Below are 115,343 nucleotides of genomic sequence, written 5' to 3'. Positions count from 1 at the left end.
GCTTTGGTGGAGCCTATGTAATGGCCACAAAGGTAATGGCCAATGCCTGGGGGCCCTCTGGTCTTGTGGCGGTTCCCTTAATGCAGCCTGAAACGATGATTCATTACGTAATAGGGATTTTCATCTCCTATTTGGCAGGGTTCATTATTACCAGATTATTTATAAAGGATGCGGATGTGGCCAATGCTTAATTATTTAGGTGTTTCGGTATATTTATCCACCTTTGAAAAGCAAAAACCGATGCTTAATACCTTAAAAAATTCAGGGGCCTTTGTCTTTACCTCCTTTCACATACAGGAGGAAATGGAGGGAGATTATTGTTTACGGGCCAGGGAGATGTGCCGTTGGTTAAAGCAGTACGATTTTAAAATTATTGGTGATGTTTCGCCAAGAACCTTACAGTTCTTTGGCGAGGAAAGCCTGTTGGCCTTTGGGGAATCCTTGAAATTAGATGTATTAAGGCTGGATTACGGTTTTACTGATACAGAGACTGCTGAAATATCTAATCATATGCCCATTGCCTACAATGCTTCCACCATAGATGAGAAGCTAATTAATCAAATGCTGTTAAGTAAAAGGCCTATCTATGCCATGCATAACTTTTACCCCAGACCAGAAACGGGTTTAGATGAGGAATTCTTTAGGAGGGTGAATCAAAGGCTTACCGCCAATAGCATTGGGGTATGGGCCTTTATTCCAGGGGATGAGCTTACAAGGGGGCCCATTTATGAGGGCCTCCCTACCCTGGAGAGTCATCGAAGGCTCCCCCCCTATGTAGCCTTCCTTGACCATTTGATCAATTATGGCGTTCAGGGGGTCTTTGTGGGGGATGTAAGCCTGTCTCAGCAACAATTAAAGCTGATTACAGCCTATTTAAAAAGTAAAATCATCGAAATCCCTGCGGTCCTTCTGGGCCAACATGAAGGTCTGTATGGCCAGGTCTTTACCATCCGGGCCGACTCTCCCAGAAGGCTGATGCGGCTTCAAGAATCCAGAGAGTATGCAACCATGGGCCCGGGCCAGGAGCCCGACAATTGTATTCACAGATTAAGGGGGCATATTACAATGGATAACATTGGCTATCAACGGTATTCCGGAGAAATTCAAATACTGAGGGAAAATTTGCCTCAGGATGATCGGGTGAATGTAATCGGTTCGGTAGTGCCAGATTATTTACCCATTCTGGATTGTATCAACAATACGCAGCAAATTAGATTGATTTATCCATTATAAGGAAGTCAGCATATATTTTTCTAATTTGATATAGATTATTAAAGCAAAGGAAAAAATCAGAGCTGGTACCCCGTCACAGTTAAAACTAAAGTGGTTCCCTGGTGACATTTTCGGATTTATGTATTCCGATGAAAGGATAACGTAGCTATATGGAAATGTAACCAGGGAAAACCTGAAATTTAATTGTCATGGGGTACGATAGCTATGAGGGAAGCGATAATCTATTGTAGAGGAGGAAGAATATGCTTAAGGTGTTATTAGTTTGCTCGGGAGGGATGTCAAGCGCCATTGTAGTAAAAGCAATCGAAGGGGAATGTGAAAAACAAGGGATAAAGGCCCAGGTTCGGGCTGTGGGTACAGGTGAATTTGAAGAATTAATTCAGGAAGGCCCATGGGATATAGCCCTTGTCGCCCCCCAGGTAAGACATCGTATGGCAGTTTTTGAAGCAGCAGCAAAGGAGGCAAAGGTACCGATTACTCTAATTATTCCCCAGGCATATACTCCATTAGGTGGGCCCATGCTGTTACGTCAAATTCAAGATTTGATCAGGTAAGGGGGAAAAAAATTGAATCGATTTTTTGAAGTGGTAGAGAAATATCTAATGCCTCCAATGACAAAGCTTTCTGAGCAAAGACACCTAAGGGCCATTCGGGATGGAATCATTTCCACCATGGCTTTGATTATTATTGGCAGCTTCTTTATGGTAATTGCCTTTCCACCTATTCCAGCCCTGGCTGTAAAGGTAAGCCCCCATGTAGGAAAAATACTAATTCCCTTCAGACTGACTGTAGGCCTGATGGCTTTGTATGCCTCCTATGGTATTGGCTATAGCCTGGCTAAATCCTATAAGCTAGACGGAGTATCAGGGGGAGTATTGTCTCTTGCGGCCTTCATATTAACCATGGTTCCTGAAAATATAGAGGGCCATGGGTTTATGCTTCCCATGGCCAATACAGGGGGAGCCGGCATGTTTGTAGCAATTATTATGGCGATTTTTGCAGTTGAGGTTTTGAGGTTTTTGCAGAAACGGAAAATTATGTTTAAGATGCCCCAAGGGGTACCCGATTCAGTGGCCAGATCCTTTGAGGCCTTGATTCCTGCCACAGTGATTATTACAATTATTTGGGTTGTAAGGCATATGCTGGGCTTTGATATTCAAAGCTTTATTATGACCCTTTTTGCCCCCCTGGTCAGGGCAGGGAATTCACCATTGGGCATATTAATACCGATCATTCTGATTACCCTTTTATGGTCTGCCGGTATCCATGGAGTTTCTGTGGTGGGGGCTGTGGCCAGACCCATTTGGTTAACTCTTTTTGATCAAAACCTACAGGCTGTGGCCAATGGAGCGGCCATTCCCAATATTGCACCTGAGCCATTTTTTCAGTGGTTTATATGGATTGGAGGTTCGGGAGCAACCCTATCACTGGTGTTTTTAATGCTGTTTTCACGGTCTGCCTATCTAAAAAAGATCGGCAGGGCATCCTTAATACCAGGTATTTGTAATATTAATGAGCCAGTTATTTTTGGCGCTCCGATTATGCTTAATCCCATTTTGGCCATTCCCTTTATTATAGGCCCCATCTTAACAGGGCTACTAACCTATGGAGCTATGGCCCTGAATCTGGTGACTCGACCCTATATACAGCCTCCTTGGACCCTGCCGGCCCCCATTGGAGCCTATTTGGCCACAGGAGGAGATTGGAAGGCGCCGGTATTGGTTTTAATTAATATCATCATTACCATGGTAATCTATTATCCATTCTTTAAATCCTATGAAAAGAAAATGCTGATTGAGGAAAGGAATGAAACTGTTAAAATAGGTTCATAGCCATACCCAGGGAAGCACCAGCTGATACTGGTGCTTCATTCTAATGGGAGGCAGCCTTAGCTTTCTGAAAAAACATGATATTGAGATAAGGATACCACTTTGATAGAATGGGTAGGGGAAGCAAAAAAAGGGGGATTGGGAGATGGTTAATGAGGAGGTCATTTTTGAAATTATTTTACATGGTGGTAATGCTAGGGCAGATGCCTATGAGGCTTTAAAGGCGGCTCAAGAAGGAGACTTTGAAAGGGCAAAAACACTTTTGAAACGGTCAGAGAAGGAAATTGGCATTGCTCACCGGGCCCAAAGTGAATTGATTCAACAGGAGGCCAAGGGACCGGGTACTACCATGACCATGTTAATGGTTCATGCCCAGGATCACCTAATGACAGCCATTGCAGAGAAGGGTTTGATTGAAAATATGATTGATTTATATCAACGGATTAACCGGCTGGAACAAAAGGTGTAATGCAAGGGGGATTAGACTTAACAAATCATATAATGATTTTAAAATAAACACAGGAAAAGGATGGGATGAGGATGAGAATCTACATTGAAGAAAACTATGAGAAGATGAGTAAAAAGGCGGCCTTAATTGTAGCCAGTCAAATTATTTTGAATCCTAAGAGTGTTCTTGGCCTGGCTACGGGCACCACCACCATCGGTATGTATCAGGAGCTGGTGGAAATGTACCAAAGGGGAGAGCTTGATTTCTCAGAGGTAACCACCTTTAATTTGGATGAATACTATGGCCTGGGCCAGGATAATCAGCAAAGCTATTACGCATACATGATTGAAAATTTGTTCCGACATATTAATGTGTCGAGGGAACATATTCATATACCCAATGGAATGGCTGCCAATGTTGTTCAGGAGTGCTTGGCCTATGAAGAAAAAATAAGGATGGCCGGAGGAATTGATTTGCAGGTTTTGGGAATTGGGGCCAATGGTCATATCGGCTTTAATGAACCGGCGGATAAGCTCAACGTCAGAACCCACCTGGTGGATCTTTCAGAAAAGACTATTCAAGACAACAGCCGATTCTTTGATACTCCTGATCAGGTTCCAAGACAGGCCCTTTCTGTGGGGATAGCCACAATTATGAAGGCTAAGCAAATTGTTCTATTGGCCAGCGGGAAAAACAAGGCAGAGGCCATCAGGGAAATGACCAGCGGCTATGTCAATACCCAGGTACCTGCCTCAATTTTACAGACCCACTCCAATGTAAGCCTCATTATTGATGAAGAAGCGGCTTCATTAATTAAATAGGGGTCTTAAGGAGAACGGAATCTTCATTTGAAGTCTTAAAATGGTCTGTAGGGAGGGAAATAACATGATTGCGATCAAAAATGGAAAGATTATATTGGAGGATGGAATTGTTGACAATCAAGTACTGCTGTTTAATGAAAAGGTTGTTGACTTGATTGATTATAAGGAGCTAAAAAGCTATGGGCCTTGGCAGGTGGTTGATGCGGGGGGGCAATATGTCTCTCCCGGCTTTATTGATATTCACCTGCATGGTTCCGGGGGCTGCGATACCATGGACGGTAGCCTGGAAGCCCTGCAAACCATCAGTGAAACCATCATTAGAAATGGAACAACAGGCTTTTTACCCACCACCATGACCATGGAACTGGAATTAATTCATAGGGCTTTAGCTGTAATTAGGGAGGCCATGAACACAGAGATGAGGGGGGCCCAGGTACTGGGGGCCCATATGGAGGGCCCCTTTATTAACAAAGCCTATAAGGGGGCCCAAAATCCAGGGCATATCATTTCACCAAATAAAGACTATCTACAGGATTACTTGGATGTGATCAGGGTGATCACCCTGGCTCCCGAAGTGGAGGGAGGAAGAAGGTTTTTAGAGGAAATGAGCCAAAATCCAGAAATTATTCTGTCGATTGGTCATAGTAAAGCCACCTATACAGAAGCGATGGAGGCTATTGAAAAGGGAATTCGTCATGCCACTCATCTTTTTAACGCCATGACCCCCCTACACCATCGAGATCCTGGTGTGGTTGGGGCTGTCTTTAATAGTCAGATCACCTGCGAGCTAATTGCCGATCAAATCCATGTACATCCTGACCTGTTCAGACTGATTTACCAAATTAAGGGGAAAGAAAATCTAATCTTAATAACTGATGCCATACGGGCCGGTTGTATGAAGGATGGCATCTATGACTTAGGCGGTCAGGAGGTTACCGTTAGAGAGGGAAGTGCCAGGCTAGCCGACGGCAGCCTAGCCGGCAGTTTATTGACCTTAAATCAGGCAGTAAGGAATTTTGCCCAGGCAACGGAACTTCCCCTTCATGAGGTGATCCGGTTGGTATCCTTAAATCCCGCCAGGCTTATTGGCCTTTCCGATCAAAAAGGCTCAATTAAGAAGGGAAAGGATGCAGACCTGATTATATTCAATGATAAGATAGAAATTAATAGGGTTTTTGTAGGCGGAGTTGAAAGATTTTCGTTAAACTAGATCTTCAAGGGTCACTGGATAAAATTTATGCCGGTGGCCCTTTATCTTTTGGCAAACAGTAATTTACATCCTATATAATCTTTGGTAGCATGTATATATGAGAAATGTAAGCAATAATAAATGACGGAGGAAATGAATATGAAAATATATTTAACAAGACACGGAGAAACGGAATGGAATCAAGCTAAAAAAATGCAGGGATGGAAAAATTCTAATCTGACAGAAAAGGGGATTAACAATGCCAGGAGGCTTGGTGAGCATCTGAATGAAGTTCACTTTGATCACATTTATAGCAGTCCCCTGGAAAGAACCCTAGAAACGGCCAAATATATACGAGGCTCTCGACCAATGGAAATTGAAGTGATAGAGGAACTGAAGGAAATGGGCTTTGGTGTTTGGGAAGGAATGGAGCGTTCTGTGATTGAGGAGAAGTACCCGGAGGAATACGATCATTTTTGGAATCATCCGGAACAATATACCCCCATAAACGGCGAGACCTTTGAATCGCTGTTTCAGCGGGTTAAAAAGGGCCTGAATAAGATTGTAGACAGAGGCGGAGACCAAGTATTGGTAGTGGCCCATGCCGTTGTCATTAAGGCAGTGTTTACTATTGTAAAGGAGCTTCCCCTGGAGGAATTCTGGCATCCCCCTTATATGCATGATACATGCTTATCGATTATTGAAGCGGCAAATGATGATTTGAGGTTTATATTAGAGGCCGATATATCTCATTTAGATTAACTACTCTACTATCTGGGAGGGATCCATTTGATCATCTGGATTAATGGAGCCTTTGGAGCAGGAAAAACCCAAAGCGCCTATGGGCTCCATAGAAGATTACCCAATTCTTTTGTTTTTGACCCTGAAAATGCCGGCTTTTATCTACGCAAAAATCTTCCATCCAAAATCCAGGAAGGAGATTTTCAAAATTATAGAATGTGGCGGGAAATCAACTATAAAATGCTAAGCTATATTGAGTTCCAATATGATGGTGTTGTCATTGTTCCCATGACACTGGTTAATCCTCAATATTTTAGTGAAATAGTAGGGAGTTTAAGACAAAATGGTATTCCAGTCCATCACTTTACCCTTGCCGCCTCAAGGGAAACCCTTTTGAAAAGATTGAGAAGCAGGGGGGAGGGGGGCAATTCCTGGGCCGCCAAACAGATCGACCGATGCATAGAAGGACTTTCCGATGAACGGTTTAAGCAGCATATTAAAACCGACGATATGACCCTTAATGAGGTAATAGAAGAAATTGCCGCACAATCGGGGCTAAAGCTGCTGCCAGATACCAGGGGGCCTATAGGAAGGCTGTACGATCGAATTAGCACCCAAATCAGACATATTCGTTTTTTTAACTGAAGGTAAGCTAGAAAGGTTCTTTGAAAAAGATAAGGGTTTTTTAAAAAAAGTGAGGTTTCCCAAGGGGACAAATATTAATTAATAAGAATGGAGTGTAAGCAAGCATGATTGTAGAAAAGGCCATCGAAGAAATGAAGTCTGTTTTTAAAGAGATTCCCTATGGTATAGATCACACCCTCAAGGTTCTGGAAAATGCAAGGCTAATTATGGCTGATGAATTAATTGATCAAGATCAGAGGCAGATCGTTGAATTAGCGGCGGTGCTCCATGATATTGGTGCTGTTGAAGCGCAGCGAAAATATGGTTCCCTTGAAGGAAAATTTCAGGAGCAGGAGGGGCCTGGGGTGGCTAGGGAAATTTTGAATAAAATAGCATGTCCTCGGCGCCACTGGGAGCGAATCTGCTTTATTATTGGTCATCATCATACCCCAGCCAAAATTGACGGTATTGATTTTCAAATATTATGGGAGGCTGATTTGCTGGAAAACCTAGCTGCTATGGATCTATACCAGGAGCAGGAGAAAATAAAGGAAATCATAGACAACAGCTTTCAAACCCAAAGGGGGACCTTACTTGCCAAAGAGCGGCTTCTGGTGAATTCAAATAAATGAGGGAAGGGTGGTATGATTATGACAAACATTCAAGGTCTTTTTCCCATTATCGGTGAAGGGGCCAGGGTGCTTATTTTGGGCTCCATGCCAAGCGCTGAATCCCTGCGATTAAATCAATATTATGGAAATCGTCGAAATCATTTCTGGTCAATCATCTATTCTCTTTTCGATTTACCCCTGGAGAAAAGCTATGAAAAGCGTATTCAGTTCATTAAAGATAAGGAAATTGCCCTTTGGGATGTCATTCATTCCTGTGAAAGGGTAGGCAGCTTGGATTCCAATATTAAAAATGCCATACCCAATGATTTTAAGCAGCTATTGACGAATAGAGGCATTAAAGCAATTTTTTTTAATGGAACAAAGGCTAAGCAGGTTTTTTTTAAGCACTTTAATCAAGACATGTTTCCAGGGATTCATTTTTTTCTGCTTCCCTCCTCTAGCCCCGTACCCGGAAAAAACATCAAGTCCCTTCAGAAAAAAATAGAAATCTGGAGACAAATTAGAAATTATGTATAGTCAAAACTTAAAGGCCAGTAAGGAGGGCGTTAAAATGTATACAGGAAACAGAGTAAGGCTAAGGGAATATAGAAAGGAGGATGCCCAAAGGGCTAAGTCTTATATTAATGATCCCGAGGTGAAAAGGCTTTTAGATAGCAGCGTGCCTTCTTTGAAAACCCTTCATGATGAGGAAAGATGGATTGCAGATATTTCTGAAAGCAAAGATCAATATCATTTTGCCATTGAAACCCTGGCAGAGGAAAAATATATTGGGGGCTGCGGCATCAATAGCATTGACTGGAAAAACAGTGTGGCCCTGGTGGGAATTTTTATTGGTGATAGAAACTATTGGGGAAAGGGCTATGGCACCGATGCCATGGGCATATTAGTCAGGTTTATTTTTGAACAGATGAACCTGCATAAAATTAAGCTCACTGTATTTTCCTTTAATGAAAGGGCGATTAAAAGCTACGAAAAGCTAGGCTTTCAAAGGGAAGGTGTGTTAAGGCAGGAGCTTTTTCGAGATGGTCAATACCATGATATTCATATTATGGGTCTTTTAAGGGAGGAATATTACCAGGGAAAGGGTATTTAAAAGGTGCGCCATGATCTTATAATGATTTGCCTAGATAGAGCCTATGTCCTTTGATATAATAAAACTATTATAATTTTTGAAAAGGAGTCGCTGTCTATGGAGCTGAATTATTTATTCATTACAATGGTCATTGGCTACGGCTTTGGCTGTCTACAATTTTCATACCTTCTTGGGAAGGCCTTAAAGGGAATTGACATTCGGCTTTTGGGCAATGGTAATGCCGGGGCATCCAATACCGTAATTGTTTTAGGCTGGAGGTTTGGTGTAATTGTAGGGTTATTGGATATTCTAAAGGCTGTGGCTTCATTAATGGTCATCAAAGGAATGTTTTATCCTATCACATCTCTACGAGGCCTTTCCTTTCTGTTATTTCTCAATGGGCTATTTGTCATAATAGGTCACAATTATCCCTTTTATATGGGCTTTAAGGGAGGTAAGGGTACAGCATCCCTAATTGGCATGCTGTTGATTCTTGATTATCGAATGGCTTTATTGGGGCTCTTAACCATTCTGGTGGTGACAGCATTAACAGATTATATTGCCCTGGGTACCATCTGCCTGGTACTGATGGTGGTGGCCCTAAGCATCTATTTTCGTTATAGTACGGGAAGCATTGGGATTGCCTCGGCCATTGCTGCCATGAGTATCTATAAGCACCTACCCAACATAGAAAGAATAAAAAAGGGCCGTGAAACAGGGTTAAGGGGTTCCTTGAAGAAAAAACTATAAAAAGGAGAAATATACTGTGCTATGGCATATAAAGACCTTTAAAGAATTAACCTTGGAAGAACTATATAAAATTATTCAGCAGCGCATTAATGTTTTTGTTGTGGAACAAAATTGCCCCTATCCTGAGTGTGATGGTAAAGACTTAACGGCCTATCATCTCTATGCTACAGAGCAGGGGGAAATAGCAGCCTATGTCAGAATTTTACCTCCAGGGGTATCCTATCAGGAGGCCTCCATCGGAAGGGTAATTGTTCATCGGGATTATAGAAGGGGCGGCCTGGGGCTGAAACTGATGAAAAGGGCAATGGACTTTGTAACCCTTGAAATGAAGGAATCAGCCATTAGAATCTCTGCCCAGGCTCATCTTCAGGGCTTTTATGGTCAGCTTGGCTTTAAGCCAGCTTCAGAAATATATCAAGAGGATGGTATTCCCCATATTGAAATGGTTTTTATTAACGGCTAAGGAGAGGGGGGGTTATACATATGAGTGATAGGTTATATGGAATTCAATATACGCTTTTATTGATTATACTGGGTATACTGGCCTTTTCTACTGGCGAAATTGTTACCTTTACTATGCTGGGCTTTGTTATTCTAATATTAACTAATATCTTTAATGTATTAAAGGACATCAGCAGACAATTGTCGCTTTTGGACATCAAAAAGGAGCCAATGGAATGTACCCGAAAGGAAGAGGAATAAAGGGAATGTTGTGCTGATAAGTCTAATATTTTTTGATTCCTTAGTCATAATACCTATGTTATGGCCGATGGTCTGAAGGATGATCTTCAGAAGGTTGATTTAGGTATAGTATTGGGAAATTTACTCAATGATCAGGGAATTTGTTGGGTTTTATGTATATTGGGTAAGATATTAAGACAAAAGCAAATGGAGGAAGACGATGGATATTAAGCTAAAGCGTATTGATACAGTTTTTTTGAGGGTGCAAAATTTAGAAAAATCCGTTAAATGGTATACAGATGTTTTAGGTTTGAAGCTTCGATGGGAGGATTTAACGAATCGATATGCCGCCTTTGATGTAGGTGAAACAGCCCTGACCCTTTATGAGACACCAGGAACGGCCATTATACCTAATAATGATCATTTATTTAATTTCTTTGTTGAGGATATTGAACATACCCATGCCCTACTAATGGAATCAGGGGTCGATATAGGGCCTTTGGAGGATGGCGGTGGAGGCTTGAAATGGTGTTTTTTTAAGGATATTGATGGTAATCGGCTAGATTTATGCTCTTTCTAATAAGGAAGAAAGGATGATAAAATATGCCATGGTGCCCAGCTTGCAAGGCTGAATATCGGGAAGGCTTTCGTTACTGTCATGAATGTAAAAAGGAGCTTGTTGACGAAATGCTTGAAGGCCCTGCCTTTGAATTTGAAGATATGGTTTATTTAGGGAGCTTCGGTGATGAGGCAGAAACTAAACTGCTTGAAGCATTTTTAAATTCCCATGGAATTCCTGTGTTGAAAAAATACCAGGGGATTGGGGGCTATTTGAAAATCACCATGGCAGTTTCAAAATTCGGTGTCGATTTTTATGTTCCTTCTGGTGCCCTGGAGGAGGCCCAGAGGCTGGTTAATGAAATGGCCTTAGAACCGCCTGTAAAGGTAGGGGAGGTGGCTACAGAGGAGCTAGCCTCATCTCTTCGGTGGAGGAAACGAATGATCGTAGTTATAATTTCCCTGTTATTTATTATTCCGGGTATTGCAGGAGTTCTATACAGTATTGTATCGATTTTACTAAAATAGCTATCTACTGTAATTGGTTGGCACCACTTTTAATTAAAAAACATGACTAAAGTCTTGGTAGGATATTTGACTCCTTTATTGAATTCTATTAATAATAGAAGCGTAAGGGGGGAGCAGATGTGAAATTGATGCTAGAGAAGCTTATTAGAGATTTTGTTATTACCTATTCGGCATTAAATTCCACTGAGACTATGTGGCTTGAGCCCCTCGTTGCCTATGGAGACGCTTTTGATCCTTTGTTTCATCCAAAGCCATCTAATTTTTTACCCGAGGCCAGAACCGTCATATGCTATTTTATCCCCCTTGATAACGATATCATAGCCTCTAATCTTTTAAGTATAGAGACCTCCAGGGCATGGGGGATAAGCTATATCGAAACAAATCAGCTGATAGAGGCTTTAAATTCTCATCTAAAGGATCACCTTGAAGCATGGGGCTATCGTACATATATTTTGCCGGGGGCTTCGCCGGTTAATTATGAAAAACCACATAAAGGCTGGTCCCACTCCCATGGAGCCTTTGTGGCAGGCCTTGGAAGGCTGGGTCTACACAATATGCTGATTACAGAAAAAGGCTGTTGCGGCAGGCTCGGAAGTCTAATTACTGCCTTGGCATTAGAGCCTACTCCCCGAATGTTTGAGGAATATTGTCTCTATTATCATAATGGAAGCTGTAAGCAATGTATTTTGCGCTGTGTCAATGAAGCAATATCAGAAGAAGGCCTTCATTTCGGCAGGTGTAAAGAAATGTGTTATCAAAACGGTCATAACTTTGCAGATATAGGCTTGCCCAAGGTATGCGGCAAATGTATGGTGGGGGTTTTATGTTCCCAAAATAACCCCATAAAAAATATTTAAGGATAAAGTAGTGTCTTTGTTTTAGTTAAACAAAGACGAGGTTTACATAATATAATTACGTAAACTTTAACCTTGTCTCGCTAAACTTCAATAGTAGCACCATCAATTATTTTTATATCATTTCTGCTTTTTAGATCTGCCATTAATTGAAAAAGGGCCAGATCTTTCTGTTTTGCTTCTATCATAACGTCGAAATCTCTTTTTAAAGGGCTGGCAATTTGTATAAAATCCATTAAAAAGTTTACATCTATATAATCGGCGTGGGCACGAATTTGTTTTTCACATTTTGGGCTTGAAAGATGAATTTTAGGAGGATGAATCTCATTATTCCAGGTATTAAATATTTCATTGAGAAATTCCTTTAAATTTTCCCCTTGATGGTTGCAAAAATGATGATGAATGTCAAGCACCATAGGGATATTAAGACATTGGCAGATATGAAGTACTTCCTTGGCAGTAAAGGATTTATCGTCATTTTCTAGAATGATTCGTTCTTGAAACCTGGAATCCATTCGACGGAACTGTTCGATAAACCGTTCAATAGATTTCTGCTTACTGCCATAGGTTCCTCCCACGTGAATGACCAGCTTAGCTTCCTGGGAGGATAGGCCCATGGCCTCAAACAGCTTAATGTGGTAGTCAAGATCCATTAAGGCAGTATATAAAACCTCGTCATTGGTAGTATTGATCACTGTGAAATGATCGGGATGGGCACTGACCCTGAGTTGATGTGACTTGATAAAGGCTCCAATTTTTTGATATAGGGGCAGAAAAGGTGTAATGTAATCCCAGTGGAATACGTCCTTATGGGTTGTTAATGGGACAAGCTTAGAGGTTAAGCGGTATAGCTTAATATCATGGGCCTGATTATAAAGCAGTATTCTTCGAGTAATGTCTAGGTTATCCTTTACTATGGAATGAAGCTTATGTCGTCTAATTTCGTCGTCAGGTAATTGACAAAATCCCTTGTAGGTAAGGGTTTTGTTGGGGGAGCCATTATCGAGGCCAAGGGCAATGGAAACATACCCGAAACGTATTTTCATGAATAATCACCTCTAGTTTCAAGTTGTTTGCTTGAATTACTGACACCATATTTAATGTGTCCATAAATATGACAATTATAACAGGGCAGGGGGGAATGAATGAAATTACAGGGGTTTGGGCTGGGCCAAGGAGCGTGTCGTTGCTGGGCGGACACGAGATTCATTGACCTGATGTTATTATATGATAATGATTATCAACAAAACTCAGATTAAAAGATAGTCTTATAAAGGCAATTTAGTAACTGGTCGACACAAGTCGGCACGAATAGTCTTACTATTTAATTATGTCATTAATAGAATTGATTACACCGGATGTATCCGTACACAAGGGTTACTTAAAGAATATTTTGGGCTTCAAAAAGCCGTTAACTTAATGGCTCTTAAAAACATGCCTTATTAAGCAAGCTAAGAATATTGTGGGTTAATAATATTAAGATAGACATAAAATGATCAATTAAATGGCTATAATGATTTAACCAGTTATTTATTTGAACGAATTAAATTAAATCCTTGAGATCAATTTTGATTTTTTAATTCCGTAAATGTGTTTATTAATATGATATAAAAATGTACTGGGAGATACAAATTTTGAGTTAACAGGTTCAACTCAATGAATTATTGTAATTTAAAGGAGCTGCTTTCACTCAATCCAACTATTCTTTAAATGTATATTTAGGGAATAGTTGGATTGAATAATAATGATAATCAATATCACTACAAAGAAAAGTCCTTTTAACTCCTTTTCCTTAGATTTAGATATTGATATGTTTTATAATGATAATTATTAGTGCTATTAAAATTATGGCTTTGTTTTTGAACTATCAAAACTATGTTAGCAATCAAAAATCAATTGTAGTTTATGGAAATATATTAATCCTATCATGTTACCCTATGAATTTTACTATATCTCTTGAATACTGGTTTGTTTTAAGGGCTCTGCTCTACTCAAACAGAGCCCCTAGGGCTGACAAAGAATCAATCATCTCTTCCTTTTCATCGGCCAGTATTACCTGTATTGAAGTACCAAACAGTGTTCCCAGCATCATTCTGGACAATACATTGGAACAAATGTGTTTATATTTATCCTGATTGGCAAATTCTTTTATAATGTGCTTTTCTATCAGGCTAGCGATATTGTTGAATAGATCATGCTGCAGCTCCTTTAAAGCCGGTGACCATAATGACATGCTGGTTAGGTCAAAAAGCAGCTTAAAGATATCTGGTTTATTTCTCAAAATCTCTTGAAAGTATTCAATTAAAAAGGAAATTCTCTCCCTTGGGGATTTGCCCTTCATTAACCTCAGCTCTACCTCATTTAGATACTGATCTCCTACAGTCTTTACTATTTCCTTTAATAATCCTTCCTTGTTTTTATAGTAATAGTTCAGTTGGCTCAATACAACCCCTGCTTCATCTGCAATATCCCGCATGGATACATTGGCATAGCCCTTTACGGCCATACATTTGAAGGCAGCATGAAGTATCCTTTGAGGTTGATTCATATTTTCCGATTCCATTGATAGATCCCTCCCAACAAGATTACCTTTGATTACTTTTTAATTGAACCTGCCTCTGAGCTTTCCCTTGATTTTATCCATTCTGTGGCTTAATATACTTTTAATTTCTCGATTTCTAATGTTAGCATTTAAAATTAACAACCTGGGAAAGGCATTAAAAAATCTTTTGTATTGGATAATCTTTTCAAAGTAATGATGATCAGAGACATTGGCATTTAAAATAACACTTCTAAGATCTAAGGAATCGATAACTGATTTAAAGGTATCGGATAGAAAATATATTACAATAAGGACAATTAAATATCCCTTTACCGAGGGTACGAAGGAAGAAATCATTTTGGAAACACTGGGATGAATCACTTTCAGCAGTAATAATGCAAGGCCCCCCCATAATAGGGAATAAGACAGACAAATATAGCCTCTAAGATTGAATTTTTCATGGCTGTAATCCCACCATTTACAATTAAAGAATTTCTCCAGAAGAAACCCTGTAATGTATTCCAAAAGGGTTACCAATATCACACCGGTCAACAGGCTCAATATTAGTATACCTAAGGAATTTTCAATTATAGCTTCTATCCATCCTGATGAAATCAAGATTAAAACAGCTCCAAATCCGTAGATGGGGCAAAAAAATCCTGTCAAAAATCCCCTGTTAATCAATCTTCCTTCCTTTATGCTGGCGAAAATGGTTTCCATTACCCATCCTAAAAATGAGTAAAAGGTAAAATAGAGTATAACATCATATAAATTCATCTTTACCATCCTCCTGTCACATGGAAAATTAACAATATCGGCCCATTAACCTATAACATAAATATGATTTAAAAAAGTTCGGACGTATGACCTAAATATAGCACATGAATTGATTTTAGTCAATTATGTCCTTCTTTTAGTTGGAAAAGTGATTAATAAACCTTACAGATGGGTGGTTTTCGATGGCAAAAATGAGACTATAGTCCTATATTGTCGAAAATTGGAATTGTATGTTGACACCACTATTACAGTATAGTAACTTTTATTTATCAAGACTTTTATATGATCAGTTAAATTATTACCATTTTATGATAGTAATTTAACTTTATAAAACAAATTAATTAAAATTTTAAGGGGGAACAAAAAATGAAAAAGTATGAATTTCAGTTGGATCATGGAAAAAAGCTAATGTTAATCAAGAGCGGCGGAATGTTTTCGTTGGACGATGCCAAGAATTTTATGGCAGAATATAAAAAACAGGTTGGTCAGATTGATGTAAAAAATTATAGTCTGATTATTGATGCAAAAGATATTAAGGTAAATGGTCCTGAAATTGTTCCTTTATTAGAGGAAATGATTCAGTTATATGCTTCAACTCCCTTTAAAAAGCGTTTTAGCGTAATCTTTGAGTCTAGCATTGCACAATCTCAAGTTAAAAGGGTTGGTAAGGATAACTTTACCTCTGCCTTTACCTTTGTACCCTCTCTAGAAGATGCTTTAAAACAACTATAGGGATCCTTCTCTGTTTAATAACTATCACCTAAAGAGGACTATTCAACAATAGTCCTCTTTAGGTGATATGCTTTTATAGCTGTTTTAGTTATCTGTTAAAATTCATAAAGCACAGCAGAAATATTATATCCTGAACCAACAGAAATGAAAATTACCCTTGACCCAGCGCTTATCTTTTTATTCTCTAAAGCATGCCTTAAGGCAATTATAGGACTTGTACAGCCGGTATAGCCGTATTGATCGCCAACGAAGGTGATTTTGTCCTGGCTTAGGTTCATTTTTTCGCAGGCACCAAGAATAGCAGTCTTGGAAAACTGAGAAAAGATAAAATGATCAATATCCTCTATTTTCAATTGGTTTTTAGATAAAAGCAACTGAATGGTTCTTGTCCATTCATCGGCTAAAAAGCTAAAATCAAAAGGGACATTCCCTGCCATTTTCATTTCAGGCTCTACGTCATCACGATGAATTTTAGAAAGGCCGCACATTGGATTTTGTACAGTATGATGGAATTCGGAATTGGTAATATATTGAGAATCAACAAAGCCCCGGGGCTGGTTTTCCACTTTGTTTTCCAAAATAACAGCGGCACTGGCGTCTCCAAAGGTACCATAAAACATGGGGTCCCTTTCAGAGGCGAGGGGTGTAATTAAAATGGCCCCTACCACAAGGGCATACTTAATTTCTGGATTTGTTTTCATATTTCTAGACACCTGATCAATGGCCGTAATCATACCGGTACAGCAGCCATTCATATCATATGTAATATGGGCATTTTTTGCCTTCAAAAAATGATGAAGCTTTAGTGCATTGGTTGGAATCGTATATTCGGGAGTTTCAGAAACAAATATGATCATATCCAGCATATCTGTGGTAATGCCTGCCTTTTCGATGGCTTTTTTTGAGGCTTCCACAGCCATTTCAATGGCATCTGTATCTGGATCGGCCAGTTGCCTGGTTTCTCTGCCCAGATGATCGAACATTTTGGCAATATCAATGTTTTGCTTTTTAAAATGTTCAATATAGTAGTCATTTTTAACGACCTTGGTGGGATGATAGGTACCGACACCGATAATGTTAACATTTCTATGTTCCATTCCACATACTCCCTTTCCTTGTCTAATTTTAATAGTTTGTGCAGCAGTTAGTCGTATTTTGTAAATTATAATATAAATTTTACATAATTTTAAATATATTGTCAAATTATTACTTAAAAATAGTACATTAGACCTATCCATTGCTTTGGGGTTTATCGATAAAGATGCTTCTATCCCCTTGAATTTCTATGTCATAGAGGATAAAATAGCTTTAGGAGTGATGTAAATGAAGAAAAAAAAGCAGATACAGGTACATAATAAAACAGATCGCCCCGATAATATTGTACAAAAGGAACACCAAATCATTGAGACCGTTTTAGAAATCGAAGCGCAGCTTCCGGATTTTATGGCAGATTTTTTCCTTTACCTTAAAAATGCTGTGGCCCTTTCTACCCGCCTGGCCTATCTGCAGGATATTCTTTTTTTCTGCCGTTATTTGACAAAGGAAACCAAATTAACTGCTGCAGAGAACCCAAAGGATATTACACCGGATGAATTTAACCAAATTACAGCTAAGGATATTAATCGTTTTATTGGTGATTTTTGTACCCGTTATATGATTAAAAATGATACTGCTGTAAAGATAATGGAAAATCATAATCGAGCCTTGGCCAGAAAGCAATCCTCCCTTTCGGTATTATTTAAGTATTTATATCGTGATGAGATGATAAAAAATAATATCACCGACGGCTTTAATCCCATTCGATTGCCCAAGCCTCAGCCTGACGCCATTAAGAGGCTTGAGATTGATGAGGTGGCAAGATTATTGGATTTAGTAGAAAATGGTGAGGTTTTTACTGAAAAGGAACGTGCCTATTGGCAAAAAACCAAATATCGTGATCGAGCCATTTTAATGCTGTTTGTTACCTATGGACTTCGATTAAGTGAGCTGCAGCAGCTGAATATTTCCTCCTTTAATTTTAGCCGTGGTGAATTTCGTATTTACAGAAAGCGGGGAAAAGAGGTTTTAATGCCAACAAACCGGACCTGTGAAAGGGTGATCAAGGATTACCTGGAATTGGAACGGCCTACCCCTGATCAAGAGGATCAAGACAGCAAGGATGCCCTTTTTTTATCTATGCAGCGAAAACGAATGACGACCAGAGCCATTCGAAATCTTGTGAAGAAATATACGGCCTATGTTTTAGAAACGACTCCAGATAACGGTTACAGCCCCCATAAGCTAAGGGCTACAGCAGCCACTTCCCTTATCCAACAGGGCTTTTCAATTTATGATGTTCAGAATTTGTTAGATCATGATAATGTTACGACTACTCAACTCTATGCCGCCCATAAAAAGAATGTTAAGCGGGAAATCGTCAAGAATTTTGAATGGATTGATGAGTAAGCAAGAAAATTCAACTATTTACGAACAAACGTTTGAGAAAAGCCAGTTGATATGGTATAATATAGGAAATAATTCTTGAAATAAGAGAGGAGCACTTCTATGTATGAAGATCTGAGTAATAAGCAAATAGAAATTTTACGGTATATGAAGGGGCAGATTAGTGAAAAGGGATACCCACCTTCTGTTCGGGAAATTTGTGAAGCCGTGGGCCTTCGCTCTACCTCCACTGTTCATGGTCACCTGGCCAAGCTGGAGGATCGAGGCTACATCAGACGAGATGCCACCAAGCCCCGGGCCATTGAAATTCTATCAAATGACAATGAATATCCCCACATTCAAAAAAATAAAGAAATGATTCATGTTCCCATTATTGGCAAGGTCACTGCGGGGCAACCTATTCTGGCAGTAGAAAATATTGAAGACACCTTCCCTATGCCTATTGATTTTGTTGATGGAGGAAATGCCAATCTATTTATGCTCTCTATCGAGGGAGAAAGTATGATTGAAGCAGGGATTATGGATAAGGATTATGTGGTCGTACGTCAGCAATCGATAGCTAACAATGGCGATATTGTGGTGGCCCTGATTGGTGAAGAAGCCACTGTTAAGCGATTTTACAAGGAAAAGGGGCAATTTAGGCTACAGCCTGAAAATAGCCTAATGGATCCTCTGATCGTTAATGAGGTCACAATCCTTGGAAAGGTTGTTGGCGTTTTTAGAAAAATGTAGTTTCTGGAAGAGCCTCTCTATTATAGCTACAATAAAAAGCCTCAGCACAATGGGTGGTACCATTCGTGCTGGGGCTTTAACTATTAGTGATTTTATAGTTATTCTAAGGACAGTATATTTCTCAAAGCCATCAAGGCCCCCAGCTTTGAATGCTCATAGGTGAGCCCTCCTTGAAAATAGGCTACATAGGGAGGCCTAATGGGAGCATCGGCACTTAGTTCAATGGATGAGCCTTGAACGAAGGCTCCAGCAGCCATTATAACCGGCGCGTCGTAGCCCGGCATGGCCCATGGCTCTGGCTTTACGTAGGAATCCACAGGGGCTGCCGACTGAACCCCACGGCAAAAGGCCACCACCTTTTCTTGGCTTCCCAGCTGAACAGACTGAATGATGTCGCTTCGTTGATCCTCAACTCCAGGTCTGACCTGGTAACCCGCTTCGTGAAACAGCTTGCCGCAAAATACGGCACCCTTCATGGCTTCACAAACGATATGGGGTGCTAAAAATAGTCCCTGAAACATCCTTCGTGATTGATCGAAGGTTAAGCCACATTCCTTACCAATTCCGGGGGAGGTTAAACGGTCAGCAACGGCATTGATCAGGCTCTTGCGGCCAACTATATATCCCCCTGTCAAAGCCAGTCCCCCGCCTGGATTTTTTATTAAGGAGCCTGCAACAATATCTGCCCCCACTTCTGTCGGTTCCTTTTCTTCTAAAAATTCTCCATAGCAATTGTCAACCATACAAATAACATTGGGGTTAATTTCCTTAACCAGTTGGACAATTCTATGGATGACAGAAATGGTTAAGGCGTTGCGAAAGCTGTAGCCGGTAGAACGCTGTATATAAACCAATCTGGTTTGGGGGGTAACAACCCTTAATATTTCTTCAAAATTGATTTCGCCATTCTCTAAAAAATCAACCTGTTGATAAGTAATACCCAGCTTTAAAAGACTATTGTGATAATCACCTCTAATTCCAATCAGTTCATCCAGGGTATCGTAGGGCTTGCCCGTTACTGAAACCATATGATCCCCTGGGCTTAATATACCCGACAGTGACAGGGTCAGGGCATGGGTGCCATTGACAATGATGGGGCGAACCAGGGCATCTTCTGCTGAAAAAACCTTGGCATAGACCTCCTCGAGCTTGTCCCTTCCCAGATCATTGTAACCGTAGCCGGTGGTCCATTGAAAATGCTGGTCGCTTAATCGGCACGACTGCATTGCCTTCAAGACCTTATATTGATTATGGGCCTTAATATCCTCGTATCTTTCAAAAATGGGCTTTAATGACTTCTCTATTTTTTCCGCCCTTTCAACAAGAGCTGGGGGTATCTGAAACAGCTCCGTTAATATATTATTGTTAATGGACATTTATTTTTTTCCTCCTTTGTGATGATGGTACTTATTACAAATAGGGCATTGATTGTGCTGAAAATAATCTATTTTCATTTGAAGGGGAACATAGCTCAAGGCCTTGTTGTATCCTTCCCTGTTGCCCACCCTCCGGCCAAAGCCATAGCCTAGTAATAGAAAAATTAAATTGACAATAATCATGACTCCATATAGCATTATACCCCTCCTAGTACTGGCAATACAAGTAATTTATCATAAAGGCTGCCGGCAGGACGATAAAGGTGTTCATCCAGTTGATGATAAAAACAGTAATAAGCAGTATGATAGAAAAAATCATAACTTCTCCCCTGCCAAAGCGAAGGCAGTAATTGTGATAGCCATAGATCTGATCATATTCCATATCAAATAAGTCATCCACCAACTGGATCAAGAAAATGATCAGCAGGCCATGAAGGAATTGGGTAAAGGGAATTAGAAGCAAAGAAATTCCCAATATCAATAGGTTTTCCTGGTAGGCCTTAAGCTTTAGGGGCAGCATTTGTCCCTTCATAGGAAACATTCCTATGATATAGGCCGAGGCAAAGAGGCTAAAGCTGTAGGAGGAGTCCAACAACATGGCCACGCCAAAGAAAAGCAGGCAATAGGGTAGCTTATAGCGTCTAAGCTCCCTTAACACTTTGAGGGTGGCTGGTGGTTGATCCTGGTCTACTTCATCATCCAACAGCTTTATTACCAGGCCTGTCAAAATCACTGCTAAGTATCGCTTAAATATTTCTGCCCACAAATTGCTTCACCTCTCTAAACCCTAAGGAATTAACATTTGACAGGGGAATGATATAGGTATTGGGATACCGATTCTGGATGATTCTCAGGCCTTCCTGAGCCATGGGCAAATCCATTTTATTGGCTAAAATACAATATCCTCCCCGTAGAATACCATAACGATTGATTTGATCGTCTATTTGGGTCAGGCCCAGCTCCTGCCTTTGGGCCACCAGGGGGGCATCCAGCAGATGAAGCACTGCCTTGGCCCCTTGAATACTTTCAAGGGTTAAGGCCATGGACTTTCTAATATATTCGTCTTCATGGATACCGTCAATGACCCCGCCGGTATCTAAAAGCTTCAGCTCCTTCGTGCCTTTATAGACAGGAAGCTGCAGCTCGATTTCACAAATTTCCTTTGTTTTAAAGGGTGACTGACTAATCAAGTATTTTTGAGCCAGTTCCAGCTGATAAGCTTGTCTTTTTATTTCACCATCTGGACTTTTAAAGGTCAGCAGACATTTGGTAATACCTAAATAACCAGCAAAGCTAAGAAAAAATGAAGTTTTTCCAACATTGGGCTTTCCAATTAAAATACAGCTAGTCATTCCATTCACCATCCGATGGGATTAAGGGTATATGCTAAATCATATGCTGTAAAAAATAAAACCATGACATCAAAGAGGCTTCTCTTCCAATGTAAAGTCTTCCCTTAGGAGGATCATTAAGTCATCAAGGGAACAATGGGTTTTATCCTTTAATCTAACTGCGTGTCGCCGTATAGCCCTTTCAATTAGATTTCGAACCAGCCTGGCATTACCGGAATGAATGCCCTCCTGTATTCTTTTTTGTGATAACAATGAATACAGTTTTGCCCTGGCAGATTTAGACAGGGTATATTCCCTAGATTTTATCATGGTTTCAGCAATTTCCACCAGCTCTTCTATGGTATAATCTTGAAAATCCATATGAATGGGAAAGCGTGATTGTAGACCTGGATTAATTTTTAGAAAATGATCCATTTCCTCCTGATAACCGGCTAAAATTAATATAATTTCATCCTTATGGTCCTCCATAGCCTTCACCAGGGCATCGATGGCCTCTTTTCCAAAATCCTTCTCCCCTCCCCGGGCAAGGGAATAGGCTTCATCTATAAACAATATGCCCCCTAGGGCTTCCTTAACCTGTTCCCGTACTTTTTGAGCTGTATGGCCAATATATTCTCCTACTAGATCAGCCCTTTCAACTTCAATTAAATGGCCCTTTTCCAATACACCCTTGGCCTTAAAAATTCTACCCATTATTCGTGCTACGGTGGTTTTGCCGGTACCGGGATTCCCCTTAAAAATCATATGTAAAACTAAAGCATCGGCATTTAACCCCTGGGCCCTTCTCTTTTCTTGAATATCGGTATAGGCTAAAATCTCTTCCACCAGCTCCTTTACCTTTTTCAGGCCTATTAATGAGTATAGGGAATGAAGGGCCTCCTCAAGGGTCTCCTGGGGTGCCTGCTCCTTTGGTCTGGAGTTGATGATTAATTCATCGAAAAATTCATTGGTAGAGAGATTTCCTGTGGCTAGGGAGTGGTATTTGCCGGTAAAACGACTGACATTATTTTTTTTCATGTCCTCAATCACCTCTAAATAGATGCTATTCTATCTTATTCAAAATGAGGCAAAAAAATATTTAAAAGCCAGCCGATTCCTTACAAAAAACAAAGTCTTCCTTTGGAAGATATAAAGGAAGACCTTTGTTGAAACCTATATAGGATAGATTATAAAAAAATTCCCCATTTTAGGGGAATTTTCACTAGCCTTGGTTTTTAACGGTTTGGGTTAGGTTTACCGTTGTTGAAGGAGAGATAGTTGACACCGCATGCTTATAGATCAGCTGCTGCTTGCCGTCGGTATCCAGTACAATAGTATAATTATCAAAACCCTTAACAAAGCCCTTTAACTGGAATCCATTCACTAAATATATCGTGATAGGAATATTTTCCCTTCTAACTTGATTTAAAAATACATCCTGTAAATTAATTGTATTTTTCATGGGGTGGCCTCCTCAAAATTTAATAGATCTTTATAATTCTATTTATTCGATAAGAAGTTGAAATGTCCTTCAACCTCTTGCATAATCTCTGCAAATAATTTATCTTTATTTTGAAATTCAGAAAGGTTATGCCACTTTATTGTTTCGTATCTTTTAAACCAAGTGAGTTGTCGTTTGGCATAACGTCTGGTATCTCTTTTTAAAATCTCTACTGCCTCCTCAAGGCTCATTCTACCCTTTAAATAGGCTATAATCTCTTTATAGCCCAGCCCCTTAAGGGCCGTCAGGTCCTCTTCATAGCCTCTGTTTAACAGATTTTGAACCTCTTGTACTAATCCCTGTCGGAGCATTAGATCAACCCGCAGGTTAATTCTTTCATATAATTCTGGTCGATCTCTGGTTAGACCGATGATCAGACTGTCATAGGCATCCTCAAGGGGGATATCCCTTCGGAAATCTCCCATTTGTTGTCCCTCAAGATTCACCTCCAATGCACGAATAACACGCTTGATATTATTTGGATGAATCCGTTCCGCAGCCTTGGGGTCCATAGCCCTAAGCCTGTTGTGCAGGTGTTCTGCTCCCTGCTCCCTGGCCTCTGCCTCCAGCTGATGACGAAGCTGCCAATTAGATACACTGCTGGTGAAATCCATCTTATACAAAAGAGAATTAACATAAAGGCCCGTTCCCCCTGCCACAATGGGAAGCTTCCCCCGTTCAGCCAGAGTATGAATCAGGGACTTGGCCCTTCTTTGAAATTCAGCTACTGTAAAGGGCTCATCGGGTTCGATACAATCCATTAAATGATGGGGAATTCCCTGCTGTTCCTCAAGGGTGGGCTTGGCTGTCCCAATGTTCATATAACGATAAATTTGCATTGAATCTGCTGAAATAATTTCTCCATCTAATTTTTTAGCCAGGTAAATTGCCGTATCGGTTTTTCCCACGGCTGTAGGCCCAACCACAAACAGCACCTTTTTTTTCAAGGGCTTCACTCCCCTCTATTGAATTCGTTTAAAGTGTTTTTCTATTTCATGCTTTGTGAGCATTAATACAATGGGTCTGCCATGGGGGCAGGTTAAGGGTGGTTCCAATTGGCTTAAATCCTCTAATAGTGCCATTACTTCCTGATGCTTAAGGGAATCCATGGCCTTTATGGATTCCTTACAGGATTTTTGAATTAGTTTTTCATGAAAGGGCTGATGCTTGTTATAGCCGGTTTTCAATTCGTCTATTGTATCCAATAAAAATTGATAATTGCGGGGGATGCCTAAAATCATTGGTACCCCCCTTATAATAATAGTATTTTGCCCAAAATCTTCTATTTCAAATCCTACAGGTTTAAATTTAGGTAAATAGGCTTTGACAACTTCATAATCTTCAGCAGACAAAGATATCACCTGGGGTGCCAAAAGCTGTTGAGTGACCACGCCGGCAGTTTCAAACTCCCGTTTCAGACGATTGTAATTGAGTCGTTCATGGGCAGCGTGCTGGTCAATTAAATACATTCCGTGGTTCTTTTCCAGTACGATATAGGTTTGAAATAGCTGACCAATTACTCTGGTATCATTTAAAAGATCGGCTAAGAAGTTTTGTTGCTTGATGTTTTCCCTTTCCTTCAGGTCTGATTGATGCTTAGTGTCGGAGATAATTTTTTGCTGCTGCTGTACCAATTCCTTAAATAAAGGCTGTGGCGCCGGCCCTGATTGAACCTTTAAGTTCCTTTCCCCTTCATAGCTGGAGGGCTTCTCAAATACCTTAGGAGCAGTAGGAACAACAGGTTTAATAGAAGGCTCATTGAATGGAATCTGTCGCTCCCTTTCAGTCTTTTCTCCTCTAGAATAGAGGGGGTTAAGACCAATGGGAGGAATCATCATTTCTGACGACAGTGCTTGTTCAATTCGTTGTTCTACATAGCGCCTTAGGCTTTCCTCCTGATGGAACTTTACTTCAGTTTTAGTAGGATGTACATTAACATCAAGGGTGGAAGGGTCCAGATGAATATTGAGAATGCAAAGGGGGTATTTATTGATGGGAAGACGCTCCCGATAGGCATTCTCAATGGCCTGATAAATCACCTTGCTTTTCACATAACGCCCATTAATAAAAATTATTTCATAATTTCTGTTGCCACGAAGATAGGTGGGCTGGCTGATGAAGCCCTCTACCCTGTAGTCTCCCTGTTCCGAATCAAGGTAGATTAGACTCTGGTAAAGCTCACGATCAAAAACCGATAAAATCACTTGCGAAAGATCTCCTGTACCCGGGGTAGTAAACATAATATTATTATTGTTAATATATTTGAAGGAAATATCAGGCCGGCTTAGGGCTAATCTTGTGATGATTTCAGTTATTTTGCCAGTTTCTCCAGAGGTGCTTTTCATAAACTTCATTCGAGCCGGGGTGTTAAAGAAAATGTTCTTCACCATCATGGTGGTGCCTGGCGGGCATCCCACCTGTCTCTGACTAACAGGCATTCCGCCGGATAGCTCAAGGCACATTCCATAAACCTGGTTTTTAGGCCGGGTGATGACCTCTATTTGAGAGATGGAAGCAATACTGGCCAGGGCTTCCCCTCTAAAGCCCAGGGAAAGAATTTTTTCTAAATCCTCCACACCGGAAATTTTAGAGGTGGCATGTCTTAAGAAGGCAGATTCCACCTGATTTTCCGGAATACCAACACCGTTATCGGTAACTCGAATGAGCTTTTTTCCTCCTTCTTTAATTTCCAAAATAATAGAACTGGCCTGGGCGTCAATGGCGTTTTCAACCAGCTCCTTTACTATCGAATAGGGACCTTCCACCACTTCCCCTGCAGCAATTTTGTTGATGGTTTGATCATCCAGTAATCGAATCATATAAGGCCTGCCTCCTTGCATCTATAATTGATTGAGCTTTTTTTGAAGCTGAGCCAACAGGTTGAGGGCCTCAATGGGGGTTGTATTTAAGAGATTGATTCCCTTCAGCTCCTCTAAAACTGACTGCTGATAAAGTACATCAAAGTTCATTTGAAGGGGGGCAGCCTCCTGGGGTTCCTGGGCTGCTGCTACTTCTTCCTCAACAGACTCAAGGTGCCTGGTCTTAACAATATCATTTTCTTCTAGCTGCTGTAGAATCTCATTGGCCCGGTGGATAACCTTAGAAGGGAGTCCTGCCAATTTTGCCACCTGTATACCATAGCTTTTATCAGCGCTGCCCTCAACGACCCTTCTCAAGAAAATAATGTCCTCTCCCTCTTCCTTTACTGCAATTCGATAATTTTTAACCCCCTTAATCTTTCCTTCCAGCTCTGTCAGCTCATGATAATGGGTAGAAAAAAGGGTTTTAGATTTTAAAAGCTTACTGATATGTTCAATAACAGACCAGGCGATACTGAGTCCGTCAAAGGTACTGGTTCCTCGTCCGATCTCGTCTAAAATCAATAGGCTGTTTTCTGTGGCACAATTTAAGATATTAGCCATTTCACTCATTTCAACCATAAAGGTACTTTGGCCTTGAGACAGGTCGTCGCTGGCCCCTACCCTTGTGAAAATTCGATCTACAATACCAATGGTGGCCTCCCTGGCGGGAATGAAGGAGCCTATTTGAGCCATCAATACAATGATGGCCACCTGCCTCATATAGGTAGATTTTCCAGCCATATTGGGCCCGGTAATGACTAAGATTTGGTGCTGGTCGTGATCCATACAGGTATCATTATGGACAAAGTGCTGGCTGCCCAGCATTTTTTCTACCACAGGGTGCCGGCCCTCCTGAATATGTATGCGGCCCTCTGTATTCATCTGGGGCTTAACATATTGGCCTTCTGATGCTACCTCGGCCAGGGAATGTAAAGCATCTAGGGCGGCGATGGAACCTGCTGTGGTCTGAAGCCTTTTTACCTGCCTGGCCACAATTTCTCTGACTTCAGTAAATAGCTGCTGTTCCAGGACGATGATCTTTTCTTCCGCACCCAGTATTTTTGATTCCATTTCCTTAAGCTCCGGTGTAATATAGCGTTCGCAATTGGCCAGGGTTTGCTTCCGAATATAGTCCTCTGGTACCAGCTTTAAGTAAGATTTTGTTACCTCTATGTAATAGCCAAAGACCTTGTTGAAGCTTACTTTTAAATTCTTAATTCCGGTCTTTTCCCTTTCAGTCTGTTCTAAGCCGGCAATCCATTGCTTTCCTTCTTTAGAGGCCAGCTGAAGCTCATCTACCTGGGGGTGATAACCGGCCTTAATCACACCACCCTCCTTCAGGGTAAGGGGTGGTTCGTCGATAATGGCCCGATCTATCAAATCAGTGATATCATCAAGGGGATCAAGCTGATCATACAATGCTTTGATTAGTCCCATACTTGCCTGCAACAACCCTTTGATTTGGGGTACCTGCCTTAAAGAGGTCTTTAAAGCCACCAAATCTCTGGGATTGGCAGAGCCATAGGCCACCTTTGCCGCCAATCGCTCAATATCGTAGACCTGTTTTAAGGAGTCCTTCAGTTCACTTCTTAGTAGTAAATTATCCTTTAAAGCCTCTACGGCATCCAGACGATGATTAATTTTATCAGGATTCAGCAGAGGCTCCTCAATCCATTTCCTGAGCATTCTGCCCCCCATGGCCGTTTGGGTTCGGTCTAAGACCCAAAGCAATGAGCCCTTTTTACTTCTGCTTCGGATGGTTTCAGTCAGTTCTAAATTTGACCGAGTGGTCAAGTCTAAAACCATGGTTTCGCTGATATGATATACCTTGAGCTGATTGATATGACCCAAGGTTCTTTTTTGGGTGGTGCCGAGGTAATCCAGTAGAGCCCCTGTAGCATTGATTCCCAGATGGTTTAACGTGAGTCCCAGGCCATCCAGGGCCATCAGTTTAAATTGTTTTTTTAGTTGATCACTAGCATAGGACAGCTCATAGCACCAGGGGGGCTGCAAATTGACCATCAGGTCAAACTTCTTGGGAAGCTCTTGAAGTATTGTATTCTTAAAGGAGTCGTCATCTATGTAATAGATAATTTCCTTAGGTTGAATTTTGGAAACTTCATCAATTAATTTCTGTTTTGATTCTGCTCCAATTATTTCAGTGGTCTTTAGCTCTCCTGTGGTTAAATCGCCATAGGCAATCCCCCATCCCTGTGGGCAGCCATAAATTGACATAATATAATTATTTTTTTTCTCATCAATCAATTGGGTATCCATGATGGTACCGGGGGTAACGACCCTAACCACATCTCTTTTAACGATTCCCACAGCCTGGGAGGCATCCTCCACCTGTTCACAAATGGCCACCTTATAGCCCTTGGTGATTAAACGATCAATATAGCTGTCAACTGAGTGGTAGGGTACACCGCACATAGGTGCCCGCTCGGCTTGTCCACAGTCTCTGCCTGTTAAGGTGATTTCCAGTTCCCTTGAGGCTGTTTCAGCATCTTCAAAGAATAATTCATAAAAATCCCCTAACCTGAAAAAAAGCAATGCATCCTGATATTGCTTTTTAATATCAATATATTGCTGCATCATGGGTGTTAGTTTATTCAAGTAATCCCCTCCCTTTCCTGAACATGGTTCTTAAAACCATTATAGCAAATTTGAAAAATCTAAACTATAGAAGTAACAAAATAAAGGACTTTTTAAAAGGCATGGAAGCTAAAAATCCCAGGGTTTTAATGTAGGCCTCCACTGGGATTTTATTTCTTCCATCGCTATTTAATCAGCTCACCGTTTAAGGAGAAGGTTTTTGGGTCAGTTATTTTCACCTGCACCAGCTTTCCAATGAGAGATTCATCACCATTAAAGTTGACCAGCTTGTTTTGACGGGTTCGCCCCATTAAACGGGCGGGGTCGGTTTTACTGGGCCCCTCCACCAGAACCTCTACGGTTTTATTTAAATATCCCTCGTTAATTGTACCACAGATGGCATTTACCCTTTCTACCAGGCGGTTAAAGCGCTCGTGCTTAATAGCATCGGGAACTTGATCTTCAAGTTTGGCAGCAGGGGTTCCTTGCCTGATGGAGTACAGAAAGGTAAAGGCAGCATCAAAGCCAACGGTTTCAACGATATCAAGGGTATGCTGAAAATCTTCTTCCTTTTCACCCGGAAAACCAACAATAATATCGGTGGTAAGGGACACATTGGGAACCTTCGCCTTAAGCCGGTTCACCAGATCTAAGTATTTTTCCTTTGTATAGCTGCGGTTCATGGCCTTTAATATGGTATTACTTCCGGCCTGGAAGGGTAAATGTACATGTTCGCATACCTTTTCACACTGGGCAATGGCATCAATCAGTTCTTGGGAAAGATCCTTAGGATGGGAAGTCATAAAGCGAATCCGTTCAATTCCCTCAATTTTATTTAACTCATATAATAGATCGGAAAAGGTAACATTCCCCTCCAGGGATTTTCCATAGGAATTTACATTTTGGCCCAATAGCGTAATTTCTTTTGTTCCATGCTGAGCCAGATCTGTAACCTCTGCCACAATATCGGCCATATCCCGGCTTCTTTCCCGGCCCCGGGTATAGGGAACAATACAATAGGTGCAAAAATTATTACAGCCAAACATAATATTGACAAAGGTTTTAATATCATATTTCCTGATAACCGGTACACCTTCGACAATTTCCCCCTCCTGCTCCCATATATCCACCAGCATGTTTTCTGAATGCATGGTGTTTACCAAAAGCTCGGGGAACTTATGGAGGTTGTGGGTGCCAAATACCAGGTCCACGTGGCGATATTTATTTTTAATTTCTTCCACCACTTGAGGCTGCTGCATCATACAGCCACAAATAGCAATAATTAATTCTGGACGGCTCTTTTTTAAATTTTTTAAGGCTCCGAGGTTGCCATACACTTTTAATTCGGCATTTTCCCGAACACAGCAGGTATTAAAGATGATTAAATCAGCCTCGGCTTTGTCATCGGTTGCTTCATAGCCCATATTTTGCAGCATGCCTGCCAGCTTTTCAGAATCATGTTCATTCATTTGACAGCCATAGGTAACGATGATATATTTCTTTTTCTCTTTTTCTTGAAGATTTTTTTGCTTCATGGCTTCAATAAACTCTTGCTGCGACTGAAGGTCCAATGAAGTCACTTCATAGGTATTGTCTCTTTTCAACTTTGCTTCCTCCCTAATTTGACAAAATCATGGTTATGTTGTCATGAAGCTGGAAACGAGCTATCATGGATTTTTTTCATTTGGATAACCTCTATTTATTATATAACCTTTTGATTGTATTTATCAATTATAACCTAAAAAAAGCAATAAAAAAAGCCAGTTTTAGCTGGCTTTTAGGCAAATAAATCAGGCTGGGGAATATTTTCGTCATTTCGTCTTTACCCCAGGCAGCTAAAAGCCGCTGGAGGTTGATATTTAACCGGATCGGTCTGATGTCGCCACTCTTTTAAATAGCTTCTTAAATCCTTCACCTTGCCAGAATAAATAAATACCTTCATTTTACCCTACACCTCCAAAATAATACGAGTTAGCTTACTTATATTATATACGAACATTAGTTCGGTGTAAAGTTATTTTTCTATTTTTACTTAAAGCATTTTAGGATTATTCACCCTGTTCGCAGATAGCGGCATTAAACTTCAACTTACCTTATTTTTTCAGCTATGGCCCTTTTAATGGCCGCTAATTAGCTGTCAAGCATTTGATGCTTTTAAGATAAAGCCCTAGACTGATTAAACCTAAGGCTTGTCCAGTATTAGATAGACTCCCTTAATTTATTTTTATGCTGCTGCATGACTCCCGCCAATATGGCCTCTGCCTCTGCCAAGTTACTGGGCATGGGTAGGTCAAATCCCCTCTTTTTAAGGCGCATAAAGAGCTCAGTAAGAATCGGGGGTTGAAGGTGGGCCATTATTAAAGCTTCAATTTGAGAAAAAACTTCCTGGGGTGGGCCGCAGGTAATTATTTTTCCATCATGAATCACATAAATCCTGTCTGCTATCTCTGGAACCACATTAATATCATGGGTAGTGGTAATTAATGTCATCTGATGCTTCTGATTCAGATGATTTAGCAAATGGATCATTTCAATTTTTGATTTTGGGTCAAGGGCATCGAAGGGTTCGTCCATAATCAGAATCTTAGGCATCATCACCATGGCTCCTGCCAGGGCTACCTTCTTTTTTTGACCTCCGCTAAGATAATGGGGAATTTTACCCAGCAAATCTTCAATTCCCAGGCTTTTAGATACATTGTTAACCCGTTCTTGAATTTCCTGGGGGCCATAACCGTCATTTTTTAAAGAAAAGGCAATATCGTCATAGACCCTGGGGCCGATTATTTGTTCATCAACGTTTTGAAAGACAACTCCAATGTTTTTACGTATTTCATTAAAATGCTTACTGGGCTTAAGGCCCAGTACCTCTACGGTTCCTTCAAGGGGGGCCAAAAGGCCTAAAATATGGAACAGCAAGGTGGTTTTACCCGCCCCATTGGGCCCCAGAATAACGATTCGTTCTCCTTGATTCACTAAGAAATCTAACCCGCAAATATTGACTTCAGTTTTGTCAGGGTAAATGTGCTTTAGGCATTTTACCTTTATAATAGGTTCCATGGTATCACCGTCCCGATTAAAATAATAAGTCCCAGGGCAATAAGGCAGTAATCTAGGGGTTTAAGGGGCCAAAACTCATTGGTAACAGGAATTCCCCCCTGGTAGCCCCGAAGGCTATAGATTCGAAACATCCGTTCAGCCATTTCAAAGGAACGTATAATCAAAATTCCCAGAGCTCCTGCCAGGTTTTTTAGATTAAAAAAAGGATTAAGGGAGCGGTAGCCACCCCTAAGACGCATACTGGTCAGCAGATTTTCAATTTGATCTATTAGAATAAACAGCGAGCGATAGGTAAATAAAAAGATATCTACCAACAGCCCGGGCATAAAAAGAGATAAAAAGCCGAAAATATCAACATAGGGGGTGGTGGTGATTAGAAGCAGCATTGTCAGGGCGGACCCCACTGCCTTCAGCAGCACAATACTGCCTAGAAGCCATGATTGCTGGAATTGCAGAATAGCAAAAAACAGGCTGAAAACGATGGGATAAATCACCAAATGCCCCACCTGCCCCATGGGAACCTTTCCTAAATATATGAGCAGCAAAACTACCCCCATTAATAACCCTAACTTGAGCAGATTGTCAGTAAGGATAATGGAGGCAATCAAAGAGGCAGACAAAATCATTTTTGCAATGACTTTGCTTTGATGAAGGGGACTATTGCCATTTATTGATAGTTGGTCTATTTCAGCGATATGCACATCAATCACCTATACTAATTATATTTTTTACCTGGTCGAAGAAGCCACCAAGTCTGGTCTTACTCGAATAAAGTAACGAACAATTAAGGCTGTGGCCAGAGCCTCCAATAAGATACCGAGGCCGAAAACGACGATGAGGGCTGTCCAGCCTGTAAAGGTCAGGTATTGAAAATTAGCCAGGACACCATGATGATGGGGAGCAATTTCATTGATCCCAACAGCCGTTGAAACAATACCAATCATGAGGGACAAAGAAAGAATCAATGCCAGGGCAGTGGCAATCATTGTACTGGGCATTTGCTTGATTCGTTTACTGAGGATTCGGTATAGATAGCTTCCTACCAGTACCTCTGTTCCAATTACCAGAGTATTCAGTCCTACAATAGTGATTCCGCCATGACTGATCAGGGCCAGAATAAAATTGACAACAAATACAGCGATAAAGCCCAGACCAGGCCCCACCAATATACCTGAAAGTACGGCAAGACTAATATGTAGGGGCAGAATTCCCAGGGGTACTGACATGGCAATCATCATAATGGCGGCAACAATTCCAGTCATGGGAACTTTTTTTCTGATTTCATCCCCCTTCATTTTTTTCAGTAATAATGCCAGAATTAAAAAGGTGAAAACATACCCAAGTATCCACCAAATGGGGGAAATAACACCGTCGGGTATATGAAGATGGCTCATAAGTAATCCCTCCTAAATTTATTGCATATGATTTGCATTTATGTATAAATAATATTCCCTTTTTTTTAATTTGTCAAACCCCCAAAATGAAAAATTTATGGATTTTACCATAAAAAGAACTGCATCTCATAAGATGCAGTCTATTTTAAACAAGAAATCCTTTATTAGATAGCCTTTACCAATTGAGAGCCAAGCTGACGGCATTTTTCCAAATCCTCATCCTCAGGGGTTAAATTGATAATCAAGCCTTCTACAACTACCTTACTGTCATAAGAATCCATTCTTTCTTCCCAATCCTTCATCCATTCACCATTACCCCAATCATAGGACCCAAATAGTACAGTGGGCTTCCCGGTTACCTTCCCCTGCAACGATTCAATAAAGGGCTCCATTTCTGATTCCTCTAATACCTCTGAACCCATTGACGGGCAACCTAATGCAACTGCATCGGCTTCGGTAACATCCTCCACACTGGCTTGATCAACGCTCATCAGCTTTACTTCAGCGCCTTCTGCCTGGGCCCCTTCTGCTACCGCCTTGGCCATGGCCTCTGTGTTTCCTGTACCGCTCCAATAGATAACTGATACCTTTTTCATTGTATATGTACCTCCTTTGTTTTAATGAGAACGAATTTCAATTTCATTAACATTATATCCTCTTTCAAGTATTTTGTAAATAGGTTTTTTTACTTTTCTATATTGAGCATCCCTTTGAATCAAATGAAAAGGTTAACATGTCGTAATAGAAAAATGATTCTAAATATTTCAACTATTTACCCAATTGAAACATTTTGATGCCAAGGGCAAGAAAATATGTTATGATTAGTTTGGTATTAGTTAATACATATTATTTATTTATAGGAGGTTGAAAAGAATGAATTTTTCAAAAAGAATTGCAGCTATGCAAGAATCTCCCATTAGAAAACTGGTGCCCTATGCCCAGGGAGCAAAGGCCCAGGGAAAAAGAGTGTATCATCTAAACATTGGACAACCGGATATTGAAACACCCGCTGCCTTTATGGAAGCCGTTAGAAATGTGGAGGAAAAGGTTTTAGCCTATTCTCTTTCCCAGGGTATGCCGGAGTTGATTGACGAAATCATACGTTATTATAAAAAATATAATATGGAATTTGATAAGGATGAAATTTTAATCACCAACGGTGGTTCCGAGGCCCTTATGTTTTCGATTATTGCTGTGGCCGACGCCGGCGATGAGATTTTGGTTCCGGAACCCTTCTATACCAATTATAATGGCTTCAGCGCTGCCGTAGATGTGAAGGTAGCTCCCATTACCTGTCGTGCAGAGGATGGCTTCCATTTACCTTCTAAAAAACAAATAGAAGAAGTCATTAATCCCAGAACAAGGGCCATTATGCTTTCTAATCCCGGAAACCCTACAGGGGTTGTTTATACTGCCGATGAGATTGAAATGCTTGCGGATCTGGCTAAGGAGTATAATCTGTTTATAATTGCTGATGAAGTTTATCGGGAGTTTGTATATGATGGCTTAGCTTATACCAGCTTTGGAAACATAAAGGAAATTGAAGATCGTGTAATTATTGTTGACAGTGTTTCCAAGCGCTATAGTGCCTGTGGTGCCCGAATAGGCTCGGTGGCCAGCAAGAATAAGGAGCTAATTAAGCAAATCTTGAAGCTATGTCAGGGAAGGCTATGTGTTCCCACCCTGGAGCAAATTGGCTCTATTGAACTGTATAAAACATCTGACAACTATTTTAAACAAGTCAATGGGGAATATGACAAGAGAAGGAATATCGTATATGAAGGCCTTAAGGCGATCCCCGGGGTGTTATGTAAAAAACCAACGGGAGCCTTTTATGTCATTGCCAAGCTGCCGGTGGATGATGCTGAAAAGTTCTCTATTTGGATGCTGAAGGATTTTGATATGGCAGGTGAAACCGTTATGCTGGCCCCTGCTGAAGGCTTCTACGCTACCCCAGGTCTAGGAAAGGATGAAGTCAGAATTGCTTATATATTAAATGAAGCCGATTTGCAAAGAGCCATGGAAATTTTAAAGACTGCCATTAAGGTTTACCCTGGAAAAACCGTATAAATATAGTAAAAGGAGCTGAATCCTTAAGATTGAGCTCCTTTTATGGTGTGCTTCAGACTAGTTTTTGTTTTGATCTTTTATTGGAAAACAGCTTATCAAAGAAAGATACCTTTTGATTTTCTTTCCTTTTCAATTGATCCTTTAAATCGGCTACTTCATAGGATTTTTCCTTCACCTTCATCTTTAGCTTGGCATTTTCACATAATAGAACATCCTTTTCCTGGTTTTCCAAAAGACTTCGAAGGGCCTCAACCTTTTCAGAAAGCTCTTGAATTTCCCGTCGATAATCCAGCTCCTTTAAGGAATCCCGTAGCTCCATTTGCATGTATTGGAAGGCTTCCTTTACCCAGACTTCATTGCTGATATCGGTGGACTTTACTACTGGTTTAGATACGTTGCTGCTTATGGCTGTTTCTTGCTTTCCCCTGCTGTCCAATATCACCTTCGGCGATTTTAGTACCTGTCTGATTTGAGGATTTGTTAGCCCTTTTTCCTGAAGGCTTTTAATAAACTCCAGCTCCTCCAACTCCTTGTATGTAAAATACCGCCTGTTGGATTCATTCCGAGGAATTTTCAATTGAAATTCCGTTTCATAGTAGCGAATGACATGAGGTTGAAAACCTGTTATTTCTGAAGCCTCTTTCATTGTATAAATTTTGTGGTTATTTTTCATATGCTACACCCCCTTTTGACTGTTTCGATATAAAGGGGTACTTTTCCTATTGAAAATTAGTACTTTCGTCATACAAATTCAAGCAAAATCAGCGATAATTAGACCTATGGGAAGGATGTTATGACAAAATCAGCCTGCTTTTTCTATATTATCCTAAAAGCTTCAAAGCTCCAGTTCCCTTTCTGTAGAAAAAACAGAAAGGCAGGAGCTTTGAAGGGAGACTAAATTATTTCGTTTTCAATCAATTTTATGGTTAGTTCCACTGAATGTACAATATCTGATAGATAGGTCATTTCGCAGGAGCTGTGAATGTATCGGCTGGGTATGGAAAGAACCCCCGAAGGAACCCCTGACCTGGTTAAATGAATCGCTCCGGAATCGGTTCCACCAAATTCCAATACCTCCAGCTGATAAGGGATATTATGTTTTTTCGCCTGTTCGATCATATACCCTTTCACCTTAGGATGACAAAGGACAGAGTTATCCTTTATTTTAATGGCAGGACCAGCCCCTAGCTTGACGGCCATTGTTTTAGCCTTGGGGGTATCGCCAGTGGCAGTTACATCAAAGGCAATGCCAAAATCAGGATCAACGGCATAGGCGGCGGTTTTTGCTCCCCGAATGCCTAACTCCTCCTGGGTAGTGAAGACAAAATATAAATCATGTTTATTTTCCTTCATATGCTTTAATGCTTCAATCATAATGAAGCATCCAATTCGATCGTCCAGGGCTGGGGTGATGACCTTTTTACCATCTACAATAAAATCACTATAATAGACTGCAACATCACCGATTGACACCATCTTTTCAGCCTCTTCCCGGGATGCAGCACCAATGTCGATATATAGCTTATCAAGCTTTAAATCCTTTAGACTTTCCAGATGTTCACTGCCGATAACACCAACGATTCCGTTTTCAAATATAACCCGTTGTGACAAGGAGATGGAAGGAGAAATACCGCCAACATTGGTGAAGCGTAAAAAGCCCTTTTCATCAATGAAGGTAACCATCAGCCCAATTTGATCCATGTGGCCTGCCAGCATTAGCTTTTTGCCATTCCCCTTTTTTCTGGCGATCAGGTTTCCGAGGGAATCGGTATAAATTTCATCAACTAAATCCTTAATTTCATCTTCAATAAGCTCTCTTACCCGAGTTTCATTGCCTGAGGGAGAATAGATGCTGCACAATTCCTTAAGTAGTTCACTATCGACTGAATACATTACAGTAATCCTCCTTTACTCAATTTTTCAATATATTTAATTAATAATTGTTTTGTATAATTAACATCACCTTTACTTAAAACCGATACCGGTGAATGGATATACCGGCAGGGAACAGCTACAGAAACACAGGGAGTACCGGCCTTTGCCTGATGAAATTTCCCTGCATCGTTGCCACCAAAGGCTGTTTTTCTGTACTGCCAGGGAATTTGATTCTCTGTTGCAGTTTCAATCATAGCGTCTAACCACTTTCGATGATAAATGGAGGTTCGATCCATAATGGAAATGGCAGGCCCCCTATCTAATTCAGTTACCTGAAGATGGGGCTCCACCTCGGGAACATCAGAGCAGGTGGTACCTTCGATGACAATGGCTAAATCGACGTCAATCTGATTGGCTGCCACCTCGGCTCCCCGAAGGCCGATTTCCTCCTGTACCGTAAAAACAGCAGTAAGATTAATGGGCTGCTTATGTTTTAGCAGTTCAATCAGCAGGTAACAACCCACTCTGTCGTCCAGGGCCTTGGCCTTCACTCGATTTTTCCCAAACTCCCGGTAGGTACTGTCGAAGGCAATGTAGTCACCAATGGCTACATACTTTTCTGTTTCACCTTGATCACGACAGCCTAAATCAATATATAAATTATCTATGGATAGAGCCTTATTTCTTTCATCGGGTTTTTGCAGATGAATGGCCTTGGCGCCAATGACACCGGGAATTTTGTCCTTACCGATTAATACATGCTTTGATACCAGAATTCTGGCATCGATTCCACCAATTGTGGTAAAACGAATTAAACCACTGCTGTCAATTCCCTTTACCATTAGGCCCACTTCATCCATATGGGCTGCAATCGCTACATTTTTAGACTCATTGATTCCTTTTTTAAGGGCGATTATATTCCCCATGCGATCTATTTTTATTTCGTCAACATAATCCTTGATCTCTTCTAAAATAATTTCTCGAACTTCCTTTTCATTGCCAGAAATGCCGATGGCATTGGTCAGCTTTTCTAATAGCATAGAAATTCCTCCATTTCCTTATCATTTAAACCGACAACAAAGGAGGCAAGGAGCTTACCGGTCTTTTCAATATCTGAAAGGCTCAGAGTTTCAACCGAGGTGTGCATATACCGAAGGGGAATTGATAAAACCCCAGTAGCTACCCCTGACTTGGAAACCTGCATAGGCCAGGCGTCGGTGCCGGAACTGCCTGGAGCAACCTCCACCTGATAGTTTATATAATTATTTTTTGCCGCATCCTTAAGCCCTTGAAAAACAGCGGGATGAATATTGGGCCCCAGGGTAATGGCTGGTCCCTTTTCCAGTTCAATGGTATCATACTGATTTAATTCTGGAGTTCTGCCAAAACCCACATCAATGGCTAAACCAATGTCAGGCTCGATATCATAGGTAGCGGTGGTGGCACCACGGGTCCCCACCTCTTCTTGAACGGTGGCGGTGAAATAGACGGTGGCTTGGTGGTATAAATGCTTTAGCTCCTTCATACAAATATAAAGGGCTGCAATACCTGCCCGATCATCCAGTGCTTTTCCAGAAATTCGATCATTTTTTAAAGCTATAAGGCTTCGTTCAATGGTAATAACATCGCCGATTGAAATTCTATCCTTCAGCTCCTCCTTAGTGAAACCGGTATCAATCATTAGCTCTTCAATTTTTAAGGCTTTGCTTCTTTCGGCTGCATCAGTCAGATGAGGCGGCTTTACTCCAATAATGCCATAGACCTTTTCCCTTCCATGGATTACAACCTCCTGGCAGGGCAGGGTTCTTTGATCTACACCACCAATATTGGTAATCCGAACAAAGCCCTCTTCGTCGATTTCCTTAACCATCAGCCCAATTTCATCCATATGGGCCGCCAGCATAATTTTACTTCCCGTTGAATGACCCTTTTTGATTCCGGTTACGTTTCCCAGGGAATCTACTTTGACTTCGTCACAAAATTCGCCAAAGGCCCTTTGAATTAATTTTGAAACCTCCGCTTCATGGCCTGAAACTCCTGCTGTTTCTGACAACAGCTGAATAAATTCTTTGTTTTCCACTATATAGCCTCCCTTCAAAATTCTAGGATCCCATTTTTTTATAAAAAAAGGTCTTTACGGGCGTTAGTTTATATCGGTGGGGTAAAATAATTTGTTCGGTGCTGCCCACAAACAAAATTCCGTTAGGGTCTAGGGCATGGTGAAATTTATGGTACATCATGCCCTTGGTTTCTTCCGTAAAATAGATCATTACATTTCGACAGATGATTAAATCACAGCTATTGGGATAACTGTCTGAAAGTAAATTATGCTTATGGAAGGAAACTTGATTTTTGATAATATCTTTTATTTGATATTGATCATTTACCCTAGTAAAATATTGGTTAACAAAATCCTTGGGAAGGTTTTCAAGGCTCTTTGGGGAATAGATACCTGTCTTGGCCTTGGAAATGGCTCCCATGTCAATATCTGTAGCGTAGATTTGAATATCCCGCAGGGGAAAAAACCTCGTCAACAGCATTGTCAGGGAATAGGGCTCTTCACCTGTAGAACAGGCAGCACTCCATATTTTTAACCTTGATTTCCTCTTTAATAGTTCTGGGATAATTTCCTTTTCTAGGGCTTCCCATTGCTGAGGATTCCGGTAAAATTCCGACACATTAATAGTTAAGTAGTTGATAAATTCTTCATAAAGGCGGCTGTCCTTGCACAGCGCATCGAAATAGCTTTCGTAGGATTGATGGTTATTTCGGGCAATAAGGGATTCAATCCGTCTTTTCATTTGTCTTTCTTTATAGCTGGCCAGGTCAATTCCTGTTTTTTTATAGACCCTACTGATAAAGTTTTCATAGCCTTCCATTCTATTAGTGTCACCCCTTTTTTGCAAAAAAATTAGTTGATCTCTGGCTTTGCTGCATAAATATGTCAGTTTTTTATGTTGAAAAAATAAAGAGTCTAGGACTCTTTATCTTCTTCATTAACATTACTGATTACATCACCGATAGTCACAGGGGAATCATCACTGGTAAATTCAGTTTCTTCCTCGACCTCAGTCTTGTTTGCAGCAGCGATGCTTAAGCTGATTCTCTTTTGTTCAATATTAATATCGAGTATTTTTGCCTTAACCATTTGACCCAGCTCTAATTCTTGAGATGGCTTAGTAACATATTTTTCGCTGATTTCAGAGATATGTACTAATCCGTCAACACCTGGCTCTAATTCAACAAAAGCACCATAATCAAGCATTCTAACTACCTTACCCTCGACAACATCACCGACCTGGTATTTTTCGCCGGCCACTTGCCATGGGTGGGGTCTGGTTTGCTTTAAGCCTAACGATATCTTTTCCTTTTCCTTGTCAAGGTCTAAAACCTCCACCTCAACACTATCACCAACCTGTAAAATCTCCCTTGGATGCTTTACTCGATTCCAGGATAAATCGGAAATATGAATCAGACCATCAATACCGCCAATATCAACAAATGCCCCAAAATCAGCAATGTTTTTAACCTCGCCTTTAATTCTTTGACCCTTCTCGAGCTTTGCAAAGATTTCCTTTTTAATTTCTTCCTTTTCCTGCTTAAGGACTATTTTTCTTGAAAGAACAACTTTGTTACGTCTTCTGTCGATTTCAATAATTTTTGTATTAAAGCTCTTTCCTATATACTGAGTAAGATCCTCTACATAGGAATCAGAAATTTGACTTGCTGGTATAAAGCATCTAATTCCTCTGGAAAGGGATATAACGCCTCCCTTAACAACCTCGATGACCTTGGTTTCCAGTAGGGCCTCGGTATCTTTAATTTTCTCCAAGTCATCCCAGCCTTTTTGCAGATCTACTCTTTTTTTAGATAATAGAACATTTCCCTCACCATCATCAACCTTAATAACATAGACTTTAATTTCATCGCCTATGGCTACAAGGCTTTTGGGATTTACAGTATGATCGTTGGTGATTTCCTCCTTCGGAATGATTCCATCGGATTTATAGCCAACATTGACCATGATTTCATTATCGGTTACGTTGATCACCTTTCCTGTAACAATGTCTCCTCTATGTAATCTCACCATAGATTTTTCAATTTCATCCATAAAATTTTGCATCTCATTACTCATTATAATACCTCCCGATATTTATCTTTTATAGTGCAAGGTTGTTTTTTTATTTTGAAGCATATGGAAAATTAAAATTCTCCTAATATTTATAAATCCCTCAAGAGAGATTTTATTCTAAATGGTTTAATCGATTGACCACTTCCTCAATGATCCATGGAGGTGTAGAAGCACCTGCAGTTACACCCACCACATTAAACTGCTTCAGCCGATGAAGGTCTAATTCTTGAGCGGTCTCTACATGGAAGGTGGTATCGGGTTTTTGCTCTTTACAAATGGCAACCAGTTTTTGAGTATTAGAGCTATGATAGCCCCCTACGACAATGATGGCATCAGCTTTTTTTGCCAAACGTTTGACTGCATCCTGTCGCTTTTGGGTGGCGTGGCATATTGTATTAAATATTTTAATTTCCTTTCCCCTGTCCTTTAAAAGCTTAGCCAGCCGATGATAATGGGGAATGGACATAGTGGTTTGAACCACTACACAAAGAGGCATTTCATTGTTGGGAATCCTTTCAATATCTTCCTCAGTTTGAATAATGATCCCTTCATTATTACACCAGCCATTGATACCAATTACTTCTGGATGATTAGGGTTACCGATAATCACAATACAATATCCCTTTTCATGATGCTCCTTTACGATATCTTGTATTCTTTTTACAAAGGGACAGGTAGTATTAATGATCTTTTCAGCCTTTTTACTGGCTGCGTCATAGATTTCCTCCGAAACACCATGACTTCTAATGATAATATTACCCTGATCCCTTATTTCGTCAAGGTTTTCCACCACCTTAACCCCAGATTGCGCCAATTGCTCAACCACCTGAGGATTATGGATAAGGGGGCCTAGGGAGTAAATTGGTTTTCCTTCTTTGTTTAGCTTGATTTCATCAAAGGCCTTATCGATCGCTTTTTTCACACCAAAGCAAAAACCAGAGTGTTCCGCTAATATAACCTTCATAGGTACCTCCTATGATTATTGATTGACAGAATAACACAATAGACGACTTATAAAAATTCGATAAATCATTCTAAAATCCTGCCTCTTCTAAAAATATTTTACCTGTAATAATATAGAAAAAAATTCTATTTCTGTTGTTCCAGATGATCAATTATTAACTGACAAACCTTGTCAATGGTTAGACCTGTAGTGTCTATTTCAATTGCATCAGAAGCCTTTACTAGTGGGGAAGCAGTTCGTTCAGAGTCCATTTTATCCCGGTTGATAATCTGATTTTTTATTTCATCCAAAGCTACTTCAGCGTTTTTTCTTTTAAGCTCCATATATCTTCTAAGGGCCCGCTCGTGAACCGAAGCCGTTAAAAAAATCTTTAATGTGGCTTCAGGTAATACATAGGTGCCAATATCCCGGCCGTCCATGACAACATTATCCTGGGCGGCAATTTTTCTTTGCATGGCTACCAACTGTTCCCTCACCTCGGGAATTTGAGCCACATGAGAAACATACTGGTTTACTCTGGCTTCCCTTACAGCTTCATTTACATTAATACCATTTAAAATAATGTTGCCTTCAATAAATAAAATTTCTGTGGTTTGGGCGATTTTAATAATTTCAGAAATCTCGTCGATGGGAATCCCCTTGTTTAGCACCTCCAAGGTAAGGGCTCGATACATGGCACCGGTATCTATGTATGTAAAGCCTAAGGTATTAGCTATTTTTTTCGCGATAGTGCTTTTCCCGGCACCGGCCGGGCCGTCAATGGCAATTTGTACAGCCTTCATCAAATACCTCCTACGAACAATAATAAACCACCAATTTTGGTGGCTTCAGTCTGATAAAAACCCATTTTCTTTGACATAACAGTACAGTCCATAGCTCCCTTTTAAAAGCTTTGGAAGACTATTGTAAAAAACTGAAAATAAAGGTAACTTTAATCAGTCTGGTTATAAAATGTTTAAATTTTGTAATAAGAAATATTGCTATACAAATTATACCCTAGTTTATCGATTTACTCAAGTCATAGAAGACGAATAAGAGCAATTGTTGTTAATTGATCTTGGATAATGGAATTTTGGTATAAATAGGCTTTCTTTATATTATTCCCACCCGAAAGGTTGAGGGAAATAGGCTCTTTACTATTTCCCCTGGCCTGAATCAGATCATGCTCTTTTACAGTGAGATTTACGGTCTCTTGGTCAGAAAGGGTTGCCACGGCTTGCCCGTTTAAATAAATGTCAATTCGGATATTGGGCTTTGAAGAAGCAAGGCCAATGGTGAGGGTATCGGTTTGACTGACGAGGTGTTGGAGATTAAAGGGCTCATCAGGGTTGGAGGAGGCAAGGCGCAGCTGATGATTGTAATAAATATAGCCATTGATTAGGATGACAGCCAAAAAAAGCACCAGTAATAATGCAGTTAGTGTTTTTTCCAGCTTTTTAATTACAGTATGGGACATCATTAATCAGCTCCTAGCGGTTAAAGTAATCTTCCTGCCAAATAGCCTGTAGAAAAGGCAATTTGAAGGTTATAGCCCCCTGTTAGGGCATCAACATCAATCATTTCGCCAGCGAAATACAGGCCCTTGATCAATTTTGATTCCATGGTTTTAGGGTTAATTTCCTTTACGTGAATGCCTCCGGCTGTAACGATGGCCTCCTTAATATCCCTAAGACCCTTCACCTTAAAGGGCGAATCCTTAAGTCCATTTAGAAGGGTTTCTCTATTGGCCTTACTTAATTGATTAAGGGGCTGTTCACCGTTTAAACTGAGAATTTCAAGAAGCTTATCTGCAAAGCCCCGGGGCAGCAGCTCTGCAAGGTGGCTCTTTAACTGTTTGTTTCCTTTATTTTTTCCGGATTCTATTAAAAAATCCTCTAATTCATTCCTTGTAAGTTCCGGTAAGAAATCAATATGGATGGTAATGGGCTTTTCATCAAGGGCACGGTTAATATACGAGGAAAGCTGTAGTACTGCCGGGCCCGACAGACCAAAATGAGTAAAAATCAGAGGACCAACCATTTCTATGGTTTTTTTCTTCTGAAGATTGACAAAAAGCCGAACCTCCTTCAGAGAAATACCCATTAAATCTCTTATCCAAGGCTCCTTTAATTCAATTGGTACCAGGGCGGCCCTGGGGGGTATAAGGGTGTGGCCTAGTCCTTGTGCCATTTTAAAACCATCTCCGCTGCTGCCTGTGGCAGGATAAGACATTCCTCCGGTGGCTAAAATCACTGCATCTGCTTTTAAGGAGTTCCCTTCGGCCAGTTGAACACCTTTGATTTGTCCCCCCTCCACAATTAGCCTTGAAACAGGGGAGTGATATCGTATTTCAACATTCATCGCCTTTAATTGCCGGTGAAAAACGCTAATAATTTCCTGAGCCTGATTGCTTTCAGGAAAAACTCTGCCCCCTTCTTCTACCTTAAGGGCCACCCCCTGCTGCTTAAATAAATTCATAAGATGTACACTGTTAAAAATACTAAGGGCACTATATAAAAACCGGCTATTGCTGACAGTCTTTTGAAACAACATTTCCGAGCCATTTATATTGGTCAGATTACACCTGCCGCCACCAGTAATACTAAGCTTTTTACCCAGTTGATTATTTTTCTCCATTAAAATGACCTTATTTCCAGATTCCGCAGCAGAAAGGGCTGCCATTAAACCGGCAGCGCCACCTCCTACGATGATAACATTATTATTGCCCATTTTTATCAACCTCTAATCTTATCCTATAGGTTATTTCATTATATTTTATCAATACAGGGCCCCTTTCTTTAAATTCAATTACGTTCAAGGCACAATTATCCTGTTTGAGCTTATAAAATTGAGAGAGATTCATCTCTAAAAAAGCCATCAGGTATAGCTTTATAATGGTACCATGGCTAACGATTAAAAGCGTATCTAATTTAGAATTTTCAATAAGTGTGTTTATATAGTGAAAAATTCTTTGCTGGGCCGCCCTAAGCTCTTCTCCATCAGGAATATTTGCCATATGGGGCTGTTGGTGCCAGGAATCCAATTGACGGGGATATTTTTCTTTAATTTCCTTTAGGGTTAAGCCTTCCCATTTTCCAAAGCCTAATTCCATCAGCTCATCGGTATAATAAATGGGAATTTTCAGCGTTTTACTGATGATTTCACCTGTCAAGGCCGCTCGTTTAAGGCTGCTGCAGTAAATTTCCTGAATTCCTTCTGTTTTTAAGGCCTTGGCCAATTCTTGAGCCTGTATTAGCCCCCTGGGTGTTAATTCAGAATCACTTCTTCCCTGGGTTCTTCCCTCTCGATTCCAATTGGTTTCGCCATGGCGTACCAGATATATCTTTTTCATTCAAGCTCATCCCCTGATTTTTTTATAATCTTTTAAAAAGCTTTTAACTTTATGATAATTAAAGAGAACCTTTCGTCTATCAACTTTAACAAACCGTTCTTTAAACCCTCCAAAGAAAGACCTTGCTTTAGTATTTTTCAATCAAAGAAAAATTATTGCGTATTAAAGTATATTAACAAATGAAGCGACCCACTCCTGGGTCGCTTGATCATAAAACCCTATTTTTCTGTTGTTGATTAAAACAGCTGCCTAACGCTATTGAAAAGGTCTCTGCCGGCCCTTTCCCATGCCTAAAACCCAGTAGTCTTTTAGAGGGCTGACAATTTTTATTTGCCAACAACCCCAAGGCTTGGTGTTGTTATGATGAGAAGAAGCAAGCTAATTACGATTGATTTTTATTGTCGTAGACATTATATTTATACCAGATATTTTCTAATTTTTTGAAGAAGCCTCTGATTTCATCCTTTTCCCGCATACCTACGGCAATAATCAAAGCATTGATCAGGCTTAAGGGAGCCACCAGGGAATCAACAAAGGAAACCATGTTGCTCTTAGCCGTTAGACAATAGTCAGAAAGACCAGCGATAGGTGAAAGCAAGCTATCGGTTATGCTAATGATGGGAACCCCTTCTTCCCGGGCATATTTAATTACTTCAATGGTTCTATTGGAATATCGTGGATAGCTGATACCAATTACCAAATCATTTTTTGAAATTCTGAGTATTTGTTCAAAAATATCACTAATACCATAGCTAACCACCTTGACATTGTCTAAAATCAGATTAAGATAAAAGCCGAAATATTCTGCCAGGGCAGTGGAGCTTCTGAGTCCAATTATATAAATTTTATCAGCTTTAAAAATCTGATCTACAACGGACTGAAATAACTCATGGTCTATGTTCTCCAGGGTGGAACGAATATTTTCCATGTCAGACTTCAATACCTTTTTAAGGATCGCTCCCTCGTTGGAATATTCGTTGGCCATTTCTACCCGTTGTACGGTTGTGAGCTTCGTTTTGATGATTTCCTGCAGGGCTTTTTGCAGCTCAGGATAGCCTTCGAAGCCCAGGGCATTGGCAAAACGAACCACCGTTGACTCACTGACTCCCACCATGATTCCCAGCTTTGAGGCAGTCATAAAGGCTGCCTTGTCATAATTGTCGATAATAAACTGGGCGATCAGCTTTTGACCTTTACTTAGCTTTGAAAAGCTCTTTTGAATTTGTACAATTAGATCCTTCTTCTCGTCAATCATATACACCATCCTAATAACTTAATGATTTCTTTTTCATTGCCTGTTCATACCCTGCCTGTAGTGCTTTTTTATTTAATTCCTCTGTTCCCCTGGGTACTCGGTTTAAAACGGCCGATTCCAAAGATTCTTTTGTGACAACCTGAGTCAGCTCCTGAATTACACCAAGGGCAACAATATTGGCCACCATGCTCTTACCGATTTCTTCTGCGGCCGTGGCCAGGATTGGTACCTGGATGACCTGATAGGGGGTTTCTTCTTCCTCGGGAACGGCTACATGGGAATCTGCCAACAAAATTCCATCCTCCCTTATGCTGTGGATATATTTTCGATAGGCAATATCCGTAAGGGTTAAAAGCAGGGTTGGTTTTTCAACCTTTGGATATAAAATTTCCTGCTGGCTGATGATTACTTCCGATTTACTGGCTCCTCCTCTGGCCTCGGGGCCATAGGATTGAGATTGAATTGCGTTGTTACCATCTAGTATGGCAGCTTCGGCTAATATGATTCCACCAAGAATTAACCCCTGACCTCCAGAGCCGCTTAAACGTATTTCATGCTGGTTTATCATATTATCTCTCCTTTTTAAATCGATTTATAATCTTTAAATATTCCTCAGTGTATTCCGGCTCCTGGATATTTTTGAATTCTCCAATGATAATTTTTCCTTCTTTTTCTTCAGGAGATAGCTTTGCAGCTGCCTTTACATCAATGGACTGTTCCTTTAAGTCATTCATCATATCTACAGCCGAGCCCTTTCGATTTTTTCTACCGTAATACGTCGGGCAAATACTGACCGCATCAACCAATGAGAAGCCCTTATTGGACAGTGCCCTTTCAATCAGTTTAATTAAGGGAGCAGTATGATAAACCGTTCCTCGGGCCACATAGGTAGCCCCTGCCCCATCCACCAGCTTGCAAATGTCAAAGGCCTTGTCGATGTTGCCAAAGGGAGCAGTGGTACCGTATTGTGCCGTAGGGGTGGTGGGAGAATATTGACCTCCGGTCATCCCATAGATATTATTATTAAATACAATGGTTGTAATGTCAATATTTCTTCTGGCAGTGTGGATCAAATGATTTCCTCCTATGGCAGAGCAATCACCGTCCCCAGTCACAACAATGACCTTTAGTTCAGGATTAGCCAGCTTTACACCGGTGGCAAAGGCCAAGGCTCTGCCATGGGTGGTATGAAGGGTGTTAAAATCCATATAGCCGGGGGCCCGGGAGGAGCAGCCAATTCCCGATACAATACAGACCTTTTTTTTATCATACCCTAGGTTTTCAATTGCCTGGGCCAGGGCCCTCATTACAATACCATGACCACATCCCGGACACCAGATATGGGGTAGTCGATCCATTCTAAAGTTATTTTGTATTAATTCGCTACTCATCCTAACGATACCTCCCTGATTTTCGATAATATTTCCCTGGGAGACATGGCTTCTCCATTGACCTTACCAAGGGGAAAGACCTGGGCCCTTCCGGCAGCAATCCGCTCAACCTCTTGGGCATATTGGCCTAAATTTAATTCAGGGACAATAATTCTGTCTGTCTTTTCAATCAAGGTGCGTATTATCTTTTCAGGGGAAGGCCAAAGGGTGATAGCTTTAAATAACCCAACCTTGATCCCTTCAGATCGGGCCTGGATGACTGCACTTTTTGCAGAACGATAGGTTCCTCCGTAGGCCAATACAAAGAACGCTGCATCCTCCATATAGTCTATTTCATAGCGAAGAATGTCTTCAACATTATCACTGATTTTGTTCATGATACGTCTAAGTAATTGATCGGCAATTTTAGGATCATTAGATGGAAAACCAAATTCATCATGCATGAGGCCCGTCACATGGAAGTGAAAGCCTTCACCAAAGGCTGCCATAGGGGCCACAAGCTCACCCTCCCTTACTCGGTAGGCCATATAATCAGTATCTGTAATAGACGGCTTAATTCTATCGAATATTTCAATTTCATCTTCTGTCGGAATCTCAATTTTTTCCCGCATATGTCCTACGATTTCATCAAGCATTAAAAATACCGGGGTACGATATTTTTCGGAAAAATTAAAGGCTGTAATGGTTAAGTCAAAGGTTTCTCGAACGGAGGTGGGAGAAAGGGCAATAACTGGATGATCCCCATGGGTTCCCCATTTTGCCTGCATAATATCTCCCTGGGAAGGTGCTGTAGGTAAGCCGGTACTGGGACCTGCCCGTTGAACATCCACCACTACACAGGGTACCTCTGCCAAGGCAGCGTAACCAATGTTTTCCTGCTTTAAGGAGAAGCCGGGTCCACTGGTGGCGGTCATGGATTTTAATCCAGCCAGGGAACTTCCGATGATTGCAGCCATTCCGGCAATTTCATCTTCCATTTGAATAAATTTTCCCCCTATGACAGGCAGTTTTTGGGCGCATAGCTCGGCGATTTCAGTTGAAGGGGTTATTGGATAGCCAGCGTAAAATTTTAGGCCTGCCGCAATGGCTCCCTCTACACAGGCTTCATTTCCCTGCATTAATTTCACTACTCTTTTATTCATCTTTCTTACCCTCCAAGTAAATTGCATAGTCTGGACAGCGCAGCTCACAAAGTCCGCATTTAATACACTGCTCGATATTTACAATGGCAACCTTCTCATTCTTTAGCATTAATACCTGCTTGGGGCAAAATGCAACGCAGATGCCACAGCCCTTACACCATTCCTCCTTCAGTCTTAAGGTCTTTTCAGCCTTTTTGATGACCAACATTAACATCCCCCTTCAGAAGTTAGTATGATATCTCCTTAACAAAATCATAACAGATTTGGAGAAGTTATGCAATTTTTATTTCATAATTCTGAATATATTTTTAAATTTTGCAAGATCACCTTCAATTATTTTCAAATTTCATAGAATCCGCCACAATATTATCGCTGAAATGAGTTAAGGGTTGATTGTCCAAGTTTGCAGCTCTTGAAAGGCCTTATAATTGGTCAAGTCAAAATGTATGGGTGTAATTGAGACATATTTGGCCTCAATGGCGGCAATATCACTGGTTTTACATTGTTCCAGCTCTAAGGGTGTACCTGAAATCCAATAATGGGTATCTCCTGCGGGGTTCCTTTCCTCTGTAAAGACATTATCATACCTTCTTATGCCCAGGGTGGTCATTTTTACACCTCTAATTGACTCCCTTCGACAGGTTGGATAATTTATATTAAAGATTCTGGGGCAGGAACCGCTGATTTGAAGTATACTGCTTGAAATCCTGCAGATAAAATCAGCTGCATCATCAAAGGTATTAATTTTTGTCGAAGCCATCGAAACCGCTATGGCAGGAATGCCTAATATTGCCGCCTCTACCGCTGCTGAAACAGTACCGGAATAGATTACATCGGTACCCAAATTAGGTCCATTATTAATACCTGAAATAACCAGATCTGGTTTTCGGTCCTTTAGTATTACATCAACTCCCAGTTTAACACAGTCAGCAGGGGTTCCATCGATCTCGTAGGCCTCAAGGGCAGTATGATGGAAGTTTACCGGCTTTATCTTCAGAGGCTTATGGAGGGTAATGGAATGACCCTTGGCACTTTGCTCCTGACTGGGAGCTGCCACAATGACCTGACCTGCCTCCTGTAATTTTATTGCCAGACGCTGTATTCCCTCTGCAAAAATTCCGTCATCATTGGTAACTAATATCCGCATTTTTTTTACTCCTTTCCTAAACTAATTCATAGAAGCGCTAAGTAAGGTCAATAATATGTGTTAGTAAAATGATTATAATGGGGTGATAATTTGATTCAAATAGATGATGCAGGAAGCGGCAGTCTTCTGGGAGGCACCATTATCGGTGCCTATCGGGTTGAAACTGATGAATATTATTATGATGTGATTCCCCTTGGGTTTTATCAGGGAGAGCCCTTTCAAAAAAAGGAGTACATCAATTATGTAGTTGAAATTGTAAAAAAACTCTTTGATCAGCTGAGGGTGACCAAGGATGAAAAAATAGAGGTTTGCAGGGGCTATATGTTTGAGGCCCTCAATAAATGGCTTAAGGAAGAGCAGTATCATTTTATCAATACAAAAATTGGTGATCCCCTTCAATCGGCCATTGAAAAGAGCTTTGATGACTATGCCATCGGACTGGGACTCCCTAAGGAATTTATTTCCTATACCAAATATCCCTTCCACTTTCACCGTATTTTAAAATGGGTCTATGCTGACTATCAACAGCGAAGCAGTCTTTGCAAAACCGGTTGGAAAAGCTGGAAAAAGTATAATGACCTACCCATTACCATAGGCGAAGAATATATTAAAAATAAAGATTGGATTTGTTTAAAATGCAATCAGCCAATTCCACGCCACAGTAAGGCAGCTGTTAAAAGCTATGTAACAAATCGGGTTTATAAAATTTATGTTCACCCTTATTGTACATAATAAACATAGCAGCTAAGGAATGAATTTCCTTTTAGAAAGCCCCTAATTATTCCGGTTTTAGGCAGTCAGTTCGCTACTCCTATGCGAAACTTCCGGATTTAGGGGCTTTGGATAGGTTATATTTTACACAGGATGGGTTTGATCCTGCTCATTGTAAAGGGTTCCCTCTATTTTATATTTTTTTTCCCAACGCTTTCTAAAAAAAGCCATGGCAACCTGCGGGAAAAGGGCATAGGACAGTATATCCTCTTCCTGCTCAAGGTATTCCTTCATTTCTTCTCTAAAGGTTTCCAACTGGGGAGGAATTAAATCTGCTGGTCTAGTTGTAATCACTGGCTCCTTACCGATTATTTTTTCCTTGATTTCATTGGATATAGGAGCTGAGGGGCTGCCATAGAGACCACGTACATAATCCTTTATTTCCTTCGGTACCATTTTGTATCTTTCACCGATAATCACATTAAAGACAGCCTGAGTACCTACCATTTGGCTCATAGGAGTCACCAGGGGCGGATATCCCAAATCTTCACGAACTCTAGGAACCTCAGCCATGACAGCATCTAGACTATCGAGCTTGTTTTGTTGTTTAAGCTGAGAAATTAAATTTGAAAGCATACCACCAGGTATTTGATTAACCAGGGTATTAATGTCTACCCCCAGTACCTTGGGATTAATAAGGCCCTTTTCAAGGTATTGATCCTTTAAAGGCTTGAAATATTCAGTAATTTCGTTTAGGTTGGTCAATTGAATACCTGTATCATATTCAGTGTCCTTAAGGGTGGCAACTAGAGCTTCGGTTGGAGGTTGAGAGGTACCCATGGACAGGGGCGAAATGGCAGTATCAATGATATCGACCCCGGCCTCAATGGCCTTCAGGTAGGTCATTGAAGCAACACCGCTGCTATAGTGGGTATGGAGCTGAATCGGTAACTTAACGGCTTTTTTTAATTCCTTTACTAGATCATAGGCTACAAAGGGAGTTAAAATTCCTGACATATCCTTAATACAGATGGAGTCAGCCCCCAGCCCTTCCATTTCCTTAGCCTTGGCAACATAATAGGGTATGTTGTGAATGGGGCTAATGGTATAGGATAAAGCACATTGGGCGTGACCACCAGCCTCTTTAATAGCCTTCAGTGCAACCTCCAGATTCCTTACATCATTGAGGGCATCGAATATTCGTATGATATCTATTCCATTGGCAACAGATTTTTTGATAAACTCGATTACCACATCATCGGCATAATGCTTATAGCCCAGTAGATTTTGCCCCCTCAGCAGCATTTGAAGCTTTGTATTTTTAATGTGCTTCCTTAACTTCCTGAGTCTTTCCCAGGGGTCCTCGTCAAGATACCTTAAGCAGGCATCAAAGGTGGCACCTCCCCAAACCTCCATGGAATGATACCCTACCGTGTCCATTTTTTCAGCTATGGGCAGCATTTCCTCTGTGCTCATGCGTGTTGCCAAAAGGGACTGATGTGCATCTCTGAATACTGTTTCTGTAATCTTAATTTTTGCCATCATATTACCTCCTATTTTTTGCCATAGATTTTCAAGGCTTTTCTTTTACACCCTATCGAGGCCGATCATTTCTACTTCTTTTCAACCATGACGATCATAGGGGGATGATTATTTTGATTATAATATACTGTTTTAGTTACAATATAGGTTTTAGCAGGCAAGGCCGATAAAAAGCTTAAAAGGGCGGTCTTTTCCTCCTGACCACCCCGATGGCCGTAATAGATCATCAGGGAAAGGATGCCACCAGGCTTTAATAGGTCCAGGGTTCCTTCAAGGGCCAGTATACTGGTTTCCGGCCTGGTAATAATAGTGTGATCCCCTCCGGGCAGATACCCGAAATTAAACATGGCAGCATCAATTGGCTCCTGGATATATGTAAGTACATTTTCGTGGCCGTCATGGATTAGTATAATCTCTTTCCTGGTTTCTAATCCTTCCTCTATCAGCAGCCTTTGGGTTGCTTTAACAGCGGCCTCCTGAATATCAAAGCTGTAAACTTTTCCCTCTGGCCCCACCAAACGGGCTAAAAATAAAGTATCATGACCATTACCCATGGTACCGTCCATTACGACAGAGCCAGGAGCTAATTTCCTTTCCAGCAGCGCCTGTACAAAATTTGTTCCCCAGGTAATTGAATTGTGCATTTGATTCACTCCTGTCTGCTGCCTTTACATTTTCTACTGAAAAATTCCTTTACATCGCAATAAAAAAGCTGCTGTGCTTCAGGCCGAGGCTTCAGTCCTTCATGGGCTAAAAACGCTGTAAGGGTGCTATGACCTTCAATAAATACCTCTGAAATACCCATTAAATCCAGCAGATTCAAGGTGGCCCTTAAAAGACCATCGCCCAGGCCAAGGCCCCGTTCTGATTTTTTTATATACAGGTACTTGATTGTGGCCCTCTCGGCTGGGTCAGCCTCTACTATGGCAAAGCCCAGCAGTGCATTGCCATCCTTTATTATCATAAAAAAAGCCGAATCTGTTGTTTTTTCTTGTGGTGCTAATCCCTCTTCCTGACAAAATAAATCAATTAAAGAATACTCCTGGGATGATGCCCTTTTCATTTCTATCAACAAATCACAACCTTTCGTCTTTCCACCTACATTATACACATTTTCCATTTTTAATTCAAAACTGATATAAATTTAAAATGTGGGTTTTACAAGGGCTTTGTAATTGTTACAATTTTTTTAGATATTGAATTTCCTCTCGATTAAGCAGTCGCCACTGGCCTTCCCTTAAGCTACCCAGGGTTAATTTTCCTAGCTTCACCCGTTTTAGTTCAATTACAGGGTGTCCAATGGCATCACACATTTTACGGACTTGACGATTTCGACCTTCCCGAAGGGTAATTTCCACAAGACAGTTTCCTTCCCTTTTAGAAAGAATATTGATTTTAGCGGGGGAGGTAATATAATTTTCTATTTTAAGTCCCCTTTCGAAGGCTCGTAATGCCTCAGCAGAAGGTTGTCCCTTTACCAATGCCCGGTATACCTTTTCCACCTTAAATTTTGGATGGGTTAACCGATAGGTTAATTCACCGTCATTGGTAAGCAAAAGAAGACCTGAGGTATGATAATCCAATCTTCCCACTGGAAAAATTCGTTGAGGTACCTCGACCAGATCTGTGACCTTTCTTCGATTAAATTGATCCTGAACGGTGGTTACATATCCCTTGGGTTTATTCATTAGAACATAAATCAGTGTTTCCTCAATTTTGACAATATGATTATTATAGGTGACCGTGTCTTGCTCTGGATCAATCTGAAAGCCCATTTCGGTAATTACCTTGCCGTTGACCAAAACCTTACCTTCGGCTATAAGGGCTTCAGCACCCCGTCTTGAGGCAACGCCTCCCAGGGCTAAAAATTTTTGTAATCTCAATTGCTTCACCTCACTATTTTATCGGGCAATATTTCTCCATTGCTCAAGGATTATTCTAGCAAATAACGGGCCTTATAAAAAGGATTTTCAGTTATAGATGGGAAATTATTAAAATAATTTCCTTGGAAATACTCAAATTTCAACATTTTTATTACTTTCGACAACAAAAGTCGTACAATCTTTTAAAAATTAAGTTGTTGAATATTTTATTTTTCCCCCTTTGTTTGATCAATACACAAATTTATGATGGTATTTTTACCTTGTCGGTAGTACGCCTTAAAAACTAAAAATTTAGCAAATTATGGACAAATTTTACTTGGAGCGGCTATAATAATAGGTAAGTGTTAAGAAGGGAGTGTTTATGAATGGCAAAGGATAGTTCCTTTGATATTGTTTCAAAAATTGATTTAATGGAGGTTGATAATGCAGTCAATCAAACTGCAAAGGAAATTTCCCAGCGTTTTGACCTGAAAAATACCAATACCCAGATTGAAAGAAGAGATGATGAAATTGTCATTAACGCTGAAGATGATTTTAAGTTAAAGAATGTTGTAGACATTTTTCAGACAAAAATGACAAAACGAAATCTTTCGCTTAAGGCCTTGGAATATGGAAAAATTGAACATGCCCTTGGCGGAAGGGCCAAGCAGGTGATCAAGCTCATGCAGGGAATCAGTAAGGACCAGGCTAAGCTGATAATTGCCACCATCAAGGATTCTAAGCTAAAGGTTCAGGCCTCCATTCAGGGTGATACGGTACGGGTAACAGGAAAAAACAAGGATGATTTGCAGGCGGTTATTCAGCTTCTGAAGACAGCAGACCTGCCCATCAATCTACAATTTACCAATTATCGTTAGATTCATACATTGAAAAGCACCGGTCAGACATAAGGCCGGTGCTTTTCAATGCTAAATAAGACCCAACTGCTTGGTCATAAATATCCACAAAAATACAGTTACACTGGAAAGGGCCGAACCCCATACAACCAATTGGCCTGCCAGCTCAAAATCTGCATTCATCTGTTGGGCCATGGTAAAGGAAGAAACCGCTGCAGGGGCTCCTAACAAAATAATAATGGAAAGAAGCTCGACATTTCTTAGGCCCAGCATGATGGCCAGGGTGATCCCTACCAGAGGGACAATAACCAGCTTGCCGCAAATTCCGATTGCCAACTGCTTAAAGTATTGTGGTGCCGAACGAAAGGTAAAGGAGCCGCCCAGTACAATTAATGAAAAGGGAGTTGCAATTTGTGCTACATCGGATATGGTTTTTTCTAAAAATCCCGGCAGTGAAATACCAATAAGCATGGCCGCACCACCGGTTAAAACCCCCCATATGAGCGGGTTTTTGGCAATCCCCTTTACAATTTTGCCTAGATCAGCCTTTTCACCACAATATACTTCCAGTATGATGACAGCTAGAATATTAAATAAGGGAATGACAATGGCTGTTAAAAGAGATACGGTTCCTGCCCCCTCTTCTCCGTATAGGGAAATGGCAATGGGTAAACCGAATATAATAAAATTGCTGCGGAAGATAGACTGAATTAGAACACCTATTTTTTTGCGATCTGCTTCCATATGGGGAATCAGTAGGCAAAGCAGTAAAAAGATGGTGCCGATAATCAAGGTTGTAAAGACGATTAGCCTTAAATCAAATATATTGCCCACATTGATCTGATAAATGTTTTTAAAGAGCAGAATCGGTAAAAATACCTTAAAGCACAAATCATTTAATTTTTTTAAATCCTTCTCTTTAAAATTAAAAATTCGTTTAATACCATACCCCATTCCGATCATCAGGGTTAGCGGTAATACTGCGTTAAGTGATAGAATGAAATTTTCCATGGAACTGCTTTCCTTCCCTTTTACTTTACGACCATTTAATCAAAGGTTCTTTTTTTATGGTACCATGGTCTATCGCTATATGCAATTCCCAAGTTTTAATCAAAAAGAGGGTTAAAATAAAATTAGATGTAATACGGCTCTAAAAAGAATACCCACTAAGGCGGCTTGTATGGCTGGCTTTGCCACCGATACGGTTTTTGGTCCCGCTGAAAGCAGCAGGGCTAAGCCAACGGGGTCTAGCGTATTGATTGTCATGCCGGCCATACGGTTCAGCTCCAAGGGAGTTAGCCCTCCCTCTTGAATCAATTCCAATGTTACCGCCATCATAGAGGTTCCACCTGCCAGATATTTGGTAACCATGGGAAGCACAGCAATTCCAGGAATGCCAATTTGGGTTAATAGCGGAGAAAGCAGCCTTTCCATTAATGTAATGACGCCTGTTTCCCTGAATATATTCACAAGAAAGACAGCTAATATCAAGGGAACAATGGATTTTACAACAATTTGAAGTCCCTCTTCGCCGCCGGCAAACATAGATTGAATTAAGCTTCGTTTGGATCGATTAAGGGAGTGGCCCTGATAGGTGGCAGACACACCCCTTTCAGCCCCCGTCAGGCGATAGGCAATGAAGCCCGATAAGAGTCCCCCCAGAAGGGAGCTCATTAGAACTACTGGAATATTTAAGCCCACAACGGCTAAAGGAAAGGTGGCATTGGCCTGAGACATAACCAAAATAGCTGCCAGGGTGGCAGAGCGCATGCTATCTGTTATATTTTCATCATGCTCCATTATTTTCAGGGTAGCAATGGGAGCAGCAAAGTTGATTAGTAATATTTGCAAGATGGCAAAGACACCTAACCCCGGTAATCCAAACAGGATTAAGACAGGGGACACCAGTACGGCAAGCCTTTGAAGCAGGCCACGGTCCTCCAGGGTTCTCATCAGAGCCATCATAATTACCATAATAGGCAATAATGTATATAGGGTAAGGTTTATGCCGGTTTCTCCTGATCTGATCATTAAATTGAGTACATCGGTCATTGATTCTCCTCCTCAGTCTGATACTTCGTGGTTTAAGTAAAAGATTATTATACCATATTAAAATGAATTTAAGTAATTGTTTTTAAATCAAAAGGGGAAACACATTTTTGTATCTCCCCTTCCCTTATATCATCTGGATCAATTTTCCTCACCGGCTTAGTATCAATATCTTTATAGCCCATGGGAGAATAATTTAAAAACCATAGCCCTTTGGACAGACTGCAATGATAAATGATATCCTTCAGGCTTCATTTCATTTGACAGCCTATATTTTATAGAGATACCACTTAGAGGTATTAATTTCATGTCTAAGCTCAAATAGCTTTATTTCTCCCTGAATACAGGTTTCACAGGTATATTTGATCATGGTGTTTCCTGCGAATTTGTCCAGTTCCCGCTTAATCACCCGGTCTACCTTAATGATGGTATATTCATCATCTTCATTTAAAAATCGAAACCGAACTGGCCTGCCATTTCCTTCGGGATCAAATTTCGTTAATATCTCGATTGGTTTTCTGAGAAGCTTCACCCAATTCACCTCCTAAAGTAAGCTGGTCATCATAGGATATTCCTCTTCCCCTACCCCTCCTAAAAGAGGCCGAATTTCACCATCAACAAAAATTCCCCTGACAACAGAGTCCTTTCCGTATTTTTTCCGGATGGAATCAACTGCTTGATCCAGGGCCCGATTTTTTTCTTCACCCTGATTCATGAAAAAGGAAAGCTGCCTGCTGGTTTCCACTGTCAGTTCTCCCAGATGAACCCCTAGATGCCGCAATGCTTCCCCCTGCCAGGCTTCATCAAATAGATCCTTGACAGCTTGATAAATTTCATTGGTAATGTCGGTGGGTGAAAATAGCCGCCTTTGATGGGAATAGCTTAAAAATGCCGTATTTCTAAGGGATACAGCCACAACACGGCAATGAAAACCACTGGCCCTTAGCCTTAAAACCACAGATTCTGTTAAAGAAAGTAAAATTTTATGGGCTGTTTCCCTGTCTGTAACGTCAAATTTGATGGTACTGCTATGGCCCATCCCCTTCATTGGGGTATAGGCTCCGTCGTAAACAGGGGAAGCCTCAATTCCGTTGGCATAGGACCAGATAAGCTGACCAAAGGATTTCAGCTTTCCCGTCAGTAGTGAAAGGTCTGCCGTGGCCAGGTCTCCGATGGTGTTAATATTTAGGTCCTTTAGCTTTTTGGTGGTTTTACGGCCCACCATATATAGCTCCTCAACCGGCAAGGGCCACATTTTTTCCTTTATTTCATGGGGCCAAAGGGTGTGAACCTGGTCGGGCTTTTTAAGCTCCCCTGCCATTTTAGCCAAAAGCTTATTTTCAGCAATACCAATATTAACAGTAAAGCCCAGCTCTTTTTTTATTTTTTCCTTAATCTGGTGGGCCAGCACCACAGGGTTTCCATAGTCCCCTGTCATCCCGGTATAGTCTAGAAAAAATTCATCCACCGAGAACCTTTGAATAGTAGGAAAATATCCCTTCAATAGCTCCCAAAGGGCGTTACTGCACTGCATATAAAGCTGATAGTTGGGTGGAACCACCTTTAAATTAGGACACTTTTTCCTTGCCTGCCATAAAACCTCCCCCGTTTGAATACCAAAGGCCTTGGCAGGAATGCTTTTGGCCAGAACAATCCCCCGTCTGTCTGCCAGGGAGCCTCCGATAACAGAAGGAATCTTTCTTAAATCCAGCCGGCTTCCCTGCTGTAGCTGATAGGCTGCTTGCCAGGAAAGATAGGCTGAATTGACATCAATATGCATAATGACCTTTTTCATAATGTCACCACCCTCCATCAGAACATATGTTCTTATTTATTATATCACCGAGGCTGCCTAAATAGAACAAATATTCTCTTTGTAAATGTTGCCAAATTTCCATAATTTATAAAAAAAAGAATCCTTGTTAAGGATTCTAAATATGACGATTTACTTGTTATGATTAATTTCATCCATCAGCTCCGTTAGCTCCATCCACCGCTCCATGGTCTCTTCCAGTTTTTGCTGCAATACTTCCTGTTGTTCCAGTAGGTCTTGAAGCTCTTGATAGTTACTTCCGGCCTGATCAATGGCATTTTGTACCGATTCCAGCTGAAGCTCCAGGTCTGCAATGACTCCCTCAATTTGATCATAATCTCTTTGATCTCGATAGGAAAGCTTTTTCAGTTTTTCTTTGGCGGGTTGCTGGCGCTCTTCCTTTGGCCCTTTTTTAGAGGCTTCCCTGGGCTCCTGAGGCAGATTTTCCCTGCGCCATTGAATATATTCCGAATAGCTGCCATGGTAGTCTTGAATTTTTCCATTGTCTTCAAATATAAAAAGATGATCTGCAACCCGATCTAAAAAATATCGATCATGGGAAACCACCACTACCGTTCCAGGGAAATACTCCAAATAATCCTCCAGAATGGTCAGGGTATGAATATCCAGGTCATTGGTTGGTTCGTCCAACAAAAGTACATTAGGGGCTTCCATCAGCTTTCTTAAAAGGTATAGTCTTCTTTTTTCACCTCCGGAAAGGGCTGCAATGGGGGTCCATTGGGCTCCCGGCTGAAATAGGAAGCGTTCCAGCATTTGAGCAGCGGTAATTTTTGTACCATCGGCGGTTTCAATGTATTCTGCCGCTTCTTTAATGTATTCAATCACCCTAAGGTTAGGGTCCAGCTCAAGGCTTTCTTGATCATAATAGGAAATTTTAACGGTTTGACCAACCTCAATTTCTCCACTTGTGGGCGAAAGCTTTCCAGCCAGGATGTTCAGCAGGGTTGACTTCCCTGCCCCGTTTTTTCCCACAATACCTACTCGTTCTCCCGGCGTAAAGACATGGGTAAAGTCTTGAATAATCATCTGATCGTTATAGGCCTTACTAATATTTTTAAGCTCAATGACCTTTTTGCCTAATCGCTGAGAGCCTACGGATATTTCCAGCTTCGCCGATTCCTGGGGAAGCGTCGCCCCTTGAAGGCTTTCAAAACGTTGGATTCGAGCTTTTTGTTTGGTGCTTCTGGCCCTGGCACCTCTTCTGATCCAGGCCAGCTCCTTTTTAAAGAGGGCGGCGTGCCTTCGCTGAAGGGCCCTTAGGCTTTCCTCCCGTTCTGCTTTTCCTTCTAAAAAGGCCTCGTAATTACCCTGGTAGCTATAGAGGGCTCCTTCGTCCAGTTCAATGATTCGATTTACCACTCGATTTAAAAAATAGCGGTCATGGGTAATTAATAAAAGGGCACCCTTCCTTCTTTTTAAGTAGTCTTCAAGCCACTCGATTGTTTCATTGTCGATGTGATTGGTGGGCTCGTCCAAAATCAACAGCTCTGATGGTTGAATCAGGGCTCTGGCCATGGCAATTCGCTTTCGCTGTCCTCCGGAAAGGGTTTTAATAATGGCGGAAAAATTGGTAATTCCAAGCTTCGTTAATACAGCCTTTGCATTGGCTTCAAGCTCCCATCCTCCCTGTAGATCCATTTGATGGGCCAGTTCGGCCAATTTCTTTTGCAGACTGGGCTCCTGCGGAAGGGCAGACAGGTCATTGACCACCTGTTGGTATTGAAAAACCAGCTCCATTAGGGGATTATCACTATGGAAAACCTGCTCAAGAACTGTGGAATCAGGGTCAAATTCAGGATTTTGAGGTAAATATTCAATTCTTACCTGATGATTTAGAATTCGACGACCCTCATCAGGCTCCAGTGGGCCTGCAATAATTTTAAGCAGTGTGGATTTTCCAGTTCCATTAATACCAATTAGTCCGATACGATCCGATTCCTGTATGCCAAGGGTAATATTTTTAAACAAAGGCTTTTCACCGTAGGCCTTACTTATATTTTCAACAGTTAATAAATTCATCTTCTTAACCTGCCTATCTTATTTTTTCTCACTACATCATTATACTGGATTATGACACAATTTAAAATACCTGACAGACCAAAAGGTTTATCAGGTATTTTAAACGACTATATTAGCTTTTCATCATAGATCTTAAGCAGATTTAAGCGGTCAATTTTATTTTTAAGGGCCTTTGTGTCGGTGGTATAGAGGTTCAGCTCCTGCATACGTTTGAAATAATCTGAGCCTGCAAAGGTATATCGTTTCTTTAAGCCTGCTTCCTCTTGAATTTCTTCGTTGGCGCAGGCGATTAAATCACCTGAAGCAATGGTTCTGGGGAGCTCCAAAAGAGGCATGCCCAGTCCCAGACGAATGCTATTATGACCCGCCAAGCTGCCTGTTACAATGGCTTCAGTATGGCCAACAAAAAGCCCTGCCTTTTCACCGGCACATAACAGGTTATCTAATTGATTTACCTTCATGGCATTGTTACGGGGAGCAATCGATAGATATCGGATGGAATTGCCGATTCCACCGGCATAGGGGTCTACATATTTTGCATTTTCCAGCCCCTTAATGCTTCTTAATTTTTCGAGGGGATAAAAGGGAGCCATCAGCTTTGCATGGCCCGTATCCAATAAAATAAGATTTTCGGCGTAATCCTTCAAAGCATATTGCTGGCATACCTTCATATCTAATTTATCAAGATTAATATCTTTCTTAGGAAGCGGGATAATGTATACACCCTTCTCGTTCAATTCCTTTACAATTTCCTTTGACAGAGAATCCTTACTTAGCTTACAGGATCCACTGAAGGCGCCATAGGAACCACTTGCCCGTTGACCTAAAATGTCTTCAACGCCTGCCCGCTGACTGATGCTGACCCTGGGGCCAAAGGAGGGGCAGCGAAGAACACACATGGCGCACCCATTCCCATATTTCAAGCAGTTTCCCATGGGACCCGTTGAACCTGTGGTTTCAATAAAGGTATCCCCCTCAACAACCTCATCGTTTTGCAGCTTGATTGCGGTGATCCGCTGATCCTTTTTAACAATATCAGTAACCCTGTGTTGCAGGTATAGATGAATTCCCATGGAAAGGAGGAGCTTTCTGACCTGTGGTTCAATGATGGTTACGTCATAAAGGCTGGCATGTTTATGTCCTGGAAAATCAAGCTTTTTATGGCGGGCACATTGGTCTGTAATGGCAAACAGTTCACCGGCACCTAATAAAATAGATTCCTCGGCGGCAGTATAGCGACCATTGTTTCTCATGATACCGCCTACATTACCCAGTCCCAAGAGCATATCGGTTCTTTCGTACAGATGAACCTCTCCCCCTGCTTTTTTGGCTGTGATTGCAGCGGCACATCCAGCCCAACCTCCGCCTATGATTATAATTTTAGACACCTTAATCCTCCTCCTTATTTATTATGCGTTATTTGGGTTTTACAGGATCGTATTGGAATTCCATCAGCATCGTAGACAATACAGGCCCCGCATATTCCTTCCCCACAACAGATTTCTTTATTGTTTGTCAAGGCCATTTTGACATCAAATTCGTTTAAAATGGGGAAGAGACTTTCTTGTAAATAATCAGACCCCCCCAGCATGACCAATTGATAATTTCCATTATATAGGTGGCTGTGGAGCAGGGCTCTACCTTCAGGACTATATAGATTACAATTTTCTTCTAATACGTTGGCCTTTGTATAGACTTTAATCAGGTTGGTGTTGGAAGTGCCTTTATCAATTATAACGTCTACCTGATTTTGATTACGCAATAAATAATTGATGGTCAGAACCGCTGGTGCCTGGGCAATTCCCCGTGTGATAACAAGACATTTGCTTTTACTGGTTTTTTTCAGATGCTCTAACCCAAAGAGGCCATTCCAATAAGGGCCGCGAATTAAAAGCTGATCGGTAACATCTTTAATGGATTGAGTTTTTACACCATGAATTTCAACAGCAATTTTTATTTGATCCCGTTGGTCATCCACGTCCATGATGGAGATAGGTATATCAAAATAATGTTCCAAATTTTTGTTTCGAATAAAAATATAAGAACCTGGCTGCTTTAACTGCCTTGCCAGGGTATGGTGGGTCTTTAGGGTAAATAGTAGTACATTTTTTCCCACCTCTTCCCGCTCAATAATGGTAGTCTCTTGAAATGTTCTTGAATCTTTCTTTTTATAATTTAAAAAATGAAATTCCTGATATATACAAACACCTCGCCAGTTGCAATCACAGTAGGATTTTCCCTTCAAGCGGGAGCAAGTAATACAATTATTCATTTCGGCCAAATAACAAGGACAATATTCACTGCCTGCGTCAATACACTGATCCCCTTCAATCCCCATACTTTCACTCCTTTCTTTGAATCCCTCACATAATAGCATATTTTTTTCTGCTTCATATTGTTACTGTCATTTTAATTGCAAATATTCTTCTATTTATAACTTTCTTAAAACTTCTATTCACCACTTTTTATAATTAATAATATGATGAAGTAGACTCTAGTGTGAGGTGATTATATGTATTATTCTTTTAGACCGTGTCCTCCGGGTACGATACCTTATATCATCAAACCGGGAGATACTTTTTATCGTATTGCCATGCAGTATAACATCACTGTGTCGGCGTTAATTGCGGCAAACCCCACAGTGAACCCTAATTATCTAGTTGTTGGACAGCAAATATGTATACCAATGAGCCATCCGCATCCAGCTTGCCCAGGAGGAAACTACTATACCATACGTCCTGGCGACACACTCTACAGTATTGCAAGACTATTTAATGTGTCGGTGGATAGTTTAGTTGAGGCGAATCCTGGAATTAACCCGTACATGTTATATCCAGGTCAGGTAATTTGTATTCCAGGTAGACCAACACCGCCACCGCCAAGCACCTGTCCGGCGGGAACAACGGCCTATACCATCCGCCCAGGGGATACCTTCTTTAGCTTGGCTCAACGCTTCAATACAACCGTTGAGGCCATTCAAAGGGCAAATCCCGGTGTAGACCCAAATAATTTGCAAGTTGGTCAAAGAATTTGTATTCCGGGTACACCAACACCGCCACCGCCAAGCACCTGTCCGGCGGGAACAACGGCCTATATTATCCGTGCCGGAGATACCTTCTTTAGCCTAGCTCAACGCTTCAACACAACCGTTGAGGCCATTCAAAGGGCGAACCCTGGGGTAGACCCCAATAATCTGCAAATTGGTCAAAGAATTTGTATTCCAGGTACACCAACACCGCCGCCGCCAGGACCCTGTCCAGCGGGAACAACGGCCTATACCATCCGTTCAGGAGATACCTTCTTTAGCTTGGCTCAACGCTTCAACACAACCGTTGAGGCCATTCAAAGGGCGAACCCTGGGGTAGATCCACGGAATCTGCAAATTGGCCAGGTGATTTGTATTCCAGGTACACCAACACCGCCACCACCAGGGGGCTGTCCTTCAGGAACAACGGCCTATACCATCCGTTCAGGAGATACCTTCTTTAATTTGGCTCAACGCTTCAATACAACCGTTGAAGCCATACAGAGGGCGAACCCCGGTGTAGACCCCAATAACCTGCAAATTGGTCAAAGGATTTGTATTCCAGGTACACCAACACCGCCACCACCAGGGGGCTGTCCTTCAGGAACAACGGCCTATACTATCCGTGCTGGGGATACCTTCTTTAACCTGGCTCAACGCTTCAATACCACCGTTGAGGCCATTCAAAGGGCGAACCCCGGTGTAGACCCCAATAATCTACAGATTGGTCAAAGAATTTGTATTCCAGGTAGACCAACACCACCACCGCCAGGGGCCTGCCCATCAGGAACAACAGCCTATACCATCCGTTCAGGGGATACCTTCTTTAGTTTGGCTCGACGCTTCAATACCACCGTTGAAGCCATTCAAAGGGCGAACCCTGGAGTCGACCCCAATAACCTGCAAATTGGTCAAAGAATCTGTATTCCCAACTAAATAAAGCATAAAAAAATCCGGTAAATTTACCGGATTTTTTTAAATCTATAGAAAAGTCCTCACTTAAAATATTTAATGAAAGAGAACTTTCCGTATATATATTTCACAAAGTCCTCCTTAAAAGTCACCAAAGGAAGCCTTTGTTCTTTTACATTACATCTGATAAGAGTCGCAGGGCATTTCTATAGCATAGCTTTTCAATTTCGATAGATGAAAAGTGGTTTTTTTCCAAGGTTTCTATAAGGTTATTGAAATATGAAAAATTTTCAATTTCTAAAGGGCAGCTAATCCCATCAAAATCTGACCCCAGAGCCAGTACGTCAATTCCAGCAATTTTTTTTATATGTCTTATATGATGAAGGATATCTTCAATCTTACTAATTTGCCCATTGCCTAAAAAGGCAGCACAAAAATTGATTCCCATTACACCGCCCCTTTCAGCCAGGGCCTTGATCATATCATCAGTTAGATTTCTTGGGTGATTGGTAACTGAGCGTGCATTGGAATGGGAGGCTACAAAGGGTGTTTTTGAGTGCTTTAGTACATCGTAAAAGCCTTCGTCAGAAAGATGAGAAACATCAATTATTATACCAAGTCGATTCATCTCTTCAATCACCTGATGGCCAAAGGCAGTAAGTCCATGTTGTCTGTAGTTGGCATTGTAATTTGGGTAGCCTATTTCATTAGGGTAATTCCAGGTTAAGGTAATCAGCCTTACCCCAAGATTGTATAGCTTCTGCAGACGATCGAGGTGCCCTTCTAATACCGCCCCCTCTTCCACGGTTAAAAGGCTTGAAACCAGATTTTTCTCTTGATTGGACAAAATATCCTCATAGCTAAGGGCTGGCCTAAGATAGGAGGCATTTTTAGCCAATTCTTCTTGATAAAGACTATACATTTCAGTAAATACCTCATAGGGGCCTTTTCCCAACTTTTTTTCCTCCTCCATATCGATGAAAATTGCAAAGCACTGGGCTAAGGAATGACCAGCCTTCAGCTTTTTTATATCAATATGAAGGTCGTTGCAATAGAGGGCGACAGGTTCTTTAGATTTGTAAATCCGATGCAGCGTATCACAATGCCAATCTATTATCTTCATGAAAGCACTCCCTTTTGACTTGTTAAAATTTAGTAAGGCATACATTACAATTATGCCACAAAGAAAGTGTTGATGCAAAAAATAATAGTAAACATAACATTATTACGGTAAAATTTTCGTAAAAAATCCCTGCCAAATAAACAAGGTTTATTCAGCAGGTACTAAAAAAATAATGCAATATTAATTTCTTTTAAAGAATTTAATGATTTTATCCTTAAGTGTTAGCTTGGCAACATCCTCTTGGGCAATTAAGCTGATTGAGCCCAGTAGTTGATCTTCCAGATAAAAGTTGGCACTACCCAATTTTTGTCCTTTTTTTATGGGAGCCTCAATGGTATCCGGCATATCCAATATCATATTGAGCTTTGTCATTTCATCCTCCCTTAGGGGAAGTAAAAGGGCCTGATCAGCCAATACATTTAATCTTTTCTTTGTACCATTGGAAACCAAAATATTTCCTAATACCTGATCCTTTTCGGTGGCACCATGGGCCGTAAAAACCTTAAAGCTGTCGTCAAGTAATTTTGATGCCGTATTAAACCAGTCATGGTCGTTGAGAGTTATGGCAACCAACTGCATACCATTTCTTGTAGCCGAGGCCACCAGACAACGGCCTGCTTTTTGAGTATACCCGGTTTTAACCCCATCTCCCCCCTCATAATTGGTCAGAAGTTTATTTTTATTGGAAAAGTGTTTGTATTCGCTTCTTTCAGCTACCCAAAATCTTGTTGACACAATTTCCTTAAAAAGGGGCTGCTTTAAGGCGGCCTGGGTAATTAATGCCAGGTCATGGACTGTTGTATAATGTTGATCATGGTGCAGGCCATGGGGGTTCATAAAATTTGTGTGCAGGGCCCCTAATTCCGCTGCCCTTTGATTCATCAGGTTAGCAAAATTTTCAATAGAGCCGCCAATTTCTAATGCAATGGCAGTGGCGGCATCGTTTCCTGACCTTAGCATCAGACCATAGAGGAGGTCTTTCATAGATACCCGTTCGTTTGCCCTAAGGTAAATGGATGAGCCCTCTATTCCAACTGCCTCAGGAGGAATTTTGACCATGTGGTCAGGTGTTGTATTTTCTATAGCCAGAAGGGCGGTCATAATTTTGGTAGTGCTGGCCATAGGCATGGATTCATGTATGTTCTTGCCATATAAAACTCTGCCGGTGCTGACATCCATCACGATGGCTGCCTTTCCGGGGGCCGAAGTATAATCAGCTTCTTCACCGTAAACCATTGGCTGAGAAGCCAGCAGTATGACATCCATCACGATGGCCGTTTCCTCAGGAATCGAGGTATAATCAGCTTCTATACCATAAACCATAGGCTGTAATGCCAGCAGCATGACAAGTATAAGTAAACCGGTCCTTTTCAATAGCTTCACCTCTTATTTTAAAATAATTTACATTTTATTATTGGCAAAAGTCCTTTACAACATGCAAATAGAAAAGGCATGAATTTTAGAATAAAATTCATGCCTTTTTGCTGAGGACAGGTTTACTTTTTATTAGATTCCAGCTGTTGGTTGGTAAAGGAACCAGGCAATAGTTCGCCGCTGGTCTTGATATAATAATCACCATCTTTATTGCCCATTAAAACCTTAATTTGCAGTCCAAATTCTGCCATCACCTGTCGACATGCACCGCAGGGGGACGCATAATCGTCAATGTCAGTTACGACAGCAATCGATTCAATGTCGGTATGACCCTCACTGACAGCTTTAAATATGGCAGTTCTCTCAGCGCAGTTGGTTAAACCAAATGAAGCATTTTCAATATTACAACCGGTGAATATTTTACCGCTGGAGGTTTTTAAGGCAGCTCCAACCTTAAATTTTGAATAGGGCACATAGGCCTTTTCCTTAGCTTCCAAGGCCTTTTGTATCAATTCCTGCTCCCTTTCCTTTTCCATATTCTCACCTCATTTTAATATTATCTTTCAGCTTTATCATAGGGTTGACCCGATGCAGCCGGTGGTGTAGCCTTTCCTACAAAACCGGCCAGGGCAATCATTGTAAAGATATATGGAATCATTTGGATAAATTGACTTGGAATACCAATCCCCTGAAGTCTCATTTGTAGTGCGTCGGCAAAGCCGAAAAGTAATGCTGCCCCCATGGCTCCGAAGGGAGTCCATTTACCAAAAATCATGGCAGCCAGAGCAATAAAGCCTCTACCTGCAGTCATTTCCTTAACAAATACATTTAAGTCACCCAAAGACAAGCTGGCACCGGCTATTCCGGCCAGCATTCCACTGATGACAACATAAATGTATCTCAGCTTGATAACATTAACACCTACGGTATCGGCAGCACTAGGGTGTTCTCCAATGGCTCTGAGCTTTAAACCCGATGGCGTGTAATAAATAAACAAATGAACTGCTGCCACCAGAATTAGGGCAAAATAGACAAGCGGATTAAAGCCTCCCCACGAGGGTAGCTTTCTTACCTGTGGTGTGGTACCAGATACATTAAATAGTATTTGTAATAAAAAGACGGTTAAACCCGAAGCTAATATATTGATAGCTGTTCCGCTTACTACTTGATTGGCTTTATATTTGATACTGACTACTCCATGGATAAGGGCAAAAACACCGCCTGCCGCCATGGCGCCCAGTACGCCCAACCAGGGATTACCGGTAAAGTAAGAGACCACCACCGCTGCGAAGGCACCAATCAGCATCTTTCCTTCAAGGGCAATATTGACTATACCTGCCCTTTCAGACAAGAGGCCCCCAATGGCAGTAATAATTAGCGGAGTAGCAGCCCTAAGGGTTGCATAGATAAGGGATAGGTTAATTATATTATTCATTAGGCTACTCCTCCTTCTTTTCTCTTTTTCCTGACCCATCGTCTTACGATTTCATCTGCGGCCACAAAGAAAATAATTACCGCTTGAATTACAACGATTAAATCTACTGGAACATTGGTATTAAAATTCATCCAGGCACCGCCGTTGGAAAGAGCCCCGAATAATAAGGCACCTAAAATAACCCCAACAGGATGGTTTTTGCCCAGCAGGGCAACCGCAATTCCTTCAAAGCCAAAGCCCGGAGAAAAGCCTAGAATTAAGGCTCTGTCAAAGCCTAGCACCCGTTCAACACCGGCTAAACCAGCCAGGGCACCGCTGATTACCATGGCCAAAACGATCTTTTTATTTGAACTGATTCCACCATATTCAGCGGCATGGGGATTTAAGCCGACAGCCCTGACTTCATAACCGATGGTGGTTTTCCAAAGAAGATAATAAATAATAAGGCATGCCATAAGTCCAATTAAAAATCCTACATTTAACTTTGAATTGCTCCAGCTGACCAATTCTCCCAGACGGGTTAGTCTGGCTGATTCTAAGATTCCAACGGTTCTTGGGGTTTGACCGGGGGCTCGAAGCGGGCCAGCCACCATATAGCCAATCAATGCATAGGATATAAAATTCATCATGATCGTATTAATAACCTCATGAACACCCCTTTTAGCCTTTAAAATTCCAGGTATAAAAGCCCAAAAGCCACCTGCTGCCATACCTGCTAAAATTGTTAAGGGCAGGTGGAGTAGTTTTGGAAGTCCTGTAATGGCAACTCCTACATAGGCAGCTGCTAAGGCACCTACAAACATTTGTCCTTCCACGCCAATATTAAAAAGCCCGCACCGGAAAGCAAAGGCGACAGCCAGGCCTGTAAATAATAAGGGGGTTGATCTGGCCAATGTATTGGCAAATTTATTGAAATCACCAAAGGCCCCTTGAAATAGTGCTTTATAGGCTACAAAGGGGTTTTGTCCAATGGAGAGCATAATCAGACCACCAACTATTAGACCTAAAAAAATGGCGCCAATAGGGAGCAATAATTCTTTAATTTGTTCCACAAGCTTTTCTTTATTCATCACGACTACCTCCTGAAGGGGGGATGTTAGGGGTTGACTGATCCTTTACACCAGCCATTAATAAGCCCAGCTTTTCTTCTGTTGCATCCCTGGCATCTAGTATGGCAACAATTTCACCTTCGTAAATTACTGCAATTCGATCACTAAGACTCATAATTTCCTGAAGCTCGGCTGAAACCAACAGAACAGCCTTTCCATTATCCCGTTCCTTAACAATTTGCCTATGGATAAATTCAATGGCACCAATGTCAACTCCCCTTGTTGGTTGAGAAGCAATAATTAAAACAGGATCTATTTCCAACTCTCTGGCAACGATAATTTTTTGCTGATTACCACCAGAAAGGTTTCTTACATGTACTTCGCGATTAGGTGTTCTAACATCATATTTTTCTATTAGCTTGTCTGCATGACGGTTGATTTCATTGTAATTTAATGTGATCCCCTTGGCAAAGGGCTTCTTAAAATGACTACCTAAAATAGCGTTTTCACTGATTGAAAAATCCAATTCAAGACCACGTTTATGTCGATCCTCGGGAATATAGGCTACCAGCTCGTTTTTAATTTCCCGGGCAGTTTTTCCGGTAATTCTTTTATTATTTAAATAGACTTCACCAGATACGGGCTTTTTAAGCCCGGTCAACACTTCAATTAATTCACTTTGACCATTTCCCTCAACCCCTGCAATTCCCAATATTTCCCCTGATCTGACGGTAAAGGATATATTATTAACTGCAGGTAAATTTCTTTCATCTAAAGCAGAAACCGCTTCAACTCTTAAAACATCTTCACCGGCCTTAGCCTCCTGTTTTTCAACTCTTAGTAGTACCTGCCTACCTACCATCATCTCTGCCAAATGAGACGGCGATGTTTCTGATGTATTGACAGTACCAATGGTTTTTCCCCTTCTCATGACTGTTGCCCGGTCTGCTATCTCCATCACCTCATTGAGCTTATGGGTAATAAAAATAATTGACTTTCCTTGGTTGGTTAAGGTTTTCATAATATTAAACAATTCCTTAACCTCCTGAGGAGTTAAAACTGCAGTGGGCTCATCGAGTATAATGACATCGGCACCACGATAAAGGGTTTTTAAGATCTCAACCCGTTGCTGCATTCCAACGGTAATACTTTCTACCTTGGCTGTTGGGTCCACAGTCAGGCCATACTGCTTTGATAATGTCTCCACCTCTTTTATTGCCTTTGTTTTATTAAACCATAGCCCTGACCTGGGTTCACTTCCCAGCACAATGTTTTCAGTAACCGTTAAAGGAGGGACCAATTTAAAATGCTGATGAACCATTCCAATGCCAAGCTTAATTGCTTGATTCGGTTCATTAATCGTGATTTGACTTCCCTTATATGTGATTGTACCTTGATCAGGCTGATAGATACCAAAAAGAATATTCATCAGGGTGGATTTACCGGCACCGTTTTCACCCACCAGTGCATGGATTTCTCCCTCTTTTAAATCAAGGCCCACCTGGTCATTGGCTAAGACTCCTGGAAATGCCTTCGTTATATTATTCATCGACAAAATAGACTGCATTATGATTCCTCCCATAAGGTTTAAGCTGCTGCAACAAAAGCTACAGCAGCTTAATGAATGATTTCTTTATTCTTCCCTTACAACTATTTCACCACTGATAATTTTATTTTTGATATCTTCAATGATTTCTTTAGCCTCTGCGGGGATTTTGTCCTTTACTTCCTGCATTTTTTCAATAGCTGCGGCATCATTTTCAACGCCAGACTTTTCCAAATCATCAACTGTAGATAAATCTGTTAAGCCAACGCCGTCACTTTCAACACCGAAAACGGTAACCTCAGCTTTATAATTACCATCCTGAACTGCCTTAACAGTATCGAATACAGCAACGTCTACTCGCTTCAACATACTTGCTACAATTGTACCTGGATACATCCAGTTTTGATTAGAGTCAACGCCAATAGCAAGTTTACCATTTTCTGATGCAGCTTCAAATACACCTTGTCCTGTTCCGCCGGAAGCATGATAAATAATGTCTGCTCCACGGGAAATTTGAGATAGGGCTAATTCCTTACCCTTAGCAGGGTCATTAAAGGCATCGCCGGTAGTTCCTGCATAGGCAGATACGACCTTAACGTCTTTACCTTGGGCTTCGTTGATGTATTCAACTCCGTGCTCGTATCCAATTTGGAATTTCTCAATTAGAGGAGTTTGCATACCACCAACAAAACCTACAGTATTACTCTCAGTCATTAATGCAGCCAGGGCCCCTGCCAGGAAAGAACCTTCATGCTCTTTAAATACAAGGGAAGCTACATTTGGTTCTTCTACAGTTGCATCGATAATGGCGAACTTAATGTCAGGATACTCCTGAGCAACAATTCTCATTGGCTCTTCCATTAAAAAGCCTACACCGATTACAAGGTCCATGCCCTGATCAGCCAAGAATCGTAATGACTCTTCATCCTGGGCCATTTCCTTTGGTTCAATGTCTCGATATTCAATACCCAATTCTCTTTTTGCCCTTTCAAGTCCTTCAATAGAAGCGTCATTAAAGGATTTATCTCCCTTTCCTCCTGTTGATAAGACAATTCCTACTTGTAAAGGCTTATCGTCGGTTTTCGGTGTTTCCCCCTGGGGATTTTCATTTTCAGGCGGTTGGTTGGTGCTTCCACCGCCGCAAGCGGTTAACAGCATACTGAAAATTAATAGTATGCTTAGGGCAAGTAAAGCTTTTTTTGACATTTTAAACATCTACAACATCCTCCCATTCATTTGTTTTAGATACCTTAATAATATTAACAAAATTTCCCTTTCAACTCAAAGGTTAATTTTGCTTACACATGGATTTTTTTATCTATGTATATTGTTATTCCATATGTAAAACTAAGCAGGGTAAAAAAATAGTATCTAGATGGATATTTTACAACAGCCATCAAATTAAAACAATACCTTTTTCACCTACTTAATTTAATATCCACCTTTATTGTCTGTCTTTCCCTTGACAATTGCAATGCCTGAGCTGGTTCCAATTCTTGTGGCCCCGGCGCAAATCATGGCCTGGGCTGTCTGTAAATCCCTTACCGCCCCAGAGGCCTTAACGCCCATCTCATCCCCTACTGCTGCTCTCATCAACTGAATATCTTCCACCAGGGCTCCACCGGTACTAAAGCCGGTGGATGTTTTAACATAATGGGCCCCTGCTTTTTTTGACAACTGGCAGGCAGTTTTCTTTTCTTGATTGGTTAATAGACAGGTTTCAATAATGACCTTTACCAGGCTTGGTTTAGCGGCTTGAACTACAGCCCGAATATCGGCTTCTACTGTTGAATAATCCATACTTTTTAGAGCGCCGATATTAATAACCATATCAATTTCCTGAGCCCCTTCCGCTACTGCCTGGGATGCTTCATAGGCCTTTACCTTAGTGGTTGTGGCTCCCAGAGGAAAGCCAATAACGGTGCATACCTTTACCGGGGTATTCTTCAACAAACTGTAGGCAAGGCTTACATAGGCGGGGTTAACGCAAACCGAGGCGAATTGATACTGTTTTGCCTCCTGGCATAACATTTCAATCTGTTCTTTGGTTGAATCGGCTTTTAATAGCGTATGGTCAATATAGGATGCTAAATTTTGTATTTCCATATTATTCTCTCCTTACCGTAATTGATTGAACGGAGTACATATCAAATGTGCCAATGATAAATAAAGTGGTAATTTTGTTCAATGCAAATGAAATTTTGTTCACCTTTAGTTCATTTCGGCATTTGTTAAAGAATTCCTTCCAAAAAAATTTAAAATATTTTAATATCTTAAATTAATGCAATAGGTCTTTTATCGTAAAATAACAGCATCAGATGATTAAAGGAATGATTTCTCTTAACCAGATAAGTTTTCCAGCCTCAGAACCTCTCGGGCGGCGGTTTCGTCGGTAATTAAAACATTTAGATATTGTCCCCTTAGGGCACCTAATATGCCCCTGGCATGATCCTTTCCGCCGGCTATGGCAATGGCATATTTTTTGTTTTTAAGCTTTTCCAGCTCGATTCCAATGGTCCGATTATTCAAGCAGGGATCAAATATTTGACCATTTATATTAAAGTAGCGGGAACAAATATCACCTACAGCCCCTTGCTCCTTAATGGTTTGCATCTCTTCCTTAGAAAAGTAGCCGGCCCTTACCAATACCGATTCGGGCCCTGGAATTCCGATGGAGTAGATGGCTACCTCGGCACAATTGGCTAATTCCAGGATTTCGTTAATTTTTTCATCCTGCAAAAGCAGTTCTTTAATCTGAATATTTTCTATTACTCCAGGTACAGGTAAAAAGCAAGGGGTTGCCTTTAATTTCAGGGCAAAGGTAATGATCGGATTATAGGTATCAACATACCCTGATATTTTTCCTACGCCTCCCTTTAGCTGTACCACAGTAGCATGATTAAGGGGCTGTTCCTTTAAGTACTTTGCCACATAACTCAAGGTTTGCCCCCAGGGAATTCCAATAACCTGCCCGTCGGCCAGGATTGTATCCAGATAGCCTGCGGCTACCCTGGCAAGGTTTTCTTTTACTTCATCACTATTTTGGGTAGACATGGGTACCACAATCACCCTTTTAAGCTTAAAATGACGACAAAGGCTGCTTTCCAATTCAGATATGTTTGTAAAGGGACTATTGATTTTTATCTCTACAATTCCTTCTTCTCTGGCCAATTGCAATAATCGTGAAACCTGAGGACGAGAGATATTCAGTGCCTTTGCAATTTGAATTTGATTTTCATTCCCTTCATAGTACATTCTTGCTGCTTTAACTGCCAATTTCAATTTCTCAATATGCCTTTGGTCTGCCACCTTCAATCACCCTCTAATATGCTTTTAGACAGCTTCAACTGATTAATCCTGTTTAAATTCATACACTAGCTCACAGCCAAATTCTGCGGCAAGCTTTTCTGCTTCCTTAATGTCTTCCTGGCTCCAAACAGACCAGCCACCCTTTAATTGACCATTTACATATATTTCAACCTTTTCACTCTTTACAAACATGATTCGATTATTTTTCTTTGTCATTTGTTCTACCTGATTTTTTACGGCTTCCTCAGGGTCAACCTCCAGTACCTTCATCGCAATAAAAAGACAAGACATAGCATCTTGAAGCTCTTTTTTGGCCTTTTCAATATCCCCGTTAAGTAAGGCCTTCAGGGAACCTGCAACCTCTTCGTTTAAATGGCTTATGGCAGTTTTTGGATCATTCGTTGTATATTTACGGTTGTCCCAGATGATTTCGATTGCTTTTTTTAAATCCATCAAAAAACCTCCATCTTTCGTCTACAATAATATAATAGTATTATACCTTTTATCTGCTGCTGTATCAAACCTCATTTTATTAAAGTAATGTTAGTATTTACATACAAAAAAAAGAGGACCTTACGTTGTCCTCTATTCTTCATCTTCCAGCTCATAAATCGGTTTTCTTTTTTTAGTTTTTTTACCAATCATCGACTGTATTTGGTTGATGACTTCAGGGGCCATGCCAATAATGTTGTCAATCATATTGGCTTTTTGATCCACGGGCATTAATTTCATTTGTCCGTTACCAACCACCATGAAGGCCACAGGCTGAACCGATACCCCTGCCCCTGCCCCGCCGGCAAAGGGAAATTTTGATTTTGGCTTGCTGCCCCCTTCTTCACCACCGCTTTCAGACCTTTCTTGCTTTTTTTCTGCGGTGTAATCACCGCCTCCTGAAGCAAAGCCGAAGGATACCTTTGAAATCGGTATAATTACAGTTCCATCAGGTGTTTCCACAGGGTCCCCCACGATTGTATTTACATCAACCATTTCCTTGATGCTTTCCATCGTGGTTTTCATTAAGGATTCTATTGGATGCTCACTCAAACTATCACCATCCTTTAAGCTTTTTAATTATCATTTTAAAGCCTGCAATTATAATATGGCCTACTTTTAATGTAATTATGCAATTTAACGAGGTTTGAAACAGATAGCCTCCATAATAGGGAGCAACATTGATTTTCATATCGTTGGTAGCATATTTCTGATTTAAAAGTGAAAGGATATTGGACTTAATCATCCATAAAATTCCTGTTAAAATTGCTGTAACGGCTGCATCATTAAGACCCACCACAGTGGACCAATGGATTTTTTTAACCACAATGTGACGATGGATATACCCAATAGAAGTACGATATTTTTTATAAAGCCGACTACCATTATGGTATAGCTTTTTTAGTTCACCATAGGTTACGTCATCTTTCTTTTGACCTTGAACTACCTGCTGTTGGCCCAGCTTAATATCAGAATTTATATTTAAAGAGTTGAATACACTTTTATTCTGTAATAGTTCTACAAAGGGCAATTCGAAACGATATTTAACCAGATCATGCAAAGCATAGACAACAAAGGCTAGTTCCTCCCTTTGGTCCTCCTTCAGGGCAATGATTTCAATTTTCAGATTAGAGAACACAATTATGACCAATAATGCCGTCAGTCCTATCCCTATGTAGATTCCATTCATTTATAAACCACCCTTGTTTTGATTACTATTACTATTTTTTCCAAAAAAATTTTTTGTAGACATACTCCAATTTGTCAACATGCTAATTAACTGGAATTTAATGAAAAACTATTGACTTTTCTTTAAAAAGGATTATATTTAATATATGTAAACAGAAAGTTTACTTTTAGTAAATTCATTATGTTTATGGATTTAAATATCTACGGCCCTAGTGATACACTACGGAGGTGATGATTTGGATATCGGGGAAAAAATTAAACGATTAAGACTTCTCAATGAGCTTACCCAGGAGGAACTGGCCCAGCGTTGCGATTTAACCAAAGGTTTTATTTCTAAAATAGAGAGAAACATTACCTCACCTTCTATTGCAACCCTTATGGATATTTTAGAAGCCTTGGGGACCGATGTGAAAAAATTTTTCAACGAGGATGTACAAGATAAAATTGTCTTCACGAAGGATGATATTTACCAGTCGGAAAATGAAGAGCTTGCCCATATTGTCTCCTGGTTAATACCCAATGCACAAAAAAATACCATGGAGCCCATCTTAATTGAGTTGGCACCTAAGGGAACCAGTAATGTTGAAGAGCCCCATAAGGGTGAAGAATTTGGTTACGTCTTAAAGGGAACCATTACCCTCTACCTGGGAAGTAAAAAATTCAAAATAAAAAAGGGTGAGAGCTTCTGCTTTAAGTCTAATCAGGTTCACTATATAGAAAATAGCGGCAATAAATCTGCTATTGTTTTATGGGTATCGAGTCCTCCCTCTTTTTAAATATTTGCCTTACTCCAGTCTGCTCAAAGGTCTATCGGGCCAATTCTGCCAGCTACAAAGCCATAGGCTTTAAGTTGCTGGTTTTTCGTTGGAAAGAATAATTGTATTGACTTTTCAGCAGGCTGTAGAAGACAACTTCTAATTGATTCCTGTTTAAATATGTAGATAAGTGGCATTACTAAAATATGAGGATAATTTTTAGGAGGGATTGAAGATGGAATTGTGGTATACTGAAGAGCAAACAGAAAATGTTCGTTTTTCCCTAAAGGTTAAGGAGCATTTATTTTCGGGACAAAGTGATTTTCAAAAAGTTGATGTATTAGATACATATGAATACGGCAGACTAATGACCCTGGATGGTCTGGTAATGGTCACTGAAAAGGACGAGTTTATCTATCATGATATGATTGTTCACACAGCTATGGCTGTAAACCCAGCAATTAACAGGGTTTTGGTAATTGGAGGGGGCGATGGCGGTACGGTTCGTGAGCTAATGAGATACCCCCATGTTGAAAGGGTTGACATGGTGGAAATAGACAAAATGGTTTGTGATGTAGCAAGGGACTATTTCCCTACTATTTCCAAGGATTTGGATAACCCCAGAGTGAATCTCCTTTATGAAGATGGTGTCGCCTTCATGAAGGGAAAGGAAAATGCTTACGATTTAATTATTATTGATTCAACCGACCCCGTAGGACCAGGCGAAGGGTTATTTTCCACTGAATTTTACCAAAATTGCTTTAATGCCCTAACGGAGCATGGGATTTTGGTTAATCAGAATGAAAGCCCTGTGTACCAGCAGTTTGCCAGGGAGGCCGTTCGTGCCAATGCGAAGCTAAGGGGAATTTTTCCCATTGTAGAGGTTTACCAGGCTCAAATTCCAACCTATCCCTCTGGATATTGGCTGTTTGGCTTTGCCTCAAAAAAATTCCATCCTCTGAATGACCTAAGGACTGAAATATGGAATGGTTTTGGGATTAAGACAAGGTATTACAATACAGAGCTTCACAAAGGCGCCTTTGCCCTACCCAATTATGTAAAGGAGTACATTGAAAATGGAATTGTTTAATCAATACACCTTTATTGGCTGTGAAAGCTGCCTAAAGGAAGCGGACATTGTTTTATTCGGTGCGCCCTATGATGGTACCAGTTCCTTTCGGCCAGGCTCCCGTTTTGCTGCGAGCCGTATTCGTATTGATTCCTATGGACTGGAAACCTATAGCCCCTACTTGGATCGTGACCTGGAGGATAAAAAAATCCATGATGCCGGTGATTTGAGCTTTTCCTTTGGAAATCGGGAACTGGTTTTGAATACGATTCAAGCCTTTGTTAGAGGAATTGTACAGGGGAATAAAAAGCCCCTTATGATCGGAGGAGAGCATTTGGTGACGCTGCCGGCGGTTGAGGCTGTTTATGAGCGATATCCGGAGCTGATGGTATTTCACTTTGACGCCCACACCGATTTACGAAATGATTATATGGGTGAAAAATTTTCCCATGCCACTGTGATTAAAAATATATGGGATAGGCTGGGGGATGGGCGAATATATCAATTCGGTATCCGTTCAGGCCTCAAGGAAGAGTTTCAATGGGCCGATGAAGGACATACCTTTTTAAATAAGTTTGGCTATGACAGGCTTGCTGAGGCTGTAAAAATGGTAGGTAATAAGCCTGTGTACGTTACCATAGACCTTGATATATTAGATCCTTCCATTTTCCCTGGAACTGGAACGCCAGAGCCAGGAGGTATTGGTTTTTCCGATATGATGAAAATTATAAAACAGCTCTCAAGACTTAATATTGTAGGTGCCGATGTGGTGGAGCTTTCTCCTGATTATGATCCCACAGGGGTTTCCACAGCAGTGGCATCAAAGGTTCTGCGGGAAATGATGCTGATATTGTAATCATAAAAACCCCTATTCTTAAATTGAAGGTACCGTCTTTCAATCAGAAGCAGGGGTTTTATTATTTTAAATTTAGACGCCGGTTAGCAGCCTACCCATGGTTTAGATTATCTTCCAGTTGAATGTTTTATCTACTCTACATTATAAAAATTTTCCTGAGGAATTATTCAGGTTAGCTGCCTAGTGTCTTGATAGAAAAGCTAAAGAACTCATCGAGCTGGAAAATCTGGACTTCTGCCGGAAAATGATTATTTTTTGAACAAACAGACAGCTTATAGCCATCAAAGCCCTCATATTGTTTAAAGAAATGGGGCTCTACCGGGGGGGAAAGGGTAATGTCATCCTTGCCTTTGATAATGGTAAAGGAACCTAAGCCCAATGATAATCCGTGCCCCACTGCTTTTATGTAGCTTTCCTTCAGAGTCCAAAGGTCAAAGAAATAGGAAAGCCTTTGATTAGCGGGTTGGCTGTAAAGCTGACGGCATTCGGCCGATGAGAAGAACCGATCGGCTATTTTTAAATCAATTTCATTGATTTCTTCAATATCTATTCCAACCTTGCCTTTATCAATGGCCCCTACGACCCACTGACCTGAATGAGATATATTAAAGCATAGGTCAGAAAAACCCTTAAGATAGGGTTTGCCATATTCATTTGTGCCAAAGGTAATATGTTCGATGGCTACGGGGGAATAGTGAAGGACAAGGCACCTCATTAATATTCTTCCCACAAGACTTCGCTGGGCGTCCTGCCATTTTCTAAACCGATTTATTTTTTCTTGTTCACCCTCAGATAAGTACCCTTTCAAACAGGAAAGGTACTTAGGGGACAGTTGCTTCTCTACCCTGACGGCATAAATTAACATCGATTGCCTCCTATTTATTAAAAAGTAGATCCTTTATTTCATTTTCTTCTTCGGTTAGTAATTGAAATTCAGTAATTGGCGGAAGGTCATCCAGGGAATTTAAACCAAAGCTCTTTAAAAAATTTAAGGTGGTTCCGTAGATAATTGGCCTGCCGGTTTTTTCTAAACGTCCCTTCTCTTCTATTAGATCCTTTTCTAATAGAGTGGCCAGGGCTTTATCACATTTTACTCCCCGAATCGATTCAATTTCCCCCTTGGGAATGGGCTGACGATAGGCGATAATGGCCAATGTTTCCAGGGCCGCCTGGGTCAGACCTTTATTTTGCTTTGGTTCCATTAATTTTTGCAGATATTCAAAGTGCTCGGGCCTGGTGGCTAATTGATAATGGTCATTCATTTTAATTATTTGAATTCCCCTTTTTTGGTAATTAAACTCATCAATCATTTCCTTGAGCAGTTTGGTAATGGTCTTCTCATCTGCTCCCAGGGTTTTACTGATATCCTTTAGGGACAAAGGGTCAGACCATGCAAAAAGAATAGCCTCTATTGCTGATTTGATGTGCTCTTCATTCATTTATTACACCTCTAAACTAGTTATATTCTTTTTTTTGTATTAAAATTTCTGTAAAGCAGAGGTCTTGCTTTACGGTGATTTTTTTTAGTCGAATCAGCTCAAGCAATGCCAGAAAGGTGGTAATAATTTCGTTTTTACTGCCAAGGGATTCAAATAGGCGATTGAAGTGAAGAACGGGCTTCAATGATAGCTGCTTTAGCAGGTCATTGATCTTTTCCTCAATGGTGAAGGCATCCCGCTGCATTTGTCTAAAGGGATTCCCCCCCCTTTGACGAAGGGGTTTACCTGCCAAAACTCGCTCCAGGGCCTTCATTAAATCTGGCAACTCCAATTCATCAACAGTAAAATCCTTCTCTTCTGTGTCGAAAATGAGCTCCTCCCTGGGTTTAAAATACAATTTGCTTAATAGGGATTCCTTTTCCTTAAATACCTCTGCTGCCAGCTTATATTTTTTATATTCCAGTAATTTTCTTACCAACTCATTTCGTGGATCCACCTCTTCAAACTCTAATTGCTCATTTTCCACCACCTCTACGGGCAACAGAAGCTTAGATTTGATTTCCAATAGGGTTGCTGCCATAACCAGAAATTCACTGGTCACATCCAGGTCTAGCTCTTCCATGGTCTTGATGTAATGAATGTATTGATCGGTTACCTCATTGATCGGAATATCATACAGATCGATTTCGTTCTTTTCAATCAAATGAAATAGCAGGTCAAAGGGCCCTTCAAAGGCTTCTAGTTTTATGTTATAGGCCATCTCGTTCCTCCTATAAAAACAGCATTAAGATGTTGATTAAACCCGTTATAAAAAATTCTACCACAGGAATCAACACAGCATCAATCCCATTAAAAATGATCAATGCAAAAAGCAGTATATGGGAATATTTTTGATATCGATAATAATAGTATTCTGCCCTTTCCGGCAAAAAGGTCAACAGTATTTTGGAGCCGTCCAGGGGAGGGATTGGAAAAAGATTAAATACAGCCAGCACAATATTTATTGTTATACCGTAATAGATGATATCAATAAGAAGCTGACTTTCGGAAAATACGAAAGCCAATCCCAATAAGGCGGTCAGCAGTATGGCCAGCAGCATATTGACAGTGACCCCGGCAATAGAAACCAAAAAGGTACCCAATTTTCGGTTTTTAAAATAATTGGGGTTGATCGGTACCGGCTTGGCCCAACCAAAGCCTGCAATCAACAATAAGATAAAGCCAAAGGGGTCAATATGCTTAATGGGATTCAAGCTTAATCTGCCATAGTGTTTTGCCGTAGGGTCTCCAAATCGATAGGCTACATAGGCATGGGCAAATTCATGACAGGTTATCGCCAACAGGATTCCCGGCAGGGTAATAATGATTCGATTGAGGTTAATCAAACTGAAATTAGCTGGAAACATGCCCTTCTCCCTTCAAATTTTCATATATATTTGCTGCATAGGTCAATTCGTCGGTACGATGATAAAGGCGGCCCAAAACCTTTTCCTTTAATACTGCATCTAGAATTGTTTTATAGATGGGGCCGGGTTTAATACCCATTGCCTGTAAATCCTTCCCTGATATGCTGATATGAATATCCTTCAGCTTAAGGGCATAAAAGCGCAGATAATGACGTACATAGGGATCAAAGCAATCGATGTAATAGTACACAATGATATTGGCTTCTAATGGGTGGATAAGCTGAAATAATGTAAAACGATCTACTTCCTCCTGCTTTAGAGCCCTGTATACATGGTCACGGTTTTTTAAGGCCGCCTCCATCCTACTGGCGGATCCCTGATTACTGGTAAACTGATTGATCAGTTCACCTACAGCATCATAAGATGTACTCCCCACTAGAATCAGGATTGCCAGTGTAATGGGGTTCAACTGTGATTTATAGAGGCCTTGAAACTGTTCTATGGCTTCATCTATCATGGCCAGCTTTTTTAGCGTGTGATCATCGAGCTTTAATGACGGATGCAGGCTCCGTAATATGCCATAGTCATCGAGTCTCTTGATATTTTCCGCAAGCTTTGGCTCACCCAATAGATGAAGCAGCTCTTCTCTAATTCGATCGTTACTGAGCTTTTTAATCATATTGTCCTCTATTGCCTGCTTCATAAAAAAGGTTGTCTCAGACTCAATTTCAAAGTCTAAACGGGTAGAAAAACGAAGGGCTCTAAAGATTCTGGTGGGGTCTTCAATGAAGCTGAGGTTGTAAAGAACCCTAATTTTTTTGTCCTTTAGATCCCGAAGTCCCCCAAAATAGTCTACCAGCAGACCCATTTCAGGTTTATTCAATTGAATAGCCATACAGTTTATCGTAAAATCCCTTCTGAATAAATCACTCCAAATTGAGCTCTTTTCTACCCTGGGAAGGGCCGCTGGGTACTCATAATATTCCCTTCTTGCCGTGACAATATCAATTGTTTGACCATTAGCCAGGGTAATCATGGCGGTGTTAAATTGTTCAAAGGATTTCATCGTTCCCTTTAAAGAACCATTGAGCCTTTCTGCAAAGGCGATGCCTTCTCCTTCGATGACAATATCAATATCCCAGTTAGCACGATTCAATAGAAGGTCTCGAACAAATCCACCCACTACAAAAACCTTGCTGCCAAGCTCATCTCCTATTTGCCCTGCAGTTTTAAGAATATCATAAATATCCTCTGGAAGCCTTTGTATTTGATCAAGATAGTTGATTTTCTTACTGGAATGACCCAATGAACTATTAAAGGTTTTCTTATACCAGGAGGGATAATTATGCTCTCCATGCAATACCTTAAGGAGGTCTGTTCTTGTTACAATGCCAATGATCCTATCTTCCTTCAGGACAGGCAGTCGGCCGATATGATAATCCACCAATAGACTGTTTATTTCAGTTACCGGGGTATTGGGTTCAACCGTTTTAACATGATGGCTCATGAAGCCCTTGACAGGTGCATGACCTAAGCCATGGACGATGGCTTTGTCGACATCGGTACGGGAGATAATGCCAATTAAAGTATCATTTTTCACCACCGGTAGTCCTGTATGGCCATAGCGCAGCATAATTTTATTTACCTCATGAATCGTCATCTCTTCAAAAACAGTTTTAACAGGATAACTCATAATATCCCGTGCTGTAATTTGATGCTTTGTTTTTAACCTTAGGATCTCCAGTACTTGATTATGTATTTCTGCCAGGCTGCCATCCTTCACCGATGCTGAGGCCGCCTTTGGATGTCCCCCGCCTCCGTAGGGTTTTAAAATAAAAGGGATATTTATTTCTTCTGCCTGGCTTCTGCCGATAATATAACATCGATTTTCCATTTTAACAATTAAAAATAAGGCATCGCATTTTTTAAGCGCAATCATTTTTTCCGCCATTGTGCCCAATTCGTCAACAAAGTCTTCCCGCTCCAGGGTAGAAATAATAATTTGATAGCCGTTAATATGGTGGACCTCACAGTGATTCAGCAGCATGGTCAGTAATTGATCCTGCTGAGGACCCAGGGGACTTTTGAGAAATTCATTTAATACTGTCAAATTCGCTCCATTTTTTAACAAATAAGCCACTGCTTCTGCTTCATGATAGGTGGTATGACTTAAGGTTAGGCAATGGGTATCGGTATAGATTCCCAGAGCCATCAGGGTTGCCTCAAAGGAGGTAATGGCTATATTTTTTTTAATAATTTCCTCTAATAAAATAGTCACGCAGGCCCCATAGGGTTTAATATACTGGTCCCCATCTTGTATACTGCTATCTGTAAGGGGGTGATGATCATATATGGTAATGGGAATACCAGTATTAATTAGATCTTTAAATTTGCCAATTCTATTTTTACTATTTACATCAACTATGAACATTTCCTTAACTTCTTCAAGCTTTAGTTTTCCAGCCTGGGGAATCGTCAATATATTTTTATATAATGCCATAAACTTTTTAACTTCGTCTCCCAGCTTACCGGTAAAGAACATCATGGCATCAGGATACAGCTTTGAACAGGCCACCATGCTGGCTAATCCATCAAAATCAATATTTTGGTGACTAATAATTACCCGCATCCTCTTTCTCTCCTTAATTGCATAATGATTAATTATACCATATGATGCTAAATACAAAAAGTAGGGTGGTTGAAAAACCACCCTACCGACAGCTTATTAAAACGAATTTCTGTCTAATTACCCACCATTCGTCTGAACATTCGATTGATTACATCGAGGAAAGAGGCTTTTTCAATGTCTTCCGGTGTAATAATGTCTACCCTTCCAACTTCTTTACCATTTAAAGATATAATTGCCTCTCCAATTTTTTCTCCTTTTTTAACTGGAGCCTGAAGGTATTGAGGCAGGATAATTTCCTGATCAACCTGGGCTTCCTCCCCCTTTTTCACCAACAGTTTAAATTCTTCCCTGGCAATACCGTTAATTTCGGTTACTTTTCCCTTTTGTACCGGTAAAGCCCCTAAAGTACTTTCCTTTTCAATCACATCCACGGTATTATAATTGGCAAAGCCATAATCCAATAGCTTTGCAGCCTCGCTGAAGCGTATTTGTGACGATGGGGCTCCCATAATGACGGCAATGAAGGTGGTATTGCCCCGGGTAGCCGATGCTGAAAGGCAATGCTTTGCTTCTGTGGTATAGCCGGTTTTGATACCGGTGGCACCATCATAGAAGCGAATCAGCCGATTTGTATTAACCAGCTCCTGGGTGGACTGTTTTTTTCCCACCACGACGGAATCCATCCAGGTGGTTAACCAACGATGAATTTCAGGATACTTTAGTAGCTCTCGAGACATTAAGGCGATATCATAGGCACTGGTTACATGGCCCTCTGCAGGCAGACCATTACTATTGACAAAATGGGTATTTTCCATCCCCAGTTCCTTTGCCTTTTCATTCATCCTTTGTACAAACAATTCCTCAGAGCCCGCCAGGTGTTCACCAACTGCTACACAGGCATCATTGGCGGAACGAATGGCAATTCCCTTCATCAGCTCCTCTATTGTTTTTACCTCCCCTGGCTCCAAATATAATTGGGTGCCCCCCATGCTGGATGCAAGTTCGCTGACAACCACCTGGTCCTCCAGGGTAATCTGGTTATTGGCCAATGCCTCCATGACCAAGAGCATTGTCATAATTTTAGTGACACTGGCCGGCGGCAATGCTTCATGGACATTCTTTTCATAGAGTACTGTTCCGGTTCCGGCATCAATTAAAATGGCGGAACGGGCATCTATTTCAAAGGGCTGCTGGCCGTAGACATCTAACATAGGTACAGTTAAAATAAATGTTAATACCAGCAATATGCAAATTAATCTATTAATCCTTTTCATTTTACATGCTCCTCCTTCTTCGTTTTATAGTTATCTTCCCCACGAAGGAAAAGCATTATACTTAGAGATTAGATCAGTATCAGAAAAAGACACTTGTAATTTTTTGAAATCATTTTTTTAAGCTCGCCTGTTGAATAAATACCAGTATCGTAAGATACCGAGAATCATCCACAATAGAAAGCTAAGTCGTATATTACGAAAAGACTCATGATAAAAGCCCAGTGGCAACTTTTTGAATGGTTGCTGCTGGGCTATAGAATTTAATTTTTATGACAGGTTCAATTGAGTTATGCCATCCTTGGTAACCACCCCAAAGATTAAAGGTCTGGTTTGAGGCTTTTCATCAGCAATTTTGTAAGCATTAAAGAGCTTTTTTAAGGCCTCTTCCTTTTTGCCTTCATCATTATAATAAATTGTAGCAAGGGCTTCCCCTTTTTGTACCAGGTCGCCGGTCTTTTTATGAAGGCGAATTCCAACGGTTAGATCGATGGTGCTTTCCTTGGTGGCACGGCCCGCTCCAAGGCTTAAGGCACTTAATCCCACCAATTGGGCATCAATGGATTGAATAAAGCCTGCTTTTTCTGCAATAACATGGCAATTAAATTTAGCTTGGGGTAATAACTGGGGGTCTTCGATGAAGGAGCAGTCTCCACCCTGCCTTTTTACGAAAGTCTTTAATGCCTTCAAGGCCTCCCCTGTATCGATAGCGGATTGCATTTTTTCTACTCCGGCCTCTACCGATGAAACCTTTTTAGCCAATAATAGCATATAAGCACCTAAATAAATGCATAGCTTGGTAAAATCCTTGGGCCCATGGCCTCGAAGGGTATCAACGGCCTCCATCACCTCCAGACAATTACCGATGGCACTCCCGAGGGGTTGATCCATATCGGTAACGATGCCTATGGTATCACGATTCATACGATAGCCAATTTTCACCATTTCCTGGGCTAAACTGTAGGAATCCTCCAGCGTTTTCATAAAGGCTCCAGAGCCGGTTTTAACATCCAGTAAAATGGCATCGGCGCCTGCTGCCAGCTTCTTAGACATAATACTGCTGGCGATTAAGGAAAGGTTATCCACTGTTCCCGTCACATCCCGAAGGGCATAAAGCTTTTTATCGGCCGGTGCTAAATCTTGGGTTTGACCTACCACCGCCAATTTGATCTCATTGACATTTTGAATAAATTGAATAATTTCCATTTCCACTGAAAAGCCCGGAATGGATTCCAGCTTATCGATGGTGCCCCCGGTGTGCCCCAATCCCCTGCCTGACATTTTGGCTACAGGAACACCACAGGCCGCCACCATGGCCCCCAGGGCAATGGTGGTTTTGTCTCCTACCCCCCCGGTACTGTGCTTATCCACCTTAATACCTTCAATTTTCGATAAATCCACAATACTGCCGGAATTCATCATGGCTTCGGTTAAATAGGCGGTTTCAGCTTCATTCATTTTTTGAAAATATATGGCCATTAATAAGGCTGCTGCCTGGTAATCTGGAATACTACCCTCTGTATAGCCCTGAACAAAATAATGAATTTCTTCCCTGGTTAAGGCCTCGCCATTTCTTTTTTTCAAAATTATATCGGTCATTACCATGTTAATTCTACCTCTTTAATAATAGCTTTTACTAGTTTAATGAATTTTGGCTTCGTTTGATTGGCTACCTCCATAACCTGCTCGTGGCTGATGGACTCTAGGCTGTCAGGTATGGCCATGTCTGTAACACAAGAAATTCCAAGGGTTTTAAGTCCTCCATGGGCCGCTGTAATTACCTCGGGCACGGTGGACATACCAATGGTATCGGCTCCAAATCTAGTAACCATTCTAAGCTCAGCCTTTGAAAAATAGTTAGGTCCGCTGATGGCCAGATAAACCCCTTCAAAGGTTTCAATAGCAAGCTTATTACCTACCTCATGGGCCAGGGAGATCAATTGAGGATCATAGGCCCTTGACAAATCAGGAAATCTTGGGCCAAGCTCGGGCTCATTTTTTCCCATTAAGGGATTCGTTCCCATAAAATTAATATGGTCATTGATAATCATAAGGGCACCGGGATGAAGCTTGGGATTCAATCCGCCGCAGGCGTTTGTAACTATTAACAGCTTCACTCCCAAAGCCTGCATAACCCTTACAGGAAAGGTCACCTCGGTCATGGTGTAGCCTTCATAAAAATGAAAGCGTCCCTTCATGGCCATCACCATTTTTCCCTCTAGCCTGCCAATAATTAACTGTCCTGCATGGCCCTCTACAGTTGAAACAGGGAAATTAGGTATATCAGCATAATCAATTACAACAGCATCTTCAATCTCATCGGCCAGATCCCCCAGTCCTGAACCTAAAATAAGTCCAACTTCAGGCTGCTGACTAATTTTCTCCTGTAGGCATTTCTTAGCTTCATTGATTTTTTCTATTAATTGGCTCATATGCGTCTCCTCCGATCATATATAGGTCAAAATGGTCTTGACATAATCAACAAACTGCTGCTTTACCCTTTGGGTAGTTTCAATCACCTCATCATGACTTAGGGGCTGGGGTAGAATTCCTGCTGCCATATTACTGATGCATGAGATACCTAAAACCCGTTGACCACCATGAATTGCGGCCATAACCTCGGGAACAGTGGACATGCCGACGGCATCCCCTCCAAAGAAATCGACCATTCTAATTTCAGCAGGGGTTTCATAGGTTGGCCCGCTAAAATAGGTATATACACCTTTTTGTACAGGTAAATTGATTTCTTTGGCCGCCCTTTGGGCAAGGTCAATGAGGTTTGAATCATAGGCCTGGGACATGTCTGGAAAACGAGGGCCCAGCATTGACTCATTTTTTCCCATTAATGGGTTATTAAAGGCAAAATTAATATGATCTGTAATAATCATTAAATCTCCCGGAGAAAAGCTGCGATTTACGCCACCTGCAGCATTGGTTACAATAATGGTATCTATTCCCAGTGCCTTCATAACACGAACTGGAAAGGTGACTTCTTCCATTGTATAGCCTTCATAATAATGAAAGCGCCCCTTCATGGCCATGACCATTTTGTTATTTAGCTTGCCAAAAACCAGCTCCCCTGCATGGCCCTCTACTGTAGAAACTGGAAAATGAGGAATTCGATTGTAGGGAATCGCCGTTGGATTTTCTATTTCGTCGGCTAAAATACCCAGGCCTGACCCTAAGATCAGTCCAATTTGGAGGGGCCCATTAACTTCTTTTTTCAGAAATTCGGCGGCCTCTTGAATTTTTTGCATTAAATCCATTTGTATGCTCCTTCCTTATTTAAGTATGCTATTCTTAAAGCTTTCACCCTTACCGGTGGCAGGAATCTCCAATATGTCAGATATAGTGGCGGCGATATCGGCAAAAGATTTTCTTGTTCCAATATTAACATTTTCTTTGATGTTTTCACCATAGATTAAAATGGGAATATATTCCCTGGTATGGTCACTTCCCCGGAAGGTGGGATCATTGCCGTGATCAGCCGTAAAAATAATCATATCTGTAGGTCGTAAACTTTCTAATAGGTCAGGAATTCTTTCATCCATTTCCTCCAAGGCCCTTCGGTAGCCCTCTGGATCTCTTCTATGGCCATATTTTGAATCAAAATCTACTAAATTCGTGAAAATAATGCCCTGATTATCTTTTTTGAGATAGTCAATGGTGGCCTGAATACCTGCCAAATTATCCTTGGTATGGATTGCCTCTGTTATCCCCTTCCCATTATAGATATCTTCTATTTTTCCTATGGCAATTACATCAAGACCAGAAGCCTTTGCCTTATCGAGCAGGGTATCTTCAAAGGGATCAAGGGAATAATCTCTGCGATTGGGTGTTCTTTCAAAGCTGCCTGGCTTTCCTAAGAAGGGCCTGGCAATAATACGGGCCACTGCATATTTTCCCATCATAATTTCCCTGGCAGTTTCACACATTCGGTATAATTCCTCCAGCGGAACCACCTGTTCATGGGCTGCTATCTGAAAGACGCTATCGGCTGAAGTATAGACAATTACCGCCCCGGTTTTCATATGTTCCCCCCCCAGCTCGTCTAAAATGACGGTGCCAGAGGCCGGCTTATTGCCAATGACCCTTCGCCCTGTTCTTTCCTCAAAGGTTTTAATTACCTCTTCAGGGAACCCCTGGGGGAAGGTTTGAAAGGGCTCTGTTACATGGATTCCTGCCAGCTCCCAATGGCCGGTGGTGGTATCCTTACCATTGGAAACCTCGGCCGATCTTCCGTAGGCACCCTTCACAGAAGACAGGGGTTCAATTCCTGTAACTCCATCGATATTTCCCAGGCCCAGAAGCTGTAAATTAGGTAAATTTAGTCCACCGGTTGCCTTTACTATATTTCCTATGGTATTGGCTCCCTCATCGCCAAAGGCATGGGCATCAGGAAGGGCACCAATTCCAACGCTATCCATTACAAATAAAACAACACGATTGATCATTCGCTAACATTCCTTTCATTATTTTAGTGTTATTATACCCTGATGAAAATACGTTAATATAATTTAATGACTTTTATCCAGGACCCTGGTTAAAAAAGAGCCTATTGCTAGGCCCTTGGATGTGCTTTATCATATACTTCCTTTATTTTATTTTTTGTTAAGTGCATATAGATTTGAGTTGTTGAAATATCTGAATGACCTAACATTTCCTGAACCGATTTTAAATCAGCACCGTTTTGTATCAAATGGGTAGCAAAGGAATGCCTAAGGGTATGGGGTGTTATGGTTTTTTCCAATTGAGCCTTCTTGGTGTAGGCTTTAATGATTTTCCAAAACCCCTGGCGTGTTAACCTTTTCCCGTGGCAATTTAAAAACAGAGACGGTTCATCATGCCCCTTAATAAAGCTGTTTCGATGATTTTCAAGATAACTGCTCAACACCTTAATGGCTACGGAACCAATAGGTATGATTCGTTCCTTCATGCCGTTACAGCATCGAATATAGCCCATATCAAGGTTGACATCATCAACATTTAAAGATATCAGCTCACTAACCCGAATGCCGGTTGCATATAAAAGCTCCAGCATGGCTTTATCTCTGATCCCCTTGGGTGAATCCATTTCCGGTTGATTCAGAAGCATTTCTGTTTCCCGAAGGGATAAAATGCTAGGGGCTTTTTTTTCTGCCCTGGGGGATTCCAAATTAATGGTAGGGTCCTTTTCAACACGATTCTGGGCCAGGAGAAATTGATAAAAGCTCCTGATGGAAGCGATGTTTCTGGATATGGTAGAAGCTGCCTTCCCTTTGTTTTGTAAATAAATCAGATATGTAATGATGGTGGTTTTAGTTGTTGTCTCAAGGCTTGTAATTTTATTTTCCGATAGGTACCCAACATATTGCCTGATATCTCGACGATAAGATTCCAGGGTATTTGTGGAAAGCTGCTTTTCATTTGCTAAATAATCGGTAAAATCTTCTATTAGTTCATACATTTTTCAATAACTCCCTCTATTCAATTAAAACAAATAATAATAAATAAGTGCATTATGCTTTAAGCTTTAGATTAAAACTTTTTATTTCACACCCTAGAATGTCTATTATTTCCTATAGACCCATATTTCAATTATTCGTCGAATCAAATAGAATTCCTGCAAAAAAATATTTTTTTATTATTTTTCTGCCCATTTCGACTGGAACAAGTTATCAAGCCCCCGTGGCCCTTACAATTAGCTTGATAAAAAATGGGACAATAAAAGATTCAATCAGGGCCGCAAAGACCATTACCAATGCTGCCATCAAGTGAATATAGCTATAGGCTATTAGCTTCTTTGAAAAATGAAAGGCCCTGGTTTTATTGATCCTGCTCTTAATAAAGCTAAGGGAAAAGCTGACTGAACAGACGGCAATAAAAAGAAAGGCTGGTATTATCAGAATCTGGTGAGGCAGTACCGCAAAAAGAAACAGTAATATTCCCTGGAGCTTGAATTCTTCGATCAGAAGGCCAACGGTAAAGCCCATTACAAAGCCCTTGAAGCCTATAATTAAAAAAATAAAGGGTAATCCGACAATTAAAATACCCATCAACCAGTTTAAAAATAAAAGCTGTAGGTTGTTATTGATGGACTGTTTAAAAATATCAAAGCCTTTGGGGCTATTATGATCAAATAATTGAAAAAAACCTCTTAAATAGGTAACCAGCTCCAGCTTTTGGTGTCCGTCAACGGCCTTAACGGTAAAGGCCCCTACAGAAATACCAATTAAAAAGCAAAAGAATACAAAAAAATATATAGCAAGATGATCCCGTACATGCTTTTTAATGAATTCTATTATTCTGTTTGGCACAAATAAACCCCCTTATCAGACAATCTTATATTTAAAACAATATGCCTGATTAAGAAGTTTTATGCCTTGTCCTTTAGGCGAATTTACATGGTGAAATATGGATTCATTAACTGATTCGTTGATATTGCAGGATGGCAATAATGGTTTTACTGTCTTTGATTTCTCCCCTGTCGAGGGCTTGTAGGGCCTCCTCTAGGGTCAGATAGATAACTTCAATATATTCATCTTCATCGGGACTGGCAGTGCCGGGCCTTAGCTCACTGGCCAGGAAAATATGTAACACCTCATTAGAAAAACCAGGACTGGTGTAAAAATCCATCATCTTTGAAATGGAATTGGCTTGAAAGCCTGTCTCCTCCTCAAGTTCTCGCCTGGCACAGTCAATAGGTGCCTCCTCTGGCTCTATCCGGCCAGCAGGAATCTCCAATAATGTATCTTCTACCGATTTTCTAAATTGCTTTACGAATATAAGCTTGTTCTCTTCTGTTATTGCCAGAATACCGACGGCTCCGTCATGCTCAACAATTTCTCTCTTGGAGTATTTTCGATCAGGCAGCTCTACCGTATCAACTCGTAAATTAATTACCTTTCCTTCATATATTCGCTCACTTTTTAAGGTTTTTTCATCAATCTTCATCTTTTTTTCCTCCTATTCTTTTCCCTGGCCTATCTTGGTAAGACCATACTGGGCGGCAGCGCCACAGGCTAAGAAAAAGGCTTCATCCTGGTGAAATCCTCGACCCATGGTATTGACTTCTAGTTGAAAAAAATTCAGTGCTTCCTTCAATATGCTTCCATCCACTTCTACAATATAGTGTTTTTGAATATTTTTCAAGCTATTTATTTGTTTAACAATGACTTCTCTTTGGGGAGGGGAGATTTTGGGCAGTATCACATGGGTGGGCTGGTGGGTTAGCTTATCCAGCACCGTTAAGCTGTGATGGCTGATGCCCTGGTGCCTCTTACGCTGATCTGAGAAGCTAATCCGGGGAACAAAAATTGAAGTTCCCCCCAATTGATAGACGGCATCCAGAATGGGCCCCTGTTCTACCCCCGAAAATCCAAAGGGGGTGGATGTTCCCACAATCCCTGGGCCCATGGTGACAATTGCCACATGGCAACGGACAATTTCCTTAGCTGCAATTAATCCGTTATAAATATTAACACATTCATAATCGCCCCCGAAGGAATGACCGATGGTAATGGTTTTATCCAGTAATTTTTTTTGCTTCAGTATTGATACTGTACGGCTTAGCTCAATAGGAAGGGCGGCTCCGTCGGTCATAATATAGGCAATTTTTAAATTTTCAGCTCTGTATTTCAAGGTGCAAACCAGCGGTAAAAGCATGCTGTGGAGTTCAGCAACCAACACAGGTAATCGATCAAGGCTTTTAAAGTCAATAAAGGATTGATGAAAGGGACTGTTTTGCTCTTCTGCCGCCAACACCTTTAACTGCATAGGCGTATATCGAAGCTTCATAATATGCCCCGGGCCCCTTAAGGGCTTTTCTGAGTGCCTGGTATTATAAATAACAAAGTGGGCGCCTCCTGTTCCCAGGCCCAATTCCATGGCTGTGGTATTGACGATTACTTGATCACCTATTTCAATGGCTCCCGTCAGGATACCATAGTTGATTGCCCTCGCTTCTTTATCATCAATTATTACGGTGACTTCTGAATAATCGTTTTGTTGATATTGAATTTTTTTCACAATTCCCATTTGATAGCTCAGCATATTGTACACCCCTTTTATACAGAAGGTCTGTTCATTTATTTTCTACCCAATTCGTCCAGGTAATTCAGTATACGATTCTTTTTAATTAAGGCAGTAATGGAATGCTTTTCTGCAATCAAGTGAATAAATAGCAGTAATACTAATATGATTAGCCTTAACCTTAGGCTTAAGCTATATACAATGCCTATTCCAAGGGCTATTCCCAGGGGGTTGGCCCCCACATCGCCCAGCATTCCCTTCCCCTTTAAGTCGAAGGGCAGATAGGCCAGGCTAAAGCCCAGCAGGGATACAAGCTGTAGACTTAATTCCCTCATGATGCCACTCAATAAAAGAATTGCATCGATTAATATGAAAAATTTAATGGCTCTCCCGGGTCTAAGGTCTAACAGATTTAACAAATTGGTCATCAACCCTAAAATCATCAAATCAATTATAAAGCTTGAAATGGGCCTGGAAAGGGCCAGGCTGACCTTGAAGGCAACCATTCCCCCAATCAGCAGCTTTAAAGCTCCGGTGGTGATTTTACCCTTGAAAAGGGCACCGATGTGGCCCTTAAAGCCAAGGGTATCTCGGTTTCCCAGCATATCATCCAGGACCCCTACAAAGGCAATTGTCACGATGGCGCTCATAAAAAGAAGGGAAATAGGATCATTATTTCTTAAGAAAATGTTTTGCAGGATATTGGATAAAAGTAAAACGGGAACAATTGCAATACCCATTCCTACCGGAATCGCCTTTCCCTGATAATTTTTTTTAATCATGTTCCCTTCAATCAATAATCCCTGAAGGTGGGGAACAAAAATTAGTGTTGTAACTGTCGTAATCATTAAAAGGATAAAAGTTTCCATTCATTGGCCGCCTTTCTACTCATGAAAGCCCTTCATGAGTATAACTTTGAAAATATGTATAAATTGCCTGCCTCGATGAAGGAAGCCCCTCAGGTCTCTTCCTGTTTCATTATGTTTCATTTCAACAGGAACCTCTTTTATTGCTACGCCCTGTCGCAGCAGGTCAATGGTCATTGAAAGTTCAATTCCGTAACCATTATGGGGGATTTTTATATGATTGAGGATTTCCCTTTTAAAGGCCCGTTGTCCTGAAAGGGCCGACCGAATACTTTTTCCTGTATAGATTTTTTGCCCCAGGTAAATAAGCCCCTTCACCAGACCAAAGCCGCCCTTTTTTTTAGGTGATGGGAACTGAGCGATGGTAACTTCAGCTTCTCCCCTTAAAAGGGGCTGTATCAACTTTTCCGCTTCCCGGCTGCTTTCTTCTAAGTCGCCATCTAAAAAAACAATAATATCAGCCCCTTCGGAGGCTGCTTTCAGGCCTGTCTTCAAAGCAGTAGCCTTGCCACGGTTTTTTTCATGCTTAATCAGCCTCACATTGGAAAAGCCCCTTAGGATTTCACTTGTGTTATCGGTGGATCCGTCGTCTACCACAATAATTTCCTGAATGAGGTCTACAGACATTAGTCCTTTAAGGGTTTTTAAAATTCTTTCTCCTTCATTATAGACGGGTATAATGGCAGCAACATAGGAATTCAAGGAAATCGCCTCCAAATGTACAAAATCAACCTTCTGGATCTAAGGTGATGACTAATGATATTTTCCCCATGGTTGTGTTGATCTGGTCAATAACAGGAATATTTCTCTTCTGATAATAGGGTAAATAAGAATAGCTTACGTCATTTCTTTCTACACCAACAATGGAAATACCATGGTTTAACAAGGTATCCATCAGGGATAAATCTACCATTGTCAGCTTTTGCGTCCCCTCAACCAGGCCGCCCCCGGCCATAATTACCTGTTTTGCGGGATTTTTTACGTATGAAGTCTCATCGTATATGTATTTTATGTATCCTTCCCGGGCAAGGGTTTTTAGTAGAAGCGATTCATTTCCTTCCAAAATTAATTTCACAACCTCGTTATTGATAATTCCGGCAAGCTCCTGAAGACCGTTAACCTGAACAGAGGTTCCTTCCTCTGTATCAAGGCTAACGGATTGGACCCCATGGATTTTATCAGTTATTTGTATTTCGATGGGAATCGTTGCGCCGGCACCTTCAAGTACATTTCTAATATCGCTATAATAATAATTATCTGTGGTAATGATAATGGCCATAGACATATCAATTAACTGATTGTTAATTACTTCATCATAAATGATGTCGATAAAATTCATATTTTTTTGATTTTCAATTTTTAATTGCTCTATCTGGGTTGTAAAATATTCCTTTTCGATTCTAAGCTCACTAAATCTTTCTTCAAGGGATTCCAGAAGAATTTTTTGCTGATTAATATAGATATCGTTACTGTTAAGATTGAATCCAATGACAATTCCCAATCCAATTGAAATGAAAATAGCTACGATGGTAATGACATAATAACGGATATTAATAACCATATAGCAGGCCTCCTTATCTAGTAGCCTAAATACAATCTTATACGCATGTATAAAAGCCTCAAAAGGTATCGAAAGGGTTCAGATAGAGCGGTAATAATTAAAATAGGAATTAAAGAAGCCAATCCAATATAAAAAAGATGACTAAAATCGCCATTATTACAGTATAATTGGCTAACTCCCTTGGCATCCACCAGCCTTGTTCCAATTTTCATTCTAACCAGAAAAGTACTACCCATTCCCTTTCTGCCCTTTTCTAAGAAATCAATCATATTGCTATGGGTTCCCACCACGACAATTAACTCTGCCCCCAGTTCATAGGCATAGAGCATGGCAATGTCTTCACTGGTACCTGAAGCAGGGAAGGTTTGGGCCTTTAATTGCAGATTTTCTATGCGTCTAAGTCCAGGCGCCCTGCCATCGGGATAGGCATGGACGATGATTTCCTTGGATCTTTTTAAACAACGATCACTAACACTGTCCATATCTCCAATTAATAAATCCGGAGTAAAACCAAATTCCATCAGGGCATCGCCTCCTCCGTCAACACCAATCAAAAGGGGTTTAACCTCTTTTATATAGGATCGAATGGCTGCCAGGTCTTCCCGATAGCTTTTTCCCCTGACCACCACCAGAACGTGTTTGCCCTTAAAGCTTAGCGATGTTTTAGGGAGCTTAAGCTCCTCTAATATTAGTGCTTTTTCCCTTTCTGCGTAGTGAAGGGTATTGTCAATAAAATAGTTTAGCTGATGCTTTAAATTTTTCTCTGCTTCCCCTAGAGCTTGCGCTACTTCCTGGGGGGAAAGCTGTTTAAGGGTCGCAATCATTCTATCTTCAATATAAAGAGCTTCCTTTGATACCCTGACCCAGTCTCCCTCCTGAAGGGCTTCAAAGGGGTTTCCTTCGATCACTTCGTAAAGAGGAATTTTATATTTCAAAAGTTGACTGGGTCCCAAATTGGGATATTTACCGCTAATTGATTTTGAACAATTGATTACAGCCGCCACCTTTTTAGAAACCAGAGAATTAGCAGCAATTTCATCCAGATCCTCGTGTTGAATGACGGCTATATCGCCTGGCTGAAGTCTTTCAATCAGATTTTTTGTCTTTTGATCCAGCTTAACCTGGCCCTCTGGCATAAAATCTCCTCCATTAGCTATTGATTGTATTATTTGTAGTATTATAATAAACATGCTAAAAATCTAAAAAGATATTGTCACCTTGGCTTTTAATTTATCCTGAAATGAATTAGAATAAAAGAATCGAAATCAACACAAAGGAAGTGATTGTATGAAAACAATTACTGGTATTGAACAGCAAAGAGGCAACCATGATCGGTACAATATATTTCTGGATGATGAGTATGGCTTTAGCTGTCACGTGGAAATTATAACTCGTTTTAAACTTAAGAAGGGCTTAAGGATTGATGTGGGCGGTCTTCAGGAGCTAATACGGGAGAATAATCTAAAGGAAGCCTTTCATCAGGCCCTTGGCTACCTTTCTAGTCGACAAAGAACACAACAGGAGATTATTAATTATCTTAAAAGAAAGGGCTATGATGAGGAAGTAACGGCAGTAACCCTGGGAAAGTTAGCTCATTACCAGTTTGTTGATGATGAAAAATATGTACAAAGCTTTGTGGGTTATAAGGGAAAGTCTCAATTAAAGGGAAGACTTCGAATTCGTCAGGAGTTACATCAACGGGGCGTTGATAAAGAGATGATTGAAGCAGGCTTAGAACAATACAGCCTCCAGGAGGAGCAAGATAACTGCAACAAAATAGCCATGAAATATTTTTTATCTAAGCAGAAGCTGCCCTTAAATCAAATTAAAGAAAAGCTTACTATCAAGCTCTTAAATAAAGGATATGGCTGGGAGCTAATTCAAGGTGCAATGGACTATCTCGATCAGGATCAGGAAGTTCAGGATGTCATTGCTCAGCAGGAGGATACATATCAGATTCAAGCCAGGGAACTGGCTGCAAAGCTGCTGCAAAAAAATCAAAAAAAAGCTAAAAATCCGTATCAGCTTAAAATGAAGATCATAGCGGGCCTCAAGCAAAAAGGCTTTGATGATAAGGCTATATCTGTGGCCCTGGAGGAATTGAAGCTAAATTAACATAATTATATTATAAGAAAATAGAAAAACCAGTTATGAAAAAGCTAACTGGTTTTTCTGTGGGCTTAACTTACCTGTTGTTCTAATCTAAGTTTATCCGCCACCATGGCAATGAATTCTGAGTTGGTTGGCTTACCTTTATCAGTGTTAATTGTATATCCAAAGAGATTATTGATGGTATCCACCTTACCTCTACTCCAGGCTACTTCTATGGCATGTCTGATGGCCCGTTCAACTCTGCTGGCAGTAGTATTGTATTTTTTAGCAATGGAAGGATAAAGCTCCTTAGTTACAGCACTAAGCAATTCAACGTTAGCTACTACCATGGTAATGGCCTCTCGCAAATACAAATAACCTTTAATATGGGCTGGTACACCAATTTCATGGATAATATTGGTGATTTCAGCCTCAAGGCTGCGGCTGTTATTAATCAATGACTTATGCTGGTTGATAACCGGAGGCCTTTTCTTTTCAACATTGGTAGTGCTGCTTCCCATGGTTTGTCTGATTCTTTCTATGAAGACCTCAAAATCGAAGGGCTTAATAACGTAATAATCTGCTCCAAGATTAATAGCCCTTTGTGTAATTTTGTCCTGTCCTACGGCAGATAAGATGATGATTTTAGGAAATTTTTCGAGATTGATGCTATTAAGTTTCTCCAACACACCCAGGCCATCTAAATGTGGCATAATAATATCCAGCACCACCACATCCGGTGACCTTTGACTGATTAATTCTACAGCCTCCAGACCATCCTTTGCAATACCCACTACCTCAATATCCTGTTGCCTCTCAAGATATTCGCTTAAGATATCACAAAAATCCTCATTATCATCGGCAATTAAAACATTAATTCTCTGATTTTTCACTGGTAACCCCCCTGATTTAGCTTTTCTTTTAGATTTCACATTTCACGAATACATTTCGACAAATGAAATTGTATTCCTTCCTATTCAAAAAATTAATTCCTTTTTGGGGGGATAAATCGTTCTTTCTTTTTTGTTTATTTTCAATGATTTTTTACATCAGCTGGGCTGTAAACTGTCGAATACACCCGATTCCTGAAGCATCCACTCGATAAAAATTCCATAGCCCCGGGTAGGATCATTTACCAATACGTGGGTAACAGCACCAACCACCCGGTTGTTTTGTATAATTGGACTGCCGCTCATTCCTTGAACAATTCCTCCGGTTTTATCCAATAATCGCTCATCGGTAACTCTTATAATCATACTCTTACCATCTGGTTTAGATTGGTGTATCACTCTTAATATCTCAATTTCATACTTTTCCACCTGATTATCGTCCAGTGTAGTTAAAATATAGGCGGGTCCTTCTTTTATTTCGTGTTGATAGGCAATTTCCATTGGCTGATGATAGCTGCCCTTCATATCCCTTAGCACTTCACCATATACTCCATAGGGTGAGTTTTTTTTCAATATGCCAATGGGATTATTCACATCATGAAAGATACCTCTTATTTCGCCAGGCTTTCCCTTTTTTCCTTCCTGAATGGAAATAACCTTTGATGCCATTACCTCGCCATCCTTAATGGACATTAGGGAGCCGGTATCAACATCGGCAATTCCGTGGCCCAGGGCCCCGAATTTTCCCGTATCCTCATGATAGAAGGTTAGTGTACCAACCCCGGCAGTCTTATCACGGACCCACAATCCCAAACGATATTGACCATCCTCTTGAGCCCTTACGGGATAAAGGGTGGCGCTATATTCTGTATTGTTTCTTCTTAATGAAAGGACAATTGGATTTTGACCATTTTTCTGGATTAGCTCTGCTACATGGAGGGCATTTTCAACCGGTTGATGATTTACAGCCAACAGAGTGTCTCCAACCTTGATGCCACCTGCTTCAGCCGGACTTATCTTTTGACCGGCTTCATTGATGATGTCGGCAATTCCCACCACCAGTACACCCTCTGTATTGAGCTTGACACCAATGGATTGTCCTCCGGGTATTACTTCAAATTTTGGAACAACATTTACTTTAACGGTTTTGTAGGGAATAAAACCAAGAATACGGTATTCTAGATCTGCCGTCCCTTTATTGATTGTTTTTAATTCGATCCCCCGATTTAGTCTTTCTCTAATGCCCGCGGCCACATTAACCTGGTTGATTTGCAAAATGTCAGATTCCTCTGAATTAATGGAGAAGGAAAGGGGAAATCTTGAATTAATAATATGCTGATCCCCCATTTGCAGGTTATATTCAGAGGGGATGGCACCTGTAATATCTAAAACTAAAAGATACATAAGCAATAGTGAAAAGGCGCAAGCCACAATACTGGTAATAAATTTTAGCTTCTTTTTATGCATCAATTTAATCACGCTCCCAATAAGCCTTACTAGTACCCTGTCGCAATTAAATTCTAGGTTATCCCTCTGGTTAAACTGTTGTCGTCAGTCGCCATATTGCTCGATATGGCTTCCTTCTCCGCCTTGCTCAATGGGAATAACACAAGTTTTTAACTGGACTAGCCTGATGTTGAATTTTTAAGAAATGGATTACTGCTTTTAATTTGGCTTTTTGGAGCAGGGATTATTATAGATAAAATATTTATAAGTTGCCAGTATAACCCTTTTTATCGGTTTAGACTCATTTTTGGGCTGATAAAAATTAAGGGTTATTTAAATAAAAAAAATTCTAAGAGAGTTAGTTTTTTCTCTTAGAATTTTTTTTATTAATCATTTCTTCTGCATGTTTAAGGGTGATGTCGGTGAGTTCGCCTCCTAGAAGCCGGCCCACCTCTTTTATTTGCTCTTGTTTGTTAAGATTTATGACTGTTGTTTTGGTGCTTTGTAAATCGGCATGCTTTTCAATTAAAAAGTGGCAATCGGCCAGGGACGCAATCTGGGGCAGGTGGGTAATACAAATAATCTGATGATTTTTTGACAGCTCATACATATTCTGGCCCACCACCTGGGCAGTTTTTCCGCTAATACCTGTGTCAATTTCGTCAAAAATCAAAGTTGGAATATGATCGACATCTGCCAAGATACGCTTTAAGGCCAGCATAATTCTGGACATTTCTCCACCTGATGCAATTTTTGCCAGGGGCTTCAATGGCTCGCCTAGATTGGTAGAGATCAAAAATTCAACCTGATCAAAACCCTTGGGGCCCAGCTGATATCGCTGTTGATGATCTAACATGGGTTGAATATTGACTTGAAAGGTTGTTTTTCCCATATTTAATGTCTCTAGGATTTCTGTTAAGGATTTTTCCAGGGAATGGGCAATTTCCTTTCTTAACGAGCTTAAGGACTCAGCATTTTTTGTCATCTTCCTTCGTTGATCCTCTATTTCCTCCTTAATTCGTTGGATTTCCTTTCCACTGTTTTCTAGTAAAAATAGCTCGTTGGAAATTTTATTTTGGTATTCAATAATTTCATCAATAGATTTGCCATACTTTCTTTTAAGTGAATTAATTAAATCGAGGCGCAATTCAATTGCTTCCAATTCGCCAGGATCAAATATGGTTTCTTCTTTATAGTCTCGTATTTCCCTTGTTATATCCTCGAGCCTGTATTGAATTTCTTCTATCACCTCATGAAAATACCGCAGCTTTTCGTCGTATTCCACAACCTGCTGTAACTGGCTTTGTATATGGGACAGGTTATCCAGAATCGGTTTATGGTGATTTCCTTCACGAAGTAAATGGTAACTGTCATAAATGGCCTTGTAAATCCGTTCGCTGTTGGCCAGCTTGTTTTTTTGTATATTCAGCGACTCTTCTTCACCGGCCTTTAGATCCGCAGTCTGAATTTCCTCTATTTGAAAACGCAACAGATCAATTTTTCTTTCCCGTTCCATTTCATCATGACAGATAGCCTTCAGGCTCCTTTGAAGGGCCGAAAGCTGTTGATATTGTTCACTTAATTGAGATAACAGCTTAATAACTGATTCACCGCCGTAGGCATCCAATAGATCAATGTGGGCCTGGCTATCCAGTAAGGATTGATGCTGATGCTGACCATGAATATCAATTAACCCTCGGGAAATAGATTTCAACTGAGCCTGGGTGACAATGGTTCCATTAATTCTGCAGACACTTCTCCCACTTTGGTAGATCTCACGGGTAATAACGATGATTCCCTCGAAATCGGGGTCTATGCCATATGCCTCAAGCTGTGCATCAATTCCCTTGTCTTGAGGTGGTTTAAATACTGCTTGAATGATGCATTTATTGGTTCCTGTTCTGACAAAGGCACGATCTGCCCTTTCACCAATGGCCATATTCAAGGCGTCGATTAATATTGATTTGCCTGCTCCGGTTTCACCTGTCAGAATATTGAGGCCTTGTTCAAACTGTAGATGAAGGTGATCTATCAGGGCGAAATTCTTTACCTCTAGCTCCAATAGCATAAAGGGCCTCCTCTATTTCATCAGTTTTTTAAACTTTTCAATGGTTTCTTCCATTTTATTGATATCCTTTATTAATACAAAAATAGTATCATCTCCTGCTACAGACCCGATGATGCCCTCCAAGCCTGCGGCGTCGATGGCTGAAGCAGCAGCCTGGGCTGCGGCAGGAATGGTTTTTAAGACAATGATATTACTTGAATAATCTATTGATAAAATCGAATCTTTGAATAGTCTGATTAATCGATCAGACAATACTGAGTCCTGACTTTTCAAAGTGGCATATTTGTATTTTCCGTTTTTAGCCAGTACTTTAATTAATCTTAATTCCTTAATATCTCTGGAAACGGTTGCCTGGGTAACATTTAAACCTAGCTTTCTTAATTCCTCTGAGAGTTCCTCCTGGGTCTCGATCTCTTTATTCTCAATAATTTCCAGTATTTTTGCATGCCGGGTATATTTCATGAAAATCCTCCTTAAAATTTCGATCTGATATAAATTCTTATTTCCCAATCCCCTAAAAAGGAAATATTCAAATCATTGTATTTTTATTATTCTTCAAAAAAGAATAATTTCCTTCTCAAATTTAAGTATTCCTAATAATTTTTATCGTATAAAACAATTTTAGGGCAAAGTCGTCCTTTGAAGATTTAAGTGATGATTTTGTTGAAAAAACCATTGATGAAAAGCTTCTTTCATTTTATTTTTTTTAAAAGCGGAAGCTTCCTATAGATTATAAAAAGGATCAGGCAATGGCCGATCCTAATGAATTAATATAATAAATTTATTTTTCAATCTACCTGGTGGTTTTCTTGTCATCAAGGCTTTCATGGGAGGCCTGAATCACCATCAGAATCTGCTGTTCATGAAAATCGCCGTCTTTTTGGCTTTGATGGCCCAAGTGTAATAAATATTCAATATTTCCCTCGGGGCCCTTTATGGGGGAAAAGGAGCAACCCAATATTTTAAAACCTAGAGATCTGCTGAACTGGATTATTTCAGTAACAACCTCCTGATGAACACCGATATCCCTTACTACCCCTTTTTTTCCCACCTTATCTCTGCCGGCTTCAAATTGAGGCTTGATAAGGGCAACGATTTCTGCTCCTGGTTTTAACAGGCGCTGTGCTGCCGGCAAGACAATTTTCAGGGATATAAAGGAGACGTCTATGGAGGCGAAGCTTGCTGCTTCTGGAATTTGATCCGGGGTGACATACCGTATATTGGTTCTTTCCATATTGATAACCCTAGGGTCTTGCCGAAGCTTCCAATCCAGCTGTCCATAGCCCACATCGATGGCATAGACCCTACAGGCACCGGCTTTAAGCATACAGTCCGTAAAGCCTCCGGTAGAGGCCCCAATATCAATACAGATTTTATCTTTTAATTCAAGTTTAAATTCTTTGATGGCTTTTTCAAGCTTTAGTCCGCCTCGGCTAACAAAGGGAATGGCATTTTCTTTAATGTATATATCTGCTTCGGGGTCTACATTGGTGCCGGGCTTATCAAATTTTTGATTATTAATAAAAACCAGACCTGCCATAATGGTTCTTTTAGCCTTTTCCCTGCTGTCGAAATGTCCTCTTTGAACCAATAATTGATCTAATCTAACTTTTTGTGCCATTTTTATCTCCTACCTAGCGAAAAATCACTTTTTTATTTCCAACTTCCCTAACAAAGTCATGGAGTATTTCTGAGACAACCTTTTCACTGTTCAAACCATAAAGTTCATGGAGCTGATCAATATTACCGTGCTCTACAAAATGATCAGGAAGTGCCAGGATTTTTACATTTTTACCTATTTTATTGTCATTTAACAGGTTCAGGACAAGGCTGCCAAAGCCCCCTAGCTTAATGTGATCCTCTAAAGTATAGATCTTTTTACATTTTCTAGCATGATGTAAAATGAGGTACTCATCCAGGGGTTTAATGAATCGAGGGTTAATTAAGGTAGCATGAATCCCCTTTTCTCTAAGGCCCTTACAGGCTTGTAATCCTACTTCTGTCATATGGCCCAGTGCAATAATCAGAACATCCTTACCTTCTTCAAAGAGTACTTCTCCCTGTCCTGTTTTAATTTCTATTGTTTCACCAGGATTCTGATCCTGGGCAATCCCCCGGGGATAACGAATTGCCATGGGCCCCTTCACCGATAGGGCATATTGAATCATGGCCCTCAGTTCTCCTCCATCCTTTGGTGACAAAAAGGTAAGGTTTGGAATACAGGATAGAAAGGAAATGTCAAAGGTACCGTGATGGGTTTCACCATCATTGCCCACCAAGCCAGCCCGATCTACCAGTAATGTAACCGGCAGATTCTGTAGACAGACATCATGAACCACCTGGTCAAATCCCCGCTGCAAAAAAGTAGAGTAAATGGGAACAAAGGGCCTGTAGCCGGCTGCTGCAATTCCAGCTGCGAAGGTGACTGCATGCTGCTCTGCAATCCCAACATCAAAAAAACGTTCAGGAAAACGTTGAGAAAATTCTGATAATCCCGTTCCTGCCGGCATGGCTGCTGTGATGGCCACAACTCGATGATCCTCCCTGGCACACTCAATCAGGGTACTTCCTGCAATTTCCGAATAGGAGGTCTTATGGGTGGTTTTAAGGGGCTTTCCTGAATCCACCTTAAAGGGGCTTACTCCATGGAATTCCTGAGGCGCTTCTTCCGCCAGGCTATAGCCCTTACCCTTTTTGGTTAGTACGTGTAATAAAACAGGTCCGGTGATGTTTTTACATTGATTTAATGCCTTACAAAGGGCACCATAATTATGTCCATCTACTGGACCAATGTAGGTAAATCCCAATTCTTCAAATAATACTCCGGGTACAATAAAATATTTAATACTGTCCTTGGCCCTTTCAACGGTTTTGACAACGCTTTTTCCGATGGCAGGAATGTTGCCGATTAGAGCCTCGACGTCACCCTTAACCTTTGAATACAACGGAGTTGTTCTAATCTTACTCAGATAATTCGATAAACCACCCACATTTTCAGATATTGACATTTCATTGTCATTTAATATAACCAACAAATTCTTTTTGTTTTGACCAGCATGATTTAGGGCTTCAAAGGCCATTCCCCCTGTCAAGGCACCATCGCCGATGATGGCAACAATGTGGTGCTTTTCCTTTTTTAAATCTCTGACCGTTGCCAAGCCCAGGGCAGCAGAGATAGAAGTACTGCTATGGCCCGTATCAAAATGATCATGCTGACTTTCCTTTCTTTTTGGAAAACCGCTTAAGCCCTTATACTGTCGTAAGGAATGAAATTCCTCTCGTCTGCCTGTAATTATTTTATGTACGTAGCTTTGATGACCAACATCCCAAATCAGCTTATCCTTCAGACTGTCAAAGACAGTATGCAAGGCCAGGGTCAATTCTACAACCCCCAGGTTAGAGGCCAGATGTCCACCGGTTTTTGAAACGGAATGAATTAAAAACCTTCGGATCTCATGGGCTAAAATTTCAATTTCCTTTTCCTTTAAAAGCTTTAAATCCTTGGGAGAGTTAATTTTATCTAAATATCTGTACATTCAACCCATCCTTCTTTTTATTTTTTACCATTTGACTCGGGAATCACATTCAGTCCAAATTTTTGATTAATAAAATCTAACACCTTTGCGGTATGAAATACAAGCTTTTGAGATTGATCAAGGGCAATGCCCTTTCCTATGGCTTTCCCACCTACCGTTAAGGAGGCCACAAAGCCTGTTAAAATAACTGTAAGCAATGCACGGTTAATGGGCAGGACGTTACTGTTTAATTGAAGAATAATGCTGGCACCGGCAACACCACTGACAATACCGCAAATGTCGCCAATTACGTCATTACAAAAGTTTGATACGATACCAGCATTTTTTATGAGCTTCAGGGCACATTTGGCACCATCCACCTTATCTGCCGCCATGGCATGAAAAGGTTTTTCCTGGGCGGCGGCCACTGCAATTCCAATCATATCACTCAATACCCCGATCAGCACAATCAGAAGCAGAATAGTAAAGGCAATAAAAATTCCGGTATTTGTCAAAATAAGCTCTGATAAAATGCTAATGACAATTGTTAAGAAAAACGTCCATATTGAGATGACAATTACCCATTTTAAATTATATTTTTTCCAGGGATTATTCTTATCATTATTCCCCTTTTTATTGTTTTTACCACTGTCATCGGCCAAAAAAACCCCTCCAGAAAGCAAATAATAAAAATAATTATTAATTTATTTTATCATAATAAATAAAATTTCATAAGGAAAAATATAAAGCTGATAGCCTATACTATCAGCCATATTAATATAGTGGCAATACATTAAGTAAATTTTACGGCTTAGGTCCAGTTGGATTTCCCAGCTTAATACTGTCTGTCGCCATAACAGCGGTTTCCCTTTAAACTAAGCTCTGCCTTGTCACCAAGGGCAGGACTGGATTACCACTTAGTCCGCACTGTAATCCCTAATGTATCTCTTACGAACAGTCTAGGAGTTTTCCTCAACAACCCTTCCAATTCTTAGCCTCTTTTGCAGCATAGGTTTCAAATAGCAATGAATCTCTCCAATGGGCCCTATTGTTGAGAAACTGATCCACTTATCTACCTATCCCACTCAAGGCAGGCTACGCTTTCCCTTGCGACTAAATCGCAAGAAGATAGGTTTCCCCAATTTAACCAAGGTTAAATTAGTCTCCACGGAGTAAGGGTCATCGCCCGCATGCCATTGCAGATCGCCCCCACTCCTTACTCCCAGCATCGACCCCCGACTGGGCGTCGGCAGCCGAAACTAGGAACTTCATCGATGTGCCCTTCAACGGATTTTTAGCCCCGCCTTCCAAATTAGTCAGGTTGACTAGAATACTGTACCACTATAAGGTAAAGGTAATTTACGAATTGTGATTTGAGTTTAAGTTTAGATTTTTAAAGCATTACCTTTATTACATCAAATTATAACATATGATAATTTGATAATCAAACCATCAGGTATGCCACTAGAATGCCTAATATTGCCCCTGCCAACACCTCAATGGGTGTATGGCCCACTAGCTCCTTTAATCTTTTCTCTGTGAGCTTTTTCTCCTTTTTTTTGTGAATATCTTCTATCATTTGATTAATAATGATGGCCTGTTTTCCCACAGCCATTCTCACCCCAGCAGCATCATACATGACGATCAATGAGCTGACAATAGCAATGGCGAACAGGCTGGAATCCCAACCGTGAATGAGACCAATTGAAGTTGAAAGCCCCATCACAAAGGATGAATGGGAGCTGGGCATTCCTCCTGAGCCTACAAAGCGCCCCATATCGAAGCGCTTGTCGACAATGTAGCTATGTAGAACCTTAAGGGCTTGGGCAATAAACCAGGATAAGGCCGAAATCCAAAGCACTTTATTATTGCCAATAGCTGTGAAAAAACCCAAGGTAACCCCTCCTTCTTAGTATTAATTTTCTCGATCAACAAGGTATTGGCATAGATTGACTAAAAACTCTGATGAATGCTGGTATTGTTCTAGTAGCTCTAATATTTCCGCTGTAAGGGTCTTTACCTTTTCTCTGGAAGCCTCAATTCCAAAGAGAGACGGATAGGTGGATTTTTGATTTTCAATGTCGCTTCCTGTTTTTTTACCCAGCTTTTTCTCATCCCCTACAATGTCAAGTATGTCATCTTGTATTTGAAAGGCTAAGCCAAGCTTTTTACCTATGAGAGCCATATTTTCAATATCCTTAGGTTCTGCCCTGGCAATCAGGGCACCAATCTTTAACGGTGCGGCAATGAGGGCGGCGGTTTTATGATTATGGATGTATTCCAGGGTCTTAGCATCAATTCCATGGCCTTCGCTGGCCAGGTCTACCATTTGCCCTCCGATCATACCATTAATTCCTGCTGCCTGGGCAATTTCGTATATGCTCTGAACAAAGGGCCTGGGGTGATCCTGAAGCAAAGCATCCCGAAGCATGGTTTCAAAGGCATGATTTAAAAGTCCATCCCCTGCCAGTATGGCCAGGCCTTCACCAAATACCTTGTGGTTGGTTGGTTTTCCCCTTCGGTAATCATCGTTATCCATGGCAGGCAAATCATCGTGGATTAGGGAGTAGGTGTGAATCATCTCTATTCCGCAGGCGTAGGGCAGTACCAGATGCAAATCCTTGGCAAAAAGATGATAGGAAGCCAGCGCAAGGACTGGCCTAAGTCTCTTACCACCTGCCATAAGACTATATTCCATCGCTTCTATCAGCGGTTGATTTTGATCTGAAGGACTTTGGAAAACCTCCTTTAAATATTGTTCCACCATTTGAATATATTCCTGCATCTGTTTTTTCCATGTCATTCGGCTAGTCCTCCCTTTCTTCAAAGGGCAATGGTTTAATAGCCCCGTTTTCATCAATAATCATTGATATTTTTTCTTCTGCTTCATTTAATTTAAGATGGCAATACTGGTACAGCTCGACTCCCTCTTGAAACAGCTTTAAAGAAGCCTCCAGCTCTAGTTCACTGCTTTCCAGCTGGTGGGTAATCTCTTCAAGGCGTTTTATTGCTTCCTCAAATTTTCTTTTTCTCAAGGCTGGGTTCCTCCTTATTTATATTCATTACACGGCACTTTAGGCTTCCATCAGATAAGGTTACTGTGATTTGATCCCCTGGGGAAATTTGTTTAATACGCTTTAGCACCCTTCCATTTTCGTCTGTCGTAACGGAATAGCCCCTTTCTAAAACTGCCAGAGGGCTCAGGGCATTCAATCTGCTTCCCAGGCCCTTAAGAAGAATTCTATTTTCTCGAATGAATCGGTTCTCCTGCTTATGCTGATGCCCTAATAGAAAATCTAGTCGCTGTCTTTCATCATAGATGCGGTGATAGGGATATTTAAAGGAATAGGCGGTCAATAGATTAGTCAGGTTTTTACGATGGACCTGAAGGTTGCCCTTCATCAAATGATTCAGTCTTCGATTTAACAGACTAAGGCGTTCCTTCAGCTCCTCCTTGGCGGGAACTGCCAGCTCCGCCGCCGCTGATGGGGTTGGAGCCCTTAAATCAGCTACAAAGTCTGCAATCGTATAGTCGGTTTCATGACCCACGGCTGAAATAACCGGTATCTTGCTGGCAAAAATTGCCCTGGCCACGTCCTCTTCATTAAAAGCCCACAGCTCCTCAATGGAGCCGCCGCCCCGGCCCAGAATGATCACATCAATGTTATCCATAAGATTAGCTTTATTCAAAGCTTCAACAATGGAAGCCCTGGCCCCCTCTCCCTGGACTAAAACAGGGAATATTAATATTTCTATTCGGTTGAATCTTCTCTTTATCACCGAGAGGATATCTCTGATGGCTGCTCCTGTAGGAGAGGTTATCACGGCAATACGTTCTGGTAGATAGGGAATGGGTTTTTTGTATTTTGAATGAAACAGTCCTTCTTTTTCAAGCTTGTCCTTTAATTGCTGATAAGCTAAATAAAGGGCACCAAGGCCATCGGGCTCCATTTCGTTAATATAAAGCTGGTATTGACCATCCCGTTCATAGACTGAAATGTACCCTCTAATATTGACCTTCATACCGTTTTCTATTTGAAATTTCAGCTTTTCACAGTTAGACCTGAACATGACACAATTGATACGGCTCTGTTGGTCCTTCAGGGTAAAGTAAAGGTGGCCGCTGGAATGAATTTTACAATTGGATACCTCACCCTTTACCCGTAGATTATAAAGTATTGGGTCATTGCTTAAGATCCGCTTAATATATTGAGTTACTTCAGTAACTGATAGTATTTTTATCTGCATGGTTCTTGACCCCCAAAAGTCCAATTCCTACTGCATTATCAGATGAAAAGCGAGGATTTGCAAAATAAAACCTAATACCGCTTTTTTGAAACGCTTCCTCAAGATGCTCTTTTATAATGGAATTACAGGCAACGCCCCCCACCAGCAAAATTTCTTGATAGGGTGCTGCCAGGTTTTTTATTAGCTTGATCAATCCCTTTCCAAGGCTATGAAAGACACCACTGGCCACTGCGGCGGGAGGATGCCCCTGTTCAATCAGGCGCTTGAAATGGGTTTCTGGGCCCGAAAGGCTGATGTGATTTTCCTGAACTGACAGAGGAACTGAGGGCGGCGAATCAACCCATTTTTTAGCCAGTACCTCTAGATGGGGCCCCGCCGGAAAGGGCAGGCCCAGTTTTACGCCTATTCGATCGATATATTGACCTGCACTTAAATCGTTGGTTCCCCCCAGGATATTAATTTGATAGCCTGGCCCCTGAGGAGTCACTGCAAGGGCTTCAGTTGTACCACCGGATAAGTGGAGGGCTAAGAAGGGTTTCCGGGGTACGAATCCACTTGACCAGAGTCCTGCTTCGATATGCCCCTCTTGATGGCTAAACTGGTAAAGAGGAACCTTAAGTAGTGTAGCCATGGCTTGCCCGTAGGATTGGGCTCCTAAAAAGACTGGCATATAGGATTCTTCCAAAGGCCTTGGCCTTGTGGCGCTGCTGATGGCTGCAATCTTCATAGGGGCAATATCCGTCAGTAGTTTTTCAAACATTTGGGGCAAATTTTTAATATGGTGGAATAATGCCTCCGATTGCCTTAATCCAACTTCACCAGGCTTAACAGGCAGCAATTTTCTCTCTTCATGAATCAACTGGCCCTCCATGCTTATAAGGCTGAGGGAGGTTGTATAGTTACTGGTATCGATTCCCAATACTAATTGACTACTGTTCATGCTTTTTTAAACCCTTTTCCTCTACATATTTGCCTAATATACCATTAATAAAGGAGGCCGATTCATGGGTACTATACCTTTTTGCCAATTCGATGGCTTCATTTATGGAAACCGCCGGCGGAATTTCTTCCATATATAGAATTTCTCCAAAGGCAATTCGCAGTATAGCCAAGTCAACCTTGGCAATTCGGTCAAGCTTCCATCCCTTTGAAAAAGCCATAATGGTTTCGTCAATTTCAGCACGATTGCTGATTATTTGCTGTACTAGCTGATTAATATAATGTTCCTGCTGCCTTTCCGTTGCTTCTTCCTCTAGATTATCTAACAGGATTTGATAGTCATATTGATTATGTATGCTCATCTGAAATAGCATTTTCATACAGAACTCCCTTGCAAGCTTACGATTCATTTTTTTATCCTCCTTAACTAGTACCCTGTCGTAATTAAATTCTAGGTGATTCAAGTTTAACTGGGATGGAGTACCAGGTATTTTCCTACTACTGTTATTGTTATGTAACCAATAATATTTTAAACATGACAGCATGTCCAATATCGATTGACGTGAAATAAACCCTCTGGGTTCAGAGGGTTAGTAACGTTAGTCTTACTTTGTCTTTTCATTTTTACTTTCTTCCTCGATAGTTTCCTTTGGAAAGCTGACACCCTGAATGTGAATGTTGACTTCGATAATACTTAAGCCTGTCATGGTTTCGATGGACCGTTTTACCTTATCCTGGATTTCCCATGCGATATCAGGAATTTTTGTACCGTATTCAACGATGATAAAGAGGTCTACAAAGCCACCCTTCTCATTAATATCTATCTTTACTCCTTTAGAAAGACTTTTTTTCCCAAGGATTTCTGCAATTCCACCAACCAAACCACCGCTCATACCTGCTACACCTTTAATCTCCATAGCTGCTAATCCTGCAATGGTGGCAATAACATCCTCTGCAATTTTAATTTCTCCATATTCTAGATTTTGAGTTGCGTCCATTTCTTCACCTCCTGAGTGTCAAATGTCTAGGATTATTATACCAAAATCCTTTCCTATTGACAAACAGTTCTATTTTTTATTCATAATAATGATGTTATCCATTGGAATATCTGTTTCTCGCCTTACTATGTCAACGATCTGGGCAACTTCCTTTTCATTTAGCCCTTCACTTTGTACAACCACATTAATTGAATCTCCTGAAATAAATACCACTACATCATTAAAGCCCTTGGCCATTACCATATTTTCAATTAATAATTCCTTATCTGAATTTCCAATCACATTCATTTTCATATCAAGGGCTTGGTTCCTTTGATCCTCTGAGGTATATTGATTGTTTACGATGTCATCTAAATAGCTTATCATTTCACTTCGTTTCTTATCTCTTTCCAGCTTGCTTTCGATAAAGTATATATTGCTTTTCATGATTTGCTGGCTGGTGATGGTGGCACTAATCTGGGCGTTGGTTTCCTGAGCCACATCCATAACGCTGTTGTCACGGCTGTCGACGATGATGGCATTATCCATTTCTCCCTCTACCTTTTCAGATACCAGCTCGTTAAGACTTACGTCCTGTTCCTCTGTTTCATCACTTTCCTCGGTTTTATCTGTCGACTCTGGCTCCTCGTTAATTTCCTCTGGGTCAGCCTCACCCAGCTCATATTCATCTTCGCCTAATATCTCCCGCAATACACCGCTTTCTTCCATCATACGCATTTCGTAGCTTTCCAATTCACTAGAGGTTTTCAACAGGGACTCTTTATTTAGATTATAATTAATATATCCAATCAGTCCCAACATCATAACTAAAGATAAAATAACAAAATTTTTTCTTTTTAATAGACTTATGTCTCTGAATTTCATAATAACCCCTCCCCTTAGTTTTTAGGATAAACCTGTACTCGATGACCAGGTACCTGCAGTACTGTTTTAACTGCCTCATATAGCTTAGCCTTGACTTCAACATCCTGGGCACCCTCGGCTACCACAATCACCCCATTCACCTGGGGCTTAATTTCCTTTAGAACCAACGGTTTGTTTCCACCACTCTCACTGCTGATTACGGTGTTGGTTGTGATGCTTTCGGAATTAAGTGTACGGGTTCCCCCGTTTGAATCCTTTTCTTCTGTTGTATCTCTTGACTCTACTGTATTGAGGGCTGGTACAATTTCTGAACCCATTTCAAAGGTAATCATGACTTCCACCTGACCTGCTCCCTTTATTTCTTCCAAAATACGTTTCAATCTATGCTCAACCAGCTCCTCTTCAGATAAATTAACGGCCGATGATACCTGAACTTTTTGGTCTTCCTGACCGGAAAGATTATTGTTTGAGACAGGCTTTAAGGAAAAAAAGTCGCCTGAGATAATCAACGCCATGACAGCCACAGCTAATAGCACCAGCAGATTAGCTATATATTTTTTTGATAAAACCTTTTTAAAGGCTTCGTTCCACTTTTCCATGCTTGATCCTCCTCACCACTTTACTTATTCTTCTGTACAAAAACACTGATGCTTTCCCTTGGAATGTTGTAAAATTGATTGAAATCGTTGATGATGGTTTCCCCTCCATTAACTAACATTATGCTTTCGTCCTCTGAATTATTATCCTTTTTTCCAGGAAGTCTGACATTTATGCTGACCTCTTTGATTTTAATCGTTTCCTCAGGAGGTGGTGCTTCTTCTGTTAGAATAATGGAGACGGCCTTGATCATACCATATTGGTCCTCCTTCTTCTCCTCAATTTCCAGGTCTATTTCGGCAACCTGTACCCCCAGCTGACTTTCAAGACGGCTGGCCATCTGTTCCTTGAGGTTTTCTTTGTATAGCTCTATTATGATCTCCTGATTATTAACCTCCAGGGTTTTCATACGATTGTTTAGGGTCATCTGTTCCAATTGATTGGAGGCCATAAGTACACCGTCGGCAATGTTCTCGCCTCCCTTCACCAGCTCCATTAAAGGATTAAGAATGACAAGCATAATCAAAAGGCCAATGATAACATTGATATAGCGTTTGTGATTTGAATTAGGTAAAAGAAATTCTACAAAGGTTATGAATATAACAATTGATATAATGGTGATAACCCATTCTCTGATTTGTTCCATCTTTTCACCTACCTCATCATTAAAGTCACGTTTCCCGTGCCAATTATAATTGTTATGGTAATAAAGAACATAATGGCTATGGAAGAAACTGTAGCAAAGAGCAGTACCAGGGAATTAGCCATTTGATTTAAGCAATCCACCAGCTGCCCCTGGGCAATGGGTTCAATTATGGCTGTACATAGTTTATAGATTACAATTAAGGCCAGTATTTTTATCATCGGAATCAAACAAATTAAAAAAACACT

At 40.8% G+C, this 115,343-nt stretch carries 124 protein-coding genes (2 of these 124 running past the window's edge); 30 read left to right on the top strand and 94 right to left on the bottom strand.

Translation table 11 applies throughout. The features are described from left to right. The 19 genes from ACYQ1I_RS16445 to ACYQ1I_RS16355 form a co-directional block, all read left to right on the top strand. A protein-coding gene (locus ACYQ1I_RS16445) for a PTS transporter subunit EIIC (protein WP_459767258.1) crosses the window boundary here: on the top strand, positions 1–191 show its end. Its footprint begins 1,231 nt before the window's first position; only the last 191 of its 1,422 coding nucleotides appear in the window; its start codon lies off the left edge, out of view; its stop codon occupies positions 189–191. Then, positions 184–1,233, top strand: a complete 1,050-nt coding sequence (locus tag ACYQ1I_RS16440) for a MupG family TIM beta-alpha barrel fold protein (RefSeq protein ID WP_459767256.1) — start codon at positions 184–186, stop codon at positions 1,231–1,233. The genes ACYQ1I_RS16445 and ACYQ1I_RS16440 overlap by 8 nt, the downstream gene beginning before the upstream one ends. Positions 1,234–1,475: 242 nt before the next feature. Then, positions 1,476–1,787 carry a PTS sugar transporter subunit IIB gene (locus ACYQ1I_RS16435; RefSeq protein ID WP_459767254.1) on the top strand — a complete coding sequence of 104 codons (312 nt, stop codon included), beginning with the start codon at positions 1,476–1,478 and terminating at the stop codon, positions 1,785–1,787. Positions 1,788–1,799: 12 nt separating this feature from the next. Continuing rightward, entirely contained in the window at positions 1,800–3,065 is a 1,266-nt protein-coding gene (locus tag ACYQ1I_RS16430; RefSeq protein WP_459767252.1) for a PTS sugar transporter subunit IIC, read from the top strand. A 142-nt stretch (positions 3,066–3,207) separates the two neighbouring features. Beyond that, positions 3,208–3,531: a PTS lactose/cellobiose transporter subunit IIA gene (locus ACYQ1I_RS16425; protein ID WP_459767250.1), complete on the top strand. Its 324-nt coding sequence runs from the start codon at positions 3,208–3,210 to the stop codon at positions 3,529–3,531. A gap of 71 nt (positions 3,532–3,602) precedes the next feature. Then, positions 3,603–4,331, top strand: coding sequence for a glucosamine-6-phosphate deaminase (gene nagB / locus ACYQ1I_RS16420; protein ID WP_459767249.1), 729 nt, complete (start codon positions 3,603–3,605; stop codon positions 4,329–4,331). Between the two features lie 64 nt (positions 4,332–4,395). After that, a complete protein-coding gene (gene nagA / locus ACYQ1I_RS16415) occupies positions 4,396–5,541 on the top strand; it encodes an N-acetylglucosamine-6-phosphate deacetylase (RefSeq protein ID WP_459767248.1) in 1,146 nt (381 codons plus the stop codon). Between the two features lie 138 nt (positions 5,542–5,679). After that, positions 5,680–6,282, top strand: a complete 603-nt coding sequence (locus ACYQ1I_RS16410) for a histidine phosphatase family protein (RefSeq protein ID WP_459767246.1) — start codon at positions 5,680–5,682, stop codon at positions 6,280–6,282. Between the two features lie 27 nt (positions 6,283–6,309). Next, positions 6,310–6,906: an AAA family ATPase gene (locus tag ACYQ1I_RS16405; protein WP_459767244.1), complete on the top strand. Its 597-nt coding sequence runs from the start codon at positions 6,310–6,312 to the stop codon at positions 6,904–6,906. Positions 6,907–7,010: 104 nt separating this feature from the next. Next, complete coding sequence (locus tag ACYQ1I_RS16400) at positions 7,011–7,517, top strand: HD domain-containing protein (protein ID WP_459767242.1); 507 nt, start codon at positions 7,011–7,013, stop codon at positions 7,515–7,517. 18 nt (positions 7,518–7,535) lie between these two features. Then, positions 7,536–8,033, top strand: a complete 498-nt coding sequence (locus ACYQ1I_RS16395) for a DNA-deoxyinosine glycosylase (RefSeq protein WP_459767240.1) — start codon at positions 7,536–7,538, stop codon at positions 8,031–8,033. Positions 8,034–8,067: 34 nt separating this feature from the next. Continuing rightward, positions 8,068–8,610 (top strand): GNAT family N-acetyltransferase, encoded by a 543-nt coding sequence (locus ACYQ1I_RS16390; protein ID WP_459767238.1) that lies wholly within the window; start codon positions 8,068–8,070, stop codon positions 8,608–8,610. Positions 8,611–8,706: 96 nt separating this feature from the next. Beyond that, complete coding sequence (locus ACYQ1I_RS16385) at positions 8,707–9,339, top strand: glycerol-3-phosphate acyltransferase (RefSeq protein WP_459767236.1); 633 nt, start codon at positions 8,707–8,709, stop codon at positions 9,337–9,339. Between the two features lie 16 nt (positions 9,340–9,355). Then, complete coding sequence (locus tag ACYQ1I_RS16380; RefSeq protein ID WP_459767235.1) at positions 9,356–9,802, top strand: GNAT family N-acetyltransferase; 447 nt, start codon at positions 9,356–9,358, stop codon at positions 9,800–9,802. Positions 9,803–9,822: 20 nt separating this feature from the next. Continuing rightward, entirely contained in the window at positions 9,823–10,041 is a 219-nt protein-coding gene (locus tag ACYQ1I_RS16375) for a hypothetical protein (RefSeq protein ID WP_459767233.1), read from the top strand. A 60-nt stretch (positions 10,042–10,101) separates the two neighbouring features. Further along, complete coding sequence (locus ACYQ1I_RS16370; protein WP_459767231.1) at positions 10,102–10,251, top strand: hypothetical protein; 150 nt, start codon at positions 10,102–10,104, stop codon at positions 10,249–10,251. Continuing rightward, entirely contained in the window at positions 10,241–10,600 is a 360-nt protein-coding gene (locus ACYQ1I_RS16365; protein ID WP_459767229.1) for a VOC family protein, read from the top strand. Before ACYQ1I_RS16370 ends, ACYQ1I_RS16365 begins: the two co-directional genes overlap by 11 nt. Positions 10,601–10,623: 23 nt before the next feature. Next, entirely contained in the window at positions 10,624–11,106 is a 483-nt protein-coding gene (locus tag ACYQ1I_RS16360; protein ID WP_459767227.1) for a hypothetical protein, read from the top strand. Between the two features lie 119 nt (positions 11,107–11,225). Continuing rightward, complete coding sequence (locus tag ACYQ1I_RS16355; protein WP_459767225.1) at positions 11,226–11,963, top strand: 4Fe-4S binding protein; 738 nt, start codon at positions 11,226–11,228, stop codon at positions 11,961–11,963. A gap of 80 nt (positions 11,964–12,043) precedes the next feature. Here the strand turns inward: ACYQ1I_RS16355 and uvsE are convergent, their stop codons facing one another. From uvsE to ACYQ1I_RS16340, 3 genes are all read right to left on the bottom strand, one after another. Next, the gene (gene uvsE / locus ACYQ1I_RS16350) at positions 12,044–13,006 is read right to left on the bottom strand and encodes a UV DNA damage repair endonuclease UvsE (RefSeq protein WP_459767223.1); all 963 of its coding nucleotides are present in this window, start codon (positions 13,004–13,006) and stop codon (positions 12,044–12,046) included. A 941-nt stretch (positions 13,007–13,947) separates the two neighbouring features. Further along, complete coding sequence (locus tag ACYQ1I_RS16345; RefSeq protein ID WP_459767221.1) at positions 13,948–14,523, bottom strand: TetR/AcrR family transcriptional regulator; 576 nt, start codon at positions 14,521–14,523, stop codon at positions 13,948–13,950. 39 nt (positions 14,524–14,562) lie between these two features. After that, positions 14,563–15,279 (bottom strand): putative ABC transporter permease, encoded by a 717-nt coding sequence (locus ACYQ1I_RS16340; protein ID WP_459767220.1) that lies wholly within the window; start codon positions 15,277–15,279, stop codon positions 14,563–14,565. A 366-nt stretch (positions 15,280–15,645) separates the two neighbouring features. Here ACYQ1I_RS16340 and ACYQ1I_RS16335 point away from each other — a divergent pair, with 366 nt between their 5' ends. Then, positions 15,646–16,011: a hypothetical protein gene (locus ACYQ1I_RS16335; protein ID WP_459767218.1), complete on the top strand. Its 366-nt coding sequence runs from the start codon at positions 15,646–15,648 to the stop codon at positions 16,009–16,011. Positions 16,012–16,106: 95 nt separating this feature from the next. Here ACYQ1I_RS16335 and ACYQ1I_RS16330 read toward each other — a convergent pair whose 3' ends face one another. Next, positions 16,107–17,108 (bottom strand): 3-oxoacyl-ACP synthase III family protein, encoded by a 1,002-nt coding sequence (locus ACYQ1I_RS16330; protein ID WP_459767216.1) that lies wholly within the window; start codon positions 17,106–17,108, stop codon positions 16,107–16,109. 226 nt (positions 17,109–17,334) lie between these two features. On the opposite strand from ACYQ1I_RS16330, the gene ACYQ1I_RS16325 reads away from it, so the two are divergent. Continuing rightward, a complete protein-coding gene (locus ACYQ1I_RS16325; RefSeq protein WP_459767214.1) occupies positions 17,335–18,456 on the top strand; it encodes a tyrosine-type recombinase/integrase in 1,122 nt (373 codons plus the stop codon). A gap of 99 nt (positions 18,457–18,555) precedes the next feature. Continuing rightward, positions 18,556–19,185, top strand: coding sequence for a transcriptional repressor LexA (gene lexA / locus ACYQ1I_RS16320; RefSeq protein WP_459767212.1), 630 nt, complete (start codon positions 18,556–18,558; stop codon positions 19,183–19,185). 98 nt (positions 19,186–19,283) lie between these two features. On the opposite strand, the gene ACYQ1I_RS16315 is transcribed toward lexA, so the two are convergent. From ACYQ1I_RS16315 to ACYQ1I_RS16250, 14 genes are all read right to left on the bottom strand, one after another. Beyond that, positions 19,284–20,561, bottom strand: a complete 1,278-nt coding sequence (locus tag ACYQ1I_RS16315) for a methionine gamma-lyase family protein (protein WP_459767210.1) — start codon at positions 20,559–20,561, stop codon at positions 19,284–19,286. Beyond that, the gene (locus ACYQ1I_RS16310; protein ID WP_459767208.1) at positions 20,562–20,759 is read right to left on the bottom strand and encodes a hypothetical protein; all 198 of its coding nucleotides are present in this window, start codon (positions 20,757–20,759) and stop codon (positions 20,562–20,564) included. Positions 20,760–20,769: 10 nt separating this feature from the next. Further along, entirely contained in the window at positions 20,770–21,327 is a 558-nt protein-coding gene (locus ACYQ1I_RS16305; RefSeq protein WP_459767206.1) for a hypothetical protein, read from the bottom strand. Then, positions 21,308–21,913: a GTPase domain-containing protein gene (locus tag ACYQ1I_RS16300; protein WP_459767204.1), complete on the bottom strand. Its 606-nt coding sequence runs from the start codon at positions 21,911–21,913 to the stop codon at positions 21,308–21,310. Before ACYQ1I_RS16300 ends, ACYQ1I_RS16305 begins: the two co-directional genes overlap by 20 nt. 69 nt (positions 21,914–21,982) lie before the next feature. Beyond that, positions 21,983–22,930: an AAA family ATPase gene (locus tag ACYQ1I_RS16295; protein ID WP_459767202.1), complete on the bottom strand. Its 948-nt coding sequence runs from the start codon at positions 22,928–22,930 to the stop codon at positions 21,983–21,985. Positions 22,931–23,114: 184 nt separating this feature from the next. Then, complete coding sequence (gene hfq / locus ACYQ1I_RS16290; protein WP_459767201.1) at positions 23,115–23,354, bottom strand: RNA chaperone Hfq; 240 nt, start codon at positions 23,352–23,354, stop codon at positions 23,115–23,117. 38 nt (positions 23,355–23,392) lie between these two features. Continuing rightward, the gene (gene miaA, locus ACYQ1I_RS16285) at positions 23,393–24,340 is read right to left on the bottom strand and encodes a tRNA (adenosine(37)-N6)-dimethylallyltransferase MiaA (protein WP_459767199.1); all 948 of its coding nucleotides are present in this window, start codon (positions 24,338–24,340) and stop codon (positions 23,393–23,395) included. A 15-nt stretch (positions 24,341–24,355) separates the two neighbouring features. Beyond that, positions 24,356–26,212: a DNA mismatch repair endonuclease MutL gene (gene mutL, locus ACYQ1I_RS16280; protein ID WP_459767197.1), complete on the bottom strand. Its 1,857-nt coding sequence runs from the start codon at positions 26,210–26,212 to the stop codon at positions 24,356–24,358. A 21-nt stretch (positions 26,213–26,233) separates the two neighbouring features. Continuing rightward, positions 26,234–28,870, bottom strand: a complete 2,637-nt coding sequence (mutS, locus tag ACYQ1I_RS16275; protein WP_459767195.1) for a DNA mismatch repair protein MutS — start codon at positions 28,868–28,870, stop codon at positions 26,234–26,236. A 164-nt stretch (positions 28,871–29,034) separates the two neighbouring features. Then, positions 29,035–30,453 (bottom strand): tRNA (N6-isopentenyl adenosine(37)-C2)-methylthiotransferase MiaB, encoded by a 1,419-nt coding sequence (miaB, locus tag ACYQ1I_RS16270; RefSeq protein WP_459767193.1) that lies wholly within the window; start codon positions 30,451–30,453, stop codon positions 29,035–29,037. Positions 30,454–31,048: 595 nt separating this feature from the next. After that, positions 31,049–31,906, bottom strand: a complete 858-nt coding sequence (locus ACYQ1I_RS16265) for an energy-coupling factor ABC transporter ATP-binding protein (protein WP_459767191.1) — start codon at positions 31,904–31,906, stop codon at positions 31,049–31,051. Further along, positions 31,891–32,616, bottom strand: a complete 726-nt coding sequence (locus tag ACYQ1I_RS16260; RefSeq protein WP_459767189.1) for an energy-coupling factor transporter transmembrane component T family protein — start codon at positions 32,614–32,616, stop codon at positions 31,891–31,893. Before ACYQ1I_RS16260 ends, ACYQ1I_RS16265 begins: the two co-directional genes overlap by 16 nt. Positions 32,617–32,634: 18 nt before the next feature. Then, complete coding sequence (locus ACYQ1I_RS16255) at positions 32,635–33,300, bottom strand: energy-coupling factor ABC transporter permease (protein WP_459767187.1); 666 nt, start codon at positions 33,298–33,300, stop codon at positions 32,635–32,637. 164 nt (positions 33,301–33,464) lie between these two features. Beyond that, positions 33,465–33,896, bottom strand: coding sequence for a flavodoxin (locus ACYQ1I_RS16250; protein WP_459767186.1), 432 nt, complete (start codon positions 33,894–33,896; stop codon positions 33,465–33,467). Positions 33,897–34,173: 277 nt separating this feature from the next. On the opposite strand from ACYQ1I_RS16250, the gene ACYQ1I_RS16245 reads away from it, so the two are divergent. Then, a complete protein-coding gene (locus ACYQ1I_RS16245; protein ID WP_459767184.1) occupies positions 34,174–35,370 on the top strand; it encodes a pyridoxal phosphate-dependent aminotransferase in 1,197 nt (398 codons plus the stop codon). Positions 35,371–35,422: 52 nt separating this feature from the next. Here ACYQ1I_RS16245 and ACYQ1I_RS16240 read toward each other — a convergent pair whose 3' ends face one another. The 17 genes from ACYQ1I_RS16240 to surE form a co-directional block, all read right to left on the bottom strand. Continuing rightward, positions 35,423–36,043: a helix-turn-helix domain-containing protein gene (locus ACYQ1I_RS16240; RefSeq protein ID WP_459767182.1), complete on the bottom strand. Its 621-nt coding sequence runs from the start codon at positions 36,041–36,043 to the stop codon at positions 35,423–35,425. A gap of 221 nt (positions 36,044–36,264) precedes the next feature. After that, positions 36,265–37,263: a M42 family metallopeptidase gene (locus tag ACYQ1I_RS16235; RefSeq protein WP_459767180.1), complete on the bottom strand. Its 999-nt coding sequence runs from the start codon at positions 37,261–37,263 to the stop codon at positions 36,265–36,267. Continuing rightward, on the bottom strand, positions 37,263–38,285 hold the full coding sequence (locus ACYQ1I_RS16230; protein ID WP_459767178.1) for a M42 family metallopeptidase: 1,023 nt from the start codon (positions 38,283–38,285) through the stop codon (positions 37,263–37,265). Before ACYQ1I_RS16230 ends, ACYQ1I_RS16235 begins: the two co-directional genes overlap by 1 nt. Beyond that, positions 38,276–39,325, bottom strand: a complete 1,050-nt coding sequence (locus ACYQ1I_RS16225) for a M42 family metallopeptidase (protein WP_459767177.1) — start codon at positions 39,323–39,325, stop codon at positions 38,276–38,278. The genes ACYQ1I_RS16230 and ACYQ1I_RS16225 overlap by 10 nt, the downstream gene beginning before the upstream one ends. 22 nt (positions 39,326–39,347) lie before the next feature. Then, positions 39,348–40,124, bottom strand: coding sequence for a CheR family methyltransferase (locus tag ACYQ1I_RS16220; RefSeq protein ID WP_459767175.1), 777 nt, complete (start codon positions 40,122–40,124; stop codon positions 39,348–39,350). Positions 40,125–40,219: 95 nt separating this feature from the next. Beyond that, positions 40,220–41,380, bottom strand: coding sequence for a 30S ribosomal protein S1 (gene rpsA, locus ACYQ1I_RS16215; protein ID WP_459767173.1), 1,161 nt, complete (start codon positions 41,378–41,380; stop codon positions 40,220–40,222). A 109-nt stretch (positions 41,381–41,489) separates the two neighbouring features. Beyond that, positions 41,490–42,341: a 4-hydroxy-3-methylbut-2-enyl diphosphate reductase gene (locus ACYQ1I_RS16210; RefSeq protein WP_459767172.1), complete on the bottom strand. Its 852-nt coding sequence runs from the start codon at positions 42,339–42,341 to the stop codon at positions 41,490–41,492. 125 nt (positions 42,342–42,466) lie between these two features. Beyond that, on the bottom strand, positions 42,467–43,123 hold the full coding sequence (cmk, locus tag ACYQ1I_RS16205; RefSeq protein WP_459767170.1) for a (d)CMP kinase: 657 nt from the start codon (positions 43,121–43,123) through the stop codon (positions 42,467–42,469). 236 nt (positions 43,124–43,359) lie between these two features. Continuing rightward, a complete protein-coding gene (locus tag ACYQ1I_RS16200) occupies positions 43,360–43,800 on the bottom strand; it encodes a hypothetical protein (protein ID WP_459767168.1) in 441 nt (146 codons plus the stop codon). 17 nt (positions 43,801–43,817) lie between these two features. Next, on the bottom strand, positions 43,818–45,050 hold the full coding sequence (locus tag ACYQ1I_RS16195) for a BaiN/RdsA family NAD(P)/FAD-dependent oxidoreductase (protein WP_459767166.1): 1,233 nt from the start codon (positions 45,048–45,050) through the stop codon (positions 43,818–43,820). Further along, entirely contained in the window at positions 45,040–45,672 is a 633-nt protein-coding gene (locus ACYQ1I_RS16190; protein ID WP_459767164.1) for a histidine phosphatase family protein, read from the bottom strand. Before ACYQ1I_RS16190 ends, ACYQ1I_RS16195 begins: the two co-directional genes overlap by 11 nt. Before the next feature lie 382 nt (positions 45,673–46,054). Then, a complete protein-coding gene (locus ACYQ1I_RS16185; RefSeq protein ID WP_459767163.1) occupies positions 46,055–46,927 on the bottom strand; it encodes a MurR/RpiR family transcriptional regulator in 873 nt (290 codons plus the stop codon). A gap of 10 nt (positions 46,928–46,937) precedes the next feature. After that, complete coding sequence (locus ACYQ1I_RS16180; RefSeq protein WP_459767161.1) at positions 46,938–47,495, bottom strand: 2-oxoacid:acceptor oxidoreductase family protein; 558 nt, start codon at positions 47,493–47,495, stop codon at positions 46,938–46,940. A gap of 1 nt (position 47,496) precedes the next feature. Next, positions 47,497–48,318, bottom strand: coding sequence for a 2-oxoacid:ferredoxin oxidoreductase subunit beta (locus ACYQ1I_RS16175; RefSeq protein ID WP_459767159.1), 822 nt, complete (start codon positions 48,316–48,318; stop codon positions 47,497–47,499). After that, positions 48,315–49,460, bottom strand: a complete 1,146-nt coding sequence (locus tag ACYQ1I_RS16170) for a 2-oxoacid:acceptor oxidoreductase subunit alpha (protein ID WP_459767157.1) — start codon at positions 49,458–49,460, stop codon at positions 48,315–48,317. The genes ACYQ1I_RS16175 and ACYQ1I_RS16170 overlap by 4 nt, the downstream gene beginning before the upstream one ends. Continuing rightward, positions 49,453–49,668, bottom strand: coding sequence for a 4Fe-4S dicluster domain-containing protein (locus tag ACYQ1I_RS16165; protein WP_459767155.1), 216 nt, complete (start codon positions 49,666–49,668; stop codon positions 49,453–49,455). Before ACYQ1I_RS16165 ends, ACYQ1I_RS16170 begins: the two co-directional genes overlap by 8 nt. 174 nt (positions 49,669–49,842) lie before the next feature. Beyond that, positions 49,843–50,607 carry a 5'/3'-nucleotidase SurE gene (gene surE, locus ACYQ1I_RS16160; protein ID WP_459767153.1) on the bottom strand — a complete coding sequence of 255 codons (765 nt, stop codon included), beginning with the start codon at positions 50,605–50,607 and terminating at the stop codon, positions 49,843–49,845. Between the two features lie 90 nt (positions 50,608–50,697). Here surE and ACYQ1I_RS16155 point away from each other — a divergent pair, with 90 nt between their 5' ends. Continuing rightward, positions 50,698–51,339 (top strand): hypothetical protein, encoded by a 642-nt coding sequence (locus tag ACYQ1I_RS16155; RefSeq protein WP_459767152.1) that lies wholly within the window; start codon positions 50,698–50,700, stop codon positions 51,337–51,339. A 123-nt stretch (positions 51,340–51,462) separates the two neighbouring features. Here the strand turns inward: ACYQ1I_RS16155 and ACYQ1I_RS16150 are convergent, their stop codons facing one another. The 4 genes from ACYQ1I_RS16150 to ACYQ1I_RS16135 form a co-directional block, all read right to left on the bottom strand. After that, positions 51,463–52,860 (bottom strand): oxaloacetate decarboxylase subunit alpha, encoded by a 1,398-nt coding sequence (locus ACYQ1I_RS16150; RefSeq protein ID WP_459767150.1) that lies wholly within the window; start codon positions 52,858–52,860, stop codon positions 51,463–51,465. Between the two features lie 71 nt (positions 52,861–52,931). Continuing rightward, complete coding sequence (mnmM, locus tag ACYQ1I_RS16145; RefSeq protein WP_459767148.1) at positions 52,932–53,504, bottom strand: tRNA 5-(aminomethyl)-2-thiouridylate-methyltransferase MnmM; 573 nt, start codon at positions 53,502–53,504, stop codon at positions 52,932–52,934. A 5-nt stretch (positions 53,505–53,509) separates the two neighbouring features. Beyond that, the gene (locus ACYQ1I_RS16140) at positions 53,510–53,980 is read right to left on the bottom strand and encodes a GNAT family N-acetyltransferase (protein WP_459767146.1); all 471 of its coding nucleotides are present in this window, start codon (positions 53,978–53,980) and stop codon (positions 53,510–53,512) included. Positions 53,981–54,038: 58 nt separating this feature from the next. Beyond that, complete coding sequence (locus tag ACYQ1I_RS16135) at positions 54,039–54,743, bottom strand: pseudouridine synthase (protein ID WP_459767144.1); 705 nt, start codon at positions 54,741–54,743, stop codon at positions 54,039–54,041. 365 nt (positions 54,744–55,108) lie between these two features. On the opposite strand from ACYQ1I_RS16135, the gene ACYQ1I_RS16130 reads away from it, so the two are divergent. After that, entirely contained in the window at positions 55,109–55,600 is a 492-nt protein-coding gene (locus ACYQ1I_RS16130; protein ID WP_459767142.1) for a YajQ family cyclic di-GMP-binding protein, read from the top strand. 51 nt (positions 55,601–55,651) lie between these two features. Here the strand turns inward: ACYQ1I_RS16130 and ACYQ1I_RS16125 are convergent, their stop codons facing one another. The 7 genes from ACYQ1I_RS16125 to ACYQ1I_RS16095 all read right to left on the bottom strand — a co-directional run bounded on the left by ACYQ1I_RS16125 (position 55,652) and on the right by ACYQ1I_RS16095 (position 63,819). Next, entirely contained in the window at positions 55,652–56,590 is a 939-nt protein-coding gene (locus ACYQ1I_RS16125; RefSeq protein ID WP_459767140.1) for an AEC family transporter, read from the bottom strand. A 111-nt stretch (positions 56,591–56,701) separates the two neighbouring features. Further along, complete coding sequence (locus ACYQ1I_RS16120) at positions 56,702–57,631, bottom strand: nucleoside recognition domain-containing protein (RefSeq protein WP_459767139.1); 930 nt, start codon at positions 57,629–57,631, stop codon at positions 56,702–56,704. A 265-nt stretch (positions 57,632–57,896) separates the two neighbouring features. After that, entirely contained in the window at positions 57,897–58,160 is a 264-nt protein-coding gene (locus tag ACYQ1I_RS16115) for a hypothetical protein (RefSeq protein WP_459767137.1), read from the bottom strand. Between the two features lie 12 nt (positions 58,161–58,172). Further along, a complete protein-coding gene (locus ACYQ1I_RS16110) occupies positions 58,173–59,423 on the bottom strand; it encodes a DNA polymerase Y family protein (RefSeq protein WP_459767135.1) in 1,251 nt (416 codons plus the stop codon). A 150-nt stretch (positions 59,424–59,573) separates the two neighbouring features. After that, positions 59,574–61,481, bottom strand: a complete 1,908-nt coding sequence (locus ACYQ1I_RS16105; protein WP_459767133.1) for an ABC-F family ATP-binding cassette domain-containing protein — start codon at positions 61,479–61,481, stop codon at positions 59,574–59,576. 107 nt (positions 61,482–61,588) lie between these two features. Continuing rightward, a complete protein-coding gene (locus ACYQ1I_RS16100; protein ID WP_459767131.1) occupies positions 61,589–62,869 on the bottom strand; it encodes an FAD-dependent oxidoreductase in 1,281 nt (426 codons plus the stop codon). Between the two features lie 14 nt (positions 62,870–62,883). Continuing rightward, the gene (locus tag ACYQ1I_RS16095) at positions 62,884–63,819 is read right to left on the bottom strand and encodes a sulfide/dihydroorotate dehydrogenase-like FAD/NAD-binding protein (RefSeq protein WP_459767130.1); all 936 of its coding nucleotides are present in this window, start codon (positions 63,817–63,819) and stop codon (positions 62,884–62,886) included. Positions 63,820–63,993: 174 nt separating this feature from the next. On the opposite strand from ACYQ1I_RS16095, the gene ACYQ1I_RS16090 reads away from it, so the two are divergent. After that, on the top strand, positions 63,994–65,442 hold the full coding sequence (locus ACYQ1I_RS16090) for a LysM peptidoglycan-binding domain-containing protein (RefSeq protein ID WP_459767128.1): 1,449 nt from the start codon (positions 63,994–63,996) through the stop codon (positions 65,440–65,442). A 148-nt stretch (positions 65,443–65,590) separates the two neighbouring features. Here the strand turns inward: ACYQ1I_RS16090 and ACYQ1I_RS16085 are convergent, their stop codons facing one another. The 12 genes from ACYQ1I_RS16085 to ACYQ1I_RS16030 form a co-directional block, all read right to left on the bottom strand. Further along, a complete protein-coding gene (locus ACYQ1I_RS16085) occupies positions 65,591–66,541 on the bottom strand; it encodes a dipeptidase (protein ID WP_459767127.1) in 951 nt (316 codons plus the stop codon). 180 nt (positions 66,542–66,721) lie between these two features. Then, positions 66,722–67,915 (bottom strand): D-alanyl-D-alanine carboxypeptidase family protein, encoded by a 1,194-nt coding sequence (locus ACYQ1I_RS16080; RefSeq protein WP_459767125.1) that lies wholly within the window; start codon positions 67,913–67,915, stop codon positions 66,722–66,724. A 122-nt stretch (positions 67,916–68,037) separates the two neighbouring features. Continuing rightward, on the bottom strand, positions 68,038–68,451 hold the full coding sequence (locus tag ACYQ1I_RS16075; protein ID WP_459767123.1) for a cytidine deaminase: 414 nt from the start codon (positions 68,449–68,451) through the stop codon (positions 68,038–68,040). A 20-nt stretch (positions 68,452–68,471) separates the two neighbouring features. Next, positions 68,472–69,350, bottom strand: coding sequence for an ABC transporter permease (locus ACYQ1I_RS16070; protein ID WP_459767121.1), 879 nt, complete (start codon positions 69,348–69,350; stop codon positions 68,472–68,474). Next, positions 69,350–70,420, bottom strand: a complete 1,071-nt coding sequence (locus ACYQ1I_RS16065) for an ABC transporter permease (protein ID WP_459767119.1) — start codon at positions 70,418–70,420, stop codon at positions 69,350–69,352. Before ACYQ1I_RS16065 ends, ACYQ1I_RS16070 begins: the two co-directional genes overlap by 1 nt. Next, positions 70,413–71,966 (bottom strand): ABC transporter ATP-binding protein, encoded by a 1,554-nt coding sequence (locus tag ACYQ1I_RS16060; protein WP_459767117.1) that lies wholly within the window; start codon positions 71,964–71,966, stop codon positions 70,413–70,415. Before ACYQ1I_RS16060 ends, ACYQ1I_RS16065 begins: the two co-directional genes overlap by 8 nt. Positions 71,967–72,032: 66 nt before the next feature. After that, on the bottom strand, positions 72,033–73,160 hold the full coding sequence (locus ACYQ1I_RS16055) for a BMP family lipoprotein (RefSeq protein ID WP_459767115.1): 1,128 nt from the start codon (positions 73,158–73,160) through the stop codon (positions 72,033–72,035). A 216-nt stretch (positions 73,161–73,376) separates the two neighbouring features. After that, complete coding sequence (gene deoC, locus ACYQ1I_RS16050) at positions 73,377–74,051, bottom strand: deoxyribose-phosphate aldolase (protein ID WP_459767114.1); 675 nt, start codon at positions 74,049–74,051, stop codon at positions 73,377–73,379. 234 nt (positions 74,052–74,285) lie between these two features. Next, complete coding sequence (locus ACYQ1I_RS16045; protein WP_459768193.1) at positions 74,286–75,254, bottom strand: sugar-binding transcriptional regulator; 969 nt, start codon at positions 75,252–75,254, stop codon at positions 74,286–74,288. 42 nt (positions 75,255–75,296) lie between these two features. Further along, entirely contained in the window at positions 75,297–75,707 is a 411-nt protein-coding gene (locus ACYQ1I_RS16040) for a hypothetical protein (protein ID WP_459767112.1), read from the bottom strand. 132 nt (positions 75,708–75,839) lie between these two features. After that, positions 75,840–76,298: a GerW family sporulation protein gene (gene ytfJ / locus ACYQ1I_RS16035; RefSeq protein ID WP_459767111.1), complete on the bottom strand. Its 459-nt coding sequence runs from the start codon at positions 76,296–76,298 to the stop codon at positions 75,840–75,842. A gap of 4 nt (positions 76,299–76,302) precedes the next feature. Then, positions 76,303–76,935, bottom strand: coding sequence for a DUF2953 domain-containing protein (locus ACYQ1I_RS16030; protein WP_459767109.1), 633 nt, complete (start codon positions 76,933–76,935; stop codon positions 76,303–76,305). A gap of 235 nt (positions 76,936–77,170) precedes the next feature. Between ACYQ1I_RS16030 and ACYQ1I_RS16025 the strand changes: the two genes are divergently transcribed. From ACYQ1I_RS16025 to speB, 3 genes are all read left to right on the top strand, one after another. Beyond that, positions 77,171–77,710, top strand: coding sequence for a helix-turn-helix domain-containing protein (locus ACYQ1I_RS16025; protein ID WP_459767107.1), 540 nt, complete (start codon positions 77,171–77,173; stop codon positions 77,708–77,710). Between the two features lie 214 nt (positions 77,711–77,924). Continuing rightward, positions 77,925–78,779, top strand: coding sequence for a polyamine aminopropyltransferase (gene speE, locus ACYQ1I_RS16020; protein WP_459767105.1), 855 nt, complete (start codon positions 77,925–77,927; stop codon positions 78,777–78,779). Then, the gene (gene speB, locus ACYQ1I_RS16015; RefSeq protein WP_459767103.1) at positions 78,766–79,614 is read left to right on the top strand and encodes an agmatinase; all 849 of its coding nucleotides are present in this window, start codon (positions 78,766–78,768) and stop codon (positions 79,612–79,614) included. The genes speE and speB overlap by 14 nt, the downstream gene beginning before the upstream one ends. 172 nt (positions 79,615–79,786) lie before the next feature. Here speB and ACYQ1I_RS16010 read toward each other — a convergent pair whose 3' ends face one another. From ACYQ1I_RS16010 to steA, 18 genes are all read right to left on the bottom strand, one after another. Next, a complete protein-coding gene (locus tag ACYQ1I_RS16010) occupies positions 79,787–80,479 on the bottom strand; it encodes a 4'-phosphopantetheinyl transferase family protein (protein WP_459767101.1) in 693 nt (230 codons plus the stop codon). A gap of 10 nt (positions 80,480–80,489) precedes the next feature. Then, complete coding sequence (scpB, locus tag ACYQ1I_RS16005; protein WP_459767099.1) at positions 80,490–81,053, bottom strand: SMC-Scp complex subunit ScpB; 564 nt, start codon at positions 81,051–81,053, stop codon at positions 80,490–80,492. A gap of 16 nt (positions 81,054–81,069) precedes the next feature. Then, a complete protein-coding gene (locus ACYQ1I_RS16000) occupies positions 81,070–81,813 on the bottom strand; it encodes a segregation and condensation protein A (RefSeq protein ID WP_459767097.1) in 744 nt (247 codons plus the stop codon). 10 nt (positions 81,814–81,823) lie between these two features. Beyond that, the gene (locus tag ACYQ1I_RS15995) at positions 81,824–82,459 is read right to left on the bottom strand and encodes a site-2 protease family protein (protein ID WP_459767095.1); all 636 of its coding nucleotides are present in this window, start codon (positions 82,457–82,459) and stop codon (positions 81,824–81,826) included. Then, positions 82,446–85,088: a CBS domain-containing protein gene (locus ACYQ1I_RS15990; RefSeq protein WP_459767093.1), complete on the bottom strand. Its 2,643-nt coding sequence runs from the start codon at positions 85,086–85,088 to the stop codon at positions 82,446–82,448. Before ACYQ1I_RS15990 ends, ACYQ1I_RS15995 begins: the two co-directional genes overlap by 14 nt. 113 nt (positions 85,089–85,201) lie before the next feature. Next, positions 85,202–86,362 (bottom strand): D-alanyl-D-alanine carboxypeptidase family protein, encoded by a 1,161-nt coding sequence (locus ACYQ1I_RS15985; protein WP_459767092.1) that lies wholly within the window; start codon positions 86,360–86,362, stop codon positions 85,202–85,204. 267 nt (positions 86,363–86,629) lie between these two features. Then, positions 86,630–87,964 (bottom strand): pyrimidine-nucleoside phosphorylase, encoded by a 1,335-nt coding sequence (locus ACYQ1I_RS15980; protein WP_459767091.1) that lies wholly within the window; start codon positions 87,962–87,964, stop codon positions 86,630–86,632. Beyond that, entirely contained in the window at positions 87,958–88,791 is an 834-nt protein-coding gene (locus ACYQ1I_RS15975) for a purine-nucleoside phosphorylase (protein WP_459767089.1), read from the bottom strand. Before ACYQ1I_RS15975 ends, ACYQ1I_RS15980 begins: the two co-directional genes overlap by 7 nt. 15 nt (positions 88,792–88,806) lie before the next feature. Beyond that, positions 88,807–89,625: a purine-nucleoside phosphorylase gene (locus ACYQ1I_RS15970; protein ID WP_459767088.1), complete on the bottom strand. Its 819-nt coding sequence runs from the start codon at positions 89,623–89,625 to the stop codon at positions 88,807–88,809. Positions 89,626–89,640: 15 nt separating this feature from the next. Further along, complete coding sequence (locus tag ACYQ1I_RS15965; protein ID WP_459767086.1) at positions 89,641–90,813, bottom strand: phosphopentomutase; 1,173 nt, start codon at positions 90,811–90,813, stop codon at positions 89,641–89,643. A gap of 107 nt (positions 90,814–90,920) precedes the next feature. Further along, entirely contained in the window at positions 90,921–91,805 is an 885-nt protein-coding gene (gene xerD / locus ACYQ1I_RS15960) for a site-specific tyrosine recombinase XerD (RefSeq protein WP_459767084.1), read from the bottom strand. Positions 91,806–92,016: 211 nt separating this feature from the next. Next, on the bottom strand, positions 92,017–92,655 hold the full coding sequence (spoIIM, locus tag ACYQ1I_RS15955) for a stage II sporulation protein M (RefSeq protein ID WP_459767082.1): 639 nt from the start codon (positions 92,653–92,655) through the stop codon (positions 92,017–92,019). A gap of 106 nt (positions 92,656–92,761) precedes the next feature. Further along, a complete protein-coding gene (locus ACYQ1I_RS15950) occupies positions 92,762–93,292 on the bottom strand; it encodes an NUDIX hydrolase (protein ID WP_459767080.1) in 531 nt (176 codons plus the stop codon). 12 nt (positions 93,293–93,304) lie between these two features. Next, complete coding sequence (locus tag ACYQ1I_RS15945; RefSeq protein WP_459767078.1) at positions 93,305–94,390, bottom strand: DUF3866 family protein; 1,086 nt, start codon at positions 94,388–94,390, stop codon at positions 93,305–93,307. A 35-nt stretch (positions 94,391–94,425) separates the two neighbouring features. Beyond that, complete coding sequence (locus ACYQ1I_RS15940; protein WP_459767076.1) at positions 94,426–95,238, bottom strand: MraY family glycosyltransferase; 813 nt, start codon at positions 95,236–95,238, stop codon at positions 94,426–94,428. Between the two features lie 15 nt (positions 95,239–95,253). After that, positions 95,254–95,937, bottom strand: a complete 684-nt coding sequence (locus ACYQ1I_RS15935; RefSeq protein ID WP_459767074.1) for a glycosyltransferase family 2 protein — start codon at positions 95,935–95,937, stop codon at positions 95,254–95,256. A gap of 25 nt (positions 95,938–95,962) precedes the next feature. Beyond that, positions 95,963–96,796: a copper transporter gene (locus tag ACYQ1I_RS15930; protein WP_459767072.1), complete on the bottom strand. Its 834-nt coding sequence runs from the start codon at positions 96,794–96,796 to the stop codon at positions 95,963–95,965. A 17-nt stretch (positions 96,797–96,813) separates the two neighbouring features. Then, positions 96,814–97,932: a putative cytokinetic ring protein SteA gene (gene steA, locus ACYQ1I_RS15925; RefSeq protein ID WP_459767070.1), complete on the bottom strand. Its 1,119-nt coding sequence runs from the start codon at positions 97,930–97,932 to the stop codon at positions 96,814–96,816. Between the two features lie 151 nt (positions 97,933–98,083). On the opposite strand from steA, the gene ACYQ1I_RS15920 reads away from it, so the two are divergent. Further along, complete coding sequence (locus tag ACYQ1I_RS15920; RefSeq protein WP_459767068.1) at positions 98,084–98,911, top strand: RecX family transcriptional regulator; 828 nt, start codon at positions 98,084–98,086, stop codon at positions 98,909–98,911. 65 nt (positions 98,912–98,976) lie between these two features. On the opposite strand, the gene spo0A is transcribed toward ACYQ1I_RS15920, so the two are convergent. From spo0A to spoIIIAE, 18 genes are all read right to left on the bottom strand, one after another. Then, complete coding sequence (gene spo0A, locus ACYQ1I_RS15915) at positions 98,977–99,780, bottom strand: sporulation transcription factor Spo0A (protein WP_459767066.1); 804 nt, start codon at positions 99,778–99,780, stop codon at positions 98,977–98,979. A 156-nt stretch (positions 99,781–99,936) separates the two neighbouring features. Beyond that, positions 99,937–101,244, bottom strand: a complete 1,308-nt coding sequence (gene spoIVB, locus ACYQ1I_RS15910; protein ID WP_459768190.1) for a SpoIVB peptidase — start codon at positions 101,242–101,244, stop codon at positions 99,937–99,939. 337 nt (positions 101,245–101,581) lie between these two features. After that, positions 101,582–103,291, bottom strand: coding sequence for a DNA repair protein RecN (gene recN / locus ACYQ1I_RS15905; RefSeq protein WP_459767064.1), 1,710 nt, complete (start codon positions 103,289–103,291; stop codon positions 101,582–101,584). A gap of 12 nt (positions 103,292–103,303) precedes the next feature. Continuing rightward, the gene (locus tag ACYQ1I_RS15900; protein WP_459767063.1) at positions 103,304–103,753 is read right to left on the bottom strand and encodes an arginine repressor; all 450 of its coding nucleotides are present in this window, start codon (positions 103,751–103,753) and stop codon (positions 103,304–103,306) included. Between the two features lie 331 nt (positions 103,754–104,084). Next, positions 104,085–104,912: a TlyA family RNA methyltransferase gene (locus ACYQ1I_RS15895; protein ID WP_459767061.1), complete on the bottom strand. Its 828-nt coding sequence runs from the start codon at positions 104,910–104,912 to the stop codon at positions 104,085–104,087. A 13-nt stretch (positions 104,913–104,925) separates the two neighbouring features. Then, positions 104,926–106,827 (bottom strand): 1-deoxy-D-xylulose-5-phosphate synthase, encoded by a 1,902-nt coding sequence (dxs, locus tag ACYQ1I_RS15890; RefSeq protein ID WP_459767059.1) that lies wholly within the window; start codon positions 106,825–106,827, stop codon positions 104,926–104,928. A 17-nt stretch (positions 106,828–106,844) separates the two neighbouring features. Next, entirely contained in the window at positions 106,845–107,468 is a 624-nt protein-coding gene (locus tag ACYQ1I_RS15885; RefSeq protein ID WP_459767058.1) for a hypothetical protein, read from the bottom strand. A 782-nt stretch (positions 107,469–108,250) separates the two neighbouring features. Next, positions 108,251–108,700 carry a divergent PAP2 family protein gene (locus ACYQ1I_RS15880; RefSeq protein WP_459767056.1) on the bottom strand — a complete coding sequence of 150 codons (450 nt, stop codon included), beginning with the start codon at positions 108,698–108,700 and terminating at the stop codon, positions 108,251–108,253. Between the two features lie 21 nt (positions 108,701–108,721). Further along, positions 108,722–109,609, bottom strand: coding sequence for a polyprenyl synthetase family protein (locus ACYQ1I_RS15875; protein WP_459767055.1), 888 nt, complete (start codon positions 109,607–109,609; stop codon positions 108,722–108,724). A 4-nt stretch (positions 109,610–109,613) separates the two neighbouring features. Beyond that, on the bottom strand, positions 109,614–109,841 hold the full coding sequence (gene xseB, locus ACYQ1I_RS15870) for an exodeoxyribonuclease VII small subunit (protein ID WP_459767053.1): 228 nt from the start codon (positions 109,839–109,841) through the stop codon (positions 109,614–109,616). Beyond that, on the bottom strand, positions 109,822–111,054 hold the full coding sequence (xseA, locus tag ACYQ1I_RS15865) for an exodeoxyribonuclease VII large subunit (RefSeq protein ID WP_459767052.1): 1,233 nt from the start codon (positions 111,052–111,054) through the stop codon (positions 109,822–109,824). The genes xseB and xseA overlap by 20 nt, the downstream gene beginning before the upstream one ends. Beyond that, the gene (locus tag ACYQ1I_RS15860) at positions 111,026–111,994 is read right to left on the bottom strand and encodes a Kae1-like domain-containing protein (protein ID WP_459767051.1); all 969 of its coding nucleotides are present in this window, start codon (positions 111,992–111,994) and stop codon (positions 111,026–111,028) included. The genes xseA and ACYQ1I_RS15860 overlap by 29 nt, the downstream gene beginning before the upstream one ends. After that, entirely contained in the window at positions 111,984–112,403 is a 420-nt protein-coding gene (gene nusB / locus ACYQ1I_RS15855) for a transcription antitermination factor NusB (protein WP_459767049.1), read from the bottom strand. Before nusB ends, ACYQ1I_RS15860 begins: the two co-directional genes overlap by 11 nt. A gap of 195 nt (positions 112,404–112,598) precedes the next feature. Continuing rightward, entirely contained in the window at positions 112,599–112,991 is a 393-nt protein-coding gene (locus ACYQ1I_RS15850; protein ID WP_459767048.1) for an Asp23/Gls24 family envelope stress response protein, read from the bottom strand. A gap of 69 nt (positions 112,992–113,060) precedes the next feature. Continuing rightward, the gene (locus ACYQ1I_RS15845) at positions 113,061–113,855 is read right to left on the bottom strand and encodes a SpoIIIAH-like family protein (RefSeq protein ID WP_459767046.1); all 795 of its coding nucleotides are present in this window, start codon (positions 113,853–113,855) and stop codon (positions 113,061–113,063) included. 14 nt (positions 113,856–113,869) lie between these two features. Then, complete coding sequence (gene spoIIIAG / locus ACYQ1I_RS15840) at positions 113,870–114,454, bottom strand: stage III sporulation protein AG (RefSeq protein ID WP_459767045.1); 585 nt, start codon at positions 114,452–114,454, stop codon at positions 113,870–113,872. Between the two features lie 20 nt (positions 114,455–114,474). Further along, entirely contained in the window at positions 114,475–115,098 is a 624-nt protein-coding gene (gene spoIIIAF / locus ACYQ1I_RS15835) for a stage III sporulation protein AF (protein ID WP_459767043.1), read from the bottom strand. A gap of 8 nt (positions 115,099–115,106) precedes the next feature. Next, a protein-coding gene (gene spoIIIAE, locus ACYQ1I_RS15830; protein ID WP_459767041.1) for a stage III sporulation protein AE crosses the window boundary here: on the bottom strand, positions 115,107–115,343 show its final stretch. Its footprint extends 936 nt past the window's final position; the window shows 237 of its 1,173 coding nt (coding positions 937–1,173); the start codon falls outside the window, past its right edge; its stop codon occupies positions 115,107–115,109.

It is taken from the genome of Alkaliphilus crotonatoxidans (assembly GCF_054658015.1).
The sequence above is the reverse complement of the archived record's forward strand: the minus strand, read 5'-3'. Positions and strand labels throughout refer to the sequence as shown.

Bases quoted from the DNA above. Each gene is read 5' to 3' on its own strand.
- ACYQ1I_RS16180 (WP_459767161.1), bottom strand. From the start codon at position 47,495: ATGATAAACCAGCATGAAATACGTTTAAGCGGCTCTGGAGGTCAGGGG.
- ACYQ1I_RS16060 (WP_459767117.1), bottom strand. From the start codon at position 71,966: ATGCAGTCTATTTTGTCGATGAATAATATAACGAAGGCATTTCCAGGA.
- speE (WP_459767105.1), top strand. From the start codon at position 77,925: ATGGAATTGTGGTATACTGAAGAGCAAACAGAAAATGTTCGTTTTTCC.
- ACYQ1I_RS16010 (WP_459767101.1), bottom strand. From the start codon at position 80,479: ATGTTAATTTATGCCGTCAGGGTAGAGAAGCAACTGTCCCCTAAGTAC.
- ACYQ1I_RS16325 (WP_459767214.1), top strand. From the start codon at position 17,335: ATGAAGAAAAAAAAGCAGATACAGGTACATAATAAAACAGATCGCCCC.
- ACYQ1I_RS16140 (WP_459767146.1), bottom strand. From the start codon at position 53,980: ATGGAAAATGTGTATAATGTAGGTGGAAAGACGAAAGGTTGTGATTTG.
- nusB (WP_459767049.1), bottom strand. From the start codon at position 112,403: ATGAATCGTAAGCTTGCAAGGGAGTTCTGTATGAAAATGCTATTTCAG.
- ACYQ1I_RS16345 (WP_459767221.1), bottom strand. From the start codon at position 14,523: ATGGAATCGGAAAATATGAATCAACCTCAAAGGATACTTCATGCTGCC.
- ACYQ1I_RS16400 (WP_459767242.1), top strand. From the start codon at position 7,011: ATGATTGTAGAAAAGGCCATCGAAGAAATGAAGTCTGTTTTTAAAGAG.
- ACYQ1I_RS16335 (WP_459767218.1), top strand. From the start codon at position 15,646: ATGAAAAAGTATGAATTTCAGTTGGATCATGGAAAAAAGCTAATGTTA.
- ACYQ1I_RS16195 (WP_459767166.1), bottom strand. From the start codon at position 45,050: ATGGGCAATAATAATGTTATCATCGTAGGAGGTGGCGCTGCCGGTTTA.
- nagB (WP_459767249.1), top strand. From the start codon at position 3,603: ATGAGAATCTACATTGAAGAAAACTATGAGAAGATGAGTAAAAAGGCG.
- uvsE (WP_459767223.1), bottom strand. From the start codon at position 13,006: ATGAAAATACGTTTCGGGTATGTTTCCATTGCCCTTGGCCTCGATAAT.
- ACYQ1I_RS16385 (WP_459767236.1), top strand. From the start codon at position 8,707: ATGGAGCTGAATTATTTATTCATTACAATGGTCATTGGCTACGGCTTT.
- ACYQ1I_RS16165 (WP_459767155.1), bottom strand. From the start codon at position 49,668: ATGTTGGTCATCAAAAAGGCTGAAAAGACCTTAAGACTGAAGGAGGAA.
- ACYQ1I_RS15875 (WP_459767055.1), bottom strand. From the start codon at position 109,609: ATGACATGGAAAAAACAGATGCAGGAATATATTCAAATGGTGGAACAA.
- xseA (WP_459767052.1), bottom strand. From the start codon at position 111,054: ATGCAGATAAAAATACTATCAGTTACTGAAGTAACTCAATATATTAAG.
- ACYQ1I_RS16310 (WP_459767208.1), bottom strand. From the start codon at position 20,759: ATGCTATATGGAGTCATGATTATTGTCAATTTAATTTTTCTATTACTA.
- ACYQ1I_RS16085 (WP_459767127.1), bottom strand. From the start codon at position 66,541: ATGAAGATAATAGATTGGCATTGTGATACGCTGCATCGGATTTACAAA.
- ACYQ1I_RS16070 (WP_459767121.1), bottom strand. From the start codon at position 69,350: ATGAATAATATAATTAACCTATCCCTTATCTATGCAACCCTTAGGGCT.
- ACYQ1I_RS15980 (WP_459767091.1), bottom strand. From the start codon at position 87,964: ATGGTAATGACCGATATAATTTTGAAAAAAAGAAATGGCGAGGCCTTA.
- ACYQ1I_RS16105 (WP_459767133.1), bottom strand. From the start codon at position 61,481: ATGAATTTATTAACTGTTGAAAATATAAGTAAGGCCTACGGTGAAAAG.
- ACYQ1I_RS15940 (WP_459767076.1), bottom strand. From the start codon at position 95,238: ATGGAAACTTTTATCCTTTTAATGATTACGACAGTTACAACACTAATT.
- ACYQ1I_RS15920 (WP_459767068.1), top strand. From the start codon at position 98,084: ATGAAAACAATTACTGGTATTGAACAGCAAAGAGGCAACCATGATCGG.
- ACYQ1I_RS16190 (WP_459767164.1), bottom strand. From the start codon at position 45,672: ATGAAAAAGATATATCTGGTACGCCATGGCGAAACCAATTGGAATCGA.
- ACYQ1I_RS16120 (WP_459767139.1), bottom strand. From the start codon at position 57,631: ATGACCGATGTACTCAATTTAATGATCAGATCAGGAGAAACCGGCATA.
- recN (WP_459767064.1), bottom strand. From the start codon at position 103,291: ATGCTATTGGAGCTAGAGGTAAAGAATTTCGCCCTGATAGATCACCTT.
- ACYQ1I_RS15860 (WP_459767051.1), bottom strand. From the start codon at position 111,994: ATGAACAGTAGTCAATTAGTATTGGGAATCGATACCAGTAACTATACA.
- ACYQ1I_RS16425 (WP_459767250.1), top strand. From the start codon at position 3,208: ATGGTTAATGAGGAGGTCATTTTTGAAATTATTTTACATGGTGGTAAT.
- ACYQ1I_RS16000 (WP_459767097.1), bottom strand. From the start codon at position 81,813: ATGGCCTATAACATAAAACTAGAAGCCTTTGAAGGGCCCTTTGACCTG.
- spoIIIAF (WP_459767043.1), bottom strand. From the start codon at position 115,098: ATGGAACAAATCAGAGAATGGGTTATCACCATTATATCAATTGTTATA.
- ACYQ1I_RS16245 (WP_459767184.1), top strand. From the start codon at position 34,174: ATGAATTTTTCAAAAAGAATTGCAGCTATGCAAGAATCTCCCATTAGA.
- ACYQ1I_RS16375 (WP_459767233.1), top strand. From the start codon at position 9,823: ATGAGTGATAGGTTATATGGAATTCAATATACGCTTTTATTGATTATA.
- ACYQ1I_RS16200 (WP_459767168.1), bottom strand. From the start codon at position 43,800: ATGATGTCCCATACTGTAATTAAAAAGCTGGAAAAAACACTAACTGCA.
- nagA (WP_459767248.1), top strand. From the start codon at position 4,396: ATGATTGCGATCAAAAATGGAAAGATTATATTGGAGGATGGAATTGTT.
- ACYQ1I_RS15970 (WP_459767088.1), bottom strand. From the start codon at position 89,625: ATGGATTTAATGCAAAAAATTCAAGAGGCCGCCGAATTTCTGAAAAAA.
- rpsA (WP_459767173.1), bottom strand. From the start codon at position 41,380: ATGAGTAATGAGATGCAAAATTTTATGGATGAAATTGAAAAATCTATG.
- ACYQ1I_RS16110 (WP_459767135.1), bottom strand. From the start codon at position 59,423: ATGAAAAAGGTCATTATGCATATTGATGTCAATTCAGCCTATCTTTCC.
- ACYQ1I_RS16030 (WP_459767109.1), bottom strand. From the start codon at position 76,935: ATGAATGGAATCTACATAGGGATAGGACTGACGGCATTATTGGTCATA.
- ACYQ1I_RS15895 (WP_459767061.1), bottom strand. From the start codon at position 104,912: ATGGCACAAAAAGTTAGATTAGATCAATTATTGGTTCAAAGAGGACAT.
- ACYQ1I_RS16315 (WP_459767210.1), bottom strand. From the start codon at position 20,561: ATGTCCATTAACAATAATATATTAACGGAGCTGTTTCAGATACCCCCA.
- ACYQ1I_RS16395 (WP_459767240.1), top strand. From the start codon at position 7,536: ATGACAAACATTCAAGGTCTTTTTCCCATTATCGGTGAAGGGGCCAGG.
- ACYQ1I_RS15945 (WP_459767078.1), bottom strand. From the start codon at position 94,390: ATGCTGAGCTATCAAATGGGAATTGTGAAAAAAATTCAATATCAACAA.
- surE (WP_459767153.1), bottom strand. From the start codon at position 50,607: ATGCGGATATTAGTTACCAATGATGACGGAATTTTTGCAGAGGGAATA.
- ACYQ1I_RS16065 (WP_459767119.1), bottom strand. From the start codon at position 70,420: ATGAATAAAGAAAAGCTTGTGGAACAAATTAAAGAATTATTGCTCCCT.
- speB (WP_459767103.1), top strand. From the start codon at position 78,766: ATGGAATTGTTTAATCAATACACCTTTATTGGCTGTGAAAGCTGCCTA.
- hfq (WP_459767201.1), bottom strand. From the start codon at position 23,354: ATGAAAAATACAATTAATTTACAGGATGTATTTTTAAATCAAGTTAGA.
- ACYQ1I_RS16410 (WP_459767246.1), top strand. From the start codon at position 5,680: ATGAAAATATATTTAACAAGACACGGAGAAACGGAATGGAATCAAGCT.
- ACYQ1I_RS16370 (WP_459767231.1), top strand. From the start codon at position 10,102: ATGGCCGATGGTCTGAAGGATGATCTTCAGAAGGTTGATTTAGGTATA.
- scpB (WP_459767099.1), bottom strand. From the start codon at position 81,053: ATGAATGAAGAGCACATCAAATCAGCAATAGAGGCTATTCTTTTTGCA.
- ACYQ1I_RS15990 (WP_459767093.1), bottom strand. From the start codon at position 85,088: ATGCGGGTAATTATTAGTCACCAAAATATTGATTTTGATGGATTAGCC.
- dxs (WP_459767059.1), bottom strand. From the start codon at position 106,827: ATGTACAGATATTTAGATAAAATTAACTCTCCCAAGGATTTAAAGCTT.
- ACYQ1I_RS16175 (WP_459767159.1), bottom strand. From the start codon at position 48,318: ATGAGTAGCGAATTAATACAAAATAACTTTAGAATGGATCGACTACCC.
- ACYQ1I_RS15985 (WP_459767092.1), bottom strand. From the start codon at position 86,362: ATGAAAAGGATTAATAGATTAATTTGCATATTGCTGGTATTAACATTT.
- ACYQ1I_RS15900 (WP_459767063.1), bottom strand. From the start codon at position 103,753: ATGAAATATACCCGGCATGCAAAAATACTGGAAATTATTGAGAATAAA.
- xerD (WP_459767084.1), bottom strand. From the start codon at position 91,805: ATGTATGAACTAATAGAAGATTTTACCGATTATTTAGCAAATGAAAAG.
- ACYQ1I_RS16340 (WP_459767220.1), bottom strand. From the start codon at position 15,279: ATGAATTTATATGATGTTATACTCTATTTTACCTTTTACTCATTTTTA.
- ACYQ1I_RS16220 (WP_459767175.1), bottom strand. From the start codon at position 40,124: ATGGAAGGCTATGAAAACTTTATCAGTAGGGTCTATAAAAAAACAGGA.
- ACYQ1I_RS16150 (WP_459767150.1), bottom strand. From the start codon at position 52,860: ATGGCAAAAATTAAGATTACAGAAACAGTATTCAGAGATGCACATCAG.
- ACYQ1I_RS16250 (WP_459767186.1), bottom strand. From the start codon at position 33,896: ATGAAAAAGGTATCAGTTATCTATTGGAGCGGTACAGGAAACACAGAG.
- ACYQ1I_RS16440 (WP_459767256.1), top strand. From the start codon at position 184: ATGCTTAATTATTTAGGTGTTTCGGTATATTTATCCACCTTTGAAAAG.
- ACYQ1I_RS16390 (WP_459767238.1), top strand. From the start codon at position 8,068: ATGTATACAGGAAACAGAGTAAGGCTAAGGGAATATAGAAAGGAGGAT.
- mutL (WP_459767197.1), bottom strand. From the start codon at position 26,212: ATGATTCGATTACTGGATGATCAAACCATCAACAAAATTGCTGCAGGG.
- ACYQ1I_RS16360 (WP_459767227.1), top strand. From the start codon at position 10,624: ATGCCATGGTGCCCAGCTTGCAAGGCTGAATATCGGGAAGGCTTTCGT.
- ACYQ1I_RS16075 (WP_459767123.1), bottom strand. From the start codon at position 68,451: ATGGAAAAGGAAAGGGAGCAGGAATTGATACAAAAGGCCTTGGAAGCT.
- ACYQ1I_RS16255 (WP_459767187.1), bottom strand. From the start codon at position 33,300: ATGAGCCATCTTCATATACCCGACGGTGTTATTTCCCCCATTTGGTGG.
- ACYQ1I_RS16170 (WP_459767157.1), bottom strand. From the start codon at position 49,460: ATGAATAAAAGAGTAGTGAAATTAATGCAGGGAAATGAAGCCTGTGTA.
- ACYQ1I_RS16185 (WP_459767163.1), bottom strand. From the start codon at position 46,927: ATGATTGACGAGAAGAAGGATCTAATTGTACAAATTCAAAAGAGCTTT.
- ACYQ1I_RS15975 (WP_459767089.1), bottom strand. From the start codon at position 88,791: ATGAGCCAATTAATAGAAAAAATCAATGAAGCTAAGAAATGCCTACAG.
- ACYQ1I_RS16130 (WP_459767142.1), top strand. From the start codon at position 55,109: ATGGCAAAGGATAGTTCCTTTGATATTGTTTCAAAAATTGATTTAATG.
- ACYQ1I_RS16230 (WP_459767178.1), bottom strand. From the start codon at position 38,285: ATGCTATTAGAAAAGCTGACCAATGCCATCGGCATTTCTGGCAATGAA.
- spoIIIAG (WP_459767045.1), bottom strand. From the start codon at position 114,454: ATGGAAAAGTGGAACGAAGCCTTTAAAAAGGTTTTATCAAAAAAATAT.
- ACYQ1I_RS16240 (WP_459767182.1), bottom strand. From the start codon at position 36,043: ATGAAAAATAACCACAAAATTTATACAATGAAAGAGGCTTCAGAAATA.
- mnmM (WP_459767148.1), bottom strand. From the start codon at position 53,504: ATGCACAATTCAATTACCTGGGGAACAAATTTTGTACAGGCGCTGCTG.
- ACYQ1I_RS16125 (WP_459767140.1), bottom strand. From the start codon at position 56,590: ATGGAAAATTTCATTCTATCACTTAACGCAGTATTACCGCTAACCCTG.
- ACYQ1I_RS15850 (WP_459767048.1), bottom strand. From the start codon at position 112,991: ATGGACGCAACTCAAAATCTAGAATATGGAGAAATTAAAATTGCAGAG.
- ACYQ1I_RS15845 (WP_459767046.1), bottom strand. From the start codon at position 113,855: ATGAAATTCAGAGACATAAGTCTATTAAAAAGAAAAAATTTTGTTATT.
- ACYQ1I_RS16055 (WP_459767115.1), bottom strand. From the start codon at position 73,160: ATGTTTAAAATGTCAAAAAAAGCTTTACTTGCCCTAAGCATACTATTA.
- ACYQ1I_RS16365 (WP_459767229.1), top strand. From the start codon at position 10,241: ATGGATATTAAGCTAAAGCGTATTGATACAGTTTTTTTGAGGGTGCAA.
- ACYQ1I_RS16235 (WP_459767180.1), bottom strand. From the start codon at position 37,263: ATGTATTCAGTCGATAGTGAACTACTTAAGGAATTGTGCAGCATCTAT.
- cmk (WP_459767170.1), bottom strand. From the start codon at position 43,123: ATGAAGGCTGTACAAATTGCCATTGACGGCCCGGCCGGTGCCGGGAAA.
- ACYQ1I_RS16295 (WP_459767202.1), bottom strand. From the start codon at position 22,930: ATGAAAAAAAATAATGTCAGTCGTTTTACCGGCAAATACCACTCCCTA.
- ACYQ1I_RS15965 (WP_459767086.1), bottom strand. From the start codon at position 90,813: ATGATCAATCGTGTTGTTTTATTTGTAATGGATAGCGTTGGAATTGGT.
- ACYQ1I_RS16330 (WP_459767216.1), bottom strand. From the start codon at position 17,108: ATGGAACATAGAAATGTTAACATTATCGGTGTCGGTACCTATCATCCC.
- deoC (WP_459767114.1), bottom strand. From the start codon at position 74,051: ATGGAAATACAAAATTTAGCATCCTATATTGACCATACGCTATTAAAA.
- ACYQ1I_RS16435 (WP_459767254.1), top strand. From the start codon at position 1,476: ATGCTTAAGGTGTTATTAGTTTGCTCGGGAGGGATGTCAAGCGCCATT.
- ACYQ1I_RS16090 (WP_459767128.1), top strand. From the start codon at position 63,994: ATGTATTATTCTTTTAGACCGTGTCCTCCGGGTACGATACCTTATATC.
- ACYQ1I_RS16210 (WP_459767172.1), bottom strand. From the start codon at position 42,341: ATGAAGGTTATATTAGCGGAACACTCTGGTTTTTGCTTTGGTGTGAAA.
- ACYQ1I_RS16040 (WP_459767112.1), bottom strand. From the start codon at position 75,707: ATGGATTTAAAAAAAGCAATCGAAATCATCTGGGACAACCGTAAATAT.
- ACYQ1I_RS15950 (WP_459767080.1), bottom strand. From the start codon at position 93,292: ATGAAGATTGATGAAAAAACCTTAAAAAGTGAGCGAATATATGAAGGA.
- ACYQ1I_RS16300 (WP_459767204.1), bottom strand. From the start codon at position 21,913: ATGACTAGCTGTATTTTAATTGGAAAGCCCAATGTTGGAAAAACTTCA.
- spoIVB (WP_459768190.1), bottom strand. From the start codon at position 101,244: ATGCATAAAAAGAAGCTAAAATTTATTACCAGTATTGTGGCTTGCGCC.
- ACYQ1I_RS16095 (WP_459767130.1), bottom strand. From the start codon at position 63,819: ATGGGGATTGAAGGGGATCAGTGTATTGACGCAGGCAGTGAATATTGT.
- ACYQ1I_RS15995 (WP_459767095.1), bottom strand. From the start codon at position 82,459: ATGTTTCCAGCTAATTTCAGTTTGATTAACCTCAATCGAATCATTATT.
- lexA (WP_459767212.1), top strand. From the start codon at position 18,556: ATGTATGAAGATCTGAGTAATAAGCAAATAGAAATTTTACGGTATATG.
- ACYQ1I_RS16265 (WP_459767191.1), bottom strand. From the start codon at position 31,906: ATGGAACCTATTATAAAGGTAAAATGCCTAAAGCACATTTACCCTGAC.
- ACYQ1I_RS15930 (WP_459767072.1), bottom strand. From the start codon at position 96,796: ATGGTTATTAATATCCGTTATTATGTCATTACCATCGTAGCTATTTTC.
- steA (WP_459767070.1), bottom strand. From the start codon at position 97,932: ATGCCAGAGGGCCAGGTTAAGCTGGATCAAAAGACAAAAAATCTGATT.